The 112,939-nt window shown below is 69.9% G+C and carries 104 protein-coding genes, 6 pseudogenes and 1 riboswitch (1 of these 111 running past the window's edge); of the genes and pseudogenes, 59 read left to right on the top strand and 51 right to left on the bottom strand.

Annotated features, from left to right (window positions below; genetic code table 11):
* From AB0D85_RS24160 to AB0D85_RS24130, 7 genes are all read right to left on the bottom strand, one after another.
* Positions 1–1,197, bottom strand: partial view of a gluconate:H+ symporter gene (locus AB0D85_RS24160; RefSeq protein ID WP_362323617.1) — the 5' portion only. The gene continues 141 nt to the left of window position 1, outside the view; 1,197 of the gene's 1,338 nt are visible here — the first part of the coding sequence; its start codon is at positions 1,195–1,197; the stop codon falls past the left edge of the window.
* Positions 1,198–1,335: 138 nt separating this feature from the next.
* Positions 1,336–2,061: a hypothetical protein gene (locus AB0D85_RS24155; RefSeq protein WP_362323614.1), complete on the bottom strand. Its 726-nt coding sequence runs from the start codon at positions 2,059–2,061 to the stop codon at positions 1,336–1,338.
* Between the two features lie 42 nt (positions 2,062–2,103).
* Positions 2,104–3,981, bottom strand: a complete 1,878-nt coding sequence (locus tag AB0D85_RS24150; RefSeq protein WP_362323611.1) for a DUF2264 domain-containing protein — start codon at positions 3,979–3,981, stop codon at positions 2,104–2,106.
* 94 nt (positions 3,982–4,075) lie between these two features.
* Positions 4,076–5,128 (bottom strand): LacI family DNA-binding transcriptional regulator, encoded by a 1,053-nt coding sequence (locus tag AB0D85_RS24145; RefSeq protein WP_362323608.1) that lies wholly within the window; start codon positions 5,126–5,128, stop codon positions 4,076–4,078.
* A 52-nt stretch (positions 5,129–5,180) separates the two neighbouring features.
* On the bottom strand, positions 5,181–6,830 hold the full coding sequence (locus AB0D85_RS24140; RefSeq protein ID WP_362323605.1) for an extracellular solute-binding protein: 1,650 nt from the start codon (positions 6,828–6,830) through the stop codon (positions 5,181–5,183).
* 37 nt (positions 6,831–6,867) lie between these two features.
* Positions 6,868–7,770 carry a carbohydrate ABC transporter permease gene (locus tag AB0D85_RS24135; protein ID WP_362323602.1) on the bottom strand — a complete coding sequence of 301 codons (903 nt, stop codon included), beginning with the start codon at positions 7,768–7,770 and terminating at the stop codon, positions 6,868–6,870.
* Positions 7,767–8,621, bottom strand: a complete 855-nt coding sequence (locus tag AB0D85_RS24130; protein WP_362323599.1) for an ABC transporter permease subunit — start codon at positions 8,619–8,621, stop codon at positions 7,767–7,769. The genes AB0D85_RS24135 and AB0D85_RS24130 overlap by 4 nt, the downstream gene beginning before the upstream one ends.
* A gap of 290 nt (positions 8,622–8,911) precedes the next feature.
* Here AB0D85_RS24130 and AB0D85_RS24125 point away from each other — a divergent pair, with 290 nt between their 5' ends.
* Positions 8,912–9,277, top strand: coding sequence for a DUF779 domain-containing protein (locus AB0D85_RS24125; RefSeq protein ID WP_362323596.1), 366 nt, complete (start codon positions 8,912–8,914; stop codon positions 9,275–9,277).
* 143 nt (positions 9,278–9,420) lie between these two features.
* The gene (locus tag AB0D85_RS24120; protein ID WP_362323593.1) at positions 9,421–10,593 is read left to right on the top strand and encodes a phosphodiester glycosidase family protein; all 1,173 of its coding nucleotides are present in this window, start codon (positions 9,421–9,423) and stop codon (positions 10,591–10,593) included.
* A 36-nt stretch (positions 10,594–10,629) separates the two neighbouring features.
* Here the strand turns inward: AB0D85_RS24120 and AB0D85_RS24115 are convergent, their stop codons facing one another.
* The 6 genes from AB0D85_RS24115 to AB0D85_RS24090 form a co-directional block, all read right to left on the bottom strand.
* Positions 10,630–10,824: a hypothetical protein gene (locus tag AB0D85_RS24115; RefSeq protein WP_362323590.1), complete on the bottom strand. Its 195-nt coding sequence runs from the start codon at positions 10,822–10,824 to the stop codon at positions 10,630–10,632.
* 102 nt (positions 10,825–10,926) lie between these two features.
* Positions 10,927–11,790 (bottom strand): phosphatidylinositol-specific phospholipase C/glycerophosphodiester phosphodiesterase family protein, encoded by an 864-nt coding sequence (locus tag AB0D85_RS24110; protein WP_362323586.1) that lies wholly within the window; start codon positions 11,788–11,790, stop codon positions 10,927–10,929.
* Between the two features lie 198 nt (positions 11,791–11,988).
* Entirely contained in the window at positions 11,989–13,071 is a 1,083-nt protein-coding gene (locus AB0D85_RS24105; RefSeq protein WP_362323583.1) for an acyl-CoA dehydrogenase family protein, read from the bottom strand.
* Positions 13,068–14,249: an acyl-CoA dehydrogenase family protein gene (locus AB0D85_RS24100; protein WP_362323580.1), complete on the bottom strand. Its 1,182-nt coding sequence runs from the start codon at positions 14,247–14,249 to the stop codon at positions 13,068–13,070. Before AB0D85_RS24100 ends, AB0D85_RS24105 begins: the two co-directional genes overlap by 4 nt.
* Complete coding sequence (locus AB0D85_RS24095; protein WP_362323577.1) at positions 14,246–15,214, bottom strand: NADPH:quinone oxidoreductase family protein; 969 nt, start codon at positions 15,212–15,214, stop codon at positions 14,246–14,248. Before AB0D85_RS24095 ends, AB0D85_RS24100 begins: the two co-directional genes overlap by 4 nt.
* 88 nt (positions 15,215–15,302) lie before the next feature.
* Complete coding sequence (locus tag AB0D85_RS24090) at positions 15,303–15,878, bottom strand: XRE family transcriptional regulator (RefSeq protein ID WP_362323575.1); 576 nt, start codon at positions 15,876–15,878, stop codon at positions 15,303–15,305.
* Positions 15,879–16,032: 154 nt separating this feature from the next.
* Here AB0D85_RS24090 and AB0D85_RS24085 point away from each other — a divergent pair, with 154 nt between their 5' ends.
* The 5 genes from AB0D85_RS24085 (at position 16,033) to AB0D85_RS24065 (ending at position 21,401) form a co-directional block, all read left to right on the top strand.
* On the top strand, positions 16,033–17,625 hold the full coding sequence (locus AB0D85_RS24085; protein WP_362323573.1) for a N,N-dimethylformamidase beta subunit family domain-containing protein: 1,593 nt from the start codon (positions 16,033–16,035) through the stop codon (positions 17,623–17,625).
* 57 nt (positions 17,626–17,682) lie between these two features.
* Positions 17,683–19,221, top strand: a complete 1,539-nt coding sequence (locus AB0D85_RS24080) for an ATP-dependent DNA ligase (RefSeq protein WP_362323571.1) — start codon at positions 17,683–17,685, stop codon at positions 19,219–19,221.
* Entirely contained in the window at positions 19,218–19,685 is a 468-nt protein-coding gene (locus AB0D85_RS24075; protein ID WP_362323567.1) for an NUDIX domain-containing protein, read from the top strand. Before AB0D85_RS24080 ends, AB0D85_RS24075 begins: the two co-directional genes overlap by 4 nt.
* 75 nt (positions 19,686–19,760) lie before the next feature.
* Positions 19,761–21,146 (top strand): NADP-dependent succinic semialdehyde dehydrogenase, encoded by a 1,386-nt coding sequence (locus AB0D85_RS24070; RefSeq protein ID WP_362323565.1) that lies wholly within the window; start codon positions 19,761–19,763, stop codon positions 21,144–21,146.
* A 24-nt stretch (positions 21,147–21,170) separates the two neighbouring features.
* Positions 21,171–21,401 (top strand): DUF6213 family protein, encoded by a 231-nt coding sequence (locus AB0D85_RS24065; RefSeq protein ID WP_362323561.1) that lies wholly within the window; start codon positions 21,171–21,173, stop codon positions 21,399–21,401.
* A gap of 64 nt (positions 21,402–21,465) precedes the next feature.
* On the opposite strand, the gene AB0D85_RS24060 is transcribed toward AB0D85_RS24065, so the two are convergent.
* On the bottom strand, positions 21,466–22,119 hold the full coding sequence (locus AB0D85_RS24060) for a transcriptional regulator (protein ID WP_362323558.1): 654 nt from the start codon (positions 22,117–22,119) through the stop codon (positions 21,466–21,468).
* Positions 22,120–22,304: 185 nt separating this feature from the next.
* On the opposite strand from AB0D85_RS24060, the gene AB0D85_RS24055 reads away from it, so the two are divergent.
* Genes AB0D85_RS24055 through AB0D85_RS24045 form a run of 3 tightly spaced genes read left to right on the top strand, consistent with a single transcriptional unit; the run spans position 22,305 to position 25,130 of the window.
* Positions 22,305–23,369 carry a type III polyketide synthase gene (locus AB0D85_RS24055; RefSeq protein ID WP_362323556.1) on the top strand — a complete coding sequence of 355 codons (1,065 nt, stop codon included), beginning with the start codon at positions 22,305–22,307 and terminating at the stop codon, positions 23,367–23,369.
* The gene (locus tag AB0D85_RS24050; protein ID WP_362323554.1) at positions 23,366–24,601 is read left to right on the top strand and encodes a cytochrome P450; all 1,236 of its coding nucleotides are present in this window, start codon (positions 23,366–23,368) and stop codon (positions 24,599–24,601) included. The genes AB0D85_RS24055 and AB0D85_RS24050 overlap by 4 nt, the downstream gene beginning before the upstream one ends.
* Before the next feature lie 7 nt (positions 24,602–24,608).
* Complete coding sequence (locus AB0D85_RS24045; RefSeq protein WP_362323552.1) at positions 24,609–25,130, top strand: cupin domain-containing protein; 522 nt, start codon at positions 24,609–24,611, stop codon at positions 25,128–25,130.
* An 87-nt stretch (positions 25,131–25,217) separates the two neighbouring features.
* Here AB0D85_RS24045 and AB0D85_RS24040 read toward each other — a convergent pair whose 3' ends face one another.
* Entirely contained in the window at positions 25,218–26,444 is a 1,227-nt protein-coding gene (locus AB0D85_RS24040; RefSeq protein ID WP_362323549.1) for an acyl-CoA dehydrogenase family protein, read from the bottom strand.
* 172 nt (positions 26,445–26,616) lie between these two features.
* Here AB0D85_RS24040 and AB0D85_RS24035 point away from each other — a divergent pair, with 172 nt between their 5' ends.
* Positions 26,617–27,261 (top strand): TetR family transcriptional regulator, encoded by a 645-nt coding sequence (locus tag AB0D85_RS24035; protein ID WP_362323547.1) that lies wholly within the window; start codon positions 26,617–26,619, stop codon positions 27,259–27,261.
* Between the two features lie 97 nt (positions 27,262–27,358).
* Here AB0D85_RS24035 and def read toward each other — a convergent pair whose 3' ends face one another.
* Complete coding sequence (def, locus tag AB0D85_RS24030; protein WP_362323543.1) at positions 27,359–27,898, bottom strand: peptide deformylase; 540 nt, start codon at positions 27,896–27,898, stop codon at positions 27,359–27,361.
* 150 nt (positions 27,899–28,048) lie between these two features.
* On the opposite strand from def, the gene AB0D85_RS24025 reads away from it, so the two are divergent.
* The 7 genes from AB0D85_RS24025 to AB0D85_RS23995 all read left to right on the top strand — a co-directional run bounded on the left by AB0D85_RS24025 (position 28,049) and on the right by AB0D85_RS23995 (position 35,849).
* Positions 28,049–29,287: a MurT ligase domain-containing protein gene (locus AB0D85_RS24025; RefSeq protein ID WP_362323541.1), complete on the top strand. Its 1,239-nt coding sequence runs from the start codon at positions 28,049–28,051 to the stop codon at positions 29,285–29,287.
* 22 nt (positions 29,288–29,309) lie between these two features.
* Positions 29,310–30,038 (top strand): glutamine amidotransferase, encoded by a 729-nt coding sequence (locus AB0D85_RS24020; RefSeq protein ID WP_362323538.1) that lies wholly within the window; start codon positions 29,310–29,312, stop codon positions 30,036–30,038.
* A gap of 180 nt (positions 30,039–30,218) precedes the next feature.
* On the top strand, positions 30,219–31,244 hold the full coding sequence (locus tag AB0D85_RS24015; protein WP_362323535.1) for a 6-phosphofructokinase: 1,026 nt from the start codon (positions 30,219–30,221) through the stop codon (positions 31,242–31,244).
* 206 nt (positions 31,245–31,450) lie between these two features.
* Positions 31,451–32,401, top strand: coding sequence for a cytochrome c oxidase assembly protein (locus AB0D85_RS24010; RefSeq protein WP_362323533.1), 951 nt, complete (start codon positions 31,451–31,453; stop codon positions 32,399–32,401).
* A gap of 96 nt (positions 32,402–32,497) precedes the next feature.
* Positions 32,498–33,820 carry a PASTA domain-containing protein gene (locus AB0D85_RS24005; RefSeq protein WP_362323531.1) on the top strand — a complete coding sequence of 441 codons (1,323 nt, stop codon included), beginning with the start codon at positions 32,498–32,500 and terminating at the stop codon, positions 33,818–33,820.
* A gap of 22 nt (positions 33,821–33,842) precedes the next feature.
* Positions 33,843–35,630, top strand: a complete 1,788-nt coding sequence (locus AB0D85_RS24000; protein WP_362323529.1) for a protein kinase — start codon at positions 33,843–33,845, stop codon at positions 35,628–35,630.
* Positions 35,631–35,657: 27 nt separating this feature from the next.
* A complete protein-coding gene (locus AB0D85_RS23995) occupies positions 35,658–35,849 on the top strand; it encodes a hypothetical protein (RefSeq protein WP_362323527.1) in 192 nt (63 codons plus the stop codon).
* A 4-nt stretch (positions 35,850–35,853) separates the two neighbouring features.
* On the opposite strand, the gene AB0D85_RS23990 is transcribed toward AB0D85_RS23995, so the two are convergent.
* Genes AB0D85_RS23990 through AB0D85_RS23975 form a run of 4 tightly spaced genes read right to left on the bottom strand, consistent with a single transcriptional unit; the run spans position 35,854 to position 39,950 of the window.
* The gene (locus AB0D85_RS23990; protein ID WP_362323525.1) at positions 35,854–37,062 is read right to left on the bottom strand and encodes a histidine kinase; all 1,209 of its coding nucleotides are present in this window, start codon (positions 37,060–37,062) and stop codon (positions 35,854–35,856) included.
* Positions 37,059–38,789 (bottom strand): cation acetate symporter, encoded by a 1,731-nt coding sequence (locus AB0D85_RS23985; RefSeq protein ID WP_362323522.1) that lies wholly within the window; start codon positions 38,787–38,789, stop codon positions 37,059–37,061. Before AB0D85_RS23985 ends, AB0D85_RS23990 begins: the two co-directional genes overlap by 4 nt.
* A gap of 49 nt (positions 38,790–38,838) precedes the next feature.
* On the bottom strand, positions 38,839–39,198 hold the full coding sequence (locus AB0D85_RS23980; RefSeq protein WP_362323520.1) for a hypothetical protein: 360 nt from the start codon (positions 39,196–39,198) through the stop codon (positions 38,839–38,841).
* Positions 39,199–39,200: 2 nt separating this feature from the next.
* Positions 39,201–39,950: a LytTR family transcriptional regulator DNA-binding domain-containing protein gene (locus AB0D85_RS23975; protein ID WP_362323518.1), complete on the bottom strand. Its 750-nt coding sequence runs from the start codon at positions 39,948–39,950 to the stop codon at positions 39,201–39,203.
* 111 nt (positions 39,951–40,061) lie between these two features.
* Between AB0D85_RS23975 and AB0D85_RS23970 the strand changes: the two genes are divergently transcribed.
* From AB0D85_RS23970 to AB0D85_RS23950, 5 genes are all read left to right on the top strand, one after another.
* Positions 40,062–40,547: an Lrp/AsnC family transcriptional regulator gene (locus AB0D85_RS23970; RefSeq protein WP_362323516.1), complete on the top strand. Its 486-nt coding sequence runs from the start codon at positions 40,062–40,064 to the stop codon at positions 40,545–40,547.
* A 154-nt stretch (positions 40,548–40,701) separates the two neighbouring features.
* Positions 40,702–41,511 (top strand): dimethylargininase, encoded by an 810-nt coding sequence (ddaH, locus tag AB0D85_RS23965; protein WP_362323513.1) that lies wholly within the window; start codon positions 40,702–40,704, stop codon positions 41,509–41,511.
* A gap of 19 nt (positions 41,512–41,530) precedes the next feature.
* On the top strand, positions 41,531–42,760 hold the full coding sequence (gene rocD, locus AB0D85_RS23960) for an ornithine--oxo-acid transaminase (RefSeq protein WP_362323511.1): 1,230 nt from the start codon (positions 41,531–41,533) through the stop codon (positions 42,758–42,760).
* 238 nt (positions 42,761–42,998) lie between these two features.
* The gene (locus AB0D85_RS23955) at positions 42,999–44,819 is read left to right on the top strand and encodes a RyR domain-containing protein (protein ID WP_362323508.1); all 1,821 of its coding nucleotides are present in this window, start codon (positions 42,999–43,001) and stop codon (positions 44,817–44,819) included.
* 324 nt (positions 44,820–45,143) lie between these two features.
* Positions 45,144–45,869: a lysophospholipid acyltransferase family protein gene (locus tag AB0D85_RS23950; protein WP_362323506.1), complete on the top strand. Its 726-nt coding sequence runs from the start codon at positions 45,144–45,146 to the stop codon at positions 45,867–45,869.
* 106 nt (positions 45,870–45,975) lie between these two features.
* On the opposite strand, the gene AB0D85_RS23945 is transcribed toward AB0D85_RS23950, so the two are convergent.
* From AB0D85_RS23945 to AB0D85_RS23910, 8 genes are all read right to left on the bottom strand, one after another.
* On the bottom strand, positions 45,976–47,580 hold the full coding sequence (locus AB0D85_RS23945) for an alpha/beta hydrolase (protein ID WP_362323504.1): 1,605 nt from the start codon (positions 47,578–47,580) through the stop codon (positions 45,976–45,978).
* A gap of 130 nt (positions 47,581–47,710) precedes the next feature.
* Entirely contained in the window at positions 47,711–48,472 is a 762-nt protein-coding gene (locus AB0D85_RS23940; protein WP_362323502.1) for an urease accessory protein UreD, read from the bottom strand.
* Positions 48,469–49,149 (bottom strand): urease accessory protein UreG, encoded by a 681-nt coding sequence (ureG, locus tag AB0D85_RS23935; protein ID WP_362323499.1) that lies wholly within the window; start codon positions 49,147–49,149, stop codon positions 48,469–48,471. The genes AB0D85_RS23940 and ureG overlap by 4 nt, the downstream gene beginning before the upstream one ends.
* An 89-nt stretch (positions 49,150–49,238) precedes the next feature.
* Positions 49,239–49,913, bottom strand: coding sequence for an urease accessory UreF family protein (locus AB0D85_RS23930; RefSeq protein ID WP_362323496.1), 675 nt, complete (start codon positions 49,911–49,913; stop codon positions 49,239–49,241).
* A 15-nt stretch (positions 49,914–49,928) separates the two neighbouring features.
* Positions 49,929–51,650, bottom strand: coding sequence for an urease subunit alpha (locus tag AB0D85_RS23925; protein ID WP_362323494.1), 1,722 nt, complete (start codon positions 51,648–51,650; stop codon positions 49,929–49,931).
* Positions 51,643–51,954, bottom strand: a complete 312-nt coding sequence (locus tag AB0D85_RS23920) for an urease subunit beta (protein ID WP_362323491.1) — start codon at positions 51,952–51,954, stop codon at positions 51,643–51,645. Before AB0D85_RS23920 ends, AB0D85_RS23925 begins: the two co-directional genes overlap by 8 nt.
* Positions 51,955–51,965: 11 nt before the next feature.
* On the bottom strand, positions 51,966–52,268 hold the full coding sequence (locus AB0D85_RS23915) for an urease subunit gamma (RefSeq protein ID WP_037782101.1): 303 nt from the start codon (positions 52,266–52,268) through the stop codon (positions 51,966–51,968).
* Positions 52,269–52,430: 162 nt separating this feature from the next.
* Entirely contained in the window at positions 52,431–53,003 is a 573-nt protein-coding gene (locus AB0D85_RS23910) for a TetR/AcrR family transcriptional regulator (RefSeq protein WP_362323486.1), read from the bottom strand.
* Between the two features lie 75 nt (positions 53,004–53,078).
* On the opposite strand from AB0D85_RS23910, the gene AB0D85_RS23905 reads away from it, so the two are divergent.
* Complete coding sequence (locus AB0D85_RS23905; RefSeq protein ID WP_362323483.1) at positions 53,079–53,765, top strand: SDR family oxidoreductase; 687 nt, start codon at positions 53,079–53,081, stop codon at positions 53,763–53,765.
* A 78-nt stretch (positions 53,766–53,843) separates the two neighbouring features.
* Here the strand turns inward: AB0D85_RS23905 and AB0D85_RS23900 are convergent, their stop codons facing one another.
* On the bottom strand, positions 53,844–54,122 hold the full coding sequence (locus AB0D85_RS23900) for a type II toxin-antitoxin system Phd/YefM family antitoxin (RefSeq protein ID WP_362323480.1): 279 nt from the start codon (positions 54,120–54,122) through the stop codon (positions 53,844–53,846).
* 140 nt (positions 54,123–54,262) lie between these two features.
* On the opposite strand from AB0D85_RS23900, the gene AB0D85_RS23895 reads away from it, so the two are divergent.
* The 3 genes from AB0D85_RS23895 (at position 54,263) to AB0D85_RS23885 (ending at position 56,237) form a co-directional block, all read left to right on the top strand.
* Entirely contained in the window at positions 54,263–54,898 is a 636-nt protein-coding gene (locus tag AB0D85_RS23895; RefSeq protein WP_362323477.1) for an ATP-dependent Clp protease proteolytic subunit, read from the top strand.
* Between the two features lie 7 nt (positions 54,899–54,905).
* Positions 54,906–55,214 (top strand): hypothetical protein, encoded by a 309-nt coding sequence (locus AB0D85_RS23890; RefSeq protein WP_362323474.1) that lies wholly within the window; start codon positions 54,906–54,908, stop codon positions 55,212–55,214.
* A 361-nt stretch (positions 55,215–55,575) separates the two neighbouring features.
* Positions 55,576–55,761, top strand: a riboswitch (cyclic di-AMP (ydaO/yuaA leader).
* Between the two features lie 2 nt (positions 55,762–55,763).
* Positions 55,764–56,237 carry a C40 family peptidase gene (locus tag AB0D85_RS23885; RefSeq protein WP_362323470.1) on the top strand — a complete coding sequence of 158 codons (474 nt, stop codon included), beginning with the start codon at positions 55,764–55,766 and terminating at the stop codon, positions 56,235–56,237.
* 32 nt (positions 56,238–56,269) lie between these two features.
* Here the strand turns inward: AB0D85_RS23885 and AB0D85_RS23880 are convergent, their stop codons facing one another.
* Positions 56,270–56,728, bottom strand: coding sequence for an ATP-binding protein (locus tag AB0D85_RS23880; RefSeq protein WP_362323467.1), 459 nt, complete (start codon positions 56,726–56,728; stop codon positions 56,270–56,272).
* Positions 56,729–56,940: 212 nt separating this feature from the next.
* Here AB0D85_RS23880 and AB0D85_RS23875 point away from each other — a divergent pair, with 212 nt between their 5' ends.
* Positions 56,941–57,801: a helix-turn-helix transcriptional regulator gene (locus AB0D85_RS23875; RefSeq protein ID WP_362323463.1), complete on the top strand. Its 861-nt coding sequence runs from the start codon at positions 56,941–56,943 to the stop codon at positions 57,799–57,801.
* 9 nt (positions 57,802–57,810) lie between these two features.
* Positions 57,811–58,038 carry a DUF397 domain-containing protein gene (locus AB0D85_RS23870; RefSeq protein WP_362323460.1) on the top strand — a complete coding sequence of 76 codons (228 nt, stop codon included), beginning with the start codon at positions 57,811–57,813 and terminating at the stop codon, positions 58,036–58,038.
* A 59-nt stretch (positions 58,039–58,097) separates the two neighbouring features.
* Here AB0D85_RS23870 and AB0D85_RS23865 read toward each other — a convergent pair whose 3' ends face one another.
* Positions 58,098–59,225 (bottom strand): 8-amino-7-oxononanoate synthase, encoded by a 1,128-nt coding sequence (locus AB0D85_RS23865; protein WP_362323457.1) that lies wholly within the window; start codon positions 59,223–59,225, stop codon positions 58,098–58,100.
* 484 nt (positions 59,226–59,709) lie between these two features.
* On the opposite strand from AB0D85_RS23865, the pseudogene AB0D85_RS23860 reads away from it, so the two are divergent.
* Positions 59,710–60,079 (top strand): annotated as a pseudogene (locus AB0D85_RS23860) (integrase core domain-containing protein); the annotation flags it as partial.
* A gap of 71 nt (positions 60,080–60,150) precedes the next feature.
* Positions 60,151–61,296: a Fic family protein gene (locus tag AB0D85_RS23855; protein ID WP_362323454.1), complete on the top strand. Its 1,146-nt coding sequence runs from the start codon at positions 60,151–60,153 to the stop codon at positions 61,294–61,296.
* 369 nt (positions 61,297–61,665) lie between these two features.
* Here AB0D85_RS23855 and AB0D85_RS23850 read toward each other — a convergent pair whose 3' ends face one another.
* The gene (locus AB0D85_RS23850) at positions 61,666–62,286 is read right to left on the bottom strand and encodes a hypothetical protein (protein ID WP_362323451.1); all 621 of its coding nucleotides are present in this window, start codon (positions 62,284–62,286) and stop codon (positions 61,666–61,668) included.
* A 482-nt stretch (positions 62,287–62,768) separates the two neighbouring features.
* On the opposite strand from AB0D85_RS23850, the gene AB0D85_RS23845 reads away from it, so the two are divergent.
* A complete protein-coding gene (locus AB0D85_RS23845) occupies positions 62,769–63,404 on the top strand; it encodes a hypothetical protein (RefSeq protein ID WP_362323448.1) in 636 nt (211 codons plus the stop codon).
* Between the two features lie 1,348 nt (positions 63,405–64,752).
* Positions 64,753–66,030, top strand: coding sequence for an IS701 family transposase (locus AB0D85_RS23840; protein ID WP_362323445.1), 1,278 nt, complete (start codon positions 64,753–64,755; stop codon positions 66,028–66,030).
* 108 nt (positions 66,031–66,138) lie between these two features.
* Here the strand turns inward: AB0D85_RS23840 and AB0D85_RS23835 are convergent, their stop codons facing one another.
* A complete protein-coding gene (locus tag AB0D85_RS23835) occupies positions 66,139–67,008 on the bottom strand; it encodes a helix-turn-helix domain-containing protein (RefSeq protein WP_362323442.1) in 870 nt (289 codons plus the stop codon).
* Between the two features lie 117 nt (positions 67,009–67,125).
* Here AB0D85_RS23835 and AB0D85_RS23830 point away from each other — a divergent pair, with 117 nt between their 5' ends.
* The 6 genes and pseudogenes from AB0D85_RS23830 (at position 67,126) to AB0D85_RS23805 (ending at position 72,379) form a co-directional block, all read left to right on the top strand.
* On the top strand, positions 67,126–68,271 hold the full coding sequence (locus tag AB0D85_RS23830) for a cytochrome P450 (RefSeq protein WP_362323439.1): 1,146 nt from the start codon (positions 67,126–67,128) through the stop codon (positions 68,269–68,271).
* 106 nt (positions 68,272–68,377) lie between these two features.
* Positions 68,378–68,644: pseudogene (locus AB0D85_RS23825) on the top strand (transposase); the annotation flags it as partial.
* 189 nt (positions 68,645–68,833) lie between these two features.
* Positions 68,834–68,962, top strand: a pseudogene (locus AB0D85_RS23820) (IS5/IS1182 family transposase); the annotation flags it as partial.
* 168 nt (positions 68,963–69,130) lie between these two features.
* Positions 69,131–70,335, top strand: a pseudogene (locus tag AB0D85_RS23815) (IS256 family transposase).
* A gap of 281 nt (positions 70,336–70,616) precedes the next feature.
* Positions 70,617–71,534 (top strand): 4-(cytidine 5'-diphospho)-2-C-methyl-D-erythritol kinase, encoded by a 918-nt coding sequence (locus AB0D85_RS23810; protein ID WP_362324112.1) that lies wholly within the window; start codon positions 70,617–70,619, stop codon positions 71,532–71,534.
* Between the two features lie 359 nt (positions 71,535–71,893).
* Positions 71,894–72,379 (top strand): hypothetical protein, encoded by a 486-nt coding sequence (locus AB0D85_RS23805; protein ID WP_362323436.1) that lies wholly within the window; start codon positions 71,894–71,896, stop codon positions 72,377–72,379.
* On the opposite strand, the gene AB0D85_RS23800 is transcribed toward AB0D85_RS23805, so the two are convergent.
* From AB0D85_RS23800 to AB0D85_RS23765, 8 genes are all read right to left on the bottom strand, one after another.
* Positions 72,312–73,031 carry a transposase gene (locus AB0D85_RS23800; protein WP_362324109.1) on the bottom strand — a complete coding sequence of 240 codons (720 nt, stop codon included), beginning with the start codon at positions 73,029–73,031 and terminating at the stop codon, positions 72,312–72,314. The two genes, AB0D85_RS23805 and AB0D85_RS23800, sit on opposite strands and share 68 nt — an antisense overlap.
* Before the next feature lie 315 nt (positions 73,032–73,346).
* Positions 73,347–73,835, bottom strand: a complete 489-nt coding sequence (locus tag AB0D85_RS23795) for a DUF4913 domain-containing protein (RefSeq protein ID WP_362323433.1) — start codon at positions 73,833–73,835, stop codon at positions 73,347–73,349.
* Between the two features lie 265 nt (positions 73,836–74,100).
* Complete coding sequence (locus tag AB0D85_RS23790; protein WP_362323430.1) at positions 74,101–75,567, bottom strand: ATP/GTP-binding protein; 1,467 nt, start codon at positions 75,565–75,567, stop codon at positions 74,101–74,103.
* A 55-nt stretch (positions 75,568–75,622) separates the two neighbouring features.
* Positions 75,623–77,122, bottom strand: a complete 1,500-nt coding sequence (locus AB0D85_RS23785) for an SCO6880 family protein (RefSeq protein ID WP_362323427.1) — start codon at positions 77,120–77,122, stop codon at positions 75,623–75,625.
* The gene (locus tag AB0D85_RS23780) at positions 77,109–78,395 is read right to left on the bottom strand and encodes a hypothetical protein (RefSeq protein ID WP_362323424.1); all 1,287 of its coding nucleotides are present in this window, start codon (positions 78,393–78,395) and stop codon (positions 77,109–77,111) included. Before AB0D85_RS23780 ends, AB0D85_RS23785 begins: the two co-directional genes overlap by 14 nt.
* A complete protein-coding gene (locus AB0D85_RS23775) occupies positions 78,395–79,162 on the bottom strand; it encodes a hypothetical protein (RefSeq protein WP_362323421.1) in 768 nt (255 codons plus the stop codon). The genes AB0D85_RS23780 and AB0D85_RS23775 overlap by 1 nt, the downstream gene beginning before the upstream one ends.
* A 32-nt stretch (positions 79,163–79,194) precedes the next feature.
* Positions 79,195–79,524 (bottom strand): hypothetical protein, encoded by a 330-nt coding sequence (locus AB0D85_RS23770; protein ID WP_362323418.1) that lies wholly within the window; start codon positions 79,522–79,524, stop codon positions 79,195–79,197.
* Between the two features lie 11 nt (positions 79,525–79,535).
* A complete protein-coding gene (locus tag AB0D85_RS23765; RefSeq protein WP_362323415.1) occupies positions 79,536–80,147 on the bottom strand; it encodes a DUF6668 family protein in 612 nt (203 codons plus the stop codon).
* A gap of 199 nt (positions 80,148–80,346) precedes the next feature.
* Between AB0D85_RS23765 and AB0D85_RS23760 the strand changes: the two genes are divergently transcribed.
* From AB0D85_RS23760 to AB0D85_RS23750, 3 genes are read left to right on the top strand one after another with little or no spacing between them, the layout of a single operon-like run.
* Complete coding sequence (locus AB0D85_RS23760; RefSeq protein WP_362323412.1) at positions 80,347–81,384, top strand: NlpC/P60 family protein; 1,038 nt, start codon at positions 80,347–80,349, stop codon at positions 81,382–81,384.
* Positions 81,381–82,031: a hypothetical protein gene (locus tag AB0D85_RS23755; protein WP_362323409.1), complete on the top strand. Its 651-nt coding sequence runs from the start codon at positions 81,381–81,383 to the stop codon at positions 82,029–82,031. Before AB0D85_RS23760 ends, AB0D85_RS23755 begins: the two co-directional genes overlap by 4 nt.
* Before the next feature lie 48 nt (positions 82,032–82,079).
* On the top strand, positions 82,080–82,982 hold the full coding sequence (locus tag AB0D85_RS23750) for a hypothetical protein (RefSeq protein ID WP_362323407.1): 903 nt from the start codon (positions 82,080–82,082) through the stop codon (positions 82,980–82,982).
* A 19-nt stretch (positions 82,983–83,001) separates the two neighbouring features.
* Here the strand turns inward: AB0D85_RS23750 and AB0D85_RS23745 are convergent, their stop codons facing one another.
* From AB0D85_RS23745 to AB0D85_RS23735, 3 genes are all read right to left on the bottom strand, one after another.
* The gene (locus tag AB0D85_RS23745; protein WP_362323404.1) at positions 83,002–83,535 is read right to left on the bottom strand and encodes a sigma-70 family RNA polymerase sigma factor; all 534 of its coding nucleotides are present in this window, start codon (positions 83,533–83,535) and stop codon (positions 83,002–83,004) included.
* 282 nt (positions 83,536–83,817) lie between these two features.
* A complete protein-coding gene (locus AB0D85_RS23740; RefSeq protein ID WP_362323401.1) occupies positions 83,818–84,726 on the bottom strand; it encodes a hypothetical protein in 909 nt (302 codons plus the stop codon).
* 23 nt (positions 84,727–84,749) lie between these two features.
* Positions 84,750–85,586: a transglycosylase SLT domain-containing protein gene (locus AB0D85_RS23735; protein WP_362323398.1), complete on the bottom strand. Its 837-nt coding sequence runs from the start codon at positions 85,584–85,586 to the stop codon at positions 84,750–84,752.
* A gap of 208 nt (positions 85,587–85,794) precedes the next feature.
* On the opposite strand from AB0D85_RS23735, the gene AB0D85_RS23730 reads away from it, so the two are divergent.
* The 8 genes from AB0D85_RS23730 to AB0D85_RS23695 all read left to right on the top strand — a co-directional run bounded on the left by AB0D85_RS23730 (position 85,795) and on the right by AB0D85_RS23695 (position 94,612).
* Positions 85,795–86,358, top strand: a complete 564-nt coding sequence (locus AB0D85_RS23730; RefSeq protein ID WP_362323395.1) for a DUF6668 family protein — start codon at positions 85,795–85,797, stop codon at positions 86,356–86,358.
* A complete protein-coding gene (locus tag AB0D85_RS23725) occupies positions 86,355–86,639 on the top strand; it encodes a hypothetical protein (RefSeq protein ID WP_362323392.1) in 285 nt (94 codons plus the stop codon). The genes AB0D85_RS23730 and AB0D85_RS23725 overlap by 4 nt, the downstream gene beginning before the upstream one ends.
* A 122-nt stretch (positions 86,640–86,761) precedes the next feature.
* On the top strand, positions 86,762–87,061 hold the full coding sequence (locus AB0D85_RS23720; protein ID WP_362323389.1) for a hypothetical protein: 300 nt from the start codon (positions 86,762–86,764) through the stop codon (positions 87,059–87,061).
* Positions 87,062–87,144: 83 nt separating this feature from the next.
* Positions 87,145–87,849: a hypothetical protein gene (locus tag AB0D85_RS23715; RefSeq protein WP_362323386.1), complete on the top strand. Its 705-nt coding sequence runs from the start codon at positions 87,145–87,147 to the stop codon at positions 87,847–87,849.
* A gap of 4 nt (positions 87,850–87,853) precedes the next feature.
* On the top strand, positions 87,854–89,038 hold the full coding sequence (locus AB0D85_RS23710; RefSeq protein ID WP_362323383.1) for a hypothetical protein: 1,185 nt from the start codon (positions 87,854–87,856) through the stop codon (positions 89,036–89,038).
* A gap of 635 nt (positions 89,039–89,673) precedes the next feature.
* Positions 89,674–91,167, top strand: coding sequence for an SCO6880 family protein (locus AB0D85_RS23705; protein WP_362323380.1), 1,494 nt, complete (start codon positions 89,674–89,676; stop codon positions 91,165–91,167).
* Positions 91,167–92,783, top strand: coding sequence for an ATP/GTP-binding protein (locus AB0D85_RS23700; protein WP_362323377.1), 1,617 nt, complete (start codon positions 91,167–91,169; stop codon positions 92,781–92,783). Before AB0D85_RS23705 ends, AB0D85_RS23700 begins: the two co-directional genes overlap by 1 nt.
* A complete protein-coding gene (locus AB0D85_RS23695) occupies positions 92,771–94,612 on the top strand; it encodes a TraM recognition domain-containing protein (RefSeq protein ID WP_362323374.1) in 1,842 nt (613 codons plus the stop codon). The genes AB0D85_RS23700 and AB0D85_RS23695 overlap by 13 nt, the downstream gene beginning before the upstream one ends.
* Positions 94,613–94,927: 315 nt before the next feature.
* Here AB0D85_RS23695 and AB0D85_RS23690 read toward each other — a convergent pair whose 3' ends face one another.
* Positions 94,928–95,059, bottom strand: a complete 132-nt coding sequence (locus AB0D85_RS23690) for a hypothetical protein (protein WP_362324106.1) — start codon at positions 95,057–95,059, stop codon at positions 94,928–94,930.
* An 85-nt stretch (positions 95,060–95,144) separates the two neighbouring features.
* Between AB0D85_RS23690 and AB0D85_RS23685 the strand changes: the two are divergent.
* The 3 genes and pseudogenes from AB0D85_RS23685 to AB0D85_RS23675 form a co-directional block, all read left to right on the top strand.
* Positions 95,145–95,585, top strand: a pseudogene (locus AB0D85_RS23685) (transposase family protein); the annotation flags it as partial.
* A 117-nt stretch (positions 95,586–95,702) separates the two neighbouring features.
* The gene (locus AB0D85_RS23680; RefSeq protein ID WP_362323371.1) at positions 95,703–97,223 is read left to right on the top strand and encodes a hypothetical protein; all 1,521 of its coding nucleotides are present in this window, start codon (positions 95,703–95,705) and stop codon (positions 97,221–97,223) included.
* 244 nt (positions 97,224–97,467) lie between these two features.
* Positions 97,468–97,854 (top strand): transposase, encoded by a 387-nt coding sequence (locus AB0D85_RS23675; RefSeq protein ID WP_362323368.1) that lies wholly within the window; start codon positions 97,468–97,470, stop codon positions 97,852–97,854.
* 33 nt (positions 97,855–97,887) lie between these two features.
* Here AB0D85_RS23675 and AB0D85_RS23670 read toward each other — a convergent pair whose 3' ends face one another.
* From AB0D85_RS23670 to AB0D85_RS23655, 4 genes are all read right to left on the bottom strand, one after another.
* On the bottom strand, positions 97,888–98,418 hold the full coding sequence (locus AB0D85_RS23670; protein WP_362323365.1) for a group II intron maturase-specific domain-containing protein: 531 nt from the start codon (positions 98,416–98,418) through the stop codon (positions 97,888–97,890).
* A gap of 660 nt (positions 98,419–99,078) precedes the next feature.
* Positions 99,079–99,423: a winged helix-turn-helix domain-containing protein gene (locus AB0D85_RS23665; RefSeq protein ID WP_362323362.1), complete on the bottom strand. Its 345-nt coding sequence runs from the start codon at positions 99,421–99,423 to the stop codon at positions 99,079–99,081.
* 218 nt (positions 99,424–99,641) lie between these two features.
* A complete protein-coding gene (locus tag AB0D85_RS23660; RefSeq protein ID WP_362323359.1) occupies positions 99,642–99,815 on the bottom strand; it encodes a hypothetical protein in 174 nt (57 codons plus the stop codon).
* Positions 99,816–101,054: 1,239 nt separating this feature from the next.
* Positions 101,055–101,513, bottom strand: coding sequence for a MarR family transcriptional regulator (locus tag AB0D85_RS23655; RefSeq protein ID WP_362323356.1), 459 nt, complete (start codon positions 101,511–101,513; stop codon positions 101,055–101,057).
* 62 nt (positions 101,514–101,575) lie between these two features.
* On the opposite strand from AB0D85_RS23655, the gene AB0D85_RS23650 reads away from it, so the two are divergent.
* Positions 101,576–101,944 carry a VOC family protein gene (locus AB0D85_RS23650; protein WP_362323353.1) on the top strand — a complete coding sequence of 123 codons (369 nt, stop codon included), beginning with the start codon at positions 101,576–101,578 and terminating at the stop codon, positions 101,942–101,944.
* The gene (locus AB0D85_RS23645; protein WP_362323350.1) at positions 101,937–102,803 is read left to right on the top strand and encodes an NAD(P)H-binding protein; all 867 of its coding nucleotides are present in this window, start codon (positions 101,937–101,939) and stop codon (positions 102,801–102,803) included. The genes AB0D85_RS23650 and AB0D85_RS23645 overlap by 8 nt, the downstream gene beginning before the upstream one ends.
* A gap of 605 nt (positions 102,804–103,408) precedes the next feature.
* Here the strand turns inward: AB0D85_RS23645 and AB0D85_RS23640 are convergent.
* Complete coding sequence (locus tag AB0D85_RS23640) at positions 103,409–103,837, bottom strand: transposase (protein ID WP_362324103.1); 429 nt, start codon at positions 103,835–103,837, stop codon at positions 103,409–103,411.
* 35 nt (positions 103,838–103,872) lie between these two features.
* The gene (locus tag AB0D85_RS23635; protein ID WP_362323347.1) at positions 103,873–104,670 is read right to left on the bottom strand and encodes an IclR family transcriptional regulator; all 798 of its coding nucleotides are present in this window, start codon (positions 104,668–104,670) and stop codon (positions 103,873–103,875) included.
* Positions 104,671–104,945: 275 nt separating this feature from the next.
* Here AB0D85_RS23635 and AB0D85_RS23630 point away from each other — a divergent pair, with 275 nt between their 5' ends.
* The 4 genes and pseudogenes from AB0D85_RS23630 to AB0D85_RS23615 form a co-directional block, all read left to right on the top strand.
* On the top strand, positions 104,946–107,102 hold the full coding sequence (locus AB0D85_RS23630) for a hydantoinase/oxoprolinase family protein (protein WP_362323344.1): 2,157 nt from the start codon (positions 104,946–104,948) through the stop codon (positions 107,100–107,102).
* Positions 107,099–109,309 carry a hydantoinase B/oxoprolinase family protein gene (locus AB0D85_RS23625; RefSeq protein WP_362323341.1) on the top strand — a complete coding sequence of 737 codons (2,211 nt, stop codon included), beginning with the start codon at positions 107,099–107,101 and terminating at the stop codon, positions 109,307–109,309. Before AB0D85_RS23630 ends, AB0D85_RS23625 begins: the two co-directional genes overlap by 4 nt.
* Positions 109,310–109,493: 184 nt before the next feature.
* A complete protein-coding gene (locus AB0D85_RS23620) occupies positions 109,494–110,810 on the top strand; it encodes a Xaa-Pro peptidase family protein (protein WP_362323338.1) in 1,317 nt (438 codons plus the stop codon).
* A gap of 561 nt (positions 110,811–111,371) precedes the next feature.
* Positions 111,372–112,469 (top strand): annotated as a pseudogene (locus AB0D85_RS23615) (IS110 family transposase); the annotation flags it as partial.
* Positions 112,470–112,939: the final 470 nt, after the last annotated feature.

The raw sequence follows: 112,939 nt of genomic DNA, 5'->3' as shown, positions 1-112,939 counted from the left end.
GCCCGGGTCGTTGACGTGGGAGAAGGCGATCGAGCCGCAGGACACGGCGAGGACCATGAGTTCGGGATGGACCCCGCTGCCCGCGAGCAGCGGCAGGACGACCCCCGAGGCGGTGACCACGGCGACGGTCGCCGAGCCGAGCGCGACCCGCAGGATGGCGGCGATCAGCCAGGCCAGGATGATCGGCGAGATGGACCAGCCGTCGGTGAAGTCCTTGATGTAGCCGGAGATCCCGCCGTCGACGAGCACCTGCTTGAACGCGCCGCCGGCCCCGATCACCAGCAGGATCATCGCCATGGCCTGCGCGGCCTCGCGGCAGGAGCGGGCGACCTCCTCCGTGGTGCGTCCGACGCGCGGCCCGAACACCCACATGGAGACGAGCAGGGTCAGCAGCAGGGCGACCGGCGCGGCGCCCACGAAGTCGACGAAGTGCACGACCGGGGTGTCGGCCGAGGTGGCGAGGTCGGTGACGGCGGAGCCCGCGATCAGCACGACGGGCAGCAGGGCGACCGCCAGCGACCAGCCGATGCCGGGCATCTCGTGGTCCTCGAAGACCCGCTCGCTCACTAGGCCCTTGGGCACCTCGGGGTTCATCGCCCGGACGAACGGCAGCCGGGGCCACACCAGGGCGACGAGCGCGCCGACGGGGACGGCGATGAACAGGCCGTAGAAGAGGGTGAGTCCGGCCGAGGCGTGGAAGGTGGCGGCCACGGCGGTCGGGCCGGGGTGCGGGGGCAGGAAGCTGTGCATGGTGGACAGGGCTATGGACATCGGCAGTCCGACCCAGAGCAGGTTCGACCGGGTGACCCGGACGAGGGTGAAGGCGACCGGCACGATGATGACGAAGGCGGCCTCGTAGAACATCGTGACGCCGATGATCATGGCCGTGAGCACCATGGCCACCTGCACCCCGCGCGGCCCGCTGACGGCGAGGAGTCTGCCGGCGATGCGCTGGGCCGCGCCGGAGTCGCCCATCACCCGCCCCAGCATGGCTCCCAGACCGATGGTGAGCATGGTGTCACCGATCTGCCCGCCGATGCCGTCCGAGAGGGTGCCCGGGATCTTCTCCAGCGGGATCCCCCGGACCACGGCGACGCCCACGGCGACCAGCAGCAGCGCGACGAAGCCGTTCAGCCGGAGCTTCGTCATCAGGAAGAGCAGGATCAGGACGCTGATCCCTACGACGACCAGAGGCAAGCCAGTTCCCCTTTGAACTGGGCGTCACGTCCATATGCCTGAATGACGCCTGCATACAGAGACCACATCTACGTATGGAGACGGAGGCTAGGGACGTGGACATGCTCAGGTCAATGGGTGTGCGGAAGGAATCCGAGGTCACCCGGAAACCGGCGGCTCCAGCACGAAGACGGTGAGCCATTCGGCGTCCGCCGCGTGGTAGCCCAGTTCGCTCAGGGTGCGGGACGCGGCACGCATGTGCGCGGCGCCGTAGACGACCCCGACGGTGAAGGTTCCGGACCGCTGGTCCCAGGCCTGGTGGGCATCGGTCAGGGCCCGCGCGAGCAACCGGTCCCTGCGTCGCACCACCAGATCGTCCACACCGGGCAGGACCTCCTCCGCCGCCTCCTCGGCATCGGTCAGCAGATCCTCGGTCGTCAGATGGCGGGCGAGATAGCGGCGGGTGCCGAACAACCGCATGCCGGCCACGACCGCGGGCACCATCGCGGCCAGCATCACCCGTTCCTTCAACGGCAGCCGCCGGAAGCCCTGTTCGAACTGCGCCCCGCTCATGTCGGGGTTGACCACGGGCACTCCGAGGGAGCCGAAGTCGATGTCCTGTACGACGAGCCCGAGCCGCTCGTGCCGGTCCAGCTGGGCGTAGGAGGCCACCAGCGCGTCCGCGCCCGGCGATCCCTTCCCCACCCCCTCCGCGATCACCAGGCTGCAGCGGTCGCGCAGTTGGGAGATGACCTCCCGGTAGAACCCGGCCTCGCCCAGGTGAACCATCGGGAAGAGCAGGAACTCCAGCCCCGAGCCCGGCCGCCGGAACCGTATGACGGCGGAGCGCACCCCCGCCAGTTCGGTCACCTCGATGAACTGCATCCGGCCCCGCCCCCGTCCCGAGCTCTCCGAGCGCGGTCCCTTTCAGGGTAGGGGCGCGAGGACCGTTCTCGTCCCGTCCGGGAAGCGAATCCCGAAGCCGCCGTCACCGGTCGGCGTCGCACGGGTGCCGGTGCGCAGGGCGTGCGGGTCGCCGTGCACGGCAGGGTCGGCGGTGAGGACCACGAGGGTGGCAAGGAACAGGGTGCCGCCGGGGTGCGGGAGGGTGAGCAGGGGGGTGGCGGAGTGCTCGCCGAACGCGTTGCGGCCCCGGGCGCGGTCCACGGACGGGGTGACGCCGGCCGGTTCGAGGAGGGCGACCAGGGCCGTGGCCAGCCCGTCCGCTCGGCGGGCCAGAGCCCAGCCGGGCCCGCTCTCTTCCCGCGGGGACGCCGAGTCGCTCGCGATCGCCCAGCCGCCCTCACGTACGACCGTCCCGGCGGGCGCCTCCACTCGGTGGACCCGCACCTCCCAGGGACCGTGCACCGCACTGGCCGTGGTGATGCGGCAACCGCCCGGGGCCTGCCGGGAGGCGGCGGTGCGCCCCGCCACGTACAGCGGACGGATACGCCCCCGCCGGCTGGGACCGTCGGCCCCGAGCAGGGCGATGTGGTTGTCGGGGCCGGGCGGGGTCCCCGGGGCCGTGGCGCTGGAATAGGCGAACTTCGCGTAGTGCGGGCTGTCCTCGGCCTCGGCGGGCGGGGGCGGCAGCCGGTCGGTGCCGTGGTTGACGAGCCGTACGATCCCGTCGGCGGCCGTGGCGTGCAGCAGCCAGCCCGGTGCGGGCAGGGCCCGGGTCACATCTGCCGTGTCGAGGGGCGCGGGCTCCTCGGGTGCCGTCCACACGGGGTGGTCCACGGGCAGCAGGAGGCCGAGGAAGGCCTTGCTGGCCCAGTAAGGGGAGGCGGGGCCCGAATAGCCCTGGGCGACGGGGAGAAAGGGCCGGTACCAGCCGAGGGTCAGCAGCCCCCGCTCGTCGGGGACGCCCCGCTCCGTGAAGTGCTTCAGGGCGCCCGAGGCGAGGCGCCGGGTGCGGCCGGGCGGCAGCGGGGTGGCGTCGGCGAGGGCACCGGCCCACAGCGCGGTGACGGCCGCGTACCGGTAGGTGAGGGAGCGGCCCTGGTGGACGGGGGCGCCGTCGGCGCCGAAGAAGTGCTGGTGGACACCGAGGAACTCACGCAGCCGCGACCGGTGCCGGGCCACGGCCCAGGGGTCCGCCCGTTCACCGGCGATCCGCGCCCACAGCACCGGATACAGGTGCAGCGCCCAGGCGTTGTAGTAGTCGAACTTCCGCCCGTCCCCGTCGGTGTACCAGCCCCCGCCCCGGTACCAGTCGTCCAGCCGGGCCAGCCCGGCGTCGATCTCGGCGCGACGGTACGGCCCGCCGACGGAGGCGAGGAACTCCTCCACGATGACCTGGAACAGCCGCCAGTTGGAGTCGTTGACGACGGCACCGACGAAATCCGACAGCCAGCCGACGACTTGCTCCCGCACCCGTTCGTCGAGATGGTCCCAGAGCCACGCCCGCGACTCGTGCAGCGCCACGGCGATGGAGGCGGCCTCCACCATGGGCTGCCCCCGGTCGGTGATGGGCGGCCAGTGCTCGGGGTGCCGGGGATCGGTACCGGCGGCGAGCCCGCTGGCGTACCGCTCGATGAGGACGGGTCCGACCTGCCCTTCGGACCCCGCGACACGAAAGGCGGCGAGAAGAAAGGACCGCGCGAACCCTTCGAGCCCGTCGGACCATTCCCCGGAGTGACTGGCCCGGCCGGGCAGCCGGTATTGAGCGAACTTCGGGGAGGCGTAGGGAAGCAGACCATCCAGAAGTCGATCTGCCATGTTTTCCCAGTGATCACGGGTCCACCCCGTAATCGGCGAGAGCTCGCGGTCGGACGACGGCACCAACGGGGACCCTCCTTCCATCAGGGGTATCTGCAGCGCCCCTTTAGGGGCGCGGGGCTGTGTCAATTTGCGGCTCCGCCGCGTGGGCGCGACCAGCCACAACGCACCCGCAGACTCAATTCGACCGTGGCACCGCGGCAACACTCCCCCGCACGACAATGTGCGTACCGAGCAAGTGACGTACTCCCGCCGCAACTTCCGGATCCCGCAGAGCGAACCGCACAGCAGCCCGCCCCAACTCCTCCGCCGGCGTCCGCACAGTGGTAAGCGGCGGATTGAAATCCTCAGCCAGCGGAATGTCGTTGTACCCCACGACAGAAATGTCCTCGGGCACCCGCAACCCCCCATCGGCGATCGCGCGGAGCGCCCCCGCCGCCACCATGTCGTCCCCCGCGACCACCGCCGTGAACTCCCGCTCCCCCTTGAGCAGTTCGGTCATCGCACGCAATCCGGCGGCCCGCCCCAGCCCGCAGTCGACCACGCAGGCCGCGTCCTCGGGCAGCCCGTACTCCGCGAGCGCCGCACGGTAACCCGCGACCCGCGCATCGAGCGCCGTATTGCCGGGCAGCCCCCCGAGAAACACGATCCGCCGATGCCCCGCCGACAGCAGATGCCCGGTAATGGCCCGAGCCCCCGCCTCGTTGTCGAACTCGACCACCAGCGCGGGTATGTCCGGATCCGGCGCGGGACGGCCGCACAGCACCAGCCTGGCCCCCGCCGCCGCCAGTGCCTCCGCGTACCGCGCCACCCGCTTCCGGTACGCGTCGTCCTCGACGACCCCGCCGACCAGGATCACCAGCCGCGCTCCCTCCTCCCGCATCAGCTGCACGAACTCCATCTCGCGCTGCGGGTCCCCGCCCGTCGTGCCGACGAGGCAGAGCCAGCCGTGACCGGCGGCCTCGGCCTCCACGCCCTCGGCGACCTGCGCGTAGAAGGGGCTGGTGACCTGGCGGAGGACGACGGCGACCATCTTGCGGCCGCCGCCCACCAGGGCCCGCGCATGCGCGTTGGCGACGTAGTCGAGCGCGCGGGCGGCGCGCAGGACGCGGGTGCGGGTGGCGGGCGGGACCGGGTAGTTGCCGCTGAGCACCCGCGAGACCGTGGCCACGGACACCCCCGCCCGTTCGGCGACCTCGCGGATCGTGACCCGCCCCTTTGCCGTCGTCATACCGCTCCCGTTCCCCTCGTCCTCGACCGTGTCGGGCCGTCGTCCCGGCCGCTCAGATGTTCGCGGCGTACTCCCTGGCGAACTCCTCGGCCATTCTGTCGCCGCCCCGGGCCCGCCATCCGGTCACGGCGGTGTCGTAGTCGGACATCGAGGCGCGGCCGGCGATGACGGCGGTGACCGTGTCGTCCATCAGGGCCTTGAGCGTGGTGCCCTGGGCCGCCTCAGTGGTGGACTTGAGGCCGTAGGAGGCGTTGCGGACGGCGACCGGGACGACCTCGGTCTGCCAGTCGTGCAGGGCCCGTACGGCGTCCGGTATCCCGGGCACGAACAGCACCTGGGGGCCTTCGGCGAGGTAGCGGAAGGGCAGGTTGGTGACGTTCTCGACCTCGCCGAGCCTGGTCGCCTCGGGTGAGCCGTCCTTGCCGCGGGTGAAGTGGACGCCCTCCAGGCCGTAGTGGCCGAGCTCCCACTCCTTCGTGCCGAAGGGGGCGGCGAGGTAGTCGAGAAGCCTGAGCAGCATCTCGATGCGTTCCTTCTTCGCCCGCTTCAGGATCGTGTAGCCGAAGGAGCGGCGGGCGGCGACGATGCCGCCGGGGGTGCCGTCGACGCTGTACGGCAGTGCGGCCGCCGGGGTCAGCAGCCCCTTGGAGTCGGGGTAGCGGGTCTGGTACGCGCCGAAGCCGTCCTGGAGGGAGCCGACGGTGCCGTTGAGGAAGAGGGTGCCGAGGTCGGCGGAGGAGACCGAGGTGGCGTCGGGGTAGTAGGAGCCGTTCTTGCGGAGGGCGGCCTGGTAGGCGACGGACGCCTTGTAGCGCTCGTCGGTGTAGGCGGTGTGGAAGGCGCCCTTCCGGTCGACGGCCCAGCCGTTGGGGGCGTTGTGCGCGGCGGCGTGCACGGCGTTGCCGAACAGGGAGCCGGCGGCGGCGCCGAGGGCGTAGGTCCTGCCGTGGGTGCCCTTCTCGGCGACGGCGGCGAAGTCCTCGGACGTCCAGCCCGCCTTCATCCCGGCGTCGGTGAACAGCCCCTGGTTGAGCCACAACGTCGAGCCGGGCAGCGGGCGTTCGAGCGGGATGCCGTAGATCCGTCCGCCGATACGGCCCATGTCGCGCCAGGCGTCGGTGGGGAGGCCGGCCAGGTTGGGGTAGTCGCGGACGGCCTCGCCGGAGAGGTACGGCGTGAGGTCCTCGGCCCTGCGCTGCACGAACTGGGCCTCGCGGGGCAGGGTGAAGCCGGAGAAGACGTTGAGGATGTCGGGGAGCGAGCCGGGGTCGCCGGCCATGACGGTGGCCATCTTCTTCTGGTAGTCGGCCTGCGGGATCACCGTGAACTCGATCGTGACGCCGAGGGCCTTCTCGACCGCGCGCCAGTACCGGTTCTGCGAGGCGCCCTTGGGCGGGGTGCCGAAGGTGACCGACATGACCCGGACCGTGGAGCCGTCGCCCGGGGTGCGCCCGACCGAGGTGGTCAGGTCGGCCGGGTAGGTCAGATACCCGGCCTGGACGCCCGCGGCGGTCGGCGCCAGGTCGGGCCGCGGCCCGGCGGCGGCCGTACCGGCGGGCCAAGCGGCCAGTTTCTTCCCCGCGTTGGAGACGTCGCCGTCGTCCGGGGCGGTGGAGCAGCCGGTCAGCAGACCGGGGACCGCGACGGCGGCGCCGCCCGCGGCCACGGTACGCAGCAGGGCGCGTCTGGACATGCTGGGCATGGCAAGTGACCTTTCCCTAGCGGCTCTTGAAGTCGGGTCAGCTCTTGATGGCGCCGGTGAGCACGCCCTTCGTGAAGTACTTCTGCAGGAAGGGGTAGACGGCGAGGATCGGCACGGTGGCGATCACCAGGACGGCCATCTGGACGGTCTGCGGGGCGTTGACCGTGCCGTCGCCCGTGGTCTGGTCGGTGAGTCCGGAGCCGGCCACGACATAGGTGCGCAGCACCTGCTGGAGCGGCCAGTGGTCGCTCTCCAGGTAGAGGGAGGCGTAGAACCAGGAGTTCCAGTAGGCGACCGCGTAGAAGAGGCCGACGACCGCGAGGGCCGCCTTCGACAGCGGCAGCACGATCGACCACAGGACGCGCAGGTCTCCGGCGCCGTCGAGGCGGGCCGCCTCGTACAGCTCCTGGGGGATGCCCTGGAAGAAGCCGCGCAGGACGACCAGGTTGAAGACGTTGACCAGGACCGGCAGGACGAGGGAGCCGTAGGTGTCGAGCAGGCCGAGGTCCTTGACCAGCAGGAAGCTCGGGATCACGCCGGGCGGGAAGAGGAAGGTGAACAGGACGAGGAGCAGGGCCGGGCGGCCGCCGGTGACGCCCGGGCGGGACAGGGCGTAGGCGAGGGTGACCGTGCAGGCGAGGCTGAGCAGGGTGCCGACGACGGTGACTCCGGCGCTGACGCCGAGCGCGTGGGTGACGATGCCGCCGTCGAGGATGTCCCGGTAGGCCTTGAGGGTGGGGTGCTCGGGCCACAGCACCCAGCCGCCGCCCGCGACGACCTCGCGCTGGGAGGCGAGTGAGGTCGACACGATGACGAGGAAGGGCACGCACACCAGCAGCACGACGGCCGTCAGCGCCACCGCCTTGCCGGCCTGGGTGACGGGCTTCGGCTTCTCCATCCAGCCGGGCCGCCCAGTACGGGACGCGTGGACGGCGCTCATATGTAGACCCCCTGTTCGCCGAGCCGGTGGGCGACCTTGTTGGCCGCGTAGACGAGCAGGGCGCCGATGAGTCCCTTGAAGAGTCCGGCGGCGGCCGCGTATCCGTAGTCGCCGCCGACGATGCCCTGGTAGTAGACGAAGGTGTCGATGACCTCGGCGGCCTGCGGTCCGACCGCGTCGCGCTGGAGGAGCATCTGCTCGAAGCCGACGGAGAGGATGTCACCGAGCCGCATGATGAGCAGCAGGACGACCACGGGCCGGATGGCGGGCAGGGTGACGTGCCAGAAGCGCCGCCAGGGGCCGGCGCCGTCGATCGCGGCGGCCTCGTACTGCTGCTCGTCGACCTGGGAGAGCGCGGCGAGGAAGATGATCGTGCCCCAGCCCGCGTCCTTCCAGATCACCTGGGCGACGACGAGCGGCTTGAAGGCGTCGGGGTTGCCGATGATGTCGACGGTGTGCAGTCCGGCGTCGCCGAGGTAGCCGTTCAGCATCCCCGTGTCGCCCAGCATCTGCTGGAACAGGGCGACCACGATCACCCATGAGATGAAGTGCGGCAGATAGGCCACCGACTGCACGAACCTGCGCACGGTCGACCGGGTGAGGCTGTGCAGCAGGAGGGCGAGGGCGAGCGGCACCGGGAAGTAGAAGACGAGCTGGAGCAGCGCGATCCAGAGGGTGTTGAGGACCGCGTCCCAGAACTCCGCGTCGCCGAACATCCGCTGGAAGTTGCCGAGTCCGGCCCAGGGGCTGCCCCAGAGGCCGTCGAAGGGCACGTACTCCTTGAAGGCGATGACGTTGCCGAGCAGGGCGCCGTAGTGGAACACCAGGAAGTAGGCGAGCCCCGGCAGCATGAGCAGGATCGGTGTCCGGTTGCGCCGTTCCTGAAAACCTTTTCGGCCGTTCCGAACGCCCGGCGAGCGACGGCGCGTCTGCCCGACGGCCGCTCCACCCGGACGCTCGCGCAGCATGGCCGCCACGGAGCCTCCTCACCACTGGGTGCTGGGTGAGGGGAAGTTAAAACGTTTCCAGAGTGCGGGTCAACAGTTCTGACACAACTGCCTTGTCGGCACGGACCTTTGACGACGGGGTCGCCCGACGCGAGACTGAGGGGATCCGATGCCCCGGCCCCAGGACGGTGACCATGGACGACAACACAGCGCCCCCTCGCGTCGAGCTCACCCCGCAGGCCGCCGAGCTGGTGCGCCGGCTGCACGCCGAGCACGGCCCGCTGATGTTCCACCAGTCCGGCGGCTGCTGCGACGGCAGCGCGCCCATGTGCTACCCGGACGGCGAGTTCCGCACCGGCGGCTCGGACGTGCTGCTGGCCGAGCTGGCGGTGGACGGTGTCGAGGCACCGGTCACCTTCTGGATGTCCCGCAGCCAGTACGAGGTGTGGAGCCACACCCGGCTGATCGTGGACGTGGTACCCGGACGGGGTAGCGGATTCTCGCTGGAGGCACCCGAGGGGGTGCGTTTTCTCACCCGTTCTCGCGTAGTCGACGTCTAGCTGCCCCGCCGGTCACCCTGCTCTGGTGCACTTCCCCGAGTCCTGAGGAACTCGACGAGACATCAGGGGTTGTGGTGACGCATCGTCAGAGACGATTGCCTGCGACGAGCCGAACTCTGTTCACGATTCTCACGACGACCGGCGTGCTGGCCGGTGCGGCCCTCGCGGGGGCGGCACCGGCCGGCGCCGTGTCGGGTGCCGGACAGCTCTCGTCCGGCGTCACCTACCGGCAGTTCGACGTCCCGGCGGCCAAGGGCACGGTCCACGCCCATCTGCTGACCGTCGACCTGACCGATCCGCACGTCCGCGTGGACCTGCTCACCCCGGGTGCGGTGGCCGCCCGCTCGCGGGTGTCCGCGATGGCCGACGCGGCGGGCGCGGTCGCGGGCGTGAACGGCGACTTCTTCAACATCACCGAGACCCAGCACCCGGGCGTCGACGCGACCGGCGCGAGCGTCGGCCCGGCGATCGCCCACGGCCGGGTCCTCAAGTCGGCGGTGCCGACGGCCCAGCGGTTCGGCCCGTCGCTGCCGCCCGGCACCGACACCACCGATGTCTTCGGCGTCGGTGCGGACCGCCGGGCCCGGCTCGACCGGCTCGCGCTCCTCGGCACGGTCCGCACCCCCGACGGGAACCTCGCCCTGCGGGGCCTCAACCAGTACGCGCTGGCGCAGGACTCCGTCGGCGCCTACACCTCCGCCTGGGGCTCGGCCTCCCGCAAGCGCGCCACCTGCGGCTCGGACACCAGCCGGGCGGCCGGCTGCAGCACGGACACCTACGAGGTGGAGCTCCGTGACGGCAAGGTCGTCGCCACGTCCACCGCCCCGGGCAGCGGCGCGATCGCGTCGGACACGACCGTCCTGCTGGGCCGCGAGGCGGGCGCGGACAGGCTGCGCGAACTCACCAAGGGCGAACGGGTAACGCTGCGCACGTGGCTGGTGCCCTCGGCCTCCAGGGTCCCGTACCGCTTCGCGGTGGGCGGCTACCCGGTGCTGCGCGACGGCGAGCCGCTGGCCGGACTGAACGACACCACCTCGGCGGTCCGCACGGCCGTGGGCTACGCGGGCGGCGGACGCACGCTCCTGCTGCTCGCGCTGGACGGCGCGGCCGCCTACCGCAGCGGTATGACCATCGCCGAAGTGGCCGACGAGATGCGGGAGCTGGGCGCGGCCGACGCCTTCAGCCTGGACGGCGGCGGCTCCACGACGATGGTGGCCCGCACCGCGGGGGCGAAGACGGTGAGCGTGCTCAACCACCCGACCGACAGCCCGGAACGGGCCGTGGCGAACGGGATCGGGGTCTTCTGGAAACCCTGACCGGCAGCCGCTGGGCGGCGGCCCCGGGCGTCCGGCTCAGGGCCGCAGACTGCTCACCAGGTCCGCGGTCGCGGTGAGTCCGCTGCTGATGGTGGGCGCCATGCTGGTGCTGGCCAGGAAGAACCCGAACAGCATGCAGATCAGGGCGTGCGAGATCTTCAGCGAGCCCTGGCGCATGAAGATCACGGCCAGCAGCAGAAGCAGCAGCACCACAGAGATGGAAACGGCCATCGCGAACCTCCTCCGCCACGCCCGTTCCAGGGCGTTCGCCCGCAAGTGTGGCGTAGCGGAGGGTTGGTCCGTGCGGTTGACACGTCCCCCGTTCGAGTGGTGTTACGACGCCTGACGGGCGTCCAGGAAGGTCTCCAGGCCTGCCAGGTCGTCGGTGTTGAAGTAGTCGACGCCGGCGGCGAACAGCTCGCCCCACAGCGCGTCGCGCGCCGGTCCGGCCGTGTCCGGGGTGGCCCAGAACCGCACCTTCTGCCCGTGGGCGTGCGCCTCGTCGATGATGTCGTGCAGCTTCTGCCGCTCGGTCGCCGGGAACTCGCCCTCGCCGAGCCAGGTGAAGTTGAGGGTCCAGTTGTCGCTGATCAGCGGGACGAAGGAGGCGGGCGCGGAGGTCCCGAGGTCGGTGAGCCGGCCGTCGTAGAAGGCCCGGCGCACGGTCTGCGCCTCCATCGGCGTACGGGCGGCACGGTCACCGGAGATGACGTTGGTGATCGCACCCGGGACGACCCGGCCGTGGGCGTAGGTGGTGAACAGGTGCGGGTAGCGCCGCAGATGCCGGTCGAGTTCCAGGTAGGTCGAGGAGCCCTCGGTCTTGATGTCGATCAGCAGCTGCAGCGGTCGGCGCCAACCCCGGTACACGGAGCCGTGGTTGGCCTTCACGATCGCGGCCAGCGGGTCGAGGTAGAGGGATTCGAGGGTGCGGCTCGGGTCGAGGTCGTCCACGGTGTGGCCGATGAGGAGCTGGTCGCCGACGAGGAAGATGTCGGCCTCGACGCTGCCGAAGCGGTGGCCGAGGGCGTCGAAGAGGGGATGGGTGTGCTCGTAGTCGTTGTGGGCGTGCGCACGCCACAGCGGCTGCCGACCGCGGTGACCGCCGCCCGCCCAGGCCTGCGCGCCGGGCAGCACGACGGCGCCCGCGAGGGCGCCGCCGAGGGTGCTGAGGGCTCTGCGACGGGTGGTGAGGGCCATGCTCTGCCTCCCTTGTAGGGCCATGAGGGACCGAAGGGAGTATGCGTTCGAGCGGGGCCCAATTGGTGTATCTGCGAAGGGAGTTGGCTGGACTGCCACCCCCGGTTCATTTCATGCGCCCCAGCATCGGCGCGCCCCAAAGGGGCGCGGGGAACTGCGCGACCAGCCCCCACACACCCGCAGTCGACAACCGGAAAATCAGGGCGCTTGAAGATCCACCAGTTCGGCAAGAGCCGACCGGTGCGCCCCCGCCGTGCCGAAAGCGATCGAGTCGGCCTTCGCCCGCTTCAGATACAGGTGAATGGGATGTTCCCAGGTCATCCCAATGCCCGCATGCAACTGCAGCGCCTCCTCCGCCGCATGCACGGCAACCGGCGCCGCGTACGCCTGCGCAACGGCCACCAGGACATCGGCATCCCCGCCGGAGGCCAGCGCATCGGCGGCACCCCGCGCGGCGGCCCGAAGGTTCACGACCTCCAGCCACAGCTGCGCCAGCCGGTGCTTGAGCGCCTGGAACCCGCCCACCGGCCGGTTGAACTGCTTGCGCTCCTTGAGGTACCGCACGGTCTCGGTCAACGTCCATTCGGCGACACCGAACTGCTCCGACGCCAGCAGCCCGGCCCCGGCGCGCAGGGCACGTCGTACCGCGGGTTCCGCGTCGCCGATCCGGCGGGCGCGCGCACCGTCGAACGCGACGATCGCGAGGGGCCGGGTGAGATCGAAGGAAACCTGCGGAGTGATCGTGGCCTCGGACGCCTCCACCGCGTACAGCCCGCCGTCGTCCCCCGGCACCAACAGCACGTCCGCGGCGACCGCGTCCGCGATCCCGGTCAACTCGCCGTGCAGTCGGCCGTCCTCGACGCGCACGGCCCGGAACGCGGCCCCCGGGGCGACATGCAGCCCCACGGCCAGCGCCCCGATGGTGCGCCCGGAGGCCAGCTTCCCGAGGAGCTCCTCGTCGCCGCAGGCCAGCAGTGCCTCGGTCGCCACCACGGCACTGGTCAGATACGGCACGGGCGCCACGGCCCGCCCCAACTCCTCAAGGACGACGGCGACTTCACGATGCGAGGCGCCCTGGCCGCCCAGTTCCTCCGGCACCAGCAGCCCGGCGAGGCCCATGCCGTCGGTGAGGGCCTTCCAGGCCGCGAGGTCGTGCGGGGCGTCCGACTCGGTGCGGGCGATGACACCGGGCGCGTCGCAGTGGTCGGCGAGCAGGTCCCGCACCGCGGCCCGCAGCGCCTCTTCCTCCTCCGAGTACAGCAGGTCGGGCTGTGTGCTCATCGGGCCAGGTCCTTCCATGCGACGTCCTTGTCGGTGCGCGGCTCCGAGGGCAGGCCCAGGACGCGTTCGGCGACGATGTTCAGCAGGACCTCGCTGGTCCCGCCCTCGATGCTGTTGCCCTTGGCGCGGAGGTAGCGGTAGCCCGCGTCCCGGCCGACGAAGTCGACGAGTTCGGGCCGGCGCATGGTCCAGTCGTCGTACAACAGGCCCTCTTCGCCCCGGAGTTCGACCTCCAGGCCGCTGATCTCCTGGTTGAGGCGGGCGAAGGCGAGCTTCATGCCGGCACCCTCGGGTCCCGGCTGTCCGGCGACGAGCTGCTGGCGCAGCCGCTCGGCGGTGAGCCGGGCGACCTCGGACTCGACCCACAGCTTCAGCAGCCGCTGGTGCAGGTCGTGGGTGCGCAGTTCGGGGCGTTCGCGCCAGGTCTTCACGACCGGGCCGATCATGCCGCCCTCGCGGGGCAGCCGCATCCCGCCGATGGCGACGCGCTCGTTGTTCAGGGTGGTCTGCGCGACCCGCCAGCCGTCGCCGATCCCGCCCAGCCGGCGGGAGTCGGGGATGCGGACGTCGGTGAGGAAGACCTCGTTGAACTCGGCCTCGCCGGTGACCTGCCGCAGCGGCCGGACGTCGACACCGGGGTCGGTCATGTCGCAGATGAAGTAGGTGATGCCCGCGTGCTTGGGCACGTTCGGGTCGGTGCGGGCGATGAGGATGGCCCAGCGGGCGTTGTGCGCGCCGGACGTCCACACCTTCTGCCCGTTGACGACCCAGTCGTCGCCCTCACGGACGGCCCGGGTGCCGAGCGCGGCGAGGTCGGAGCCGGCCCCCGGCTCGCTGAACAGCTGGCACCAGACCTCCTCGCCGATCCACAGCGGCCGGAGATAGCGCTGCTTCTGCTCCTCCGTGCCGTACTTGAGGATGGTCGGCGCGGCCATGCCGAGGCCGATGCCGTTGCGCCGCGAGTCGTTGTCGGGGGCGCCGACGGCCTCCAGCTCGGCGTCCACGACGGCCTGGAGGGAGCGCGGGGCGCCGAGGCCGCCGAGGCCCTCCGGGTAGTGCACCCAGGCCAGCCCCGCGTCGAAGCGGGCCTTCAGGAAGTCGAGCCTGCCGGTGCTGTCCACCGGGTGCGCGGCCAGCAACTCGGCTGTGCGGCGCTTGAGTTCGGCGGCGTCGGTCATGCTGCGGCTCCGTTCGGTACGACGGTGACCCGGCCGGTGGTGACACCGTCACCGACCCGCTGCACGGCCGCCGCGGCCCCGGACAGCGGCACCCGCTCGCTCACCAGCGGCTTGATGGCACCGCTCGCGGCGAGTTCGGTGAGCTGTTCGTGGCAGTGCAGGATCAGCTTGGGGTTCTTGGTGGCGTACAGACCCCAGTGCAGGCCCATGATCGAGTAGTTCTTCACCAGGGCGTGGTTGAGCGCCGGGCTCGGGATGGTGCCGCCGGCGAAGCCGACGACCACGATCCGGCCCTCGAAGGCGACGACCTTCGTCGACTGGGTGTAGGCCTCGCCGCCGACCGGGTCGAAGACCACGTCGGCGCCCCGTCCGCCGGTGGCCTCCTTCACAGCGGCGATGACGTCCTCGGACCGCCGGTCGATCACCGCGTCACAGCCCAGCTCACGGGCCACGACGGCCTTGTCGGCGCCGCCCACGACCCCGATGACCCTGGCCCCGGCCGCCTTGCCCAGCTGCACGGCCGCGCTGCCGACCCCGCCGGCGGCGGCGTGCACGAGCAGCGTCTCGCCGGCCTGGAGGGCCGCCCGGCGGTGCAGGGCGAACCAGCCCGTCTGGTAGCCGATGTGCAGTGCGGCGGCCTCGGAGTCGTCCAGCGCCTCCGGTGCGGGCAGCAGCGCGGCGGCGTCCGCGACCGCGTACTCGGCGAAACCGCCGTACGGCAGCGCGGGGTTGGCGATGACCCGGCGGCCGTCCTCGGTCTCACCGCAGATCTCGACGCCCGGCGTGAACGGCAGCGGCGGACGCACCTGGTAGTGGCCCCGGCACATCAGCACATCCGGGAAGTTGATGTTGGCGGCACGCACCTTGAGCAGGACCTGGCCGTCGCCGGGCGTGGGCCGCTCCACCTCCTGGAGCCGCATCACCTCGCTCGGCTCACCGTTCTCGTGCACTTGCCATGCCTGCATGCGGTGCCTCCAGGGACTGCTTCGTCGGGGTCCACCGCATACTAAGCGGTCGCTTGCCCCCTGGGGAACCGTGTCCGAGGTAACAGCGTCACGCCTTGCCCCTGGGCCGCGCCCGGACGTGCATCCGCTCCCCCTGCGGCCCGAAGAGACTGAGGAACTCCACCGGCCCCTCCCCCGTCGACCCGAACCAGTGCGGCACCCGGGTGTCGAACTCCGCCGCCTCCCCCGGCGCCAGGACGACATCATGCTCGCCCAGCACCAGCCGCAGCTTCCCCGCCAGCACGTACAACCACTCGTAGCCCTCGTGGGTACGGGGCTCGGGGTCGAGTTTCCGCTTCGGTTCGACCACCTTGAAGGCCTGGAGGCCGCCGGGCTGCCTTGTGAGGGGCCAGAAGGTGCGGCCGTAGCGCTCCATCGGCTTGGCCCGCACCCGGGGATCGCCGACCGGCGGGGCGCCGACCAGTTCGTCCAGGGGCACCTGGTGGGCCTGCGCGATCGGCAGCAGCAGTTCCAGGCTGGGCTTGCGCAGCCCGGACTCCAGCCGGGAGAGGGTGCTGACCGAGATACCGGTGGTCTCGGAGAGGGCGGCGAGGGTGACCTCCCGCTCCTTGCGGATCCGGCGCAGCCGTGGCCCCACACCCGCGAGAACGTCGTCCGTAGTCATGGGAGGCATTGCAGTTTCGGCAACGGCATTTGTCAATCCGGCAGCGTCCTCGCCGCGCGGGGCCGGGCCGTGGGGGTTACGGTCGCCGGAGCGCGCCCGGCTGCCGGCCGGGTCGTCCGGGACCGTGTCGAAGAGCCGGATCCAGGGAGCCGATGTGAACGCTCGAAGGCGGCAGGCGACGTCCTCGGTGCCCAAGTCCGAGACCGGGTCCCGGTCCGGGTCCGGGCCCGCGCGCAGACGGTTCCTCGGTCTGTGCGCGGGCATCGGGCTCGGCACGGTGGCCGCCTGCGACCAGCGGGCCCCGGCCCGCCGGAGCGCCGCACCCGACCCCCACCTGCCCGAGGCGGAGCGTGACCGGCCGGGGACCGACGACTGGCGCGCCGGGTCCCTCGGCACGCCCGACGCGATCGCCGGCTACGCCGACCGGGTGAGCGTGACACCGGGCGAGGAGTTCGGTCTGTCGGTCTCGACGACGGCCGCCGCCTTCCGTGTCTCGGCGCTGCGCGTCGGCTGGTACGGCGGGAAGCAGGCCCGCCGCGTCTGGTTCTCACCGCGCATCCCGGGCCGCGCCCAGCGATCCCCGGAGATCGTCTCCGGCACCCGGACCGTGCGCGCCGACTGGAACCGCACGGTCTCCGTGGACACGACCGGCTGGCCGGAGGGCGCCTATCTGCTGCGCCTGGAGGCCGAGAGCGGCCACCAGCGCTATGTGCCGCTGATCGTGCGCTCCACGCACGGCGCGGGCCGTACCGTCCTGATGCACGCCCCGGCGACCTGGCAGGCGTACAACCGATGGGGCGGGCTCAGCCTCTACGCCGGGTCCGACGGCAGCTACGCCGGCCGCTCGCTGGCCGTCACCTTCGACCGGCCCTACGACAAGAACGGCGCGGAGAAGTTCCTGGTGTACGAGCGGGCGGCGGTCGTGCTGGCCGAACGGCTGGGCATACCGCTCGCCTACACCACGGGCACCGACGTGCACACCGACCCCGGTGTCCTGGCCGGGGCCGCCGCCGTCGTCTGTCTGGGCCACGACGAGTACTGGACGCCCGAGCAGCGCCGGCATGTCACGGACGCCCGGGACGCGGGCACCAACATCGCCTTCCTCGGCGCCAACACCTGCTTCCGGCGTATCCGCGTGGAGGCGTCGGACGGCGGCCCCGGCCGTACGGTCGTCTGCTACAAGTCCTCGTACACCGCCGACCCCTGCTTCCCGTCCCGGCCCGCCCTCGTCACCACCGACTTCCGCGCGGCCCCGGGCCCCGACCCGGAGTCCTCGCTCACCGGAGTGCTCTACGAGGGGTACCCAGTGGACGCCCCCCATGTCGTCACGGCGGCTGACCACTGGCTGTACGAGGGCACCGGCGTCCGCGCCGGCGGGGGCTTCGACCATCTCGTGGGCGTCGAGTACGACCGTGTCGTCCCCGGCACCGCCGCTCCCGGCCCGCTGGAGATCACGGCCCACTCCCCCCTCGTGTGCAACGGGCGGCGCAGCCACAGCGATTCGGCGTACTACACCGTGCCCGGCGGCGCCGGGGTCTTCGCGACCGGCACCATGCGCTGGGTGGAGGCCCTCCGGGCGGGCACCGCGGACGGGGGCCGCCCGCACGGCATGGACACCGCCACCGGCGCCTTCGTGAACCGCACCACCGAGAACCTGCTGCGCGCCTTCGCCGAGGGCCCGGCCGCCCGCCACCGTCCGGCGCCGCGCCCCAACACCCGCCAGGTGTACGGAACCGCCTCGGCGTGACCCGGGCGGCGACGCCGTCCGGGTGTCGCGGGGCGGTATCCGTTGCACGATGGCTGCATGCTGCTGACCCGGCTCGCCGAAGTGTCCCGGGAGATCGCCGCCACCGCGGCCAGGTCCCGCAAGACCGCGCTGCTCGCCGGCCTCTTCCGGGAGACGGACCCGGACGACGTGCCGGTCGTCATCCCCTACCTGGCCGGCCGTCTCCCGCAGGGCCGTCTCGGCGTCGGCTGGAAGGTGCTGAGCCGGCCGGTCCCGCCGGCCGCAGAGCCGTCCCTCACGGTGCGCGGGGTCGACGCCCGGCTGACCGACCTTGGCAAGGTGTCCGGACCCGGTTCGCAGGCCGAACGCGCCAGGATCGTGGGCGAGTTGATGGGCGCCGCCACCGCGGAGGAGCAGCGATTCCTGCTGGGCCTGATCACCGGCGAGGTACGGCAGGGCGCCCTGGACGCGGTGGCCGCGGAGGGGCTCGCGCAGGCGACGGACGCGGACCCGGCGGACGTACGGCGGGCCGTGATGCTCGCCGGTTCCCTCCAGACGGTGGCCGCCGCGCTGCTGGCGGACGGACCGCCGGCCCTGGACCGGTTCCGGCTCACCGTCGGCCGCCCGGTGCTGCCGATGCTGGCGCACACCGCCTCCTCGGTGGCCGAGGCGGTCGGGAAACTGGGCGCCTGCGCGGTCGAGGAGAAGCTGGACGGCATCCGGGTCCAGGTCCACCGGGACGGCGACACCGTACGCGTCTTCACCCGGACTCTGGACGACATCACCGACCGTCTGCCCGAAGTGGTCGCCGCCGCACGCGAGTTGACCGGCTCTCGCTTCATCCTGGACGGCGAGGTGATCTCCTTCGACGCGGACGGCCGGCCCCGCTCCTTCCAGGAGACGGCGGGCCGGGTCGGCTCCCGGGTGGACGTGGCGAGGGCCGCGGCGGAGGTCCCGGTCTCCCCCGTCTTCTTCGACGCGCTCTCGGTCGGCGACCACGACCTCCTCGACCTCCCCTTCGCCGAACGGCACACGGAACTGGCCCGGCTGGTCCCCGAGCCGATGCGGGTGCGCCGGGCGCTGGTGTCCGGGCCGGAGGACACCACGACCGCCGAGGAGTTCCTCGCCGCCACGCTGGAACGCGGCCACGAGGGCGTGGTCGCCAAGGCCCTCGACGCCCCCTACAGCGCGGGCCGCCGGGGCGCCTCCTGGCTGAAGGTCAAACCGGTCCACACCCTCGACCTGGTCGTGCTCGCCGCCGAATGGGGCCACGGCCGCCGCACCGGCAGGCTCTCCAACCTCCACCTGGGCGCCCGCAACCCGGACGGCACCTTCGCCATGCTCGGCAAGACCTTCAAGGGCATGACCGACGCGATGCTGGAGTGGCAGACCGCCCGGCTGAAGGAACTGGCGGTCTCCGACAACGGCTGGGTGGTGGCCGTACGCCCCGAACTCGTCGTCGAGATCGCCTACGACGGCCTGCAGAAGTCCTCGCGCTACCCGGCCGGTGTCACCCTGCGCTTCGCCCGGGTCGTCCGCTACCGCGAGGACAAGCGGCCGGAGGAGGCCGATACCGTGGAGACCCTGCTGGCCGCCCATCCGGAGGTACGGCGTTGACGGAGCCGAAGCGAAGCGCCGGACTGCTGTTGTTCCGGCACACCGACCACGGCGTCGAGGTGTTGCTCGGCCATATGGGCGGTCCGTTCTTCGCCAAGAAGGACGCGGGCGCGTGGACCGTCCCGAAGGGCGAGTACGAGCCCGACGAGACCGCCTGGGACGCGGCCCGGCGCGAGTTCCGGGAGGAGCTGGGGCTGCCGCCGCCGGACGGTGCGGCGATCGGCCTCGGCGAGGTCCGGCAGACCAACGGCAAGATCGTGACGGCCTGGGCGATCGAGGCCGACCTCGACCCGGCCGCCGTCGACCCCGGCACCTTCGTGATGGAGTGGCCGCCGAGGTCGGGCCGGATCCAGGAGTTCCCCGAGCTGGACCGGGTGGCCTGGCTGACCCCCGACCGGGCCCGCGAGGTGATCGTCAAGGCGCAGGCCGCCTTCCTCGACCGCCTGGCGGAGCACTCGGGCTGAAGAGGCCCCCACGCGTTGCGGTCCCGGGAGCCGCGCGGGAAGGTCGTAGCAAGCCCGCTCCCAGGGAGGTCAGCCATGCCCATCGCGACGGTGAACCCGGCGAACGGCGAGACGCTCGAAACGTTCGAGGCCATGGACGAGGACGAGCTGGAACGCCGGCTCGAACTCGCCGAGGCGACGTTCCGCACGTACCGCACGAGCACGTTCGCCGAGCGTGCCCGGCTGCTGCACCGGGCCGCCGACCTGCTGGACGCGGACCAGGAGGACATCGCGCGCACGATGACCACCGAGATGGGCAAGCCGCTCAAGCAGGCCCGCGCGGAGGCCGCGAAGTGCGCGAAGGCGATGCGCTGGTACGCCGACCACGCCGAGGAGTTGCTGGCCGACGAGGAGCCGGCCGAGTTCGACGTGAAGGACTCGGGCGCCGCGCGGGTACGGGTGCGGTACCGCCCGCTCGGGCCGGTGCTCGCCGTGATGCCGTGGAACTTCCCCCTGTGGCAGGTGGTCCGGTTCGCCGCGCCCGCGCTGATGGCCGGCAACGTCGGCCTGCTCAAGCACGCCTCCAACGTCCCGGGGACCGCGCTGTATCTGGAGGACCTGTTCCACCGTGCGGGCTTCACCGAGGGCTGCTTCCAGACGCTGCTGATCGGAGCCGGCGCGGTCGACGACATCCTGCGCGACGAGCGGGTGCGGGCGGCGACGCTCACCGGGAGCGAGCCGGCGGGCCGGGCGGTCGCCGCCACCGCCGGGGAGATGATCAAGAAGACGGTGCTGGAACTGGGCGGCAGCGATCCCTACGTGGTGATGCCCTCCGCCGACATCGACCGCGCCGCGAGGATCGCGGTGACCGCGCGCGTGCAGAACAACGGGCAGTCGTGCATCGCCGCGAAGCGGTTCATCGTGCACACGGACGTCTACGACGCGTTCGCCGAGCGGTTCGTGGCGGCGATGGCGGCCCTGACGGTCGGCGACCCGATGGACGAGGGGACGGATGTCGGGCCCCTGTCGAGCGAGCAGGGGCGGAAGGACCTGGAGGAACTGGTCGAGGACGCGAAGCGGTCGGGTGCGCAGGTGCTGTGCGGCGGGCAGCGGCCGGACGGGCCCGGCTGGTACTACCCGCCGACCGTCCTCGCCGGGATCCACCGCGCCATGCGTATCCACCGCGAGGAGGCGTTCGGGCCGGTCGCCACGCTGTACCGGGCCGGGGACCTCGACGAGGCGGTGCTCATCGCCAATGACTCGCCCTTCGGGCTGAGTTCGAACGTGTGGACGCGCGACGAGGCCGAGGTGGACCGGTTCGTACGGGACCTCGACGCCGGCAGCGTGTTCGTCAACGGCATGACCGCCTCCCACCCGGCGTTTCCCTTCGGGGGTGTGAAGCGGTCCGGATACGGGCGTGAGCTGTCCGGGCACGGAATCCGGGAGTTCTGCAACATCACCACCGTTTGGCAGGGTGCGTGACAGTTGCGCGGCTACGATCCGGGTGTGAACCGCGAAGTGACTCTGCCTCTGATCGTCGACGACCGCGGTACCTTGCAGGTGGCCGCGGCCGACGTGAGTAAGTTGTTGCGGACCATGGGCGGGCGGTGGCTGCGGCTTGTGGAGGCCGGGGAGAGCGGGCTGGACGAGGACACGGTTGCCGCGCTGACCATCGAGCTGGCGAAGCTCGCTGATCGGATCGACGTGGCCTGTATCGCCCATAGCAGTGGGGAGTGACGGTCGTTCGGCGGGTGCGGGTGAGTGGGGGCTGGTCGCAGAGTTCCCCGCGCCCCTGGGTGAGTTAGCTGAGCGACGTCCAGAACATCTGCTCATATGCCTGGAGTAGGCGGCCGTAGGTGTACGCCAGCGCTGTGTTCAGTCGGCCGGTGTCCAGTCCCGCCTCTACCGCCGCCTCCGCCTGCTGATCCAAAGCCTCGGCGGGTTCCGCGAAGAAGTCGAAGAAGCCACAGGCCTCGTCCGTGAAGCCGTAATGCGTGCGGAGGCCCTCGGCGATGCGGGCGCAATACGTCCCCCACGTCGCGAAGTTGGCCGTGATGGCCAGGACCGCGTCCGTCGGGGATGCGTTGAGGGCCAGCCAGGAGATGTACGCCGGGTACGCCTGGCAGCCCGGCAGGGGCTCGTACGCTCGCATGCGCCGCTCGTCCACTCCGCACGCCACCATGAACGCGCCCAGCCGCTCCGCCGCCAGTTCCTCGCCCTCGGCGAGCGTGGTGAAGAACCCGGCGGCCGCCGGCTCCTCGGCGGCGCGCTGCGCCAGATGCAGGAACGCGCGGTGGTCGGCGGGAATCACGTGGTGTTGTTCCAGGGCCAGTACGGCGAGTGTCTCCAGCCTCGCCCGGCCACCGGCGACCCGGGGCACAAATGGATTCGCGTTCGGGTCCGGGGCCAGCTCTGACCTGGTCGTTTTCAGCAAATCCGCGGCCGTGCGGGACATCGCTTCCTCCTCGTCGAGACGCATCGGTGCTGCTCCGACCCTGACACGGGGTCACCGATTCGGAGTAGTCCGGCGAGAGATCATCGCCCTCACGGGTGATCGTGAGGGAACCACCTCCTGAGGTGAACCACCTCTCTGACCGGTCGGGCCAAAACCCGCCGGAAGGCTGAAAGCAGGCACGGTTCATGGCGACTTTGTGCAAGCCCTCAGTGTCGGTCCCGGAGTACGTGATCACGATGGAGGAGACGCTGGAACTGGCGCGCTCCCACCACGAGAACAACCCGCAGCTGCCGTTGGCGCTGAGACTGATCGAGAACACGGGCGTTCGTACCCGGCACATCGTGCAGCCGATCGAGGAAACCCTCAAGCACCCCGGCTTCGAGGAGCGCAACAAGCTCTACGAGGTCGAGGCCAAGGCCCGGGTCCCCGCAGTCATCCAGCGGGCACTCGACGACGCCGAACTGCTCACCAGCGACATCGACGTGATCATCTACGTCTCGTGCACGGGCTTCATGATGCCCTCGCTCACGGCGTGGCTGATCAACGAGATGGACTTCGACTCCACCACCCGCCAGATCCCCATCGCGCAGCTCGGCTGCGCGGCCGGCGGAGCGGCGATCAACCGGGCGCACGACTTCTGCTCGGCGTACCCGAACGCCAACGCGCTCATCGTGGCCTGTGAGTTCTGCTCGCTCTGCTACCAGCCGACCGACCTCGGCGTCGGCTCGCTCCTCTCCAACGGCCTGTTCGGTGACGGCATCGCCGCCGCCGTGGTCCGCGGCAAGGGCGGCTCGGGCGTCGAGCTCGAACGCAACGGCTCGTACCTGATCCCCAAGACCGAAGAGTGGATCATGTACGACGTCCGGGCCACCGGGTTCCACTTCCTGCTGGACAAGCGGGTCCCGGCGACCATGGAACCGCTCGCGCCGGCCCTCCAGGACCTGGCGGGACTGCACGGCTGGGACGCGTCCGACCTGGACTTCTACATAGTCCACGCGGGCGGCCCCCGAATCCTGGACGACCTGAGCAAGTTCCTCCAGGTCGATCCGCACGCGTTCCGGTTCAGCCGGGCCACGCTCACCGAGTACGGCAACATCGCCAGCGCCGTCGTCCTGGACGCACTGCGGCGGATGTTCGACGAGGGCGGTGCCGAGCACCAGGCGCGGGGCCTGCTCGCCGGGTTCGGTCCCGGCATCACCGCGGAGATGTCGCTGGGTCGCTGGCGGCGTTCGGACGAAGAGGCGGCATGACCGAGATGACGCTCGCGGAACCACTCGACTCCGCCGACGACGCGGTCTGTCCGGTCCGGCACTGGGAAGTGCCGGACCTGGCGGGGGCGGCCTTCGACCCGACCCTGGCCGAGCTGATGCGTGAGGGCCCGGTCACCCGGATCAAGCTGCCCAACGGCGAGAACTGGGCCTGGCTGGTCACCCGGTACGACGACGTACGGATGGTGGCCAACGACCCCAGGTTCAGCCGTGAGGCGGTGATGAACCAGTCGGTCACCCGGGTCGCCCCGCACTTCATCCCGGACCGCCACGGGGTCGGCTTCCTGGACCCGCCCGACCACACCCGGCTGCGCCGGTCGGTGGCCCCCGCGCTCACCAGCAAGGGCGTGGAGCGGGTCCGGGAGAAGGCGCGCCGGATGCTGGACGAGATCGTCGACGAGCTCGTCCAGGACGGCCCGCCCGCCGATCTCACGGCGACGGTCCTGAGCCCGTTCCCGATCGCGGTGATCTGCGAGGTGATGGGCGTTCCGGCCGCCGACCGGCACACCCTGCACCTCTGGACGCAGCTGATCCTGTCCTCCAGCCACGGCAAGGAGGTCAGCGAGAAGGCCAAGCGCGAGATGAGCGCCTACTTCGCCGATCTCATCGGGCTGCGGGAGAGCAGCCCGGGCGAGGACGTGACCTCACTGCTCGGCGCCGCGGTGGGCCGCGGCGAGGTCACGCTGGAGGAGGCCGTCGGTCTCGCCGTCCTCCTCCAGATCGGCGGCGAGGCGGTGACCAACAACAGCGGGCAGCTGTTCTACCTGCTGCTGACCCGCCCCGACCTCCTTGACCGGCTGCGCACCGACCCGGAGATCCGCCCCAGGGCGATCGACGAACTCCTGCGCTACATCCCGCACCGCAGCGGGGTCGGGCTCTCCCGGATCGCTCTGGAGGACGTGGAGATCAACGGCGTACCGATCCGCGCGGGCGATCCGGTCTACGTCTCGTACCTGGCCGCCAACCGCGACCCGGCCGTCTTCCCGGACCCCGGGACGATCGACTTCGCCCGCAGTCCCAACCCCCATGTGTCCTTCGGCTTCGGCCCGCACTACTGCCCCGGCGGCCAGCTCGCCAGGCTGGAGGAGGAGCTTCTGCTCGACGCCCTCCTGGACCGCCTGCCGGGGTTGCGGCTCGCGGTGCCCCCGGACCATGTCCCCTTCAAGAAGGGGGCGTTGATCCGGGGTCCCGAGGCCCTTCCGGTGAAGTGGTGAGCAGCCCATGACGACGACGGACGGACTCCTTGTGCCACCGGGCCACGGGCGCGTGGTCCACACGCCTGCCCAGCGCGTCACGTTCAAGGTGACGGGCACGCACTCGCGGATCGCCTCCACCTTCGAGGTGGAGGTTCCCCCGGGATTCGACGTGGGCGCCCATGTGCACACCCGCAGCGAGGAGTTGTTCTACGTGCTCGAAGGCGAGCTGGACGTCCTCGCCTTCGAGCCCCGCATCCGCACTCCCGACAACTGGCAGAAGTGGGAGTCGAGTTCGGGCACGCGGGTGGTGCGAGCGACTCCGGGCACGGTCATCGTCGTGCCGCCGGGGTGCCCGCACGCCTTCGCCAACCCGACGGAGACACCGGCGAGGATGTTCTTCCAGGCGTCTCCGCCGCCCGATCACGAGCGTTACTTCGAGGAGTTGCTGGAGATCCTGGGCAACGGCGGTCCCCCGGACCACGAGGCGATCGAGGCACTCCGCAAGCGCTACGACATCGAGCAACTGACACCGCTGAAACTCCGGTGAGTCCAGGCGCCCCGCCAGGGGCGCGGGGAACTGTGCGACCAGCCACGACGCACCGTGAGCCCGCGACGCACCCGCACCCCTACGGCGCTACCGGATCGGCATCCCCGACAAGGTCCGGGCGATCACCAGCCGCTGGATCTCACTCGTCCCCTCGAAGATCGTGTAGATCGCGGCGTCGCGGTGCATCCGCTCCACGGGGTACTCACGGGTGTAGCCGTTCCCGCCCAGGATCTGGATCGCCTGGGCGGTCACCTTCTTCGCCGTCTCGCTCGCGTACAGCTTCGACATCGACCCCTCGGCCGCAGTGAACGGCTTCCCGTTGATCGCCATCCACGACGCCCGCCACACCAGCAGCCGAGCCGCGTCGATCTGCGTCCGCATGTCCGCGAGCTGGAAGGCGACGCCCTGGTTGTCGATGATCGGCCGCCCGAACTGCTCGCGGGTCTTGGCGTAGTCGAGGGCGACCTCGTAGGCGGCCCGAGCGGTGCCCACCGCCATGGCCCCCACCGCGGGGCGGCTCGCCTCGAACGTCGCCATCGCCGCGTTCTTGACGCGCTCGCCACCCGACCTGGCCCGCTCCCTGGCCCGGGCCAGGCGCTCGTCCAGCTTCTCCTTGCCGCCGAGCAGGCAGGAGCCCGGGACCCGGACGTTGTCCAGGATGACCTCGGCGGTGTGCGAGGCACGGATCCCGTGCTTCTTGAACTTCTGGCCCTGGGCGAGCCCGGGAGTCCCCGGCGGGATGATGAAGGACGCGTGGCCCTTGGAGCCGAGCTCCGGATCGACGACCGCGACGACGACGTGGACGTTGGCGATACCGCCGTTGGTCGCCCAGGTCTTCGTGCCGTTGATCACCCACTCGTCCTTGGCCTCGTCGTAGACGGCCTTGGTGCGCATGGAGGCCACGTCGGAGCCGGCGTCGGGCTCGGAGGAGCAGAACGCGGCGACCTTGACGTCGTTGGTGTCGCCGTACATCTGCGGGATCCAGGTGCCGATCTGCTCCTCGGTGCCGTTGGCGAGGACGCCGACGGCGGCGAGACCGGTGCCCACGATGGAGAGGGCGATGCCCGCGTCGCCCCAGAACAGTTCCTCCATGGCCATCGGTATGCCGAGGCCCGTTGCGTCGAAGTACTGCTGCGCGTAGAAGTCCAGGGAGTAGATACCGACCTTCGCGGCCTCCTGGATGACCGGCCAGGGAGTTTCCTCACGTTCGTCCCATTCGGCGGCCGCGGGGCGGATGACGTCGGCGGCGAAGCCGTGCAGCCAGTCCCGGACCTCCTTCTGTTCGTCGTTGAGCTCCATGGTGAACTCGGCCATGTCCCCTCCAGCGGCGGCGCATAATGTGTTACTAGCGGTAACCCGAGTCTGTTACCCGTCGGTAGGAAAAGTCAACTCCCGAGGTCACCTCGGCAGCCAGTTCGATGCCGGATCACTGCCAGGTGTTATTTTGCGCAGGCATGGCCGAAACAGCACGGGGTGGGGAGAACACATGGACGCCACACAGCGGACCGAACAGCAGCGGTCCGCCGACCGTCGGCGGCGCGAGCTGCTGGAGGCCGCCGACCGGGTGGTGCTGCGCGACGGCCCACAGGCTTCCATGAACGCGATCGCCGCGGAGGCCGGCATCACCAAACCGATCCTCTATCGCCACTTCGGCGACAAGGGCGGGCTGTACGCGGCGCTGGCCAAGCGGCACACGGACGCGTTGCTGAACTCGCTGCGGGCCGCGCTGGACGCTCCCGCGGAGCGCCGTGAGCGGGTCGAGGCGACCTTGGACACGTATCTCGCGGCGATCGAGGCGCGGCCTCAGGTGTACCGCTTCCTGATGCATCCGGCCGAGGGCAGCACGGGGACCGACCAGGGGTTCGACGTCGGCAAGCACTCGGCTCCGTTGCTGCGGCGGATGGGCGAGGAGCTGGCTCAGGTGATCGAGGACCGGCTGGATCTGGGGCCGAACAGTCAGCAGCTGGCGCGGGTGTGGGGGCACGGGATCGTCGGGATGATGCATGCGGCCGGGGACTGGTGGCTGGGGGAACGGCCCTGTTCTCGTGCCGAACTGGTCAAGAGTTTGGCTGATTTGCTGTGGGGGCGGCTCGCTGCGGCGGGGGACAAGGTGGGCGGGCCGGGGTTCTGAGGGGTTGAGTCGCGGCTCACCGCCGGTGGTGGCTGGTCGCGCCCACGCGGCGGAGCCGCATATCGATACAGCCCGCGCCCCTGGCGGGGCGCTTCACTCACCGGTGCCACGAAGACTTCGCCACCTGTCGCATCAGCCTGCGCTTGCGCCAACCCGTGACGTGGTCCGCGTACACGCGGCCCTCCAAGTGGTCGGTCTCGTGCTGCAGGCATCTCGCGAAGAAGCCCGTGCCGTGGATCGTGATCGGCTCCCCCGTCGCCGTGAAGCCCTCGACCACCGCGTGGTCGTAGCGTTCCGTCCCCGCCTCCAGGCCCGGCAGGGACAGGCAGCCCTCGGGGCCGCGGATCGTCACGCCGTCCGCCTCCACCAGGCGTGGGTTCACCACATGGCCCAGGTGGCGGACGTCCTCGTCGTCGGGGCAGTCGTAGACGAACACCCGCAGCGACTGCCCCACCTGGTTCGCCGCCAGGCCCACGCCCTCCGCCGCGTACATCGTGGCGAACAAGTCCTCCACGAGCCGGGAGAGTTCGGTGCCGAAGTCGGTGACCTCCGCGCAGGGGGCGTGCAGGACGGGGTCGCCGAGCAGGGTGAGGGGCCGGACCCGCCCGTGGGCGCCCGGAATGGAACCGTGTCGCATGGCCGCAAGGGTACGGTTCGGATCGGCCCCTGCCCGCCGCGCAGGCGAGGGCCGGAATTCGGGTGTGCGAATGGATCTCGATAGGCTTACCTCACACCACGTTGCCGGATGGCTCAGGCGCGGCGCGTACGCAAGGAGGATCGAGAACTGATGGCAGGCAACTCGGACCCGCTCACGCCGCGGGCCAAGCTCGCCGTGACCGCGGGCAAGGCGGTCGCGGCGGCGTCCCGTGCGGCGGGACGCGGCAGCGGATCCGTGATCGGTGGCAAGGTCGCGCTCAAACTCGACCCCGATCTCCTCGCCCGGCTCGCCACCCACCTGGACGTCACGCTCGTCTCGGCGACCAACGGCAAGACGACCACCACCAGGCTCATCGCCGAGGCGCTGAAGGCCGCGGGGCCGGTCGTGTCGAACGCGCTCGGGGCCAACATGCCCGCCGGTATCACCTCGGCGCTGGCCGGCGGCTCGGACGCCAAGTTCGGCGTGATCGAGGTCGACGAGAAGTACCTGGCCGGGGTGGCCCGGGACACCGCACCGAAGTGCATCGCGCTGCTGAACCTCTCCCGCGACCAGCTCGACCGCGCCGCCGAGACCCGGATGCTCGCCGAGAACTGGCGGGAGGGCCTCGCCGGGTCGAAGGCCGTCATCGTGGCGAACTGCGACGACCCGCTGGTGGTGTGGGCCGCGTCCTCCTCCCCCAACGTGGTCTGGGTCGCCGCCGGGCAGATGTGGAAGGACGACGCCTGGTCCTGCCCGTCCTGCGGTGGCGTGATGCAGCGGCCCGGCGACGACTGGTTCTGCGGTGAGTGCGGGTTCCGGCGGCCGACGCCCAGCTGGGTGCTGTCCGGGGACCATGTGCTCGACCCGCACGGGTCCGCCTGGCCGATCCACCTGCAGCTGCCGGGGCGCGCCAACAAGGCCAACGCGGCCTCCTCGGCCGCCGTCGCCGCCGTCTTCGGGGTGCCGCCGCAGGTCGCCCTGGAGCGGATGTACCAGGTGCAGGCGGTCGCGGGCCGCTACGACGTCGTCCAGTTCCAGAACCGTGACCTGCGTCTGCTCCTCGCGAAGAACCCGGCCGGCTGGCTGGAGACCTTCTCGCTGATCGACCCGCCGCCGGCCCCGGTGATCCTCTCGGTGAACGCGCGCGGCGCGGACGGCACCGACACCTCCTGGCTGTGGGACGTGGACTACACGCGCCTCACCGGCCACCCGATCTTCGTGCTCGGCGACCGCAAGCTGGACCTCGCGGTGCGTCTGGAGGTCGCGAACCAGCACTTCCAGGTCTGCGACAGCCTCGACCAGGCCGTGCAGATGTGCCCGCCGGGCCGTGTCGAGGTCATCGCGAACTACACCGCGTTCCAGGATCTGCGCCGCCGCGTCGGCAACTGACCACGAAGGACGATCACTTCCCATGAGCGACAACCAACTGCGGCTGGTGTGGATCTACCCGGACCTGCTCAGCACCTACGGCGACCAGGGCAACGCCCTCGTCGTCGAGCGCCGGGCCCGGCAGCGCGGCCTCGACGTGGCCCGGCTCGACGTGCGCAGCGACCAGCCGATCCCGACCTCCGGCGACATCTACCTGATCGGCGGCGGCGAGGACCGGCCGCAGCGGCTCGCCGCCGAGCGGCTGCGCCGCGACGGGCATCTGTACCGGGCCGTGGAGAACGGAGCGATCGTGTTCTCCGTGTGTGCCGGCTACCAGATCCTCGGCCACGAGTTCATCAACGACCTCGGGCAGCGCGAGCCCGGCCTCGGCCTGCTCGACGTGACGACCGTGCGCGGCACCGGGGAGCGGTGCGTCGGTGACGTCCTCGCCGACATCGACCCGCGCCTCGGGCTGCCCCAGCTCACCGGGTTCGAGAACCACCAGGGCGTCACCCAGCTCGGCCCCACCGCCCGCCCCCTGGCCCGGGTCCAGCTCGGCAAGGGCAACGGCACCGGGGACGGCACGGAGGGCGCGTACAACGAGACCGTCTTCGGCACGTACATGCACGGGCCCGTCCTCGCCCGCAACCCGCTCATCGCCGACCTGCTGCTGAAGCTGGCGCTCGACGTCAACGCGCTGCCGCCGATCGACGACCGCTGGTACGAGGCCCTGCGCAACGAGCGGATCGCGTCCGCGCAGCAGCCTGCCTGACCGGCTCGCCGGGGGTCGGTTCCGGGCCCGCCTGACGACGCGTCCGCTCACATGTGCGGGCGCGTCCAGCAGGCGGACGCCCGCTACGGCGGCACCCCCTCGCGCCGGTAGGCTGACCGCGATGTCAGCCGGACAGCGTGGTCCGGTCCTCGGCCCACGTGAAGAAGGTTGTTTCGGGCTATGCGCATTGGTGTCCTCACGTCCGGCGGCGACTGCCCCGGCCTGAACGCCGTCATCCGGTCCGTCGTGCACCGTGCGGTCGTCGACCACGGCGACGAGGTCATCGGCTTCCGGGACGGCTGGAAGGGCCTCCTGGAATGCGACTACCTCAAGCTCGACCTCGACGCCGTGGCCGGCATCCTGGCCCGCGGCGGCACGATCCTCGGCTCCTCCCGCGTCCAGCCCTCGCATCTGCGCGACGGTGTGGAGCGGGCCAAGGGCCATGTCGCGGAGCTCGGCCTCGACGCGATCATCCCGATCGGCGGTGAGGGCACGCTCAAGGCGGCCCGGCTGATGTCCGACGCCGGTCTGCCGATCGTGGGCGTCCCGAAGACCATCGACAACGACATCGCTGTCACCGACGTCACCTTCGGCTTCGACACGGCCGTGGGGGTGGCCACCGAGGCCCTCGACCGGCTGAAGACCACCGCCGAGTCCCACCAGCGGGTGCTCGTCGTCGAGGTCATGGGACGGCACACCGGCTGGATCGCCCTGCACTCCGGCATGGCCGCCGGCGCGCACGCCATCGTCGTACCCGAACGGCCCTTCGACATCGAGGAGTTGGCCCGCCGGGTCGGCGAGCGGTTCGAGGCGGGCAAGCGGTTCGCGATCGTCGTCGCGGCGGAGGGGGCGAAGCCCAAGGCCGGCACGATGGAGTTCGACGAGGGCGGCAAGGACATCTACGGCCACGAGCGGTTCGCCGGCATCGCCCGGCAGCTCTCCATCGAGCTGGAGCAGCGGCTCGGCAAGGAGGCCCGGCCGGTCATCCTCGGGCATGTGCAGCGGGGCGGGACGCCTACGGCGTACGACCGGGTGCTGGCGACGCGGTTCGGGTGGCATGCGGTGGAGGCCGTGCACAGGGGGAGGTTCGGCCACATGACCGCGCTGCGGGGGACGGACATCGTGATGGTGCCGTTGGCGGAGGCGGTGGAGACGTTGAAGACGGTTCCCTCGGAGCGGTACGACGAGGCGGAGACCGTGCTTTAGGGGCCTCGCCGTAGGAGGTTCCGATTCGTCGCCGGGTGCGGGTGGGTTGTGGCTGGTCGCGCCCACGCGGCGGAGCCGCATATTGACACAGCCCCGCGCCCCTGACGGGGCGCTTCACTGCCCCCGGTCGTAAATGCGCGCCAGGGCGGTTCTACTCTTGTGGGCGGTAAGAAACGCACAACCCCCCACGAATCAGGAGCCGCCGGATGGATCACAGCGGGCACGGCATGACCATGGATCTGCCGCCGTTCACGCTGGGGCGCGGACTGGAGTGGTCGGCCGATCCCTTCTTTCTTGTCGCCTGTGTCGCCGGGCTCGCTCTGTACGGGTGGGGTGTGGTGCGGCTGCGACGGCGCGGGGACTCGTGGTCCGTGGGGCGGACCGTGTCGTTCGTCGTCGGCGTGCTGACCATCACGGTCGTGATGTGCACCAAGCTGAACGACTACGGAATGGTCATGTTCAGCGTGCACATGGTGCAGCACATGATCATCAGCATGCTGTCGCCGATCCTGATTCTGCTGGGTGCCCCGATGACCCTGGCGCTGCGCGCGCTGCCCGTCGCCGGGAAGGGGCGGAAGGGGCCGCGTGAGCTGCTGCTGGCCCTGCTGCACAGCCGGTACATGCGGATCGTCACCCATCCCGCGTTCACGATCCCGCTGTTCATCGCGAGCCTGTACGCGCTCTACTTCACCCCGCTGTTCGACTTCCTGATGGGGTCGAAGGCCGGGCACCTCGCGATGATGGTGCACTTCTTCGCCGTCGGCGTGGTGTTCTTCTGGCCGATCATCGGTGTCGACCCGGGGCCGCACCGGCCGGGGTACCTCATGCGCATGCTGGAGCTGTTCGCGGGCATGCCGTTCCACGCCTTCTTCGGTATCGCGTTGATGATGGCGTCGGAGCCGATGGTGGAGACGTTCAAGAACCCGCCCGCCTCGCTCGGCATCGACGCGCTCTCCGACCAGAACGCGGCCGGCGGTATCGCCTGGGCGTTCAGCGAGGTCCCGTCCGTGCTGGTGCTGATCGCCCTGCTGTTCCAGTGGTACGGCTCCGAGCAGCGCCAGGCCCGGCGCACGGACCGGGCCGCCGACCGGGACGGTGACAAGGAACTCGAGGCGTACAACGCCTATTTGGCCTCACTGAACGCACGCAGGGGCTGAAAGGCTTTTCGTTCAGTAGCATAAAGCGCGTTGGGGGAACCGCCAGGGGGAGCGGTGATGACACTTCGCGCTTTTCTGCACAGGGCATGCGTAATCGTGGTCCTTGTTCCGGTGCTGGTGGTCAGCGGGTGCGGGCGGAGTTCGCCGCTGTCCGTCGTCAAGGCCGTCGCCTCCGGGGTGCCGACGCTGCACCCCTTCTTTCCCGAGGACCAGGGGATCGGCCAGGACGAGCAGGTCCGTTCGCTGCCGGTGCGCGGAAGTCTGCAGCAGGGGGACTCGCCCGGTCTCTACGGCGGCACCCGGCAGCCGACGGTCTGTGACGTCGAGAAACTCAGGAATTTCCTCACCGATCCCGCGAATCACCGCAAGGCACAGGCGTGGGCCGGGGTATTCGAAATCCGCACCGCACAGATTCCCGATTTCCTCGACCGGCTCACTCCCGTGCTCCTGCGCCACGACACCCTCGTGGAGAACCACGACTACAGAAGCGGCTCGGCCGTGCCTTTCGACTCTCTCCTCCAGGCGGGAATCGCCGTTCTCGTCGATCAGCGGGGACAGCCGGCGGTGAAGTGCTCGTGCGGAAATCCGCTGCGGCCCTTCGAGGGAGACACCGGCCGGATCAGGGTCGAGTTCGGCCACGGCAACAGGAAGTGGCGCGACTACGACCGCGCCGAGGTGACGGCCGTACGACCCTCGTCCCGCCCGCTGAAGCGGCTCGCCCTCGTCGATGTGGACGACCCCGGGCGGGGTGTCGAGCGGCCGGTCGGGACGACGGGCGGGCAGGACACGGTCTTCCGCACCAGCGAGCGGCATGCGGTGCCCGAGGTCACGGGCATGTCCTTCGCGCAGGCGAGCCGACGGCTGTCGGACGCCGGGCTGGCGGTCGCGTACGACGGTACGGAGCCGCCGCCCGACGACGCCCGGGTACTGGCGTCGGATCCGGTGGCGGGCACGGAGCTGCGGTTCGGGGAGTACGTGAGGGTGCGGGTCGCCGGGGGCGGCAGCAGCGACGGCGGAGGGGTGACCGGCCCGTCGACGTCGTCGTCCGGGCCGGGGTCCGGGACTGGGTCCGGCGCTGGGTCGGGGGCCGGGTCGGGAGCGTCCTCGGTGCCGCCGCCCGCGTCGTCGGCCACCGGGGTGCCCTCGACCGTCGTACCGCCGTCGTCCTCGGAGCCGTCCTCCCCCTCCTCCGACCCGCCCTCGTCCTCGTCCTCCGGTACGGCGGCCGGCGCGCCCCCGCCGTCCTCCTCGGCCCCGCCCACCGTCACGCGCTCGACGAGCAGCGCCCCGCCGTCCACGACCGGCTCTCCCCCGGTCGCCGGCAGCGCGCCCGTCGGCAGTGGTGTCCCGGTCACGAGCGCGCCGGCGGGCGGCGTCCCCGCGTCGACGGAGGGCGACCCCAGCGCGAGCACCACGTAACGCCGAACCCGGGAGTGACCGGATGCCTCATGGATCACCGACGTCGGGAGCGGGCCGGGTCATCGCCGGCCGGTATGTGCTGCTGAACCGGCTGGGCAGCGGCGGCATGGGCCATGTCTGGCTCGCTCACGACCGGAGACTGGAGTGCGAGGTCGCCCTCAAGGAGCTCGTCCTGCGCGACACGGACGAGGAGCGGGAGCGGAGCGCCCGGGTGGCCAGGGCCCGGGCGGAGGCACGGCACGCGGCCGGGCTGCGGGGACATCCGCATGTGGTGACCGTGCACGACGTGCTGGAGCACGAGGGGCTGCCCTGGATCGTGATGGAGTACGTGCCGGGCGCGGTCGATCTGCGGGACCTGATCGAGCAGCGCGGGCCGCTGCCGCCCGCCGAGTGCGCCCGGGTCGGTCTCGCCGTCCTCGACGCGCTCACCGCCGGGCACGAGCGGGGCGTGCTGCACCGGGACGTGAAACCGGCGAACATCCTGCTCGCGCCCGACCGGACGGGGGCGCCGTACGCGCGGGTGCTGCTGACGGACTACGGCATCTCGGTGCAGCCGGACGGCGGGGAGACCCGGTACACGCTGGCGTCGGCGCTGGTGGGGACGGCCGGGTATCTGGCGCCGGAGCGGGCCACGGGCGGGCCGCCGACGCCGGCCGCCGATCTGTTCTCACTGGGGTGCACGCTGTACCACGCGGTGGAGGGGCGGGGGCCGTTCGAGCGGGGCTCGCCGCTCTCGGAGATCACCGCCGTGGTGACGGAGGAACCGGATCCGCCGGTGCGGGCCGGTGCCCTCGCGCCGGTGCTGCTGTCGATGCTCGCCAAGGATCCGGTACTGCGGACAACGGCGGTGGCGGCCGAGGCCGCGCTGGCGCTGGTCGTGACGTCACAGGCGGAGGCGGAGGCGGCGTACGCCCGGGCCCGCACCGAGCCGGGCTCCCTACCGCCCTGGGACGCGGCGCCCGCCCCGGACCGGCCCCCCGGCCACCGTCGCCGCCCGCTCCCCCGCGCGCTGCGTGCCGCTGTCGCCGTCGCCCTGGGCCTGGTGCTGGCCCTCACCGGGGTCTGGTGGGCGACCGCCCGTCAGAGCGACGGCTCGGCGGACCGGCCGTACGGCAGCGCGGTCGGCCTCTCGCGCCCGCTCAAGGACGGTGACTGCGTCCTCGCCGACTGGCCCGGCGGAACGCGTTTCGCGGGCACCCCCAGGCTCACGCTCGACCCGACCTGCGCGGACCGGGCGCCGGACGGCCAGGTGATGGCCTTCGTGCCGGTGGCCTCCGCCTCCGAGGCGCGCGGGCAGGGGGCGGCCGGGTGCGAGGAACGGACGAAGGAGCTGCGCGGGAAGCTCGCGGACGTGCGGTCGGTGGCCGTCGTACCGACCGAGGCCGGGTTCGGGGCGACCGGAGGGCGGGTCGCCTGTCTGGTGCTGGGGGCGCACGGGCCGGTGTACGGGCCGCTGGACGGGCACCGCAGGCAGGGCACGGCGTTCGCGGACACCGCCACCATGCAGCAGGGGGACTGCCTGCGGATACCGTCGCCGCGGGACGTGCTGCTGGTGCCGTGCTCGGGGCCGCACGACCAGGAGGTGCTCGGGTTCACCCGGCTCGGCGCCGACGTGACGCTGGCGAAGGCCCGGACGGCGTCGGACGCGGCCTGTGCGCGGGACGTGCCGCCGCGGCGGTACGGATTCGGTCCTTCCGTGTACCAGGCGGCCTCCTGGACCAGCGAGGGGATGTGGAAGACCGGCGCTCATTTCGTCGTGTGCGCCGTCCGGAGGCAGAACGGGGGCACCATGGAGGGGCACGGACCATGAGGTACGGGCCACGAGGAGGGTGTCGCGATGCCCGGTTCTGCGAACGGTTCGAACGGTTCGAGTGGTTCCACGAAGGCGATGGGGATTCTCACCGTCGGCGGTCTGGTGGTGGTGACCGCCTACACGGTGGCGCTCGGCAGCAACGGCTGGCTGTGGTTCGGGTGGGTGGTGCTGGGGCTGCTGACCCTGGCCATGGTGGTGACCCAGCAGAGCGGCTGACCGCTCAGTCCGTCGTGAGGCGGGCCGCCTGGTGCACGCCGGGCTGGTACTTGGGGAGCCGGGCGGTGATCTTCATGCCCGCGCCGGGGGCGGTCTCGATGACGAGGCCGTGGTCGTCGCCGTAGACCTGACGGAGCCGGTCGTCGACGTTGGACAGGCCGATGCCGCCGGACGGACTGGTCTCGCCGGCCAGGATGCGGCGGAGGAGCACGGGGTCCATGCCGGCGCCGTCGTCCTCGATGACGACCAGGGCCTCCGCGCCCGCGTCCTGGGCGGTGATCTGGATGTGGCAGGTGCCGGTCTTGCCCTCCAGGCCGTGTTTGACGGCGTTCTCGACGAGGGGCTGGAGGCAGAGAAAGGGGAGCGTGACCGGGAGTACCTCGGGGGCGATCTGCAGGGTGACGGTCAGGCGGTCGCCGAAGCGGGCCCGGACCAGCGCCAAGTAGTGGTCGATGGCGTGGAGTTCGTCGGCGAGGGTGGTGAAGTCGCCGTGCCTGCGGAACGAGTAGCGGGTGAAGTCGGCGAACTCCAGGAGCAGTTCGCGGGCGCGTTCCGGGTCGGTGCGCACGAACGAGGCGATCACCGCGAGCGAGTTGAAGATGAAGTGCGGGGAGATCTGGGCGCGCAGGGCGCGGATCTCGGCCTCGATGAGGCGGGTCCGGGAGCGGTCCAGGTCGGCCAGCTCCAGTTGCACGCTGACCCAGCGGGCGACCTCGCCGGCCGCCCGGACCAGCACGGCGGACTCGCGCGGGGCACAGGCGACCAGCGTGCCGTGGACGCGGTCGTCGACGGTGAGCGGGGTGATCACGGCCCAGTGGATGGGGCAGTCGGGCACCTCGCAGTGCAGCCGGAAGGCCTCGCCGCGGCCGGACTCCAGTGGTCCGGCGAGGCGTTCCAGGATCTCGGTGCGGTGGTGGTCGCCGACGCCGTCCCAGACCAGCAGGTTCTCGTGGTCGGTGAGGCAGAGCGCGTCGGTGCCCAGCAGGGTGCGCAGCCGGCGGGCCGAGCGGCGGGCGGTCTCCTCGGTGAGGCCCGCGCGCAGCGGGGGCGCCGCGAGGGAGGCGGTGTGCAGGGTCTCGAAGGTGGCGTGCTCGACGGGCGTGCCGAGGCCGCCGCCCAGGGTCTCGGGGCGCGCGGTGCGGCGGCCGAGCCAGAAGCCGGCGGCCAGCAGCGGGAGTATGGCCACCAGGAGGCCGGCCAGGAAGCCGGTCACAACCTCGCCTCACGGGATCCGGTGACCTCCGCGCGCAGTTCTTCCGGGAGATGGAAGCGGGCCAGGATCGCGGCCGTGCCGGGCGGCACCCGGCCCGGGGTCGCCAGGGACACCAGGATCATGGTGAGGAAGCCCAGCGGCACCGACCAGAGCGCGGGCCAGGCGAGCAGCGCGTGCGCGGACCCGGTGCCGGGGAAGTCCGCCATGGTCGCGGCCACCGCGCAGAACGCCGAGCCGCCCCCGACCAGCATCCCGGCGGCCGCGCCGGGCGGGGTCAGCCGCCGCCACCAGATGCCGAGGACCAGCAACGGACAGAAGGAGGAGGCGGACACGGCGAAGGCGAGCCCCACGGCGTCGGCCACCGGCAATCCGCCCACCAGCACGCTGGCCGCGAGCGGTACGGCCATCGCCAGCACGGTCCCGAGTCTGAAGTGCCGTACGCCGCGCGACGGGAGGACGTCCTGGGTGAGGACTCCGGCGACCGCCATGGTGAGTCCGGAGGCGGTGGACAGGAACGCGGCGAAGGCACCGCCCGCCACCAGCGCGCCGAGCAGGTCGCCGCCGACCCCGCCGATGACCCGGTCGGGCAGCAGCAGGACGGCGGCGTCGGCGTCTCCGGTGAGGGTGAGTTCGGGGGCGTAGAGGCGGCCGAGGGCGCCGTAGACGGGCGGCAGGAGGTAGAAGAGGCCGATCAGGGCGAGGACGGCGACCGTGGTACGGCGGGCGGCGACGCCGTGCGGGCTGGTGTAGAAGCGGACGACGACGTGCGGCAGGCCCATGGTGCCGAGGAAGGTGGCGAGGATCAGTCCGTACGTGGCGTACAGCGGGCGTTCCTCGCGGCTCTCGGCGAGCGAGGTGGACATGCCGCCGTTGGTGCCCCGGTCGGTGGCGGGGACGCGGGTGCCCTTGGCGAAGGTCAGCCGGGTACCGGCGGCGATGCGGTGGGTGCCCTCGGGGAGGGTGACCCGGGTGCCCCGGTGCGGGTGCCCGTCGACGGTGCCGGTGACCGTGACCGTGAGGGGGCGGTCGAGTCTGAGGGCGAGGGTGTCCTGGACGTCGACGGTGCGCCGCTCGCGGAAGGCGGCGGGCTCGTCGAAGGCGTGGGTGGGGGCGCCGGCGCTCTGCCAGGCGAGGACCAGGAAGAGGGCGGGGACGAGCAGGGCGGTGAGTTTCAGCCAGTACTGGAAGGCCTGGACGAAGGTGATGCTGCGCATGCCGCCGGCGGCGACGGTGGCCACGACGACCACGGCGACGATGAGGCCGCCGAGCGCGTCGGGGGCGCCGGTGAGGACCGCCAACGTCAGTCCGGCGCCCTGGAGTTGGGGCAGCAGATAGAGCCAGCCGACGCCGACGACGAACGCCCCGGCGAGCCGCCGTACCGTCTGCGAGGCGAGCCGGGCCTCGGCGAAGTCGGGGAGGGTGTAGGCGCCGGAGCGGCGCAGCGGGGCGGCGACGAAGAGGAGCAGGACCAGGTAGCCCGCCGTATAGCCCACCGGGTACCAGAGCATGTCCGGGCCCTGGACGAGGACCAGGCCGGCGATGCCCAGGAAGGAGGCGGCGGAGAGGTATTCGCCGCTGATCGCGGCCGCGTTGAGGCGCGGGCCCACGGTGCGCGAGGCGACGTAGAAGTCGGAGGTGGTCCGGGAGATGCGCAGGCCGAAGGCGCCGACGAGGACGGTCGCGACGACCACGAGGGCGACGGCCGGGACGGCGTAGCCGGAGTTCATCCGGCCTCGCCGCGGCGGGAGTTCAGGACCGGTGCGGGCATACGACGGCTCATCGGTCCTCGACGAGGCGGACGAAGTCCTCCTCGTTGCGTTCGGCGCGGCGCACGTACCAGCGGGCCAGCAGGATCAGCGGGGCGTAGAGGCAGAAGCCGAGCACCAGCCACTCCAGGCGGCGGGCCTCGGGCGCTGCCGCGAAGACCAGCGGGAGCGGGCCGACGAGGAGGACGAGGACCGCGAACACCACCAGGGCGGTGCGGAGTTGGGTGCGCATGAGGGAGCGGACATAGGTGTGGCCGAGGGTGGTCTGCTCGTCGATCTCGGTGCGCGGCCGGTAGTAGCCGGAGGTGCGGCGGCTGCGGCGCGGTGGCCCGGTGACGGTGACCCGGCGCTCGGTGGGGTCCGAGGGCATCGTCAGGCCCTCCTCATCAGCAGGTCCCGCAGCTCGCGTGCGTGACGCCGGCTGACCTGGAGTTCCTCGCCGCCGACCAGGACGCTCACCGTGCCCGCGTCCAGGCGGAGTTCGCCGACGTGGCGCAGGGCGACGAGATGGCGGCGGTGGATGCGGACGAAACCGCGCGAGCGCCAGCGGTCCTCCAGGGTGGACAGCGGGATGCGGACGAGGTGGCTGCCGCGGTCGGTGTGGAGGCGGGCGTAGTCGCCCTGGGCCTCGACGTGCGTGATGTCGTCCACGGCCACGAACCGTGTGACACCGCCGAGTTCGACCGGTATGTGATCGGGGTCGGGTTCGTGCACGGGTATCCGGGGTGCGGCGCCGCGCAGTTCGGCGGCCCGGCGGACCGCCTCGGCCAGGCGCTCCTTGCGGACCGGCTTGAGGACGTAGTCGACGGCCTTGAGGTCGAAGGCCCTCACCGCGAAGTCCTCGTGCGCGGTGACGAAGACGACCAGCGGGGGGCGGGCGAAGCCGGTGAGGAGGCGGGCCATCTCCAGGCCGTCCAGGCCGGGCATCTGGACGTCGAGGAAGACGACGTCGATGGCCTCGGGGCCGTGCGGTCCGGACTCCAGGGCGCGGGTGATGCGGCGCAGCGCCTCGGTGGCGTCCCCGGCGCCCTCCACGCTGCCGATACGCGGATCGGCGTTGAGTAAATAGAGAAGCTCCTCCAGCGAGGGGCGTTCGTCGTCGACGGCGAGGGCGCGCAGCATGAACGGAGTGTAGGCGGCACAGCGGGGCGCTGGACATGTACCGGACGTGGACGTTCGCGCCGGATGAAGTGGTGTTCCCGGCCTGTCCGCGGCCGTGGATACAGTGCGGACATGAACAGCGGCACCGTCCCGTTCGACGAGCTCGACCGGAAGATCACCACCGCGCTGATGGCGAACGCGCGGACCAGTTTCGCCGAGATCGGCGCGGCCGTCGGGCTCTCCGCGACCGCTGTGAAGCGGCGGGTCGACCGGCTGCGCGAGACCGGTGTGATCACCGGGTTCACGGCCACCGTCAAGCCGTCGGCGCTCGGCTGGCGCACGGAGGCGTACGTCGAGGTGTACTGCGAGGGCGCGGCCCCGCCCCGGCGGCTCGCGGAGGTGGTCCGCAACCATCCGGAGATCACCGCGGCCATGACGGTGACGGGCGGCGCGGACGCGCTGCTGCATGTGCGCGCCCGGGACGTGGACCACTTCGAGGAGGTGCTGGAGCGGATCCGCGTCGAGCCCTTCATCCGGAAGACGATCAGCGTGATGGTGCTGTCCCATCTGCTGCCGGAGAGCCCGGAGGCGGGCGCGACCCACCCGGCGCCGCAGTAGATCCGGCTAAACGCATCGATGCTGCGTTTGTACGACTGGAGACGCAGCATTCCTGCACAGACACGCAACAACTATTTCTTGTCGTGTGGATCTGTCGCTTTCTACCTTGGTGTCAACCCTCAGTGACACCGCAGGAAAGCGGAGGAACACCTCTGTGCCCGAAAGCCGTGTGCCGCGCGTCCGGCGCTTCCTCGTCTGTGAACCCAGACACTTCGCCGTGCAGTACGCGATCAATCCCTGGATGAACCCCGACACCAGGGTCGACGTCGACCTGGCCCAGGAGCAGTGGACCGCGCTGATCAGCGCCTATCGTGCTCATGGCCACAGCGTCGATCATCTGGAGCCGGTCGCCGGCCTGCCCGACATGGTCTTCGCCGCGAACTCGGCGGTCGTCGTCGGCGGCCGTGTCTTCGGCTCCCTGTTCCACGCGCCCGAGCGGCGCCCCGAGTCCACCCACTACGACCTCTGGTTCAAGACGGCGGGCTACGACGTGCACCGCCCCGGCTCGGTGGTCGAGGGCGAGGGCGACCTGGTCTGGACGGGCCGCTGTCTGCTCGCCGGCACCGGCTTCCGGACCACCCGTGACGCGCACCGGGAGGCCCAGGAGTTCTTCGGCCACCCGGTGATCAGCCTGACCCTGGTGGACCCGTACTTCTACCACCTGGACACGGCGCTGTTCGTCCTCGACGAGGAGAACATCGTCTACTACCCGGAGGCCTTCTCCCCCGGCAGCCGCGAGGTGCTGGCCCGGCTGTACCCGGACGCGGTGCTGGCCACCCGCGACGACGCGCTGGCCTTCGGCCTGAACTCCGTCTCCGACGGCCGCCATGTCTTCATCGCGCCGCAGGCCGAGGCGCTCGCCGCGCGGCTCGCCGGCCAGGGCTACGAGCCGGTCCCCGTCGACCTGTCGGAGTTCCACAAGGCCGGCGGCGGCATCAAGTGCTGCACCCAGGAAATCCGCTGAGGACCAGGAGATCCCCCTGATGACCGCACCCGCACACACCCGTACGGCTCGGACCTCCGCCGAACTGATCAAGGCGGAGGAGCCGGTCCTCGCGCACAACTACCATCCGCTGCCCGTGGTCGTCGCCCGGGCCGAGGGCAGCTGGGTGGAGGACGTCGAGGGCCGCCGCTATCTCGACATGCTGGCCGGCTATTCGGCCCTCAACTTCGGCCACCGCCATCCGGCCCTGGTCGAGGCCGCCCACCGCCAGCTGGACCGGCTGACCCTCACCTCCCGTGCCTTCCACAACGACCGGCTCGCCGGATTCGCCGAGCGGCTCGCGGAGCTGACCGGCCTGGACACGGTGCTGCCGATGAACACCGGCGCGGAGGCGGTGGAGAGCGGCATCAAGGTGGCCCGCAAATGGGCCTACGACGTGAAGGGCGTCCCCGCCGACCGGGCGACGATCGTCGTGGCGGCGGACAACTTCCACGGCCGTACGACCACGATCGTCAGCTTCTCCACGGACGAGACGGCCCGGGCGGGCTTCGGCCCGTTCACGCCGGGCTTCCGGATCGTGCCGTACAACGACCTGGCCGCGCTGGAGGCGGCGGTCGACGAGACGACGGCGGCCGTGCTGATCGAGCCGATCCAGGGCGAGGCCGGGGTCGTGATCCCCGACGACGGCTATCTGACCGGGGTCCGCGAGCTGACCCGGCGGACGGGCTGCCTGTTCGTCGCGGACGAGATCCAGTCGGGCCTCGGCCGCACCGGCCGTACTCTCGCCGTCGACCACGAGGACGTAATCCCCGACGTGCTGCTGCTCGGCAAGGCGCTGGGCGGCGGGATCGTGCCGGTGTCGGCGGTGGTGGCCCGGCGCGAGGTCATGAGCGTGCTGCGGCCGGGCGAGCACGGCTCGACGTTCGGCGGCAACCCGCTCGCCGCGGCCGTCGGGACCGCCGTCGTGGAACTGCTGGAGAGCGGTGAATTCCAGCGCCGGGCGGCCGAGTTGGGCGTGATCCTGCGGGACGGGCTGGCGGAGCTGGTCGGCAAGGGCGTGGTCGGCTTCCGCTCGCGCGGGCTGTGGGCGGGCGTCGACGTGGACCCGGCGATCGGCACCGGGCGCGAGATCAGCCAGCGCCTGATGCGCGAGGGCGTCCTGGTCAAGGACACGCACGGCTCCACCATCAGGCTGGCGCCGCCGCTGACCATCACGGCGGAGGAACTCCGGTCGGCGCTGGGGTCGTTGGAGAAGGTGCTCGCAGCCTGAGGGAACGGGCCTGAGCGAAACGAGCCTGAGCGGACGAGCCTGAGCGGACGAGCCTGAGCGGACGAGCTTGAGCGGACGGGTGCCGCGCCCGTGGGCGCGGCACACCGGCTTGACCACGTCATTCGTATGTCCCGGGGCAGACGCCGGTAGGGATTGACGCGTCGTGGGAGGACGCCGACCATGAGGTGCGCGCGCAACGGGTGGTGTGGTGCCGCGCGGTTGCTCACGGGGGTGCGCGATGGTCACACGAGGGCAGGACGAGCTGTCCTTACGTCCCTTCACCGTCTTCAGGCTGAGCTTCGCCGGCCTGGCCGTGGCGGCGGTGGTGCTCGGCTGGGCCGGATTCCGTACCTATCTGCGGCAGCGCCCGGAGTTCGGGCACGATCCGGCCGATCTCCTCTACTACTCCTGCCAGTTGTTCGTGCTGTCCGCCACTCCGCTGGACCGGGGCGGTCCGCTCCCCCTGGCGCTGGACGTGGCCCGGTACGCGGCCCCGCTCACCACGGTCTACGCGCTCGCCGAGGCGGTCCGGATCCTCGGCGCCGGTGAACTGCTGCGGCTGCGGATGGCACGGCTGCGCGGGCACTGCGTGGTCTGCGGGTCGGGCGGGACCGCCCGGATGCTGGCGGCCCGGCTGCGGGCGGCGGGCCGGACCGTGGTCGTCGTCTCCACCGCCGGGAGCGACGACGGTGTGCTGAGCGTGGTCGGGGACGTCCGCCGCCCGGAGACCCTGCGCAGGGCCGGTGTGGTCCGCGCGGCCGCCGTCTACGCGTGCGACGAGGACTACGGGGCCAACGTCCTGACCGCCGCGACGGTCCGGGACCTGGTCGCGCGTTCCGCCGCGCCGCCACGGGTGCACGCGGCGGTCGCCGACCAGGAGTTGTGCACCGCCCTGCAGGCCCGTCACCTGGTGGGCACGGCACAGGGACGGGTCCGCCTCGACTTCTTCGACGTGGACGTCCTCGCGGCACGGCAACTCGCCGCCGAGGCCGAGGAACGTCCCGGGGCCCGGGACGCCGCCGCTCCGCCGGGCTGTCTGATCGTCGGTGTCTCCCCGTTCGCCCGCGCCCTGCTCGTCGAACTGGCCCGGCGCTGGCGACTGCGCGAGGATCCGCCCGAGCGGCTCCCGGTGACCTGGGCCGGTGACTCCGCCACCGACGCGCTCGCCGCGCTGTGCGCCCAGTACGAGTTCCTGACCGAGGTGTGCCGGCTCACCCCACGGGACATGCCGGAGACCGGACACGCCGTCAACGAGCTGCTGTCCGAGCTGCGTTCCGCGGACCCGGCGACGGCGCCGGACCGCGTCTACGTCTGCTGCCGCCCGGACGACGCCTCCCTGCGCACCGCGCTGACCGCGGTCGAGGCCTGGCCCACCGCCCCCGGCGGTCTGACCCTCCAGCTTCAGGAACTCGGCTCCTACGGCGCCTCCCTCGGCGACGGCGACACGGCGATGCTGGACGATCTCGGCGGCAGGCTGCGGCCGTTCGGGGTCCTGGACGCGGCCTGCCGGCCCGAACTCCTCGACGACGACGTGGTGGAGCGGCTCGCCCGGGCGTTCCACGAGGAGTACGTGCTGGCCCGCCGCCGGCACGGGGACTCCTCGGCGGCCAATCCGTCGATGGTGCCCTGGGAACGGCTGGCGGGGCGGCTGCAGGAGGACAACAGGGCCGCGGCCCGGCACATCGGCCCCAAACTGCGCTCCATCGACTGTGCGATCGCGCCGCGCGTGGCCCGGGAGAGGCCGTTCGCCTTCCGTGACGACGAGATCCTCCGGCTGGCCGTGATGGAACACCGGCGCTGGGTGGCGGCGCGGCGGCGGGAGGGCTGGACGTTCGGCCCCGTCCGTGACGAGACGGCCAGAACCCGGCCCGACCTCGTGGAGTGGGAACTGCTCGGCGAACCCGTACGCGACAAGGACCGCGACGCCGTGCGCGCGCTTCCGTCCGTGCTCGCGACCGCCGGCTTCCAGATCGTCCGGCTGACCCCGGAGGAGCCGGTACGGCCGACCCCCCACCGGGCCGGTCACCAGGCCCGGGGAACGCTTCCCGGCACCCGGTGACCGCATCCCCAAGGAGCCCACGTGGTCCGCGGCGGTTCCCGGCGCGGCCCGGCCGGACCGGCGAGCCTTCGGGCGGCTGTCACGGGGGCCGTGCCGGTCGGCGCGCCCGAGGCCCAGGCTCGGACACCCGTCCGTCCCGCCGCCCTCGCCGGGGAACACGCCCGGACGACCTCGGCCGTCGACCGGCTCGACGACCTGCTGCCGGCCCCTTCGCCCGGTTGGGCGGACTGGCGGCGCCCACCAACTGTGCTATTCATACAAGTGGGCCCCGGCCTGGGAGAACGTCAGTTTGAAGTCACCTCGTGGAGTTGGGGGCTGCCAGCCGTGTTCTACTACCTTCTCAAGTACGTGCTCCTGGGGCCGCTGCTCAGACTGGTGTTCCGCCCCCGGATCGAAGGTCTGGAGCACGTGCCGGACTCCGGACCCGCGATCGTCGCGGGCAATCACCTCTCCTTCTCCGACCACTTCCTGATGCCGGCCGTCCTGAAGCGGCGCATCACCTTCCTCGCCAAGGCCGAGTACTTCACGGGACCGGGCGTGAAGGGGCGGCTGACCGCGTTCTTCTTCCGCAGCGCCGGGCAGATCCCGGTGGACCGCTCCGGCAAGGACGCGGGCCAGGCCGCGATCCGGGAGGGGCTCAAGGTGCTGGGCAAGGGCGAGTTGCTCGGCATCTACCCGGAGGGCACGCGCTCGCACGACGGCCGGCTCTACAAGGGCAAGGTCGGCGTCGCCGTGATGGCGCTGCGGGCCGGTGTCCCGGTGATCCCCTGCGCGATGATCGGCACCTTCGAGGCACAGCCGCCCGGCAAGGTCATCCCGAACATCCACCCCGTGGTGATCCGCTTCGGCAAGCCCCTCGAATTCTCCCGCTACGCCGGGATGGAGGACGAGAAGGCCATCCTGCGTGCCATCACCGACGAGATCATGTACGCCATCCTGTCCCTCTCCGAGCAGGAGTACGTCGACCAGTACGCGGCCGTCGTCAAGGCCGAGCAGGCGGCGGAGAAGGGCGGCAAGGAACGCAGGTTCCCGCGCGCGCCGCTCAGTTGAGGTTGAAGGCCGAGGATGTGAGCGAGGGCGGCGGGAAGGTGTTCCCCGCCGCCCTCACCGCCGTACCGGAACGGCTGCGCCTATCCGGCCACGGCTACGCCCATGTCTACGGCTGCGGGGTCGCGTGCGGTGTGCAGGTGACGTCCGCGGCGTCCAGCTTGCCGGTGAGCAGGTAGGTGTCGACGCGGTCGTTGATGCACGGGTTGACCAGCCCGGTCACACCGTGCGAGCCGGCGCCCTGCTCGGTGATGAGGCGGGAGCCCTTGAAGCGCTTGTGCAGTTCGACGGCGCCCGGGTACGGGGTGGCGGCGTCACGGGTGGACTGCACGATCAGCACCGGCGGCAACCCCTTGTGGGTGGTGACCTCCACCGGGGTCTGCTGCTTGACCGGCCAGGTGGCGCACGGCAGGTTCATCCAGGCGTTGGCCCACGTCATGAAGGGGTACTGCTTGTTGAGCTCGGTGTTGTCGCGGTCCCACTTCTGCCAGCTGGTGGGCCACTTGGCGTCGGTGCACTCGACGGCGGTGTAGACGGCGTTGCCGTTCTCCGAGGTGATGTTGCCGGCGGTGTCGGAGAGGTCCGGGGCGGCGGCGTCGACCAGTGCCTGGGTGTCGCCCGCGAAGTACTCGCTGAACACGGTCGCGACCGGGACCCACGAGGAGTCGTAGTACGGCGCGCTCTGGAAGAACCCGATCAGTTCGGCCGGTCCGACGACCCCGCCGATCGGGTTCGCCTTGGCGGTGGCGCGCAGCTGGAGCCACTTGGCCTGCACGGCGTCACGGGTGGTCCCGAGGTGGAAGGCGGAGTCGTGCGCGGCGACCCAGTCCTCCCAGTCCTTCCAGCGGCCCTCGAAGGCGACGTCCTGGCCCAGGTTGGCCTGGTACCAGATGTTCTCCCGCGCCGGGTTGACGACACTGTCGACGATCATCCGGCGCACATGCCCCGGGAACAGCGTCCCGTACACGGCACCGAGGTAGGTGCCGTAGGAGACCCCGAGGTAGTTGAGCTTCTTCTCGCCGAGCGCGGCCCGGATGACGTCCAGGTCGCGTGCGGTGTTCGGGGTGGTCATCTGCTGGAGCATCGCGCGGCCGGTGCGCTCGGCGCAGCCGTCCGCGTACTGCTTGGCGAGCTTGCGCTGGGCGGTCTTGTCGGCCTCGGTGTCGGGCACCGGGTCGGCCTTGGGCGCCTTGACGAACTCCTGCGGATCCATGCAGGAGATGGGCGCGGAGTGGCCGACACCGCGCGGGTCGAAGCCCACGAAGTCGTACGCCTTCGAGGTGTTGACCCACAGCGGGTTCTTGGTGGTGACCCGGCGCGGGAACCGCATCCCCGAGCCGCCCGGGCCGCCGGGGTTGTAGACGAGCGCGCCCTGGTGCTCCGCCTTGGTCCCCGTGCTGCCTATTCGGTCGACGGCGAGCTTGATCTGCTTGCCGTAGGGGTGTGTGTAGTCGAGCGGCACGCTGACCCAGCCGCACTGGATCGGCTTCTCCAGGCCCCAGTCGGCCGGGCAGTCCGCCCAGTCGATCCCGGCCTTCGCGGCACGCTCGGCGGCAACCGCGGCACCCCGCTGCGCACGGTCCTGGCCGCCCTTCAGCGCCTCGGCGCCGGACGCGGGTACCGCGAGCGCACCGGTGATCAGGCTCGCGGTGACGAGCGCGCCCGCCGAGCCGAGCGCCAGTACCCGGCTTCTCGATCTGAAGTTGTCCCTCAAGTGGGCCCCTCCCCGTACATGGTGACGAATGGTCAGGGAGGATCCTTCCGGCTGTGAAGCTCCTGAGGACAGGGCGTGACAGCCGTCTTTACCAATCCGATAACCGGATGATCGCGTCCCGCTGAGCGGATCAGCCGTCGAGATGGCCCAGTGCCTCGTCCAGCACCCGCCGCAGCCGCAGCGCGTCGGCGGCCACCGCACTGACCAGAACGGCCGGCCCGACCAGCGGAGTGAGCGCCGCACACTCCCCCAGCATCCGCGCCGCCACCGGCTCCGCCGCGAACTCCGGCCGTACGACGACAAGTTGCCCCACCGCGCGATGTCCCGCCAGCACGGCGGGCCCGTCCCAGCCACCGGGCGCCCCGGGCCCACAGGCCAGCTCCTGGTCCAGTACGGCCCTTCCCGCGACGCGTACGGTGAGCCGACTGGTGAGCCGCCCCGGCTCCTCCCCCACCCGTCCGAGCACCTGCTCCTCACGCAGCACGAGCCGCCCGCCGGCCCCGACGTCGACGCGGGTCGTGACGTGCAGATCGCTCCCCTTGGCCGAGATCAACTGCTCGGGCAGCCACCGCAGTTCACCGCCGTCGACGACATCGAGCCGGACGTCGTAGCGGGCCTCCCCCTTCGCCTGCCCCGGCAGGGCGATGGTGGCCGCGACGGACCCGACGCACAGCCGTGCCCCGCGCTCCACTCTCGCCTCGACCGCGAACCGGTCCCCGCCGAGCGGCCCGCTCATCGCGCCGACGACCATCACCCGGGCCTCGGCACCACTGCCCCGTGTGCGGCGCAGCGCGAGCGGCCCTTCGCCCTCCAGCACGGGGAGCGAAGTACCGCCCCGCCCGTCCTCCCGGGCGACGATCCGCGCGGTCGCCCGCACCCCCGTCGTGGTCACGCCGCCCACGCGGCGAGCCGCTCCCGTACCCACGCGGCCACGTCCACGACACCGGCCTCGCTGCGCAACGACTGGAAGACGACGGGGAGTTCGGCCCGCTGTGCCTTCGCGTCGGCGGCCATCCGCGCCAGGTCCGAGCCGACGTACGGAGCGAGGTCGGTCTTGTTGACGACGAGCAGATCGGCGGTGGTGACGCCGGGTCCGCCCTTCCGTGGAATGTCGTCCCCGCCGGCCACGTCGATCACGAAGATCTGCGCGTCCACAAGCCCCTTGGAGAAGGTCGCGGTGAGATTGTCCCCACCCGACTCGACGAGGATGAGGTCCAGCGGCCCGACCTCGTCCTCCAGGTCCTCCACGGCCTCCAGATTGGCCGAGATGTCGTCCCGGATCGCGGTGTGCGGACAGGCCCCCGTCTCGACGGCGGTGATCCGCTCGGGCGGCAACACGGCCTCCCTCAGCAGAAACTCCGCGTCCTCGCGCGTGTAGATGTCATTGGTGACGACAGCGAGGGACAGCTCGTCACGCAGGGCCCGGCAGAGAGCGGCGACGGTAGCGGTCTTCCCGGACCCGACGGGCCCACCGAGCCCGACCCGAAACGCACGCCGGACCCCATCGGGCCGGTACGCGTCGGCACTGAGGGCGGCGGGACCGTGGTGGTGATCGTGGTCGAGATGCATATGCGGCTCCTTCATGAGTTCGGCCGGTGGGGTCGAAGGGGCGAAGCCCCTGGTGAGGGGACGGGTAGGGGCGGCGGGGGCGAGGAAAACTAGGACGCGAACAACCGCACCCCCCACCCCGCATGCCACTCCGCCCCGATCTCCAGCAACGGCGCAGACCCCGCGGGCAAGGCATCCACCCCGCCCACGGCCACCCCCCGCGCCGCCTCCGCAGCCCGATCGACCACCCGATCCACCTCCGGCGCCAACCGCGCCAGCACCCCCGTCGCCTCGAACGGATCCAGACTCAGCAGGCGCACCACCGCCGTGGCCGGCCCACTCACGCACTCGTACGCCGCGCAGTAGGCCGCGTCCTCCGCGGAAAGCCCCGCCGCCCGCGCCACCACCCCCAACACCACCGGCTGATGGGCCCCCTTGGGGAACTCCCCCGCCAGGGCATCGAGTTCAGGAGAGGGCCAGGTCACCCGAGCGGCCCGCAGCAGCTGCCGTCCGAGCTTCCGGGCGGCGCCCCGGAGTGCGGGCGACGGCGTCCGCGCATCGGCCGCCGCGTCCAACTCCCGTACCTCCACGCCGAGTACGGCGGCCGCGGCGAGCGCACCCGCCATCAGCCCGGTCGTGTGCAGCCGCCCCCGGCAGAACTCCTCCAGACCTGCCACCCCGGTGATCCGCCCGGCTTTGACGGCCGCTTCGGCCCCGCCGGAGTGCGCATGCCCTCCGGCGGGAAAGCGGCCGTCGGCCAGCACCAGCAACGCTGCCCGAGACATCACGACACCCGGCTCTCAGAACAGGAAGTAACGCTGGGCCATGGGCAGTTCGTCGGCCGGAGTCGCCTCGACCAGCTCCCCGTCGATATGCACGGCGAAGCTGTCGGGGTCGACCTGGACCCTCGGACGCGCGTCGTTCTCCCGCATGTCCGCCTTGGTCACCCCGCGCGTCGACTCGATGGCGACGAACCGCTTCCCGAGCTGCAGCCGCTCCGGCAGCCCGTCCTCGATCGCGAGCGGGGCGACGAAGTTGAAGGAGTTGGCGGCCGGCGCCCGCCCGATCGCCCCGTACATGGGACGCGGCAGGATCGGCTGGGGCGTGGGGATCGACGCGTTGGCGTCGCCCATCTGCGCGTAGGCGATCTGCCCGCCCTTGATGACGAGGTGCGGCTTGACCCCGAAGAACGCCGGTTCCCACAGCACGAGGTCGGCGAGCTTGCCGGTCTCCACCGAGCCGACCTCGCGGGCCAGCCCCTGGGCGAGCGCCGGGTTGATCGTGTACTTGGCGACGTACCGCCGTACCCGGTGGTTGTCGGCGCGCCCGTCCCCCGGCAGCGCGCCCCGCCGCCGCTTCATCACATGCGCGGTCTGCCAGGTGCGCAGTATCACCTCGCCCACCCGCCCCATGGCCTGCGCGTCGGAGGAGATGATCGAGATCGCGCCCAGGTCGTGGAGCACGTCCTCGGCCCCGATGGTCGAGGGCCGGATCCGTGACTCGGCGAAGGCCAGGTCCTCCGGCACCGCCGGATTGAGGTGATGGCACACCATCAGCATGTCGAGGTGTTCCTCGGCGGTGTTGACGGTGTAGGGCCGGGTCGGATTCGTCGAACTCGGCAGTACGTGCGGCTCGGAGACGACGGTCATGATGTCCGGCGCGTGTCCGCCGCCCGCACCCTCGGTGTGGTACGCGTGGATGCCACGCCCGCCGATCGCGGCGAGCGTGTCCCCGACGAACCCGGCCTCGTTCAGCGTGTCCGTGTGGATGGCCACCTGGATGCCCGTCCGGTCCGCGACCGTCAGGGCCGCGTCGATGACGGCGGGCGTCGAGCCCCAGTCCTCGTGCAGTTTCAGGCCCAGCGCCCCGCCGCGGATCTGGGAGACCATCGCCTCGTGCGAGACCGTGTTGCCCTTGCCGAGGAAACCGATGTTGAGCGGGTACTGCTCCATCGCCTCCAGCATCCGGGCGAGATGCCACGGCCCCGGGGTCACGGTGGTGGCCTTCGAGCCCTCGGCCGGTCCCGTGCCACCGCCCACCAGTGTCGTCACGCCTGCCGACAGCGCCTCGTCGGCGATCTGGGGGCAGATGAAGTGGACATGGGCGTCGATGGCGCCGGCGGTGAGGATCCGGCCGTTGCCGGCGATGACCTCGGTCTCGGGACCGATCACCAGGTCCGGGTGCACCCCGTCCATGGTGTCGGGGTTGCCCGCCTTGCCGATGCCGGTGATCCGGCCGTCGCGGATGCCGACGTCGGCCTTGACGACGCCCCAGTGGTCGATGATCACGGCGCCGGTGACGATCGTGTCGGGGGTGCCTTCTGCGCGCGTAGCGCGCGACTGGCCCATGGACTCGCGGATGACCTTGCCGCCGCCGAACACGGCCTCGTCCCCGGCGAGTCCGGGCCCGCCGGAGCGGTCCTCCTCGATCTCGACGACCAGGTCGGTGTCGGCGAGCCGGATCCGGTCGCCGGTGGTCGGCCCGAACAGGTCGGCGTACGCGGCGCGGGAGATCTCAGGCATCGAGGGCACCTCCGGTCTCCCCGCGCAGCCCGGGCACGACACGCGCGCCGGCGAGCGGGACGAGTTCGACGTCGACGGGGATGCCGGGCTCGAAGCGGACGGCGGTGCCGGCGGCGACGTTCAGCCGCTTGCCGCGCGCCGCGTCCCGGTCGAACTCCAGTCCGGGGTTGGCCTCGGCGAAGTGGTAGTGGGAGCCGACCTGGACGGGCCGGTCGGCGGCGTTGAGGACGGTCATCCGGGTGACCTCGCGGCCCTCGTTGTACACGATGGGCCCGTCGGCGAAGAGAATCTCTCCGGGAATCATCGGCGGCCCCCTCAGACGATCGGGTCGTGGACGGTGACGAGTTTGGTGCCGTCCGGGAAGGTCGCCTCGACCTGGACGTCGTGGATCATCTCGGGGATGCCCTCCATGACGTCGTCCCTGGTGAGCAGTTTGCGCCCGGAGGCCATGAGCTCGGCGACGGTACGGCCGTCACGTGCGCCCTCGAGGATGTGCGACGTGATGAGGGCGACCGCCTCGGGGTGGTTCAGCCGGAGCCCGCGGGCCCGGCGCTTCTCGGCCACATCGGCCGCGACATGGATCAGCAGCCTCTCTTGCTCGTGCGGGGTCAGTTGCACGTCCCACCTCACAGTCCTCGCTCCGGACCGTGCGGGGCCCGGTTGCCGCAGCCACCCGTCCGGACACAAAACCGCTGGTGGCGTGGATGGGCAGGCTAGTTCGCCGGAGTTTCAACGACGTTAACCGGACCGAGGTCGCCGCACGGCCCGCGGGACCGGCCCTCAGCGCACCGCGCGCACCACCAGCGCGGCCAGCTGCCGGCCCGCCTCCTCGTCCAGGGGCGCGTGGTCGAGCAGCAGGCGGTACCAGAGCACCCCGTAGACGACGTCGATGACGAGCTCGGGGTCCACGTCGGCGGCGATCTCGCCGCGCGCGCCCGCCCGGTCGAGGATGCCGCGCAGCGCGGCACGGCGGCTGAACAGGAACCGGTCCCGGAACTGCACCGCGAAGGCCGGATCGAGCAGGGCCTGGGCCATCATCCCGACCAGGACCGGCCGTTGGCCCCGCTGCCGGATGCTCTCGCCCAGGAATGCCACGAGGTCGGCGGGCAGTGAGCCCTGGTCCGGGACGGCGATCCGGGTCTCCGCCATGTCGAGCATCGCGTCGAGCACGACATCGGCCTTGGACGGCCACCAGCGGTAGATGGTCTGTTTGCCCACGCCCGCGCGGGCGGCGATGCCCTCGATGGTCAACGCGGCATAGCCGTGCTCGTGCAGGCCGTCCATGGCCGCCGCGAGGATCGCGCGCCGCGACTCCTCGCTGCGCGGCCTGCCCGGTCGTCGTTCACCTGTCATGACAGTCACTTTACAAGACGCCGCGTCTCGGTACTCTACTAACGAGACGCAGCGTTCCGAAAAAGGGGTAGAGCAATGCGCGTTGTGATCATGGGCGGGACCTCCGGCATCGGCCTGGCCACCGCACGGCGGCTGGCGGCCGACGGCGCCGAGGTGATCGTCACCGGTCGCGATCCGGAGAAACTGGCCGCCGCCAAGGAGGTGGTGACGGCGGCGGACCAGGTGGACGGCACCTCCGAGGAGGCGGTCTCGGCGTTCTTCGACCGGATCGGGACCTTCGACCATCTGGTACTGGCGTTCAGCCCGGGCGCCGTGGGCCTCGGCCCGGTCGCCGGCGTCGGGCTCGCGGACGTCAGGGCGGCGTTCGACGGGAAGTTCTTCCCCTACCTGCTCGCGATCCGGTGGGCGGGGGTGACCGGCTCGATCACGCTGATCTCGGCCGCCACGGCGCGGTCGGCACTGGCCGGGACGGTGACCCTCGCGGCGGTCAACGGCGCCATCGAGCGGATCGTGTCCCCATTGGCGGCCGAGCTCGCGCCCGTACGGGTGAATGCCGTGTCGCCGGGCGCCGTCGACACGCCCTGGTGGGACTTCCTGCCCGAGGAGCAGCGGCAGGCGCAGTTCGCCGCGGCGGCGGACACCGTGCCCGCCAGACGGGTGGGGCGCCCCGAGGATGTCGCCGCCGCCGTCCGCTATCTCGTGGACGCCACCTATGTGACCGGCTCGATCCTGCCCGTCGACGGAGGCTTCACCGTGGCCTGACGCCCCGCGTCACACCCCACGACACCCGATCGGCCCTCCCCCGGACGCTCCGGAGGAGGGCCGATGGCGTGTCGGCGGTCAGGAGCCCGCGGCTCCCCGGTGCTCCGCCGCGATGCCGAAGCGGCCGCGCTCCGGACGCACGGCGGCGGTCTCGCGCACGGTGGAGACCGAGCTGACCACCTGGTCCTCGGCGGGCTCCGAGAGCTCTTCGAGGCGCTCGAGGTCGGCGGCGGAGACAAGGGCGACCAGGGGCTTGCCGTGGCGCGTCACGACGACGCGCTCACCGCCGTACACCACCCGGTTGATCAGTTCGGCGAGCTCAGCCCTGGCTTGCGTCACCGGAATCTCGTAGGCCATGAATCCAGCTTACGGGGCACCTCGGACAACACCTCTTGTTCGGCGACAGCGGAACCCCCATCCAAGGCTCTGTACGTCCTGTACATTTTTCACAGAGAGCCCGGCCGCCGAGACGCCTCGGCCGTGAGGAGGGGTACGTCATGACCCGACCGTCCGCCCGCTATGTCCTGCCCGAGTTCACGGAACGCACCAGTTCCGGGCAGCGCACCCTGGATCCGTACTCGAAGCTGCTGGAGGGGCGGATCGTCTTCCTCGGCGCACCCGTCGACGAGACCTCGGCCAACGACGTGATGGCGCAGCTCATGTACCTGGAGCACGACGCCCCGGAGCGGGACATCGCGCTGTACATCAACTCTCCGGGCGGGTCGTTCAGCGCGATGGCCGCCATCTACGACACGGTCCAGTACGTCAGCTGTGACGTGGAGACAGTCTGCCTGGGGCAGGCCGGGTCCTCGGCCGCGGTGCTGCTCGCGGCCGGCGCACCGGGCAAGCGGTCCATGCTCCCGGGGGCGCGCATCGTGCTCCAGCAGCCGTCGCTGCCGGAACCGGTACAGGGCCAGCCGAGTGATCTGGCCATCCAGGCGCAGGAGTTGGAGCGGGTCCGCGGGCTGCTCGAAGGCATGCTCGTCCGGCACACCGGGCGCACGCCGGAGCAGGTCCACCAGGATCTGGAGCGGGACCTGGTGCTGGACGCGCAGGGGGCACTGGCCTACGGCCTTGTGGACCGGATCGTGCCCAGCCGGAGGTCCGCGCTCGGTCTGCCGGACGCGGGGTGACGGGCCGATGCTGCCACCGGAGCTTCCGCCGCTGCCCGCGCTGACGCGTGCCGAGGGCGAGCTGATCGACCGTTATCTGGACGTGGTCGATCTGCTGGGCCGTATCAACCCGGCGCAGAACGAGGACACCTACCGTGGACTGCGCGCCGCGCAGGCGCTGGTGCGCGCGGCGTCCGAACTGCGCGACGCGCTCGCCCTGATGCATGGGCGGGGCGAGACGGAGCTCCACGGGGACACGCTGGCACGGGCGTTGCGGGTACTCGACGGCGAGCGCCGGACCGCTCGTGTCGCGCTCCCGCCCGACTGCGTACGGTGACGCCCTCAGCCGTCCTGGCCGCCGCGTCGACGCCGCGTCCGGGCGGGAGTTGAAACGGCCCAACGGGGTTACGTCCGTTCGGCGGAGCGTGGCGTGGTTTTACCTGACCGAAGAGGCCGCTCAGAACGCCTGCCCGAAGGTGCCCGGAAGATGCTTCGGCGCAGGTCCGGGGCTACGCACGGCAGTTGACGGAAAATCGAACAAAGGGTTGTCCACCCGAACGGGTGGGTGGTGAGTAACCCCACAAATCCCCGATTCCGTTGGGATTTTCGGACACGAGTGAGTGAAGATCCCTGTCTGACGACAAGCCCCCGCCACAGCGGCGGGGCGGTCCGGGCGGACGCCGAGTCCTGCCGCCGCCCGGATTGACCCGTCGACAGAAGTGCATCGGCAGGAGTGGAGGACCCAAGCACGACGGGTCGCCGGAACGGTCACGCCATGACCGGGTCGAGCAGCCCTTGGGGTGAAGCCGTGGCGACACGGCCGGGCAACTTCGCCAGCCCGAATCCGACAGGTCATCCTTCACAGGCGGCTGACGAAGGGAAGCGCATGACTGCGCTCAATCGTGTTCCGTCGCTCATGGCCCGGGCCGGTACGGCCTCGGCGCTGACCATCGCCGCCGTGGGCGGCTCGATCGTGATCCCGGGTGTCGCCTCCAACGCCTCGGCCGCCACGATGGGGACGAAGGCGCTCCAGGTCGCCGCGTCCAAGAAGGGTTCGCCCTACAGGTGGGGCGCCACCGGCCCGAACCGGTTCGACTGCTCCGGGCTGACGCTGTACTCGTTCAAGAAGGCGGGCAAGACCCTGCCGCGTACGGCGGCCCAGCAGTACAACAAGACCCGTCATATCTCGGCCGGCAACCGCAAGGCCGGTGACCTGGTCTTCTTCCACTCGGGTTCCAACGTGTACCACGTCGGCATCTACGCCGGGAAGGGAAAGATCTGGCACGCCCCGAAGACCGGGGACGTGGTGAAGCTCCAGAAGATCTGGACGAAGAGCGTCTGGTACGGCCGGGTCAGCTGACCCCCCGACAGCCGGCGGGCAGGGGCTCGGGGCTACGGCTCCTGCTGGCCGGCGGTCGCCACGGGCTCGGCCGGGACCGTCCAGGGCAGGTCGATGGAGACGGTCTTGCCGCCCTCCCGGGTGGGGCGCACCCGGAGCTTGCCGCCGCACTCGGCGGTGAGCCAGCGGATGATGACCATGCCGCGCCCGTTGTCCTGCTGGACTGCGGCGGGAAGTCTCTTGGGGAAGCGCGGATGGCTGTCCGTGACGCCGATGCGCAGATGTTCGTCACGGTGCAGGACGATGTCCACCGTGAAGGTGGGTGACTGCCCGAAGGTGTGCTGTACGGCGTTGGTGGCGAGTTCGGAGACGATGAGGCGGATGGTGTCCGCGGCCTCCGTCTCCGGTGGCAGTCCCCATTCCGCGAGGGTGCTCAGCACATAGGAGCGGGCCGTGGAGACCGAGGCGGGATCGCTCGGCAGAGTGACGGATGCTTCCAGATGGTCTGCCATGGCGAGGTCGTCCCTTTCCTCGGGACCGGAGTCCGACACGGTGCGGAAGGTTCGAGTACGGTCCCGGACTGGTGCTTCTTCGCCAGACTGCCATTACCGGGCCGGTCACGGGGAGCGATCCACCAAGATATGCATATATCTGTCGCTCGAAGCGGTGAACTCTGCTACCCCAGACCGTATTTGGGCGGCTCGTAAGGAGTAAGGAGTAGCCCATGCAGAACGGTCCCGCGGTACGCCGCCGGAAACTGGGCGCCGAACTGCGCATGCTGCGCACCGGTGCGGGTCTCACGAGCGGCGAGGCCGCCCGTCTGGTGGGCTGGCATCAGTCGAAGGTGAGCCGGATCGAGACCGGCGCCAGCGGTGTGAAACCGGCCGATGTGCGGTTACTCCTCGACGCCTATGGCGTGGTCGAAGGACAACTTCGGGAGTTGCTGCTGGTGTTGGCGGGGTCAGAGGATACCGCCGGCCGGCACCACTGGTGGCACGCCTATCGCGGCGTACTGCCGCCGGCCTACCGTGATTTCATCAGTCTGGAGTCGCAGGCCAGCGCGATGCGCACGCTGGAGACCTCGGTCGTACCGGGCCTGCTGCAGACCCCCGAATACGCGCGTGCCGTGACCCGGGTGGCGGCGGACGGGCTGGACGACGAGGCGCTGGACGCCCTGGTGGAAGTACGTCTGGCCAGGCAGGACGTGCTGCGCAACGAGCCGCCGCTGGAACTGAGCGCGGTCCTCGACGAGGCGGTGCTGCGCCGGGAGGTCGGCGGCCCCGGGGTGATGGCGCGGCAGCTGAAACGGCTGATGGAGGCGGCGCAACTGCCCCAAGTACGGCTCCAGGTGCTGCCGTTCGCGGCCGGAGCGCATGTCGGCATCACCGGGCCTTTCGTAATCTTCTCATTTCCGAGCACTTCTGATCTGAATGTGGTTGTTCTCGACCAGTTGACGAGTAGCCTCTACCTCGAACGGAAAGAAGACCTCCAGGCGTATGCGGAGGCCTTCAACACCCTTCAGATCCACGCCCTTTCGCCCGAGGACTCGTTGGATTACATCGCCGGGATAGGTGACGGCGCGTAAGGAGGCACCATGACTGCACTGCCTCGGAACGTACCTTCAAGTGCTGATCTGCACGGATTGCGGTGGCTGCGCAGCAGCTACAGCACCGGAGCGAACAACTGCGTGGAGACGGCACGGCCGCACTCCGGCCCACCGGCCGGGCTGCTCGCCGTGCGCGACTCCAAGAACCCGGCCGGACCCGCGCTGCTCTTCTCCCCCGAGAGCTGGGCGGGTTTCATGGCCACGCTCACCCGCTGATCAGCTGACGACCGACTCCGTATCCGCATATGGGCAAGGCCCGGCCGTGTCACGCCGACTCATGGTCGTGTCTCGTCGATCACACGTACAGCGCGTTCGATCTCGGCCCCGGAGAGGTCGGCACGGGCGGTCAGCCTGAGCCGTGAGATGCCGTCCGGCACGGAAGGCGGACGGAAGCAGCCCACGGCCAGGCCTGCCGTCCGGCAGTCGGCCGCCCACTGCACGGCCTCCTCCGGGGACGGTGCCCGCACGGAGACCACCGCGGCGTCCGGTCGTACCGCTTCCAGACCCGCGGCGGTCAGCCGTGTGTGCAGGTCGGCGGCCACCTCGCGGGCCCGGGCAGCGCGCCCGGGCTCGCGTCGCAGCAGCCGCAGGGCCGCGAGGGCCGCCCCCGCCGCGGCGGGGGCGAGCCCCGTGTCGAAGATGAAGGTCCGCGCCGCGTTCACCAGGTGGTCGATCACCCGGGCCGGGCCCATGACCACACCGCCCTGGCTGCCCAGCGACTTGGACAGGGTCGCGGTGACGACCACGTCGTCGGCCCCGGCCAGCCCGGCCGCGTACGGCGCGCCCTGCCCGCCGTCCCCGAGGACCCCGAGCCCGTGGGCGTCGTCGACGAGCAGCCCGGCGCCGCGCTCCCGGCACGCCTCGGCCAGTGCGGCCAGCGGTGCCGCGTCGCCGTCGACCGAGAACACCGTGTCGGAGACGACGACCGCGCCTCCCTCGTGGGTGCCGAGCGCCTTGCGCACGGCGTCCGGATCGGCGTGCGCCACGACCTGGGTGGCGGCCCGGGCCAGCCGGCAGCCGTCGATCAGGGAGGCGTGGTTGAGGGCGTCGGAGACGATCAGGGCGCCGTGCGGGCCGAGCGTGGTGACGGCGGCGAGGTTGGCGGCGTAGCCGGAGGAGAAGACCAGGGCCGCCTCGAACCCGCAGAATTCGGCCAGCTCGCGCTCCAGCTCGGTGTGGAGCTCCGTGGTGCCGGTCACCAGCCGGGAGCCGGTGGAGCCGCCGCCCCAGGTCCGGGCCGCCGCCGCCGCGCCCTCGGCGACCTCCGGGTGGTGGGCGAGGCCCAGGTAGTCGTTGCTCGCCATGTCCAGGAGCGGCGAGTCGGCGGGGCGGGGGCGCAGGGTCCGTACCAGTCCGGCGCGGCGGCGCAGTTCCGCCTGTTCGTCGATCCAGCCGAACGCCATGGCTCCTCCGGTGAATTTGTAGGCAGTGGACAGACCCTAGCGGGACGACCAGGCACCCAGTGTGTGGCAATACCCACACCCGGTTTTACGCCTTCACAGATACCTGCGGGTCAGATGCGGCTTCAGCGGAACCACAAGAGATCGTCTCTCACAACCTCTGGAATCTCCTCCCGGACGGGCGAAGGTGACGGCCGCCGCGGGCGGCGCGCTCAGCACGATCGGGAACGTCGGGAGGGCTCTGAACCACCTCGACGGGCAGACCGCGACCACGTATGCGGTCACGCGGTATCGGAATTCCGGGAACCCGAACGCGCCGTCCGGGACCTACCTGGGGTCGACGGCCGGCCGGTCGGCGAACGATGGTCTCCTGCGCCGGGCGAGCGGTGGCCCGGCGCAGCACTTCGACCAGGGCGGCTACATCCAGGGCCCGGGCACTGGCACCCCGGACAGCATCTACACAAAGGTTCGCGTCGGGCGCTGGGTGCGGTTCGTGATGTGGGACCCGGACGGGAAGTTCCCGCTCTGCTTGACGCCGTCCTGGCCGATGTGGGGATCGAGATCGTGCTCAGCGGGATTCGGATGCCCCGCATGAACGCGATCATGGAACAGTGGGTACAGACCTGCCGTCGCGAACTGCTGGACCGGACCTTGATCTGGAACCAGCGCCATCTCCTCCACGCCCGGGAGTTCGAAGACTTCTACAACGGACACCGGCCGCATCAGGGCATCGCGGGCGCCCGGCCGCGCACTCCTCACCCGCGCCAATCACGGATCCGAACGAGACAGCTCGCCTTGATGTACGCAGACGAGACCGCCTTGGCGGCATCCTCCACGAGTACGGACATGCGGCATGACCTGTACGGACGGGGATTCAGCAAAGCAACCCCTACTTGACATGATGATGTAGTCATGGTGTCATCGAGTCATGTTGTACAACACTCCGGCGCTGGAGATCGACGACCACCGCGTCCTGGCGGAGATCGAGGAGATGCGGCACAAACTCCGGCATCAGCTGCGTGCGCAGCCACGGTGGTCGGGGCAGCTGCGGCGAAACCTGACGGCGCGGGCGATCGCCGGCTCGAACACGATCGAGGGCTACGCCGCGACCGTCGACGATGTCGAGGCGCTGATGGCCGGCGAGGAACCGCTGGAGACCGCAGACCGTACCCGGGTGGAGCTGGAGGGCTACCAGCGTGCGATGACCTACATCCAGGCCCTGGCGGATGCCGGGCCGGAGTTCCGGTACGACGCGGGCCTGCTCGGCGGACTGCACTTCATGCTCCAGGGACACCACCTGGACAAGCGCCCAGGCCGCTGGCGGGACGGGCCGGTGTATGTCACCAGCCCCGACGACCCGCTCGTACCCGCCTACACCGCCCCCGACAGCGAACACGTCCCGGGGCTGATGACGGAGCTGATCGACTGGCTCAACGACGGCGACCTGGACGCGCCCGTGCACGTGCGCGCATCGATGGCGCATCTGAACCTGGTCAACGTCCACCCGTGGAAGGACGGAAACGGGCGCATGTCCCGCGCCCTGTCCACGCTGGTGTTCGCCCGGGAGGCCGAGCAGATGCTGCCGCCGGAGTTCTCCAGCATCGAGGAGTGGCTGGGCCGCGGTCAGAACACCTACGCCTACTATCAAGTCCTCCAGCAGGTCGGTGGCCCGAACTGGAGTCCCGAACGCGACACGCATCCGTGGATCCGGTTCTGTCTCGGCGCCCACCACCGCCAGGCCCAGCAGGCCCAGCGCCGCACCGACCTGCTCGCCCGTGCCTGGGTCCACCTGGGCGAGGCCACCGCCGCCGACGGCCTGGACGAACGCGTTGTCCACGCCCTGCTTCCCGCCTTCTGGGGCTCAAAGGTCCGCCGCACCGTCTACCAGCAGGACGCCGACCTTTCCGACCAGCAGGCCATCCGCGACATCCGCGATCTGGTTCGCATCGGCTGGCTGGCCCCACACGGCAAGGCCCGCGCCCGTCACTACGGCCCTGGTCCGCGCCTGGACGCCGCCCAACAGGAGGTCCACCAGTCCTTGGAGCCGTTCGCCGACCCCTACCGGCGCAGCTGATCGCCGGTTTGCGCGACCGGTTCGCCGACGCAGCGGGTACGACCACCGTCCTGGACCAGGTTCCCGACCGCAGATCACGCTGTCGCGCCGCCCACTGGGCGCTGCTCCCCACACCGTTGCGCCTGCCCATGGCCTCGCCGCCTGCGCTGCGTCTGATCGCCTTGATCCTGTCCGCGCACAGCACCGACCGCGCTGTGTGCAGCATCGGCATGGATGTGCTCACCCGCATGGGCAGATACTCCTGGGAACAAACAACCGAGTTGCCCGACCGGCTGGCCGCCCTGCGGGCGCCGACAGCATGGTGCCCCAACCGGGAGACAGACGAGGTGTTGTGGCAGTCGCGCCAGCCTCACACGGAGCCGGGCCCCCTCACATGGCCTCCGCGGCTGCCCTATCGATAAGGCGCTCTCGTGCCGAGACGATGTCCATCCGAGAGCACATGACGCTGCGCACCGTCACAGCGGAAACAGGGCTTCCCACCCGCAGGACGACGTCCAGGCGCCACAGGGCGGCGATCTGGTTCTCGGCCAGGGCCTTGGTGCGGTCCGGTGGTGCCGACCGCCGCTCGATGCCGATCGTCGGGTCACCGCTGATCCAGCCCTGGCGCCGCCACCAGCCGATCGCCTTGCGGGCGATGGACAGTTCACGGTTGACGGTGTCGGCGTCCATCTCGTCGGCCCGCGCCGCCGCCAGTTCGGCCACCGCCTCCGGCAGCGCCGGGTCGTCGATCGCGGTGACGGGGAAGACTGGCGGCTTCGCGCCTCGACGGGCGGGCCCGGTCGGCGCCGGTTCACCGGCGAGCACCCATCCCCACGTCGTCAGCGAGATCCGGTAGATCCGCGTGGAGGACTTCGCGATGCCCGCGCCGGTGAGGTACCGCTCGACCGCTGCGGTGTACGACGCGGGCGGGGTAGACAGCGGCACGACCCGGGCGCGCGGCACCCGAAGCGCGTCCCCGCTCCCGAGTTCGGTCACCGGTTCGATCGCCACGCCCGCCACGCCCTTCCGGCACTGCCGCAGTAAATCCGGCATTTACCGCGACAGGCGGCCCGCCGCATGAGATCCGCGCGCCGGATCCTGGTCTGGCTGATGACCAACGAGGCCCCTGCGCAGCACGGTTGAGACGTCGGACATCCCGCGATCAACCAGCTCGGTGGCCTTGCCCTTGCCCGTTGCGCGGCGTGGACCGTCGCCCGACCGGGTGGCCGGCTCGAAGAAACTCACCTATCACACCGTGAACCGGTCAGAGGCGGGACACGTTGACAGAGATGCATCCCCTGCCCGAAGAGCCGAAGGCAAGGGCAGAAACTCTCAACGAGCAGCGCAACGACAGAAGCGCTATTTAATGAACGATCGCACAGGAGCATAAAATGCCACGGAATGGAAACCCTGAACGGCCATGGGTTGATAATAGCGGGCAGGAATGGTCGGCCGATGACATCGCAAGGTCAATTAGGGGACATTTTGGGCACATGGACAATCATGGCTTTTCTCGCGGATCCATCGATCGCAGGGATAACGCCCGGTTCACGCCGCAAGATGCAACCGAGTACTGCTGGGGAAAGAATTTCCCGATCGGGCAATACGTGCACGAGTTGTCGGCAGGTGTGGGCGAGAATGATCTGTCCCGTCCAGAGCAGGACGCCCTGTGGCGAGCTGAACTGCGTTTCGCTCAGGATGCCTATGCCATGTATCTGTACGATCCCAGCGGGCGGCCCGGCCCCGAGGGGGCACCACAGTACTTCAACTTCGACACGAACGAGGTCTTCCTGGTCGACGCGTTTGGCAATGATGCCGAATGGCCCGAAACACCGCCCCTGCCTGGATATCCAGCTGACCCAGCCGCTGACAACGACCAACTCCCGGCGTATTTCTACGACCGTGGGCAGGACCTGCAATCTCATACACCATGGCAAGCTCCCGACCTGCCGCCCGCATATACCCCGCCGCAACAGCCAGCACCCGCTCAACCCGTAAACGCTGGCTATTATGCCCCCCCTGTACCGGAACAGTCCGGGCGTCGCCGGTCAGCACGAATTCAGGCCCGCGATGCTGCCGAGCAGAGCGCGCGCCGCCGCGGCAATCAGGGCGGGCGGCAGTCACGATAGTGCAGCGCCGCGTGGATCGCGGGGATCTGCGTCTCGCTGTCAGCAGAGGGCGAGGGCAGGGCTGTTGCAAGGTCGGCCGACAGGATGCACTCACCCCTGGGTAACGTGTGTTCGGGTTCGCTATCGCTGCTGGTCTCGGCATCCTGAGCGCTTTGAGTGACCCGGCAGCAGGCCCGCCCGGCACCAGGACACCCTGCTCACGTTCGCGGCACGCGGCGAGATCAGCGAGAGCACCCTTCCGGTGCTGCGCGCCGTCACCCGGGACGCCGACACGGTGGCGACCATGGTCGCCGAGCAGCACGCGGCCCGGCGCGAGTACGACGTCATCCGGCCCCTGCTGCATGCGCGGGTGTCCGTCCCGTCCGGTGACCTCCGCTGGCACCCTGCCGTTGTCCCTGGTCCCCGACAAACTGCTGACGTCTCGCGCTCGCCGCTCCGCTCTCCCACCCGCGGACCGGGACGTCCATGAGGCCTTCCGTCGCCGTCTGGACGAACGGCTCCACAGCACGGATACGCAACAGGCACCGTCGCACGCCGAGCCCAGGCGCCCGTCGGCGCCCACAGCACGGTCAAGGTCCACGACAGTCCGCCGGACACCGGGCGCGCAGACTCCCCCCGCCCAACGGGCCGCCGAACAGCCGCCGCATCTGCGGCATCAGCCCGGGCCCGACCACGGCAAAGGACAGGGCCCCAAAGCCTGACCGCGCCTCCGGCGGAACACCGCTGAACCCTATGGCCTGGAGCGCCCCTGCTGGGCGCACCACGAAAAGGCGGTCCCCCTCGGGGACCGCCTTCGTCGTCGGTGAGGCCTTGGGGACGCCACCGTTTCGGGGGACCGTTGGCGCGTTCCGGGCTCGGTTGTCAGTGGGCGTCAGTACGTCGTTCCCGCACGGCCACGCACAGGCCCAAGCCAGCCTCTAGCCCATGGCTGGGGCGTTCTGAGGCGAAGGTGCCAGGACCGGACGGTCCCAGCGCATCAGTGCGGAGAGCACCACCGAGTTGGTCATCACCAACGCACGTCCGTATGCCTGCGCAGTCCACCGTTCTCCGCGCGTGCATCGGGTCATGGATCCGCTGCACGGCTGTACGACCGTGGAACCGAAGGCTCGATACCGAGTCCGAACCAGCTTCCAAGGCCAAGATCAATCCCATCGATACTGGCTGCTCCGCTGGTCCCGAACCCCGGGTACAGCGAACAGCCAGCTCAACCCGGGTGTCAAATCATGTGACACCAAAGTGCACTCTCTGCGTGGTTCCTACTCGACCCCCGGCCAACGTTGCCTGATGCGGCACTAGTAGGACTCCGTTAGGTCTGTCTGTTGGTCCTGTTTGGGGGCATGTTGGTGGTGTGGACGCACATGAAGTGAACCGGGCTCGGGCGAAGTTAGCGCTGTTCGTCGCTGATGTGTTCGCGTCGGTGCCGCGCAAGAACCAGCGGGCGAAGGGCGACTGCCACCTGCGGGGACTGATGCTGGACGGGCGACGCAAGTCGATCCAGCCGATGGCGGAGCGGCTGGCGGACGGCAGCGAGCAGAACCTGCAGCAGTTCGTGAACCAGTCGACCTGGGATCCGCTGCCGGTGCGGCGCCGTATCGCGCAGCGGATGCTGCCGCAGATCCGCCCGGATGCCTGGGCGGTCGATGACGTGTCGTTCCCGAAGGACGGGAAGATGTCGGTGGCGGTCGCGCCCCAGTACTGCGGAGCGCTGGGCAAACAGGCCAACTGCCAGGTGGCGGTGAGCGTGCACGCGGTCTCCGACACGGCCTCCTGCCCGCTGCAGTGGCAGTTGTTCGTGCCCGAGGAGTGGGCGCATGATGCCGGACGGCGGCGGAAGACCGGGATACCGCCAGAGGTCGGGCACCGGGAGAAGTGGCGCCTGGCCCTGGACATCTTCGACGAGCTGGCCGGGTGGGGAATGGTGCCGCCGGTGGCGGTGGCCGACGCCGGCTACGGGCAGAACGCCGACTTCCGCGAGGGCTTGAGCGAGCGGGGCATCGGCTATGTCGTGGCGGTCCGGTCGGACGTGACCGTCCACCCCCACGACGCGCAGCCCACCGCCCCGGCGTGGTCCGGAAACGGCCGCAAGCCGCAGCCGCGTTACCGGCACAAGCCGTCCTCGGTGGCCGCGCTGGCGGCCGGCCATGGGCGGCAGGCGTTCACCGAGGTTACCTGGCGGGAAGGCTCCCGTGGGCCGATGCGCTCGCGCTTTGTGGCACTACGGGTACGGCCGGCCGGGGTCCGGGCTCGTCGTCTGGCCCAGGCCGTCGTGATCGCCGCACATGGCTCCTGGGACGGTGTCCTGCCCGAGGTGACGCTGCTGGCCCAATGGCCACAGGACGCCCGGAAACCCACCGACTACTGGCTGTCCAGCCTGCCCGCCGACACCCCGCTTGCCGAACTGGTCCGCCTGGCCAAGATCCGCTGGCGCATCGAGCACGACTACCGCGAACTCAAGCACGGCCTGGGCCTGGACCACTTCGAGGGACGTTCCTGGGCCGGGTGGCATCACCACGTCACCCTGGTCACCGCCGCCCACGCATTCCTCACCGAACAGCGCCTGGCCCCAAAAGCCGATACAGCGGACTCACCTTCTACCAGACCCTCGACGCCATCCAGGACCTGCTGAACTGCTGGACCGGCACCTGCACCACCTGCCACCAGCTCCTGCCCAGAACATCCACCACCAGCCAGAACCCAAGAGCCAGAGCAACCTAACGGAATCCTACTAGTTCCGTCATCTGCGGCTTCGGAGGTATTCGGCTGGGGTCTGGTCGTAGCGTTTACGGAAGGCGCGGACGAAGTGGCTGCTGTCGGCGAACTGCCAGCGAGCCGCGACCTCCGAGACGGTGTGCCCGGCGGTCAACTCCCGGCGTGCCTCCTCAAGACGCCGGCGCCGAATGTAGGCGCCGACCGGTTCGGCGGTGGTGGCGAACGCGCGGCTCAGGGTGCGTACGGAGACATGCAGTTCGCGGGCGAGCAGCCCAGGTGTCAGCTCCGGGTGGGTGAGTTGCCGATCGGCGAGCTCACGGGCGGCCCGGACCAGCGCGGGTGCCAGGGCGGGCTCCGTATCGTCGACGTAGCGGTGCACCACGCCGCGGGCCAACTCGACCAGTGCGTTGCGTGCCGCGTCGACGCCGGTTTCCGTGAGGTCGTCGATCGTGTCGTGCAGCAGGCTCGCGTGGGCCAGCAGCAGACGTACCTCGGGTGTGGTGGCTGAGTCGATCACCGGCTTGGCCACGGTGCCGCTGCCGATCGCCTCTGCCGGCAGCCCAACGGTCACGCCCGACGTGTGCGGGGCCATCTCGAAGCCGATCAGGCCGGTTGAGCGCCTCACCGACAAATGACCTGCGTCGAGGGCGACATCGTCACGGCCGTACCGCAACGTCCAAGCGCCGCGCCGCACTACGTACAGCCGGAGCATGCCCTCGATATGCGGGGACGCTTCGACCTCCAACCTGGTCATGGTGCAGAAGTCGGTGACGATGACATCCCTGGCACGGGAGTCACGGGTACGCACGCGGGCGCCCGGGCCCGTGTCCCTGGCGTACGTCGGCGGCGGGGCACAGCTACTGAACTGCTCGTCATGGGTCCGCCGCACGCTCATCCCGCCATTCCAGCATAGTGGCCCGGAAGTTCCACAAGGTGGCTTCCTGGTTCAAGCCGTGAGTGCGGCCGTGCTGCTTGGCTGTTCCGCACCGGGGTAGGAACAAAGGAGTGTGCCTTGGACCACATCCAGGAGATCACGCGGCAGGACGGTACGACGGTCCTGCGGGTCACGGGTTATGACGCCGCCCGGCAGGCGCTGTCCGAGCGGCGTACGACCAAGGTTCTTGACGTCTCGTCCATGGGATATCCACCGGACCTGCACGACGCGATGCTGCGTCAAATGCTGTTCCTGGACCCGCCGGACCACACGCGCCTGCGCCGAATGGTCTCGGCCTCCTTCACTGCCCAACGCATTGAGGCCATGCGCTCTCGCATCGATCAACTCGCAGACGAACTGCTCGACGCGATGGGGGGCCACGAGACGGTCGACTTGATCCAGGCGTACGCGTGGCCGCTGCCGTTGCAGGTCATCTGTGACCTGCTCGGCGTCCCGGCCGATAGCCGCGAGGCATTCCGCACGTGGACAACCATCGTGGCTGCCGGCCCGACCCGGCACCACGAGAGGCCCGCGCAGCTGACCCGGTTGCTCGCAGTCGTCCGCGGCTTGCTCGCCGACCGGCGCGCGCACCCGGGTGACGACCTGCTCAGTGACCTGATCGCGGCCCGCGACGACCAGGACCGGCTCTCCGAGGACGAACTGACCTCGATGGTCTTCATGCTGCTGGTCGCTGGCCACGAGACCACCGTCAATCTGATCGGCAACGGCGTGTTCCGGCTGCTTGAGGACCGCAGCCGGTGGGACCGCGTGCGCGCCGAGCCGCAACTGCTGGCCACCGCGATCGAGGAGTTCGTCCGGTACGATCCACCCCTCGCCATGGCCACTTCCCGGACCGCCGCCGAGACGTTCGAACTCGCTGGCCGAACCGTCCGGGCCGGCACCCCCGTCGACATCAGCCTGGCGCAGGCACATCGCGACGAGAACCGATTCCCGAACGCGGACCAGCTGCAGCTCGACCGCCATCAGAACCCGCATCTCGGCTTCGGGCACGGCATTCACTACTGCCTCGGCGCGCAGCTGGCCCGGCTGGAGGGCCGGGTCGCGTTCACCGCTTTGATGACCCGGTTCCCCGATCTCGACCTCGCCGTCCCGGCCACCGAGTTGACCTGGCGTCACGACTTCATGCGCGGTCTGGACCACCTGCCCGTCCGGACGCAGGCCCGCACATCCATCCACAGCGGATCCTCAACCCGGCGCACCTGATCGGCACCGGTTTCGCGCCGTTCCCTACCAGCTTCTCCACGCTCGGAGGAACGGCGCGAGCAGTTGGAGGACTGCCCTGAAGTTTGTGTCGCGGTCGCCGTCGAGGGTCGTCGTCGACACCAAGGGCCTCCCGCTGTTCGTGATGGTCACCCCGGCCGACATGACCGACCGCGAAGTCGCGAAGGAAGTCCTGTTCCGGCTGCGGCTCATGCACCCCGAGATCACCATCGTCTGGGCCGACTCCAACTACGCCGGGAAACTCGTCACCTGGGCGAAGACCCACCTCGACCTCACCCTCAAGACCGTCTCCCGGCCGAAGAACACCACCGGGTTCGTGATCCTGCCCCGCCGCTGGGTCGTCGAACGCTCGCTGTGCGCCACGAGGCGCTCGTGCGCCGTGAGGTGCGGTGAATCGAAGGAGGTGCAAGACCTCTTCGCCAGGCTGTCGCAGCAGCCTGGTGGGAGCTGAGCGCAGTCCGACCCGGGAGACGCCGGGGAGGGCGGGAAGCAGCGCTGACAAAGCCGGGACTGCTCGGAACTACCAGACGGGCGGGGTCCGGCGAGCGAGATCAGAGGCGTTGCCATGGCCACGCTGAAGGGCTGGCGCCTGCTCCGGAAACTCCGCTGCAGCACCAACCGCATCACCGACATCGTGAAGGCCGTTCTCGTTCTTCACCACGCGTCAGCATGAAGTTGGAAACGGCTCCGTGTGAAGGGAGTGTAAATCCAACGGCGGATCCGACGATCATGGGAGAGACGTCAAGTGACTGACACCGCCATGGAGTTGGAGACTGTGGAACCTGTCGAGAGTGCCCAGTTGGGGCAGCCTGTGCCTGTGCCCGATGAGCAGCTGGTCGCGATGCTGGTGGAGCGGGCCCGGTCGGAGGGACTGCAGCTGACCGGGCAGGGTGGGCTGCAGCAGCTGACCAAGCGGGTCCTGGAGTCTGCGCTGGAAGGTGAGATCACCGATCACCTCGGCTATGAGAAGCACGACGCGGCCGGCCGGGGCAGCGGCAACTCCTGAAACGGGGGCCGGGCCAAGACCGTGCTGACCGACGTCGGGCCGGTCGACGTCAAGGTTCCGCGTGACACCTCGGGCACGTTCGAGCCGGAGATCGTCAAGAAGCGGCAGCGGAGGCTGACCGGGGTCGATGAGATGGTTCTGTCTCTGTCCGCGAAGGGACTCACGCACGGCGAGATCGCTGCCCACCTGGCCGAGGTCTACGGGGCCCGAGGTGTCCAAGCAGACCATCTCCACCATCACGGACAAGGTGATGGAGGGCATGGCCGAATGACAGAACCGACCTCTCGACCGGGTTTACCCCGTTCTGTTCGTCGATGCGATCAACGTCAAGATCAGGGACGGGAAGGTCGCGAACCGTCCGGTCTACGTGGTGATGGCGGTGACGGTGGACGGCACCCGCGACATCCTCGGCATCTGGGCCGGCGACGGCGGCGAGGGCGCCAAGTACTGGCTGCACGTGTTCACCGAGCTGAAGAACCGCGGCCTGGACGACGTGCTCATGCTGGTCTGCGACGGCCTGAAGGGGCTTCCCGAGGCCGTGGAGACCGTCTGGCCTCGCACGATCGTCCAGACGTGCGTGGTTCACCTCCTGCGGAACAGCTTTCGCTATGCCGCCCGCCAGGACTGGGACAAGGTCGCGGGGGCACTCAAGCCCGTCTACACCGCGCCGAGCGAGGACGCGGCGACGGAGCCGGTTCCTGGAGTTCCAGGAGGTGTGGGGCCGGAAGTATCCGGCGATCGTGAAGCTGTGGTCGGACGCCTGGGCCGAGTTCGTGCCCTTCCTCTCCTTCGACGTCGAGATCCGCAAGGTCATCTGCAGCGCCAACGCGATCGGGAGCGTCAACGCCCGCATCCGCCGGGCCGTTCGCGCCCGCGGGCACTTCCCCAACGAAGCCGCCGCCCTCAAGTGCATCTACATGGCGCTGATGAGCCTGGACCCGACCGGGAAGGGCCGCAAGCGGTGGACCATGCGCTGGAAAGCACCCCTCAACGCGTTCCAGATCGCCTTCGAAGGCCGCCTGACCCCGAGCAACAACTGACCATCAACAACCAAGATCAGCCGTTAAATTGACACACCCGCGGCCTGCAGCTGACCGGCGAGAGCGGGCTGCTGTACCTGAACTATGGACAGGGTTGATGATCCATCTTTGCGAGCAACTCGTAGTAGGGATTGGTGTGCTGATGGTCAGCGCTTCTGTTGGGTCGTTTAGCTCCAGTCCATCCGCTCGGCAGACGCTTGGATGCCGTGAAGTGGCAGTTGGTCATGGAGGAGTTCATGCGTATCGCCGAGAATGAAGAGTTCCGAGGAGTCTGGTCAGTAGTGAGTTTCACCGTGCGTGTCCCGGCCAAGGTTAATGTCCAGCTCAGCGTGGGTGCCGCGCGTCCTGATGGCTTCCATGACCTAGCTAATGTTTTCCTGGCGGTCGGCTTGTATGACGAGGTCACGGTCACCCCGGCTGACGGGCTGACGGTGACCTGTTCGGGTCCGGGAACCGACCAAGTCCCGCTGGATCGTACGAACCTGGCGGCGCGGGCGGCCGAGATGCTGGCTGCGCGGTACGACCGTATGCCCGATGTACATATTCACATTGTCAAGGACATCCCCGTAGCCGGTGGTATGGCGGGCGGCAGCGCGGACGGCGCGGGCGCGCTGGTGGCGTGCGACGCGCTGTGGGGCACCAACGCTTCCCGCAGTGAACTCCTCGACATCTGTGCTGAGCTGGGCAGTGATGTGCCGTTCAGCCTGGTTGGGGGTGCGGCGCTGGGTATCGGCCGCGGCGAGAAACTGACGGCTCTGGAGGTCGGCGGGACCTTTCACTGGGTGTTCGCGATGGCCGACCGAGGTTTGTCGACCCCGGCTGTGTTCCGGGAGTTCGACCGGTTAAGTGCAGGATTTGACGTCCCTGAACCTGTGGCCCGCCAGGACCTGCTGGTCGCCCTCGCCGAGGGCGACCCCGATGCGCTCGCAGCCAGCGTCTCCAACGACCTCGAGCCCGCTGCTCTCAGCCTGTTCCCGGAGCTCGCTGCGACCCTGGCGGCCGGCCGGACGGCGGGTGCCCTCGCGGCGCTGGTCTCGGGCTCTGGCCCTACCACGGCTTTCCTCGTGCGCGACTCCAGCTCGGCGGCCGAGGTGGTGACGGCACTCAGGGCTTCCGGAACTTGCCGGACTGTGCGTACGGCGTCCGGCCCCGCCCTGGGAGCGACACTGCTGGAAGTGTCGATGTCCGAGCCCGGGTGAGCGCCTGTTTTCAATCCTGAGCTGCGCGTGTGCCCAGCTCAGGATTCGAGCGGGGGCGGGCTTGGGTTGCTCCGGCGACGACATCAGCGGTTCCGCTGACGGCTTTCCGGTGGCGATGGGAGGATTCGGGCCGGGTGCCCCCAGCCTCGGCGGGCCGCGCGGCCACCGTGCCGCGCGGAACCGGCTCACCGGCCGACGCGTACCGCGGCTGTCAGCGGGCGACGGTTCCTTCGACCTGCGCAGTGGCGCTGCTTCACCGACGTCGGCCTGAGCGCGCGGGTGGCGAGCCTTATGAACCGTTCGACGCCGGGACACGTTGATCATTCCGTGGTATAGCGACGGGCAGGCGGAGGGATCTTATGGATGAGGAATCGCTGGAGTCGTGGCCGGATGCCGATGAGCTGCCTTCGGCTGATATGGTTTCCCCTCAAGACCTTGCTCGTGCCATTCGTGTTCTCGAAGATGTGGCTTCAGGGGCGGAGGGAGAGGGTCGCCCCGACGATCTCAGAGTCGAGCAGTATCGGCGGATCCACCGTGTTGCCGACTGGATCTGTGCCGCCACCACCACTCTCACGAGCCCGACCGGTGATCTCCCTGGTGCTCTGGATGCCTGGGACGGTCTGGAGCCGGGGGAGCTCAGCCACGCTTTGCTCATCGCCACGCTGATGAGCAAGGGCGGGTCCCTTATTGTGCCGTCTTCCGGCATGACGCCAGATGCGCTGGCGGGGCGGGATGGAGCACTGCACGCCGCAGCCGTGGAACAGCTGCCCAACGGACTCATCCGCATCTCTGTCTGCCCACGGCCCGACAACGACTTCGCCGGCACGGACTTTGGCTCCACGTAACCCGTATGCGTGCCTCGCCTCCACCGCGGTCATGGGCAGTACAAGCCGAAGGGGTGGGACGTGCTGAGGCTCGGGCTACGTTATGCACCTGCTGGTCACGGGGGTGCGGGGGCGAGACCGGTGGAGGTGGCGGGGGTTTGGGTTCGCGCCAGTCGGCCACCGGCTTTGTCAGCCGGCGCGTCATCAGGGCCATGACGGTCCAGCACAGATGCGCATCGTAGTCCCTGCAGTTGCGGCGGGCCGCATGATCCAGCTGATCGGCCTCTCCACCACCCACCTCTTCGGTAACAGGACGAAGCCTTTGGTTCTGGGCCCGTTGACGGCTTTGCGGGTGAGGCGGAGGCGGTCCTTTGCCCAGGTGACCAGCTCGCCGCAGGCGGAGCCGGAAAAGGAAGTCGCGGGCGGCGTGGGCGTCGTGGATGTTGGCGGGGGTGACCATCATCACCGGCAGGCCGCGGGTGTCCACGGCGAAGTGACGCTCGCGCCCTGTCGCCTTCTCCCCGTTATCCCGGCACCGGGACAACGGGGAACATATAAATGGGAGAAGCGGCGTCTCCAGGTTGACCAGGAAGGCCTGCTCCTCGACTTGCTCGTCGCACCGGCCGACGTCCAGGACCGCGACGCCGCCCGCATCCTTCTGACCCGCCTCCACGCTCGTGCTGGTCTGGGCGGACAACGGCTACGGCGGAGACGAGTTCGCCGCCTGGGCCCAGACCCACCCTCGGCATCACCCTCAAAACCCGCCGCCTCACCCGACGAAACCGCCGGACCGACGCCGTTCCGCCTCCCCTTGCGGTAGTCGCCTGGCGATCTCTCCGGCTGCCGTTCGCCTCGGCGTCCATCGACGCTCAGCCGAACGGCAAACCCGACCAGCACCCAACCTTGAGAGCTCTCAACCTGGGAAAGAGGATGTGACACGGGCACTCAACGGCCTCCTGCGCCGGCAAGTCCGCAGGCAGGAAGGCCGTCAAGCCCTGGCCGGCGGCAGGCCGAACGGGTCGGCGGCGTCCACGGTGGGAATCTCCTTCGCACGGTGGGCGCCGGGTTTGCATCCGGCGAAGGGGCCCGAAGGATCACGCAGGCTGTTCATCACCGGCGCCAGATAGTCGCGGTGCCAGGTGCCAGGACCGTTCATGGCGGAGCCGGGACCGGTCAGCTCTCCCCAGGCAAGCCACAAGCCGTGGAGTTGGGCAACTGCTTCGGGGTGCTTCCACCAGCAGGAGCACCAGGGCGATGTGGAGGTGACCTCCCTGCCGTACACCGGCAGCAGCACGTGATGTGTCCACAGGGACAGCTGTCGCAGTGCCTGCGCGTATTCAGTGCCTTCTTTGTAGAGGATGAAGTGTGGCGGGCTCGGAGCATCCTCCTTCGGTGCCTCCTGCGGTGCCTCCTGCGGCGGAGCCGTATCCTGCGTCGTCGCGTCGGGTTCCGAGAGTCCGGGAGTCGCGGTGGACATTGCCGTCCTGCTTTCTCTCTGCGGCTTTGGCTGGACCGGTGCATCGACTGGACCGGTACACGAGCACGACGCTCATGTGCCGCGTACGGTTCACCAGCACCCGCATCAGGCCGTCGACGTCCATGGTGCGTAAACCTGTGCCCGTGCGCGGGCTCCGTAGCGGCGGTCGCTACGGCCGATCCCGCCACGGGCGTCGAAACCGTGTCCGTCGGGCCGACGATGACTCTCCTCCGGGGATTCGGGGCCGAAGGAATCGGGCGGGCGGTCAGGCCAGTCGGTTCCAGCGCTTGTTGGTGTCGTTGACCTCCAGTTCCGCCGCCGTCAGATCCACATGCAGCGGGATGCCAGGGCGGTTGCCGACCTTGATCAGGAAATTGCCGAGGCCGGGCGGGGCACCGCGGCGGCCGCTCGTGCCGTCCCAGGCGGGCGGGGTGGACCAGTCGACCAGGAGCCGCTTCTCCGCCTCGGTCAGCTCGACGACCTGGGCGAGCTGGGGCATCTCGGCGGGCGGCAGGCCGGCGCAGATCACCATGCCGGCGCGTTCGACGAAACCCTTGGCCTTGGTGCGGTCCTCCTCGGTGGGCAGAGCGAGCAGGTCGTCCAGACTGTGGGTGATCATGGCAAGGCCCACGCCGCGCTGCCGGTCCAGGCGGGTGAGGGCGTTGACGCGGTCGACCAGGCCACGGCCCGCCTGCAGGACGCGCCAGAGTTCGTCCATGACGAGAAAGTAGTTGCGCTGCGGTTCCAGACCGGCGTCCGCGAGTGCGTGGGCCGCGGAGACCGCGCCGAAACCGTACGACCAGCAGGACAGCAGGGCCGCCGCCTGGAGCAGCTGCTCGCTGTCGTCGATACCGCTGACGTCGAAGCACACCGGCCGGTCGAGCTTCATCGCCTCGGTGGTCGGCCGGGCGAAGGTGCCGCCCAGTCGGCCGTCGCCGAGCAGGGCGGTCAGTGAGGCCTCAAGGTTCTCGGTGATGTCCCGGTAGCGGGTGAGGTCGCCGCGGTCCAGTGCCACCGAGCGGACCGCTTCCGGGGCGTCCTTGACGACCTGCACCAGGTCGCCGAGGACGGGGACACGGTCGGTGCCGTGCCGGTCGTCGAGGATGTTCAGCGCGGCGGAGAGGATCGTCTCCTCGCGGTCGGTGGGCGGCGCGGAGCGCAGGATGGTCACCAGGGCGGAGACCATGTGCAGGCGGCGGCCGTGGACGTCGGCGAGCAGGCGACGGCGTGCTTCGCCGGTGAGTCTGGCTGCGGCCCGGACGGACTCTCCGGGGTCCAGTACGTTGAGGTTGCCGCGCCCCCGGCCCAAGCTGATGACCTGGCCGCCGATCGCCCGGATCAGGTCGGTGTAGTCGGGCTTGAGGTCGCCGAAGATCAGCGGGTGGACGCCGTAGCCGGACAGGCCGAGTGCCATCCGGCGGACGACGGTGGACTTGCCGAGGCCGGGGCGGCCGAGCACGAACATCGACGGGTTGGCGAGCAGGCCGGTGCGGGTGAACCAGGACACCGGGTCGCAGCAGACCGTGGCTCCGGAGTCGAGGTCGCGGCCGAGCGGCACCCCGACCATGGGGGTGCCGGCGCCCGCGCCGAAGGGCCACAGGCCGCACACCTGGGCGGTGGTACCGCGCCACTCGGGGGCAGGGTCGACGTAGCCGACCATGCCGCCGCCGGGACCGGGCCAGCCTCGCGGAGTGGGGCGCGACGGACGGCGCGCCCTGCTTTTCTGTGCCATCGAACTCGCCTTGTTCTATGAGGGTTCGCTACGAATTTCGGGGCTATGGCGGGTGCTACATCGCGTCCCGTACCGTCTGCGGCAGTGCTGTGTGCATCGGCAGGACCAGACCCAGCGGGAGGGCCGCCGCGAACGCCGCCGCCTGTGAGCCGTAGACCGGGCGTACCGCGATGCGTGCGGCGGGCGCCAGGTTGTCCACGGCGGCGGCGGCCTTCGGGAGGTCCGCGGCGGAACCGACGGTCGACGTGATGAGCATGCCGAAGCGGATCACGCCGTGGCCCTGGGCCTGTTCCTCAGTGGTACGGCGTGCGGCGGTCACCTCGGCGTCGTCCCGGGCCTGGCCGATCTGCGACTGCTGCGCGTTGAACAGGGCGTTCTTGTAGTCCTGCTGGACGACGCGGGCGCCTTCGGCCCGGCTGTGCGGACGGTACAGCAGGGTGACCCGCTTACGGGCGATGTCGCGGTTGGGCTGTACGAGTGCGGTGAGGACGTTCGAGAACACCTCGCCCTGGGGTGCCTCCGTCATCGCCCACGTCACGCTGTACGCGCCGTCGTGCCGGTAGTGGTCCCAGGCCTCCTGGGCGGCCATCGGCCCGGCCTGACTCCAGGTCAGACCGGAACCGCCGACGGCGCGTGCCTCTTCCACCAGAGAGGCCACGGTCGGGTCGTAGGCGACGCGGACGGCCTCGGCGAGTTCGGTGGCCGTCATCGGTACGGCGATGCCGGCGCCGGTCATCGACAGGCCGGCGGTCAGGCCGGGCAGCCGGGTGCCGATGTGCAGGGCCATGTCCTCGGCGCTGCGCCGGGGCGAGCCGGCGCGGGCAGCCCCCGAGTAGGTCAGGGCGATCCGGGTGGTGATCTGCGCCGAGCCCGCGGGGTAGGCGGTCAGCACCTCGCGCATCATCGACGCCGCCAGGTCGGGGGCGTCCGCGACCGTGTTGGCGGCGATTTCCTGCTGGAGCCGGACCCCGGAGTCCGGGGCGCTCTCCACGGTGACGCTCGCGGCCACCAGGTCGGGCTCGGCGCCCAGCACGGACAGCCACTGGCCCCAGTGGGCGACCCAGATGTCGACTTGTTGTTCGTCGACGAGGGCGGCGCCGTCCGCGTCGCAGGCGATGACGACGGCGTGGTGGCCGGTCGCCGGAATGGTGATCACGGCGAAGGGGCGACCGTAGCCGTCCTGTGCCTCCGTCAGGACGGACTCTGCGGCCAGTCCGGGCAGTCTGCACGATCCGAAACCGGTCCGGCCCAGTGGGCCCGACCGGTAGAGGTGGCCGCCGGAGGAGGTGGTGCGCCGCCACGCCAGCCGGACCGCGCCGCGCTGCATCAGCGTGCGGCCGTGCCGGTCCCGGACGGCCAGCGGAGCCATGGCGGCCGTCAGCGCCGCCGCGAGGGCGAGCGCGGCCCAGATGGAGGCCAGCGTGGTCAGTACGACGGCCGCCAGACCGGCGAACAGCAGCAGGGTCGCGCCGAGGGACAGTCCCCGCAGGCCGGAGGTGCGGGGCTTGCGGAAGTTGCCGTAGGTACGCGGGGTGGTCGGCTCAGTGGCTGCCACGGTTCTCCTCCTGCTGGTCGGTGTGGTGCCGGGCCGGCACCGGTACGGTCGCTGCTTCCCCGTCCACGGGGTGGTCGCCCCCGGTGTCGTCCGGGCCGGCGGCAGGGACCGGACGCGTATCGCCGTCCCGGCGTCGCCGCCCCTCCGACACCACGCGTGCCGTCTCGGAGGTGTGTGCCGACCCTGAGCCCCGGGCCGCCGCGCCCGGCGTCGGGCGCGCGCCGGTCGTAGCGGATCCGTACGGGCCGACAGCGGCGCCGGAGACAGGCCGGCCCGCGGCCAGCCCGCGTAGGTGCGGCACGGCGAGGGCGCCGGTGGCCGAGCCGGCCGGTCCGGCGGAGGCGGAGGCCCGCCCTGCGCGGCCCGATCCCGAGGCGGCCGCCTGGACGACCGGGGCGGCGATCCTCATCAGCGCGGGCAGGGTGAAGCAGGACAGTGCCAGCAGGACGACGCCGGACACCATGGAGACGACTTGCCCGTCCTGCTTCTGGCCGGCCATCGAGAACGCGGCAGCGTACACGACGGCCGCGGCCGGTTTGTACAGAACGAAGGCGAGCAACCAACCCACGGACCTGCGGAACCAGACACGGCCGGTGGGGGTCGTGCCTGCGGCGGCGGCCAGCGGGAGCGTACCGCTGAGGATCACCAGCATGGCCATGCGCACGATCATCAGGGCGATCTGCGCCACTCCCGCGACGATCACCAGCACGGCCATGACCAGGACGAGGAACGACGAGTCGGTGCCGCCGAGCGCGAGCATGGCCGAGGTGCGTTTGTCGAACTCGGCTACGCACTCGGCGACCGGCTCACCGGCGGCGCTGATCTGCCGACAGCCGGTGGAGCGGTCGATGATCCAGACGCTGAACTTGTCCCCCGCCACGGCCAGCAGGTTGACCGTGGCGACCCCGGCGGAGGAGACCACCACCAGATTGAGCAGACCTTGCAGGGCCTGCCGGGCGGGCTCGCTGCGGCGCTGCCAGGCGAGATGCCCCGCCGCGACGAGCAGGCACAGCACGGCGATGAACGTGGTGAACCAGAGTGTGGAGCCGCGCAGCAGCGCCACCGGGCCGCTGTCGGCGCTGAGGTCGGGCGTGCCCAGGTTCATCCAGGCGCCGCCAAGGGCCTTGACGGTGATGGCCGCCGCGTGCGCGGCGTCTTCCGCGATGGCGTCGAAGCCGCTGCCGCCGAGGTTCTGCGGGGACGTACCCGTGCCGTCGCCCACACAGTAGCCACCGACCGTCGGGGCCACCCAGCCGAAGTCGCAGCCGCTCATCACACTCCTCCCCACTGGACGTACCCGGCGAGGGAGTCGACCGGGGTGGGCGCGGCCGGTACGGCCGGGAACTCAAGTCGCCAGTCACCCTCACGCCACAGCACCGTCGTGGTGGCGACCTGCATCTGACCGCCGGGAAAACGCCACACGGTGTCGATCACGGCGGTGGAGTCGTGGTACGTGACGAACCGGTATCCGGCGATCTGCCCATGTGCGGTGCTGTCCTCGTCCGGGGCGGCCGTCTTCTCGGCCGCGGTGCGGTCGGTGATATAAGCGTCGCGGCCTGCGCCGACGGTCTGGGTGCGGGTCACGCTCCGCCAGTCGGCGGCGGCCAGGTAGCGCACGCTGATCTGACTCGACGCCAGCAGGGCGCCGACCGGGGTGTGCGCGTAGCAGCGCGCCACGTCCTTCCCGGCCACAGCCGGGCCCGCCGTCCTCGACGCGGGGAGGGCGACGGCGTCGTACAGCGACCAGGACACACCCGCGGGGGCGGTTTCGGGCACCGCCTGGTCGTGGTCGGACAGTGCGGGGCAGGAGATGTCCGCCGCCGTCTCCGGATCCGTGCCGGTGTCCGCGCTCTCTTCGGCGGCACCGCCGGCCGGCGTGACCGACGCGGTGGCGCCGTCGTCACCACCGCCCGAGGTGATGACGACGGCGCCACCGATGACGGCGACGAAGCCGACGAACGCGGCAGCGAGGACGAATCCGGTGCGCAGCCACGGGCTGGGCGACTCGTCGGCGCCCGTGCCGTTTCCGGGCTCTGCCATGGTCTCTCTTCTCCTCAAGCTTCCCTCAGCCGCTAGATGAGCGCGCTGACGATCCCGGACGCGGAACCGACCAGCAGGCATGCCCCGAGGACGAAGCCGAGTCCCCTGACGTGCTCGCCGCCTCCGCCCCTGGAGTGGTCGACGGCCATCCGGGCGGCCACGCCGAAGATGCCCGCGACGCACAGAGCGGTGACCGACCAGGCCACCCACCGCAGCACGGTCAGCAGGCCGTCCGCGCCGGGGGGTGCCTCGCCCGAGCCGACGTCCGGCACGCCCGAGGGCTGGGCGGACGCCACGGCGAGACGGGGCAGGGAGGTGAGGTGTGGTGCGGCGTCCACGGCGGCCGCCAGGAGGCTGGACATCGCGGTCCTCCTTATGCAGGTCGGGTGAGTCTGGTCAGATCACGGGCCAACGGGGCGCATTCCTTGGGTAGATGGGCCAGCGGCGGCTCGCCGAGCCGCCAGGCCTCCACCCACGGGATCTCCCAGAGCCGGGGAACGGCGCCGGAGACCAGGCGCACGAGGTCCTGGAGTGTGCGGGGGCGTCGGCCTGGGGCATCGGCGACGACCACCAGGCCGAGCAGTTCGACACCGGTGACCGTGCCGGAGGCCCATTGCCGTGCGGCGTGCTGGGCGGCCCGGACGCCGTGCGCCCCGGAGCGGGCCACCAGGACGACCCGCTGCGGTCGCGCGGACACGGGCCAGACGCGGCCCGCGTCCCGGCCGCCGGGCACGGCCTGTTCAAGGGTGGTGACCCCCGCGCCGCCGTGCACGCCCAGCCACCACCAGGCTTGGCCGATGTCCGGGTGCGACGAAGCGTGGGGCAGGCCCTGTTCCGGGGGCGGGACTCCGCGGCCCTGGGGGGCGGACGGCCCGGTCAGTTCGGTCGACAGGTCCTGAACCGATCGGCCTGGTTTCCCGTTGGTGCCCCCGGAAGGGCGCGACTGCGGCAACCAGGGATTCAAAACCGGCGCATCTCCCGCCATGGCACCTCCTCCGAAGACCGACTCAACGCGCCCATAGTACATATAAGTTTACGAAGTGCAATAAAGATCTCAATTACCAACTAACCCTCAAATGGTGCAAATTGGGCTGCCGTGGCCCGCATGCCCGCCGAGGATTCCGCGCATGGAAAGGGAGTCGTAGGCGGTGGACCGAACCGCGCAGGCAAGATCGACGTTTCTCGTGACGGGCAGCGCTGTCTTCGGGCTCGTCGGGTCCCTGATCGGCCTGGCCGTCCTCGGAGACGTGAGCCAGGCGCAGGACGCCACCCGCCCCGAAGGGTTCGTCACGACACTCGACACCCGGCACGTCCCAGCCGGCTTCGCGCCGTGGGTCGAGCGCGCCGGCCGGCTCTGTCCGGAGGTCAGCGCTCCACTGGTCGCGGCGCAGATCGAGGCGGAGTCGGGTTGGAACCCCACCGCGGTGAGTCCCGCCGGCGCACAGGGGTTGAGCCAGTTCATCCCGGGCACCTGGGCCACCTGGGGCGTGGACGCGGCCGGCAAGGACGGCGGCGCAGAACCGGACGGCGTGGCCGACCCGTTCACGCCGGGCGACGCCATCATGACCCAGGCCCGCTACGACTGCTGGCTCGCGGGCAAGGTGAAAGACCTGGCCAACGGGGGCGACGTCACCCGGCTGATGCTCGCCGCCTACAACTCGGGACCGGGCGCGGTCCAGACCTACCGGGGAATACCCCCCTATCCCGAGACCCAGGCCTACGTCGTGCGCATCATCTCGGCGATGACTCGCTACACCGGTGCGGGCGTCGGCACCGGGACGCCGGACGGACAGGACGACAACGACAGCGCGTTCGGCGACCGAGTGGTGGCCGCGGCCCGCAAGTGGCTCGGCACGCCGTACTCGTGGGGCGGCGGCGGCCCCGAGGGGCCCGGGCTCGGCTTCGCGCAAGGCGCGCATACGGTCGGGTTCGACTGCTCCAGCCTGGTCCAATACGCGGTCTACCAGGCCAGCGGCGGGCAGACCCTCATCCCCCGCGTCTCCCAGGTCCAGGTCACCGCGGGCACGGCGGTGGACCGCGACGAGATCCGGCCCGGCGACCTGATCGGGTTCGCCCTGCACGGCAGCTACGACCACGTCGGCATCTACATCGGCCACGGGCAGTTCATCCACGCGCCGAAGACCGGGGACGTCGTCAAGATCAGCGAGCTCGGCGACCCCTACTACGCCGACATACCCCAGAGAATAAGGCGGTTCGGATGACTTCCTCCGGCACGCGGCGTACCACGGCGGCGGTGGCTCTCGCCCTCGCCGTCGCCCTCACCGGCTGTGGCAACGGCGCGGGCGGCGGCCGGACCCCGTCGGCCGAGCCGTCCAGGTCCGCCGCCACCGGCACCGGGCCCTACCCGACCCCCTCCAGGGCCGGCGAGGCCTCGGCCCTGCCCGCGCGCTCCACGGGCGCCCCCGAGCACGGTGTCCCCCGTGCCTCCGACGTCGACCGGACCGACCCGGACGCCGTGGGCAAGGGCGCGCTCACGGCGCTGTGGACCTTCGACACCGTCACCGACGACGACCCCTACGCCGCCGACGTCCGCGCCGCCGACGGGGGTTGGCTGACCCCGGCATACGCGGCTCAGCTGCGGTCCCACCGAGCCGAGTCGATCCGCGACGTCCAGTGGCGGCAATGGACCGCCCATCGTGCCCGCACCACCGTCGCACTGGCACCGGCCGACGACGCCGCCGAGCCCGCCGACACCGGCACCGAGTCCTGGCGGCAGTGGGCCGTCACGACCACCCCGCACGGCCGTGACCACTGGACGGGAAAGCCCACCACCCTCGCGGCCTACGTACACCTCACCCGCACGGGCCCCGGCAAGCCGTGGCAGGTCGCAGGCGTCCTCTTGCAGTAGCCCGCCCCCGCACGGACGCCCGCCCCCTTCCCACATCCCGGAGGAAAAGTGACCCACAGGACGTACGAGTCCCCGGACGTACCCGCGTGGCCCGCCTACGCGCTCACCGTGTACGACGACGGGCGGGTCGACGCCGACGGACCACTGGTGCCCGCCACGACGCATCCCCACCGGACCGCCGCCATCGGCACGGTGGCCGAAGCCGCCGCCAGGCTCGGCCGTCCGGTGCGCGCGGAGGCCACCGAAGCGGACGGCACGGTATGGCACCTGGTCGTCGCGCCCGACGGCACGGTGGGCGAACTCACCGGCGGGCCGCGTGCCCCGGCGCCGAAGAAGCGCGGTGGCAGGAACGCCTCCCGCACGGTGCGCCTCGCCGCCGGTACGGAAGCGGAGCCCGGCATGCTCGCCGACTCCCTGGCCTTGGTCATGGAACAGCTGGAGGCGGGCCGTCTCGACACGGCCGGCGATCTCGCCACACGGCTCGACGAACAGGCCTCGGACACCCTGGGCGTCTCCCATCCCGACGCCTTGCGCGCCCGCGAGGTCCGGGCCCGCGTCACTGCCCTGCGCGGCGACACCGCGGGGGGCGTGAGGTTGTTTCGGGACGTCGCCGAGCGCAGGCACTACCGAGGGGAGAGCGAGCACGCAGAGACGGCAGCGGCCCACGCCGAGGCACTCTGGCTCCAGATCGCCGATCCGGACACCGCGCTGTCCATCGGCATCGGCGTGATCCGCATGCGCAATCAGATCCCGGGCAAGGACGGTGCCGCGCTCACCGCCGTCCTCGAACACCAGGCGTGGCTGAATTCGGCACGCACCACGGCGGCTCCGGCCGGTCCGACGCCGGGCGGAACTTGGTCGAGTCCCGCAACCACGCCGAGAGCGGGGGCATCCCGCGCGGCAGGGGTGTGGGACCGGCCCGCACGAGATGCCCGGACGGCCGCCGGGTGAACCCGGCGGCCCGGCGTACTCACGCCGCGGGACAGTCCCACATGTCCGACTGCGTGCCGACCTGCGCGTCGGTGGTCTCGACGACGCCCAGAGTCTGACGCAGTGACCGCACCGCGTGGTACAGGCGCGACTTGACCGTGCCCGGTGGTATGCCGAGCACGTGGGCCGCCTCGCGCGTCGACCGGCCCATGTAGTAGGTCTCGTAGAGGACCTCGCGGTGCTTGACCGACAGCGACTTGAACGCCTCCTGGAAGATCACGGAGGAGAGAAGGTCGTCGACGTCGTCGGTTGTGGTGAGTAACTCGGCCAGCCAGATGGTCCCGTCGACCTCCTGGGGGCGGGCCATCCGCAGTCGGTAGTCGTCGATGATGAGATTGCGGGCGACTCGGAACAGCCACGGCCGCAGGATCTGGCCGTCATGCATGGACTGAGTGCGCCAGCAGCGCAGCAGCGACTCCTGCACCACGTCTTCTGCGCGGTGGTGGTCGCCACCCAGCAGCCGCAAGACATAGTTATAGAGGTCCCCGATGTGTTCGTCATACAGAGTGCGCATCGTGTGTTCCCGGGAGCCCTTCGATCCCGCGGAACCCATTAGGGTCCAGCTCAACTTCGTTCCCCTCTTACGTGACCCCGTTCGAGGAATCAGGTCTCAGGACCGGGGACTGCGGTGGTCCTGATGTGCGGGGAGTGTCGCGAGGGACGATCCATGTCGCATTGACAGACGATGCACGCCTACTTGACAGGCTCGGAGAGCCATGGTGCGCGAGGGTGGCCAGGTGCGTGGCCCGTACCCCCGGCCTCCACTGCCACCGGGCTGGTGACCTGTGACTTTCTCTCAGGCAACTCCCGCCTCAGGGGTAACGGACGGCGCGGAGAGGCGGTTGATACGTTGGTTGACGCGGCTCATCAATTCGACGTCCTCCGCCGTCGGTTCGCCCTGTTGCCCCATCTCGGACCACAAGTCGAGAATCGCCCTGCCGCGCAGGAGGGCGAACGAAACGTCGTCGACGAGCCACCATGCCGCGACAGCACGCATCAAGTCCTCGCGTGCCCGGGGTTCGGAGCGCAGATAGCGGAACCGGGCAAGTTCGAGGCACGTGGTCGTCGCCAGTCGATGGTTGCCGCCGCGGTGCGCGACGAACGCCTCCAGAGAGACAGCCTCCAAGGTGTACGGGTGGTCGGCGCCGAAGCTGCGCGCGCTGTGCTCCCGCAGCCGGAACGCGATCGCCGACGCTCGCTCCAGGGCACCGGCGTCCACGGACTGCTGGACGAGCAGGACGAGTTGGGTCAGCTCGTCCGGCACCGGGGGCGGGGACGGATCCGGGTCCTGGAAGAGGTCTTCGAGAACGGGCTCTGTTGCCAGGAGCGGCCCGGTTGCCGCCGGCGGCGCCGCGGACACGCGAGCGGCGTGGAGGTCGGCCGGTGGCGGTGCGGGGGTCTGCTCGGCTTCTTCGGCATGCGACAGGATTCGGCTGGAGCCGTCGGGGGTCACCTCCAGCCACGTCGTGCCGCCTTCCTGGCTGTCGCGGATCACCGCCACGACGGGCCCGCCGCGAGTCCGCGCGTTGTCCTGCAGCGCGTCGAGTACCGCTATGTGGACCGGCCTGCCACCGGAAACACGCAGGAGTTCGCCGTCGACGAGTGCACTGCCGTCCTCACGGATCGTTACTTCGAAGGGCACCGGCGAACGCTGGGTGTCAAGCTCGGGCGAGTTCTTGGCCCGATGGGAGAGTTTGGTGAACACGGGGTGTCTCCTTGTTCCGCCGGTCACTGCCCGGTCGTGGGGGTCGGGGTGGAAGCGGAAGTGAGGGTGGGATACGCGGATATCGTCGGGTAGGGAGACCCGTCGGGCGGCTTGATGGCACCGGAGTACAGGGCGAACTGGCCCCTGATGCCGGCGATGTAACTTTTCACCTGGTCGGTGTCCGGAACTCCCCTCGCCTGCTTGATCGCTTCCTCACCCACGTCGTACGCCGCCAGGGTCAGGTCCAGCGCGTTCCCCGTGACGGCGTTGTCATTGAGGAGCTGCTTCACGTCCCCGGCGAGCGAGCACAGGTACTTGCCTTGCGCCATGATCGAGTCCTCGGGGTCCAGCGCCGAGGTCTTGCCGTTGTCGTCGTGGTCCTCGCCGAACTTCGTGAACTTGTCGGGCGGCATCTGGGAGATGCCCTCGCGGCCGTCGGGGCCGACCAGGCTTCTGTTCCAGCCGGACACCTGCTGGATCTGCGCGGCGATGACGATCGGGCCGATCTGCGTGCACTGATTGCCGGCGTCTCTGATGACCTGAAGCAGATCCGCGGGGACGCTGCCCTCTTCCAGCGGCCCGGTGCCGTCGCTCTTGTACGCCGTCACGACCGCGTCCTGGTCCACCTGCGCGCCACCACCACCGCCGCCGCCACAGCCGAAGATGTGACAGATCAGCACCAGGGGCCACAGCAGGACGCCTATCGCGCATTCGACGATCACCCCCATGATGATGATCACCGCGAGCACCATGCCCATGCACCCCAGCAGGCCGGTGCCGCCCAGGCCGACGGCCAGAGTCGTGCTGTCCATCTTCCTGCCGATGGAAGGCTGGTTCTCCTGCGACTCTCGCTGCTCCACGTCCCGCTCCTTTCCTTGGACCGCTTCCGTTTCCCGCGCCTGCGCGACACCGGCCACGGGCCTTGAACCGGTCCTCCCGGATTCCCGTTGTGGCTGCCTGACAGATCACCGCGAAACTCGATGCCCGCAACGAACATGAGGGCTGATCAGTTCAATTCGCTTCATTCCGGGATCTGTCGTCTGCGAACGAGAGAAGAGGTGAACACACATGGACGTCCTGTCAGTGGCGTCCGGTGACCGCCAGATGTGGGTCCGCGGGCCGACCGTCCAACAGGGCCCCGCAGCGCCGGCCGTAGCCGAGACGTCGACCCTCTGGTCGGGATCCGCCGCGCCATCAGGACAGGCGGGGCACCAGATCCACCAGATCGCCTGGGTCAACGCGCATGGCGGCGCCGGTGCGACCACGCTGGCGCGGGAGCTGGGTGGAGCGGACATGGGACGGCGGTGGCCCGACCCGGCGCGCGACGAGCCCGGTCGGATGCTGCTGGTGGCCCGCACCCACGCCGCAGGTATGAGGGCGGCGTCGCAGGCGCTGGACACGCTGCGCCAGGAGGACCATCCCGCGGGGGTGCGTGTGGTGGCGCTCGTACTGGTCGCCGACGCGCCCGGCCGACTGCCGATCGCGCTCGGCCGGCGTGTGCGGGTACTGCGTTCGGCGGTTCAGGTGCACCGCCTGCCGTGGATCCCGGCCTGGCGTCTCGGCAAGCCGGCGGTCAATCCGCCCCGGGAGCTACGACGGCTCATGGAGCTGGTCGCGGAGGGAACTCGATGAACGTCCTGGCTGACGCGACGCCGTCGCCCGACCTACCGGACTCTTTCGACCCGAATGCCGACATCGGCCACTCGGGCACCTATCTGCTCAACCTGCTCGCCTGGTGTGTGTCGGCCGCGGCCGTGGCAGGTGTGATCGTCATAGGCACCCAGATGGCCCTGCAGCTTCGCCGCGGCGAGATGGGCGAGGGGGCCACGTATTTCCGGGGGTTGGTACTCATCCTGGGCGCCTGCGTTCTCGGGATCTCGTCCTGGGCGCTCGTCGGGTTCGTGCTGACCTGACCGACTCCCGCACTCCGCCACTTCACGACGGGGGCCCGTGTCACGCGCCCCCGTCGCCTCTTCGAACCGAACGCTGCACAGCGCGACAGCCGGACTACGTCCGCAACAACAGGAGCATCGCAATGAAGGACATCCTGCTCTCCCACTCCCTGTATCTGGCCGATGACCCCGCCACCTCCGTTCCGCAACCAGGCCGCGCCGCGCCGGGAGCCCTCGCGGACGCGGTCAACCTGGTGCTGGGAATCGCCGGCTGGGCCGGCACGGCGGCCGGTGTCGCCGGCATCATCATCACCGGGGCCATGATGGCCGTCTCCATGAAGCGCGGCGAGGGCTCCGAGCACCTCAGCCGTCTCGGCATGGTGCTGGGTGGCTGCGTGCTCGTCTCCACCGCCGGCCCGACCATCGCCTTCGTCTTCAACTAGGTCACGGTGAATCGACCGACATGTTCGGTATGCGACGAAGGCGCGAGCGGGATGCCGGCCCCTTCTACAAACAGCGGGCCTGGGTGAGTTCAGCCTTGTTCATGGCCTTCCTCCTGGTCACGGCGCTGACGGCCCGCCTGTCGGACGACGGCGGGCAGGCCGAGGCAGCCGACAGCCGGAAGGCCCTCGCCGGGCTGAGTGGCCCCCTCTCGCCGGGGGATCCGCAGCAGGTCCGGCAGGGGCCGGGCGGTCGGCCGACCAACTGCCGCACCCATGACCAGGACACGGCGGTGCCGACCGTGGCGCCGCGGGACGTCCGGTGGAAACAGTTCATGGCCATCATGGTGCCGACCACGCCGTCCGCGGGTCCCCTCATCACGGACCCGGCCTTGTGGTGGTGCTTCGCGCACACCCCCATGGGGGCGGTGCTGGCGGCTCACGTCATTCCCATCGAACTGAGCGGCCCTCAGTGGCGCACCGCCGCTGAGCAGCAGGTCGTGCCCGGCGCCGCGCGCGACAGGTTCGTTGTGCTCAAAATCGGCGCGCAGACGACGGACCCGTCGAGGAGTGCCGCGGGGAGGTTCGCCGGCTTCTCCGTGTCCGCGTACGCGAGTACGTCCGCGACCGTGAGCCTGCTCGTGACCAATCCGCTCGGCGGCTACCTGTCGACGCCGGTGTCCCTGCGCTGGCTGGACGGTGACTGGAAGTTGGCACTCCGCGACAACGGATACCTCTTTTCGGCCACGCCGGAGTCGACGACCGTCGGCTTCGTCATGTGGGGAGCGTGACAGCGTGTATCTGGCGTACGACACGAATGGCTGCGACGGCGGCCTGGACTTCTGGGGAATGTTCAGCGACCCTGTCGGCTCCATGATCGGCATGGTTGGCAAGATCGTCATGGCCGGCGCCCTCGCGATGTTCGGGGCGATATCCACCAGCATCGGGACCGACAATGTGGCCGCGTCGGACAAGATCAGCGGCTCCTCACAGTGGGTCGTCATCTATCTGTCGATAGGCTCGCTGCTCTTCGCCGCCGCGAAGATGGCTCTCGACCGACGAGGCGAGGCAGGCACGAAGGCACTGAAGGGCCTGCTCAGGGTCGTCGTGGTCTCCGCGGCCGCGACCACCGTGATCGACGTCTTCGCCGTGCTGATGGACCGCTACGGCAACTACCTGCTGACGGAAAGCATGAACGAGATTCTGGGCGGCATCGGCTGCACCGACGCGGTCCCCGGCATCGTGCTGCTGATCGTGGGTTGCCTCCTCACCATCGCGGCCGTCATCCAGATGGTCCTGCTCTGGATCCGGCTCGGCGTGATGGTGATGCTGATGGGCACGCTGCCCATGGCGGCCGCCGCGTCCATGACGGACTGGGGCACCCAATGGTGGCGCAAGCACATCGGCTGGATGGTCGCCTGGCTGTTGTACAAGCCCGCGGTCGGGATGGTGATGTACACGGGCGCCGTGCTGATGAACGACCGTACCGGCGACCAGATCAACACGCAGATGGCGGGCATGGCCATCCTGCTGCTGTCGGCCATCGCCCTGCCGGCGCTGCTACGGCTGGTGGTCCCCGCGACGGCCGCCCTGGGCGGTGACTCGGTCGGATCCGCCACCATGAGCGTCGCAGGCGGCATCGCCTCCGGAGCCAAGTCGCTCGCCCAGGGCGCCACGGCGATGGGCGGACCTCGCGGGTCTCAGGGCCCCTCGGGCGCGGACGGCGGTGGCGGTCCCTCCGGCAGCAGTGGCAGCAGTGGCAGCGATGGCGGCGGCCACAGGGATCCGCAGGACCATACCCCAGGGAAGGCAGCCGCCCGTGGAGCGGCGAGCACAGGCGGAGGCTCCGCACTCGGTGGCGCCGCAGCCGGTGCACTCGGGGCGGCCACGATCGTCGCGGGCATCGCCAAGGGCGCTGCCAACATCGCCAAGAGCGGGGTGGAGGGCGCCAACCAGAACAACGACCACGGGGGCTCCTAGAGCGTGGACAGGACGCGCTGCTCGCAGATGCTCGCTGATGGCCGTGACGACGATCGCCTCGCAGCGGCTGGTCGGCCTGCCGTCCTGGCGGCCAGATGTCTTCCTACGGTCACGAATCCGATCCGTCCTGCCCGGGAAGGTACGGTGAATGCCGCGTCGGCGCAGGGGACCTCGGCTCTCGCGAGCGATGGCCCCGTCGGGTGTCCTGTCCGCGCGGACCTGCCGCAGCCGGGTCCCGGACCCACTGGCCCCCGGCCTGGAACCCGGACATGGCCCTGGACGGCCTCGAACTGTGGGCAGTCATCGGGTTACTCCGCCGCACCGACGATCGACGGGGGCCTGCGCCGTCGCTCGACAGCCAGGCGCGGTCCTGGTCGCCGGTCCACCGCGAGCGGTTGCGGGACATGGCAGACCGGCTCGGTGGCGGAACCTCCGGATGGCTCTGTGCGCAGGTTGCCCCCTTGCCCGCCTGGCGGTGTGCCGACGGGCTGGCAAGTGCGGACCTCATGTCCTTCGGTAACAGCGGCTCCAGCACCCGCTGCTCGCCCGTCGGATCTCAACGTCACGAATGGCGCCGCCCGGCCCAAAAGGGCCGGGCGGCGCCCCCCAAGGAAAAAGGGCACAGGTAATCCCCCATGTCTACCGACACAGTCGCCGAACCCACCTACGGGAACTGGCGTAGGCCGACGCGACCGGGCCTGGGATCACTGGGGCTCATCGGCACCGTCGCGGTGTTCGGCGGCCTCGTCATCACACTGCTGATCTCGCTGATCTCGCTGACGGCCGCGCTCACCGTGCTCGTCCCGCTGGCTCTGGCGCTGCTGCCGCTGGCCGTGCGCACCCAGGACGGGCGCAACGTCTACCAGCTCGTGGCCCTGCGCGTCGGCTGGTTCCAGCGCAAGTCCAAGGGCTCGACCACCTATGTCTCCGGCCCGTTGTCACAACGGCCGGGCGGCAGGTTCCGTCCGCCGGGACTCCTCAGCCGGGTCGTCGTCAAGGAGGGCAGGGACGCCTACGACCGGCCGTTCGGCGTACTGCACCACCGCAGCCGCAACCTGTACACCATCGTCCTGGGCTGTGAGCCCGACGGCGGCTCGCTGGTCGACCCCGACCAGGTGGACACCTGGGTCGCGTCCTGGGGTCACTGGCTCTCCCGGCTCTCCCACGAACCCGGCCTGCGCGGGGCCAGTGTCATCGTCGAAACCGCCCCGGACACCGGCACCCGGCTGGCCACCGAGGTGCTGCCGCGCATCCGCGACGACGCCCCGGAGGCCGCCAAGGCGGTGATGCGCGAGGTGGTCGAGCGATATCCGACCGCGTCCTCGGAGATGCACACCTACATCTCTCTGACCTACGGCGCCCCGCAAGGCCAGAAACGCAAGATCGAGGACGTCATCACCGACCTGGCCATCCGCCTGCCCGGCCTGCTGTCGGGTCTGGTGAGCGCGGGTGGTGGACCCGCCGTCGCTCTGTCGGCCGAGCGCATCGCCGAAGTCGTCCGGGTGGCCTATGACCCGGCTGTCGCCAGCGACGTCCTCGAGGCCCGCGCCAACTACGGCAGTACGGGCCTCGACTGGGACGACGCCGGGCCCACGGCGACCGTCGAGAAGGTCAACGCCTACGAGCACGACTCCGGAGTGTCACGGACCTGGATGCTCACCCTCGCTCCCCGCGGCACGGTCCGGTCCAGTGTGCTGCGCGGTCTGCTGGAGGCCTCGCCCGGCACGCGCCGCAAGCGGGTGGCGCTGCTGTATCGCCCCATCGACCCGGCGACGTCGGCGCGCATCGTCGAAGCCGACAGGAGGGCGGCGCAGTTCATGGCCACCTCCCGGCGCGGCATGGTTCAGGCACGAGCAGCCACCGAGGTGCGCGCGGCCGAGCAGACCGCCGTGGAGGAGGCGACGGGCGCTGGGCTGGTGGAGTTCTCGCTGATGGTCACGGTGACCGTGGACGCCGGCAGCGAGCTGGCCGACGCGAGCGTGGCGGTGCGCAACCTGCTGGCATCGGCGCGGCTGCTGATGCGCCCGGCCGACCGCATGCAGGCGGCGGCCTTCAGCTGCACGCTGCCGGTCGGGATTCTGCCCTGGGAGCACACGTTGGTGCCGCGTGAAGTGAAGGAGGCGCTGTGATGGCCAAGTCCAAGTCCAGCGTGATTCCGGGCGGTCCTCTGAAGGATGAGGGGACCGCTCCGGAGCCGGTCGGCAACTACACCAAGAGTGCGAAGAAGCCCGCCAGGGAACCGCTGCCTCCCCCGCGCGGCTGGAACGGTCCCGGCGGCGGCCAGACCGGCAACCTCGATCCGCCGACGATGTGGCGGGCCACCACAGTGCAGGCGTGCGGTCTGTGGCCGTTCGCGGCGGGTTCCGGTGCGCCGATGACCGGCGTACCGCTGGGCCAGCACCTGTTCACCGGGGCCACCGTGTGCGGGGATCCGCTGTCGTGGTTCACCCGCGCGCACTACATCTCCAACCCGTCGCTGTTCATGCTCGGCATGCCGGGTCTCGGTAAATCCACCCTGATCAACCGCATGCTCATCGGTCTGGCCGCCACCGGTGTCGTGCCACTGGTGCTGGGCGACCTCAAGCCCGACTACGCCGACACCGTGCGCGCTCTGAACGGCCAGATCATCTCCATCGGGCGCGGGGCGGGCGGCATCAATGTCCTCGACCCCGGCTCCATGGGGACCGCCGCCGCCCGGATCGGCGGTGAGGCCGGGCGGATGCTGGCCGCCGAGGCGCATGGCCGGGTCCTCAACGTGGTCGCCGCGCTCGTCACCATCGTGCGCAACCGTCCCATGGACGACCACGAGCAGTCCGTCCTGTCCGCGGCCCTGCACCATCTGCGCGAGCGCACCCCCGACGGCCGCGCCCCGCTCCTGCCCGACCTGCTGCGGGTCCTCACCGAAGGCCCCGACCGGGTGCGGGCGGTCACCCTGGACCGCGGCGACGACACCCGCTACCGGGACGCCGTCGACCCGCTGCACCGATCCCTGCTGGGCATCCTGGACGGACCGCTCGGCGACACCTTCGCCTCGGAGACATCCACCCGCATCGACCTGAACGCGACCGCGGTGTGCGTGGACATCTCACGGATCGGCGAGGCGGACACCCAGCTCACCGCGGCGGCCATGCTCGCGGCCTGGTCGGACGGTCTGGGCACGGTGGCGGCCTCCCACGCCCTGGCGGACGCCGGACTGGCACCGCGACGCTGGTTCTTCACCGTGCTCGACGAACTGTGGCGCCCGCTGCGCGCGGCGAGCGGCATCGTGGACCGCATCGACGCCCTGACCCGCCTCAACCGCACACTGGGCCTCGGCGACGCCAAGATCACACACACCATCAAAGACGCCGAGGCGCTGGGAACCGACGCCGACCGGGCGAAGGCACGCGGCTTCGTCGAACGTGCCGGAATGGTGGTGTGCGCGGGGCTGCCACGCCAGGAGATGGAAGAGCTCGGCCGGATCGTGGGCATGTCCCAACGGGAGATCGCACTGGTCTCGTCCTGGTCCTCGCCACCGGGCTGGGCAGCGCACGGAGACCGGGAAGAGCCACCCGGCCGGGGTCGCTTCCTGATCAAGGTCGGCGGTCGGCCCGGCATCCCGATCCAGGTCGCCATCACCGACACCGAACGGCTCCTGCACGACACCAACAAGCGCTGGGTACCCAACGAATACACGACAGCCCAGGCGGGCGATCACGCGCGCGGGGCTTCCGGCCCGGGCCCGGACCGAGGATGGATCGCGTGAACGCGGCGTCGGCCAAGGCCCGCGCGCACGGCGGCGATCTGGCACCGTGGTCCATCGTGGCGATCGCGGCCGTGGCCTTCGTGGTGTTCGGAGGCGTATGGCTCGGCGGCACCCTGGGCGCGGTGCTCACCGGCGGAGGCTGGCATCCCCCGCCGTTCGCTCTCGGCACCTTCGCCTCCCTCATGACCGACGGGCCCGGGAAGCTGTGGCCGGCCGCGTCACCGGTCGGCGTGGTCCTCGGAATCGTCGTGTTCTTCGCCGTGATCGTCGCGCTCGCCGTATTCGCGGGACGGCGCCTGATGGGCTACGTCTCCCGCCCCAAAGGCCTGGCCGGGCGGCGCGAACTGGCGTCCATGTGCCCGGACGGCATCGCGGCCCGCGCCCGCGAGTTGCGCCCTTCGCTGAACGGGAGAGAACAGCTCCACCCGGACGAGACGGGCAACCTTCTCGGCGACCTCGACCCGAACGGGCCCGAGCTGCGCTCCTCCTATGAGGACGTGGAGCTCGACCTGATGGCCCCGCGGGCCGGAAAGTCCACCGGCATCGCCGTCCCGCGGGTCCTGCGCGCCCAGGGCGCGGTGCTGCTGACCTCGAACAAGTCGGACGTGTACGCCGTGACTCGCGCCGAGCGGGCGAAGGCCGGCCGGGTGTGGACGTTCGACCCGCAGGGCATCGCCCACGCCCCGCGGGAGATGTGGTGGAACATCCTCGCCGACTGCCACACCATCGAAGGCGCCCGCCGGTTGGCCGGCCACTTCGTGGCGTCCGTCAACGACGACCAGTCCAAGAAGGACTTCTGGATCTCCGCGGCCCAGAACACCCTCACCGCCCTCTTCCTCGCCGCCGCCCGCGGCAAGGCCTCTGTACTCGACCTGCTCGCCTGGCTGGCGGACCCCGCCGACCGCGCGCCGATCGACCTGCTACGGGATGTCAACATGGTCGCCATGGCCGAGCAGCTGCAAGGTACGGTGCGTGGCGCGGTGGAGACCCGGGACGGCATCTACGAGACCGCCCGGCAGTGTGTGGCCTGTCTGCTGGACCCGGAGATCGTGGCCTGGGTGACGCCCGACCCGAACCTGCCGGAGTTCCGGCCGCACCAGCACGTGCTCGGCCAGGACACCCTCTACCTGCTTTCCAAGGACGGCGGTGGCTCGGCGGCAGGCGTGATCGCGGGCCTCGCCGATGCCACGATGCGCGCGGGAGTGGTAGCCGCAGAGCGCATGGGCGGCCGGCTGGATCCGCCGATGACGGCCGTCCTCGACGAGGCCGCAAACGTGTGCCGGATCTCCGACCTGCCCGACCTGTACAGCCACTTCGGGTCGCGCGGCATCAACGTCGTCACCCTGCTGCAGAGTTACCGGCAGGGCAGCCGGGTGTGGGGCGAGGCCGGCATGGACGCTCTGTGGAGCGCGGCCACGATCAAGCTGCTCGGCGCGGGCCTGGACGACGCCGACTTCGTGGAGAAGATCTCCAAACTCGTGGGCCAGCACGACGTACGCACCCCGTCGTACTCCAAGAGCAAGGAAGGCACCTCGCGCTCCTACTCCTACCGCCAGGACCAGGTCCTCCCCCCCGACCGGATCCGTGCCCTCCCCAAGGGCACGGCCCTGCTTCTGGCCACCGGCGTCCGGCCCGCTCTGATCCGGCTGCGCCCCTGGTACAAGGAGCCAGGCGCGGGCCTGATCTCGGCGGCGGCGAAGGCCGAGACGGCGGCCATCACCGAGCGCGCCACCCGCGCCTGGTACGGCTCGTCCCACTCCGGAATCGCGGTGGGGGTCCGCAAGTGGCAACGGGAAGCGGTGACCCTGGACAAGGATCCGACCGGATAGCACAGCCTGGCCCGACGAGTGTCCGAGATCGGCACTATCTCGGACACCCAGGCGCCAAGGCGGGAGAACACGCACCGTGCGCGACACCCTGTACCGCTGGGCCAACGCCCGCTGCGACAGCGGCGGATCACCACATGGATCACCGGCCTCTACACCCAGCCGCCCGACGACACGGCAGTGTGCTTCGTCAGATTGGCTACCGATCGGGTGACGTTGCGTCGGCGACTCGCCCCAGCAAGGACAGCAACTGCCCTGCTGGGCGACCTTGTCAATGCGCTCGGCAACCTCACTCGTCGGAGGGGCGGTTGAAGAAGCTCACTGCCTGGGAACGAAGGTTGTGGACGGTCGTCGACGCCACCACTTCCGGCAGCCCGAGACCTCGAATCCGAAAGCCGGGCAGGCCAGGGCGGCTTCTGTGGCGTAACCGTGACCCCACGCCGAACGCATCAACCGCCAACCGATATCCACCCCCGCGAACGGCATGTCCTCGCTCGTCGAACTCAGCCTGCATGAGTGCCAGCGCGGCATCGCTCTGCTGCCGATCGACCGGATCGCCGCCGACACCCCGTACTACTCGGGAAAACACAAGCGCCACGGCATGAACGTCCAGGTCCTCGCTGATCCCTTTGACCGCCTACTGTGGGCCTCACCGGCGCTGCCCGGCTCCACGCACGACCTGACCGCCGCCCGCGTGCACGGGCTCATCGATGCCTTGGCGGAAGCCGGACTCAAGTGCTGGGCCGACAGGGCGTACCAAGGCGCGGGCCGCCCTGTGCGTGTCCCGTTCCGGGGCCGTCGGCTCAAGCGGTGGAAGCGGCGCCACAACACCGCCCATGCCAAGATCCGCTGCGTCGGCGAGCAGGCCATGGCCACGCTGAAGGGCTGGCGCCTGCTCCGGAAACTCCGCTGCAGCACCAACCGCATCACCGACATCGTGAAGGCCATTCTCGTTCTTCACCACGCGTCAGCGTGAAGTGGGAAACGGCTGCGTGTGAACCGTTGGGTTGTGTGGTGCGTTGGGTGGGCTGGGGAGCGCTGGGCGTGATGTTGTCCGCCGGTGCGGGTCCGGAGCCGGGTGAGGGAGAAGTCTATGGATCAGCAAACGGGTGTCAGCCTGTCCGAGGACAGGATCCGGGCCCTGTACAGGCGGCCGGCAGACGGCTCGCCCCCTCTGGTCCCCCACGGCATGCTGCCAGCACGATTCAGGAAGGGCGCGGAGGGCTGGGAGAACTCAGCCCGGCAGCGGATGCACGATCTCCTCAAACCTAGGTACCTGGCGAGTGCTGCGGAGGTGAAGGTCCTGAGGGAGGCGGGGATTCCCCTGCGGGCACGGCCGAAGGGCGACGGTTTCAACATCAACCCGGCGGTGCCGTGGCAGAGTGAGGAAGCTGCCGCGTCGGCGCGGGTTGCGAGCGCGACCGGCATCGCGAGGCTGTACGGCCTGGCCCCGAACAGCTCACCCCTCGTCCCCCTCGGCATGCTGCCAGCAGCAGCTAGGAAGGGCGCGGAGGAATGGGAGAAGGAGGCCCGGCAGCGGACGCTCCATCTCCTCGAACCTGAGAACCGGGTGAGTGCTGCGGAGGAGAGGATCCTGAAGGAGGCGGGGATTCCCCTGCTGGCACGGCCGAAGGGCGGCGGTTTCTACATCGACCCGGCGGTGCCGCGGCAGAGTGACGAATCTGCCTCGTCGGCGCGGGCTGCGAGCGCGACCGGCATCGCGAGGCTGTACGGCCTGGCCCCGAACAGCTCACCCCTCGTCCCCCTCGGCATGCTGCCAGCACAATCCAGGACGGGCGCGGAGGACTGGGAGAACGAGGCCCGGCAGCGGACGCATCATCTCCTCCAATCTAAGTACCTGGCGAGTGCTGCGGAGGTGAAGGTCCTGAGGAAGGCGGGGATTCCCCTGCTGACACGGCCGAAGGGCGACGGTTTCAACATCGACCCGGCGGTGCCGCGGCAGAGTGACGAATCTGCCTCGTCGGCGCGGGCTGCGAGCGCGACCGGCATCGCGAGGCTGTACGGCCTGGCCCCGAACAGCTCACCCCTCGTCCCCCTCGGCATGCTGCCATCAGCAGCTAGGAAGGGCGCGGAGGAATGGGAGAAGGAGGCCCGGCAGCGGATGCACACTCTCCTCAAACCTAGAAACCTGGCGAGTGCTGCGGAGGTGAAGGTCCTGAGGGAGGCGGGGATTCCCCTGCTGGCACGGCCGAAGGGCGACGGTTTCTACATCGACCCGGCGGTGCCGCGGGTGAGCGGTTTGAAGAAAGAGCGGGGTACGGTTCCGGTTCTGCAGTCCGGGCAGCCGACTGCGGCTGACGCCCTCGCCTCGGCACCACCGGCGACCACGGCAGACACGCTCAGCGGCTGGGGGCCCGCCTGGGACACGCTGACGCTGATGTGGCAGAACACGCAAGACGTGACGTGGCCCGACCTCGCGACAGCGAACCCGCCCATGCCCTCCCAGGACGACCGCCCCACCCCCATCCTCACCGGCGCCGGCCAGTACCTGCCCCCCACCTGGACGACATCCCGACAACCAGCCTCCATCCCACGACCGACCACCCGAACCCCAAGCCCACCCCACCGACCCACCAAACAACAAAAACGCTGACCCCCAGAAGGCACTCACACCGGGCTCTTTCGTTATCCCTGGGTCTATGTAGCGAACGGGTCTGTTCCGTAGTCGGTGGTGACGGTGAGTGCTCGCCTGTGATCATTGAGCGTGCATGATGCGAACGCGCTCGTAGGAACGGTGTTTTCGGGGTTGTCGGCGTTGGTCATCGAGGATGTGGCGGACAACGGCGAGATAGTCCGGGTACGGCTCGGACCCGGGATGTTCCCGTTACCTGTCCGGTGTGCGGGGTGGTGACGGGGAGGGCCGCTACCTGCTCACCCGCCCCGACCGCCTCAAGGACCACCAGCGAGAACATATCGAGGCCGCCCGCGCTGCCTGCCACGAGATGACTGCTCTGGCCGAGCTCATCCACAACTTCGCCGTACTACTGGATCCCACCGACGGCAATGCCGCCCTGCTGAGCACCTGGATCACCTCGGCCCGCGCCGAGGACCTGCCCCACCTGCATGCCTTCACCCGGGAACTCGCGAGGGACCGCGCCGCAGTCGACGCCGCCCTCACCCTGCCGCACCACAACGGCGGCACGGAAGTCGTGAACAACAAAACCAAGCTGATGTCGAGTAGCCGGGGGCATCGCAGCCCCCGGCCCTCCCAGAACCGTACGTAACGATCTCTCGTTATACGGCTCTTGCTGCCCTGGTCACCAGACAACAGGGACGGTGTTTACCCAGGCCCAGTGGGCGAAGAACCGGGGCCGCTGGATGACGGTCCTGTTCCAGGCTTCCTGTGCCTTCTTTCGTCCCCGCAACCGCTTGTACTTCTTACGGATCCAGCGCATCAGGTAGGAATTGATGCGCCCCAGGAGGGGATACAGCGCAGATCTGAAGAACGCGCCATAATAAATCATCCAACCTCGCACGACCGGATTGATAAGCCGGGCGAGATCCGTCTCGGAGACCTCGGTGTGCAGGTGCAGTCGCCAAGACCGTACCCGCCTACTGATCTTTTTCAGGGCGTCGTTGCTGATCGCTGGATTGAAGCCGGTGAACATCTTCCCCATTTTCAGCCGCACTTGACGAGCCCGGAAGGTGAACCCGAGGAACGTGAACGCGGTGTGCTCGTGGGAGCCGCGCCGGTTGCTGTCCTTGCAGTACACGATCCTGGTTTTGTCTGGGTGCAGTTCACTCGACTCCTCCCGGAGAAACTCCGGTTGATCGAACAAACCAGCCACGGACAACCCGGCCCCTTCGCTCCACCCTCATTACAGGGGCTGCACCGCTACTACGAACCGGTCCGCCGGCGCGCCCGGCGACGGTACTCAATCCCTTACGGGGTCACCGCTTGGGATGCTCCCTCTCCCCCACCCGCACGAGCAGGGCGTATCCGCACGCGCCTTCTCCTGTTCCACACGGAAGCCGCAGACCGGGCTCACGTCGTCTACCTGCCGGACACCGCCTGGCCAGTAAGCGGAACTCCCGCCAGACTCCTCCCGGGATCCGCTTGACACCCCGGTTTTGATGCCATTTGTATCTGTTTCGACACGTCAGCAACGATTCACTCGCGTTCGTCTTCCCGATCCCCACCTGACGCCTCACGGACGCCTTTTCCTCATCGCTCACCACGGCGGTCTTCAGCCAACGCAGGATGAGGCGGTTTGAAGCCTCCCTCCGCAGGGCGGCTCCGAAGGGCCAAGATCCTTCATCTTCCGTGCAGCATCGCATCAAGAAATCGGCCTACCCCGGGCTGGATTCGCACTACTCCGTAAACGCGTCCTTCTCACCTGATCGACACCACGCTCCGTCACCCCGTCACGGAAATCTTGACTGAGCCCAGGCCCTGGCCGGCTTCGTCCTCGAAGCAGACCCAGGCACCCAAGTCCGTCGCCCTCTTTTCATGACAGGCCAATGCTCGTCCTTCCAGGCTGCGATCTTCGCCTCGTCCCGCTCGGTGGCCTTACGGAGGGCACCTGCACGCTCCAGCCGATGCGGTGCAGGAGCAGGTCCAGCCCGGCCAGGGTGTACTCCACGCCGAACCGGCGGTGCACGATCTCGGCGATCCGGGCCAGCGTCCAGCACTGGTCGGGCCAGCCATGGGTGGCCGGGCCAGCATCTAACACCGTCTGAAGCAAACGGAGTCGTCCCGCGTCAAGCTTGCAGCGAGCGCCGCCCGGGCCCTTGGAGGCCAGGGCCTGCCGACCGCCCGAAATCAACGCCCGCCGCCAGCGATTCGCCGACATTCGGGTCACATCCTCTTGGCATAGCGCGGCCAACGCCAGCCGTCACGCCCCCACGTAACTCGCATCGTTAAAGATCTCTAGCCGCCGCTGACACTCATCCAGATGCGGCAGCAACACCTGGAACTTTGCAGCCAGGACCGCCTCGATCCCCTCCGGTCTCCCAGTACCAGAACAACGATCCCCGCAGCTGGAGGCCACGACTTGTTTCCCGGCAAGCCCTACGCCAAATGAAAAAGACAAACCAGAATCAAACGCAGTACCAGCACCAGCGCCTGATAGGCGGCCTGCTGGCGCAACCAGCCTCTCCACACCTGGCGTTCGTGATCGGACAACTCCTGCGACAACAGCTTTGGACCAGGCACGTCCCCGGCAAGTACCGCCGGGCCGGGCATGGGATGTTCATGTCCCCGGATGTGCGCGCTGCGCACTCCCGAATGAACCGGTCGGGCCCCTGATCCGTAGTGGCAAACGTGGCACCCGGTCCGGGTGAGAGCGCGATCGAGAAGGAAACTCTGTGGCTCCGAGGAAGCCGAAGGTTGCAGAACTTTCCCCGCATGAACGGATGTTGTGGGAAGAGCAGTTAGGCGACATGTACCTGGACGACCCGCAAACCCCCAAGCGGTTGAACGATTCCGGGCTCCAGGAGGCTTGGCACCGCGGGGTATCGGAGGGTAGCCGGTATTCTCTCCGCTACCCGCAGGTCGTCTGGGGCCCGTGGGTGTTGGATATGGCGGAGAGCAGGGCGAAAGAGTCGAACAGGCTCGGCGGGGACGGCCAGTCCGCGGAAGACCACGGCGATGAGTTGCGGTTGATGTTCATGGCGGGTGTTCGTTTCGGTAATCTCATAGCGATGCACGGGTCTGCGGACGCCGCTCTCCAGAAGAACATTGACCAATACTGGCGTGGCATGACGTGGTCAGAGCATCGGGCACGGTACCCGGCATGGCCGAAGGAGCACCTCCCCAACTCGCGAGAGCGGTTGGAGCTGAGACTCAAGGCCACTGTGAGGCGGTGGTTCGGCCGACACCCCGCCCAGGCCCGCAGTGCCCCGAACGACTCTCGGCCCCAGTCGCCGTCGACGGAGCAGCCTTCGCCGGTCGGGAAACCGGAGCCGCGGTCGGCCGGCGCGGCGCCCATCCCAGCAAGGGACGGGACACAGGCTGTGGTTGAGCCGATTCCCGAGCGCGACGCCCGCCAGATGGCCGCCATGCAGGCCGTCGACATGGCCAAGTCACTCGGGTACCACCCGGCGAAGCTGGCCGCCATGATCCAGGTCGTTCCCGACCGCGCAGAACGCCCTGACAACCTCGCCCGTGCCGAGCGCGGTCCGACCACCGCGTCGCCATCTTCCCTCCTCCCGCCAGGAGTCGGCGCGGATCGGTCCCGGTCCCCCTCAGCCGCACGCCAGACCCCGCCGGCCTCCTCCCGGCGCGTCGGCAGGGGGGCGCTAGCGGTCATGTGTCTGCAACGTACTGTCCGGGAGGCTCAAGCACAGCGGTTGCTCCTGGTCGCCGGTCGTCAGTGCGCGCCGGCGGCGATCCGGTGGGGCTTCTTTCGAGGTTGTCTGCATGAATTCTCATCCTTGGCTGCACTCCTCTCCGGGCGCGACAAGATGTGCGCAGGGGGACGATCTACGTGCCGTCGTTGCCGTCACGCAGGGACCGGACCATGCTCCGCAGGATCCGGAACGCGGCTGACTGCTCGGTCTCGGTCCGGCCAGCCAGCATTCTGACCTCGACGGGCCGGACCGCTGTGCTCGCCTTCTCGAGGCTCCGCCGGCCGCGCGGTGTAAGCCGCGCGGGAAGAACCTTCCCGACGGGTGCCCGTGCGGGCCTGGTCACGTAGCCGTCTTGTTCCAGGGCCTGGAGCAGGACGTTCATTGTCTGCCTGGTCACGAACGCGCCCCGCGCCAGCTCGGAGTTCGACAAGCCCGGCCGCTGGGCCAGCAGTTCGAGGCAGGAGTAGTGCGTGACGCTCATCCCGAGCGGCCGCAGCACCTCCTCCATGGCTTCGCGGAGGGCGCTCGAAGCCTCTTTCAGCAGGTAGCCCAGTGACATCTCAAGGTTGATGTCAGCACCGTCTTGACTCATGTCAGTAATCTGACATAGATTTTTCGTGTCAGAAAACTGACACGGAAGAAGGAAGTATCACCATGCCCGTCACCGGCCCCGACTTCATCTCGCTGCAAGCGCGCGACCTCGCCGCTTCGCAGGCGTTCTACGAGCAGTACCTCGGCCTTGTCCGCTCGCCGGCCGGACCTCCGCACGCCGTCGTCTTCGAGACGAAGCCGATCGCCTTCGCACTCCGCGACGTCATTCCCGGCACCGACCTCGCATCCGTCGCCCAGCCCGGCATCGGTGCCGCGATCTGGCTCCACGCCACCGACGTCCAGGCCATCCACGACGCGCTCGTCGCCGACGGCCACACCATCGTCTCCGCCCCGATCGACGGCCCCTTCGGCCGGACCTTCACCTTCGCCGACCTTGACGGCTACCACATCACCCTCCACGACCGTGTCTGAGGCGCGCACACTGGTATTCGGGGCCACGGGTTCTCTCGGCCGCCACGTTCTGAACGAGCTTGCCGCCCGAGGGGCCGCCCCCGAAACGATCACCGCAGTCGGCCGGAACACATCTCGCCTGGCCGAACTGGCCGGGGCCGGCTTCGGCACGGCTGCCCAGAATCTGTCCGATCCGGCCGGCGTTGCGGATTTGCTCTCCAGCCACTCCGACATCGTCCTGATCTCGGGCAGCGACCCGGATCGTCTCGCGCAGCACATCTCCGTCATCGAGGCCGCGAAGAACGCGGGTGCCCGGCACGTGTACTACACCAGCGGCGTCCGGGCCGACGACGGCCAGGCCGAGATCAACGCGGACCACAAGGCAACCGAAGACTCGCTGATTGCCTCCGGGATCAAGTACACGATCCTCCGCAACACCTGGTACACCGAGAATTACATTCGGGCCATGGCCGGGGCCCGTCACACTGGTGTGCTCGCCGCAGCCGTCGGGAACGCCGTTGTTGCAGCAGCAAGCCGAAAGGACCTCGCGGAGGCGCTGGCGACCGTCGTCACCACCGACGGGCACGACAACGTCACCTACAGCCTCTCGGGTGACACCGATTTCACCTATGCCGACATCGCCGAGGCGATGTCCGTCGTTCTCGAACGAGACGTGACCTACGTACCGGTCTCCCCCGACGAGCTGCGCGTGCAGCTCGCCCGGTCCGGGATGAGCGACGGGCTGGCCGGCTTCCTGGTGGACCTCGACGAGACCATCGCCGCCGGGACGTTTTCCCGTGTCGGCGACGACCTTTCCCGCCTGATCGGCCGGCCGACAACCGGCCTCATCGAGGGACTCGCCGGGGAGCAAGCGTCATGAATGGCACGGTCGCCAGGGCTCACACGGCCGCTGCCGCCCTCTTCACTGAGCGAGTGTGAGCTGCCCGCGCTTTCCGGACAGGAATGCGCGGATTCGCCGGCAACTATCGATATGGTCAATGCCGTCGGCGGGAGCGCGTTGTCCCTGATGTGGGGCGATGGAACCTCGACCGGAACCCGAGCGCGGAGTGAAGACGCCCTTTGTCATACCGCGTAACCCCCTGGAAGATCGCCCGCTCGACCTGGGCAGGGTCCTTCCAGGGGCCCTGCATCTCGATCAGCCCGGCCTTGGAAGTGCCGTTCGGTGTCTCGTACCGAATCGACGGGTATTGCCCGGACCCCTGTCGCTGTCGGCGACCCGTCGGCCGACGATCATCCGTGAGTGCACGTCCAGCACGAACATCACCGATGCCCAGCACGAACACGTGCGAACATACGTCAGGTCAGCCACCGATAGCTGACCGGGTCGTGCCACGGTGAACGTGCGGTCCACCAGGTCCGGCGGACAGGGCGCCGACGGCTCCGGGACTTCGGCGGCGCCGCCGGCCACGGATCACCCCCTCCAGAGCACGCGTGATCCGACGGGCGCCGTAGGTCCCGCCCGATTCAACCTGGATCTCCTCGATCACTGGCATGAGCTGTTCGTCGCGTAGCCGGCGCGCCGGCTACGGCCGCTTCTTGCGGGCGAAATACGTCGACGGCGACAGGTCCGGCACCCGACAGACGGGATCGACCCCCAAGACCATTGTCACGCAGGTGGTCGATCACCTGCTCGGCCTCGTCCGGGGACGGCCGATGTCCTGGGCAAAAAACACCGAGGATCTCGTTCGCCCGCTCCAACTCGGCGTTCTCCTCGCGGAGTCGCTTCCGTTCCTCGCGCTCGGCGGTGGTGAGCCGGTCGTCACGCTCGCCATGGCCGGTCTCGCCCTGGCGGACCCAGCCGCGCAGGGCCTCTTTGCGGCTGCCCAGATCCCTCGCGCCATGCGCGACGGGCCGGCCGGTGGTGCGGACCTCGCAGACCGCTCGGTATCGCAGTACAGCTCAAGAGGCCGGCTCTCGGCTTCCTTGGGTCATACCAGTGGCAGCCTCGCGCCGATCATTTCGGCTTCGCGCGTGACCTCGGCGGCGACGAGCGTGAGCCGCTCGGCTGGCATCCTGCCCTCTGGGCCGGCGACCGCGATCCCGGCCCGAAGATATGTTCCAGATCCGGACCAGGGAATCGGCGATGCGACCGCACGAATGCCAGGGTCCATGAACGGCTCGTTGACGACATAGCCTCGCTCCTTGGCTGCAAGCACTCCTCTGAGCAGGTCATCCCAGGTCGTCGCGGGTGAGGCCGCCGCGTCTTTGCTTGCGCGAGACCAGTACCGCTGGAGTTCCGTCGCCGAGAGGGTGCCCAGGAGCGCCGTGCCCGTCGCGGTCAGATGGGCCAGGCGCGAGGCGCCGATCCGGAGGCCGGCTCGCAATTCCTGACGGGATTCCCGGCCATCGATGAACAGGACGTGTGTGTCCTCAAGTACGACGAGATGCGCGGTCTCGCCGGTGCTGTCGGCGAGCGCGTCGAGCGAAGGCTGCGCTGCGGCGCGTATGTCCAGTTTGGTGAACGCCGCGAGACCGACCTGGATCAGCGCGGGGCCACTGAGGTAGGCCTTGCTGCGTTCGTCCTGGCGGACGAACCCGTGGAGCTGAAGCATCGCCAGGAGCCTGTGCGCGGTCGACTTCGAGACCTCCAGGATCGCCGCGGCCTCCGAGACCGTCAGCGACGACCGGTCCCTGAACTCGTTCAGCAGTGTGAGTGCCCGATCGACGGACTGGACCGGCTGACCGACCTGGTCCCGTAGGTCCTCCGAGCTATTCGTGTCGGTCATCTCGCTCTTCTCGTCTGTCGAAGGTCGCCGGTCCGGCAGGTTCCATCATAAGGAACCCGACGCGCAACTGTCTCTTAACGAGGGACCTTTCCCTTGACGAGCAACCTCGTTCCACATTACGGTGCGAATAAGAAGCTTGTTCCGCATTAGGGAACGGCAGTCACCCGGAGCTTGGCGCGACGCCCGTTGGCGTCTGGCCTGCTCAGGAGGATCGTCGGCGCTGCCAGTCGCCCTTGAGGCGCGGCCGGCCGGCGCTCGAGATCGAACGGAGTGAAATGAGCTATCGAATCGGCGTCGATATCGGCGGCACGTTCACCGACTGCGTGGTCGTCGGCGAGGACGGCGGGCGCAGCGTCGCGAAGGCCCTCACCACGCCGGGGGCCCTGGAGCAGGGCGTGCTCCAAGCCGTCCGCAACAACGCAGAGACACTCGGGGTCTCCCTCGAGTCGCTGCTGAGCTCGACGTCTCAGTTCGTCCACGGCACGACACAGGCCACCAACGCGATGCTGACGCGGGGCGGAGCGCGCACCGGGCTGATCACCAGTCGTGGTCACGAGGATCACCTGATCATTGGCCGGGTCTACTCGAAGATGGCCGGGTTGCATGAGCGTGACCTGGTGCACTCCTCGCGGCTTGAGAAGCCGACGCCGATCATCCCGAAGGAACTCACGGTCGGCCTGAACGAGCGGATCGACCGCGACGGCGATGTCGTCGTCGCCGTGCGGGACGACGAGATCGTGGCGGCGATCGAGCACCTGGTGGCAGCTGGGGTCGAGGCACTGGCGGTGTCGCTGTTATGGTCGTTCGCCAACGACGTCCACGAGCGCCGCGTCCAGCGGCTCGTCGCCGAGCACGCGCCGGACATCTTCACCGCCTACTCCTGCGAGGTCGCGCCAGTTCTCGGCGAGTACGAGCGGACCGCGACGACAGCGGTATGTGCCTACGTCGGACCGAAGGTCGTCAGCTACCTGCGACGCCTCGAAGCCGATCTGCGCACCCTTGGCCTGAGGCAGAGCCTGCTGATCATGCAGGCCAGCGGGGGGCTGACGTCGGTCGAAGACGCGATGACGCGCCCGATCGTGACGCTCGACTCGGGCCCGACCGGCGGGATCCTCGGCAGTCGGTTCATGGGCGAGCTCGACGGCCAGAAGAACATCATCTGCACGGATGTCGGCGGTACCTCGTTCGACGTCGGCCTGATTCTCGACGGTGAGGTCCCTCTCGACCACGAACCGGTCGTCGCGCAGTACACGCTGCGGATGCCGAAGGTGCTCGTCAACACGATCGGCGCGGGCGGCGGCAGCCTCGCATGGCTCGACGAAGGCGGACTGCTGCGTGTCGGGCCGCAGAGCGCGGGATCCCAGCCGGGGCCGGCCTGCTATGGACTCGGCGGCACGCAGCCGACCGTGACCGACGCCGACCTGGTCCTTGGATACCTGGACGGCGACGCGTTCCTCGGCGGCCGCATGCGCCTCGACCGGGACCGCGCCCTCCGCGCACTCGCCGAGCTCGGGGCACCCCTGAAGATGGAGCCCGAGGAGGCGGCGCTTGGCGTGTTCCGCATCATCAACTCACAGATGGCGGACTTGATCCGGAAGTCCACGATCGAGCTCGGGCACGATCCGCGCGAGTGCGTCATCGCTGCGTACGGCGGCGCAGGTCCGACGCATGCCGCGTTCTACGGCGCCGAAGCCGGGGCGCGCGAGATCCTCGTGTTCCAGGACTCGACCGTGTTCTCTGCCGAGGGAATGCTCACATGCGACATCACGCACTCGGCGGAAACCTCCCACCAGGTCTTCCCGCCGTTCGATGAGGCGAGTTTCGCAGGGATGCGCGATCGACTCGGAAAACTTGAGCAGGACATCATCGAGCAGTTCCGCGCCGAAGGCACCGATGCCGGCGACGTGACGGTGTCCCGCCTGCTGGGGATCAGGTTCCGCGGCCAGATCAACACGATCGCGGTACCGGTGACCGAGGCGATGCTGCGGATCGGCGGGGAACAGCTGATGAAGGAGCAGTTCGTCACTCGCTACGCCCAGACATACGGCATCGGCGCGATCCTCACCGGCGGCGACATCGAAATCGAACCGCACCGCGTGATCGGAACTCGCAAGATGAATGCGCTGCCGTTCCCGCTGCATCCGGAAGGCGGCCCCGATGCCACCGCAGCGGTGGTCGGGGAGCGCGACGCGTACTTCGAGGGCAGGGGCTACACCGCGACGACCGTCTACGACGGCTATCGGCTGCGCGCGGGCAACACCGTCGACGGCCCCGCGATCATCCAGCGCATGGGCGACAGCGTCGTCGTCCCGCCTGGGTTCCAGGCCCGCGTCGACACACGCCTCACGCTGAGGATAAGCACCGTCGGCGTCGGCGATGACAACACCCCTCGGCGAACCACCGCCGGCGTCGGTAACGGAGGAGCACGATGACGATCGACGAAGCGATCAGTCTTGACGGGCTCGACCCGGTCACCTTCGAGGTGATCAGGCATCGCATGTGGGCGATCAACGACGATCAGGCGCGGATGGCTGCCCGGCTGTCGGGCTCGCCGATCGTCTTCGAGGGCTACGACTTCAACGCCGCACTGCTCACCGCCGATGGCCGGTCGCTGCTGACCGGCGTCTACATCCTGCAGCACGGGACGACGCTCGACACCTTCGTCCGCCACATCCTGGAGGAGTGGGCGCCCGAGGAGATCAAGCGCGGTGACCTCTTCTTCACCAACGATCCCTGGCACGGGGCACTGCACGCCAACGACGGAATCATGGTCGTCCCGATCTTCGCAGGTGAGCAGCTGGTGGCGTGGTCCGGGATCGTCACGCACGACTCCGATGTCGGAAGCCCGGTGCCGGGCAGTTTCGTCGTCGGTGCCACCGATCGATTCGGCGAGGCGCCTCTGTTCCCGCCGGTGCGCATCGGCCGGGACTTCACGCTCTCCCACGACATCGAGCGCCTGTACCTGCGCAACTCCCGCACGCCCGACCTCAACGCGCTGAGCATGCGCGGCCGGGTGGCGGCGGTACGGATGGCCCATGATCGTCTTGAGGACCTCGTCGATGAGTACGGGATCCAAGCCTTCGTCGCTGCGCAGGAGCACATTCTGGCCTACGTCGAGCGAGTCCTACGGGCTCGCCTGGCTGCCATCCCCGATGGCACGTGGCACGCGGAGGGGTTCCTCGACCACGATGGGCGCACCGACGCGATCTACCCGGTGCGCTGCTCGGTGACAAAGCGCGGAGACGGTGTCGTCTTCGACTTCACCGGCACTGCCCCGCAGGCGACAGGCCCGATCAACTGCGCACGGCCGGCGCTCGAAGGGGCGGTGCTGGGCGTCGTGATGATCTCGATCTGCTGGGACTTGCCATGGGCGATCGGGGCGCTGCGCAACATCGTCGAGATCGTCTCGGAGGAAGGAACCATCAACAACGCGGTCGGCGCCGCCCCGGTCAGCATGGCCTCCGTGATGGGGATGCTGTCGACGATGGACGTCGCCTCGAACGCGTTCGCCCAACTGCTGGCGACCTCGGAAAGCTACCGCGCCGAGGCACAGGCCAACTGGTCCCCCGGGATCAACGGCGGGCTGATGACGTCCATCGGCGCCGACGGACACGCTTCCATGGGCATCGTCGCGGACCCGTTCGGCGGCGGGGGCGGTGCGCGCACATTCGGCGACGGGGTGGACAGCGGCGGGGTTCCTCACTCCATGGCGTCACGGATCGGCAACGTCGAGGTGCTCGAGAGCCGCTCGCCGGTCCTGCAGATCTACCGCCGGGAGTTGCCGGACTCAGGGGGGCCCGGTCGCTTCCGCGGTGGTGTGGGGATCGAGTCGGCAGGCATGCGACACAAGGCCGACGGGATGACCCTCTATCAGACACTCGCATCGGGCGTGGCCGTGCCGGCCGGGCGAGGTCTCGCGGGCGGGTTCCCGGGCAGTGCCGCGGCAAGCTGCGTGCTGCACGGTTCCGACATCGCCGAGCTGCTGGCCGGCGGCAGGATCCCGACGAATGCGGCCGACCTCACCGCGTCGCGGACCGAAGTTCTGCAAGCCAAGCAGATCACGACGCTTGCCGATGGCGACGTGGTGATCGGCGCGCAGGCCGGCGGTGCCGGGTGCGGAGACCCGTTGCTGCGCGATCCCGAGGCCGTCGCGGCGGACGTCCATGACGGGCGAGTCTCGACCGAGGTAGCGCGTACCGTCTATGGCGTCGTCGTCGAGACAGGAACGGTCGCCGCGGAGGCGACCGAGACGCGACGCGCGGAACTTCGCGGGCTCCGGCTGGGACCGGACCGGGCTCCGGTGCCGCTCGTCTCCGCCGAGGAGGCCCGACAGCCGGACGGGTACGTGCATCGCGTCAGCGAGAGCATCGAGGCAGTGCAGATCTCCGGCGTCGCCGGACTGCGCTGCCGCGCTTGTCGGCATCGTCTCTGCGGCGGCGAGGAGGACTACCGTGTCTTCAGCCGGCTGAGCGTCTCCTCCTTCAGCCAAACGGTGCCACCCAGCAGCGGTTGCAGCCCGGATTTCGGGCAGTACGAGTACTGCTGCCCGGCGTGCGGAACACTGCTGACCGTCGAGGTGCGACGGCGCGCTGACACGCCCATTCCGGCTACCGCCCTTCGCCACGACGACGTTTCCTGATTCGGTTCCAGGGCGCTTTCCAGCCCCAGGAACTCCATCCCTGACCACCTCCGAGGCCGGCGCGAGCCGGTCCTGGCCGAGTGTCGCTTCGGGCAGCACCAGGCGGCGACCGCGCCCGCGCGATCGCCGCCTGGTCAACAATCATCGCCACCTGGTCAACAATCATTAGGAGCAGGAAACGACCATGCAGACGCCCCGCTGGTACTCCGAGAGGGCATCCGTCTCGAAGGACAAGGACGTGGCGCCGATAGAGGTGCCGGTCATGTCACTCGAAGAACGCGATCGACGCTGGGCGGCGATCCGCGAGAAGATGCTGCTTCGGGGCATTGATTGCCTGATCGTCGTCGGAACGGACTCGGTGTCGAGCTCCGGGATGGCCAACGTCAGGTACCTCACGCAGCTCGGACCGATCGTCGGCGCGCTGGTGATCTTCCCGCTGACCGGCGATCCGATCGTGTACTCCGGGGCGCCGCAGATGCACCTCCCGTTCGGGCGTTGGCAGCAGGTGGCGGGTCGCTGGGTCGACGACGTCCGGACCGGCGGCGGTGTCGGCAACGCTGTCGATGCCGTGACGCGGCTCGGCCTCGCCGGCAAGAGGCTCGGCATCGTCGGCTACCGGCACCTGCTCAGCCCGCTGAGCGACGTCTCCGCGGCCTTCATGTCCGGGCTGTCCAAGGGGCTGCCCCATGCCGATATCTCGGACGAGACGTCACTGATCGACGAGCTTCGGATGATCAAGAGCGAGGAGGAGCAGGCCTTCCTGCGGCGCGCCGGTGAGATCGCGCGCAAGCGCGTCGCCCGCCTGGTCGAGACCGCACAGCCAGGTGCCACGGAAGCTGAGGTCTGGGCGGCGATGGAGCACGAGGGTCTCGTCAACGGCGCTGAGCCCGGGACGTTCAATCTGTTCGCTTCGGGGCCCGTTGGGAACGCTGAGAATCAGGTCGTGTCGCTGCTCCACGGCGCGATCCCGCCGCACACTCCGACGCAGCGCGTCCTCGGTGAGGGAGATCTGATCATCTCCGAGTTCCACACGTCCTTCGGGGGCTACCTGGCCCATACCGAGTTCTCGGTGTTCATCGGGGAAGCGCCGTCGGAGCTGCGCGATCTGCATCACACCGCGGTCGAGCTGGCTCGGATGGCCGAGAGCGTGCTCATTCCGGACGCGACGGTCCGCAGCGCCTCCACGGCGCTCCACGAGTTCACCGAGTCCGAGGGGCTGGACTTCGTGGAGCTTGGCTTTCACGGCCACGGCCTGTCATCGCCGGAGTTCCCCGCGGCCGTCTTCCGGGACGCGGATCAGGCCGGCATCGGACTCCAGGACATGGGTGAGGTGCGGCTTCGCGAGAACATGGTGTTCGGCCAGAACATCGACATCCACAACCCGGCGTGGCGAAAGGACGTCGGCGTGATGTTCGGCGGCACGGTGGTGGTCAAGAGCGGCGGGGCGGAACGCCTGTGCGATGTGCCGCGTGACGTCTTCGAGGTACCAGTTCGGCACTGATGCACGGAGAGGACAGCCGACCGCCTGACTACGCGCGTTCGGTCTCTGAACCGCCTTAGACCGAATTCGTCGAAGCGGTGACCGGTCAGCCACTGGTGATGGGCAGCGGTCCAGGCCCTGCCGTCGGTGTGGACGATGCCGCGGCGCAGCAGCGGTCTGGCCACGCGGTGGCGGGCGCGCATCAGATCGGCGCGGACATCGTCGCGGGCCCGGGTGAGGTCCCTGGCAGCCTCCTGTTCCAGATCAGGCACCCGCACTGCGGGCAGCTCGTCCAGTCGCAGCGGTTTCGCGAGCCGCTGGGCATCACGCTTGTCGGTCTTGACCCGGTCTCCGGCCGCTCCGTTTTCGACGGCGCTGCCACCACGCAGCGGATACCCGCCTGCTGCAGGGCGCATGCCAGGACGAAGCCGGTCGGTCCGGCCCGGCACCCGGATACGCACCTTCACGTCCGCCTTGCCGATGTCGATCCCGGCGCAGCGTTCATAGACCACGTCCACGGCCGGCTCCTTCCACTCGCCACCCGATCCGGACGTCCGGCGGGGACCCGAACGGCGAAAGGCGTTGGCCGATGGTCACCCTGTGACCTGGGCGGTGGACCTCAACGCGGGCGGGGCGGCACTGTGGATCGCACTGCTGGGCGCCCACAACCAGAGGCTGCTCTGCATCCCTGGCCGCACCGTGCACCACGCCTCCGCCGCCTACCGGGGCAGTAGGATGACGGACGCGAAGGACGCGTTCGTCATCGCCGACACTGCCCGCATGCGCCGTGCCCTGCAGCCCCGCCAGGAAGTCGGCGAGATCGCGGTCGACCTGCGGATCCTGACCGCGCGCCGCATCGACCTGTCGGCCGACCGCACACGTGCAATCAACCGGCTCCGCGCCCGGCTGCTGGAATACTTCCCTGCCCAGGAGCGTGCCCTCGACCCCAGCACCTCCAAGAGCGCGCTGATCCTGCTGACCGGCTACCAGACACCGGCCGCCCTGAGAAGGATCGGCCAGTCCCGGCTTGCGACCTGGTTGAAGAACCACGGCGTGCGTACCACCACCTCCGCCAAGAGCACGGCGGAGGCAGCGGTCACCGCCGCGGAGGCCCGGTTCACCGTCGTTCCCGGGGAGAAGACTGCAGCCAAGATGGTCCACACACCGGCCGGGGAGGTGCTGGCCCTCGACCAGGAGATCGCCGACCTCGAAGCCCTGATCGAGGACCGGTTTCGCGAGCACCCCGACGCCACGGTGATCGCCGGCATGCCCGGCATCGGCATGCTGCTCGGCGCCGAGTTCATCGCCGCCACCGGCGGGGACATGTCCGCCTTCGGCAGCCCCGACCGCCTCGCGGGCGTCGCCGGCCTGGCACCCGCCCCACGCGACTCGGGCAAGGTCAGCGGAAACCTCCGCAGGCCCCGGCGCTACAGCCGACGCCTGCCGCGAATGTTCTATCTCTCCGCTCAGGTTGCCACCGTGTGCTGCCCCGAATCGAAGCGGTACTACCAGCGCAAACGCACCGAAGGGAAGTCCCACAAGCGGGCTGTTCTGGCTCTCGCCCGGCGCCGCCTCAACGTCCTATGGGCTCTGATACGCGACCACCGGCCCTTCGAAACCACCGTGGCCCAGGCCGATGCCGCAGAGAGACAGATCAGTCACAACATGTCACCGCCGTGACTTGACACCACCAGTGGGAATCGGTGGTTACTTTGAAGAAGCTCAGTGAACCGAATCGTCGACACTTGCGTTACTCCCTGACGACGGCAGCCACGGAAAGGGGTTCACGATGAGTGACGGAGAACGAAATTCGCTTGATAGTCTAATCGGTCTTTACTCAGGAGGAGATCCGCAGGCTTCTGCGTCCGGGGCCGGTGAGGGACAGGAGGCGGGACTCTCGCACTATCCGCTGGCCGGCGCTTTGAGCGATATACCTCAGGATGCATTCACGAATCCCCGGAAAGCGCCCCAACCTCCTGCCGATCAATCGCAAGCGACGGCCTCCACAAACCCTAACCAGCCTTCTGCGCCCGGGACCGGTAGGGGACAGGAAGCGGGACTCTCGCACTATCCGCTGGCCGGCGCTTTGAGCGATATACCTCAGGATGCATTCACGAATCCCCGGAAAGCGCCCCAACCTCCTGCCGATC

The organism is Streptomyces sp. NPDC048277 (assembly GCF_040652235.1).
Classification (GTDB): Bacteria; Actinomycetota; Actinomycetes; order Streptomycetales; family Streptomycetaceae; genus Streptomyces.
This window is presented reverse-complemented; position numbering and strand designations above follow the sequence as displayed.

Excerpts from the sequence above, each read along its gene's own strand:
- AB0D85_RS24115 (WP_362323590.1), bottom strand. The coding sequence starts at position 10,824 with ATGGCCGTTTCCATCTCTGTGGTGCTGCTGCTTCTGCTGCTGGCCGTG.
- AB0D85_RS23755 (WP_362323409.1), top strand. The coding sequence starts at position 81,381 with ATGACTTCCTCCGGCACGCGGCGTACCACGGCGGCGGTGGCTCTCGCC.
- AB0D85_RS24040 (WP_362323549.1), bottom strand. The coding sequence starts at position 26,444 with ATGGCCGAGTTCACCATGGAGCTCAACGACGAACAGAAGGAGGTCCGG.
- AB0D85_RS23805 (WP_362323436.1), top strand. The coding sequence starts at position 71,894 with ATGGATGAGGAATCGCTGGAGTCGTGGCCGGATGCCGATGAGCTGCCT.
- AB0D85_RS23705 (WP_362323380.1), top strand. The coding sequence starts at position 89,674 with ATGTCTACCGACACAGTCGCCGAACCCACCTACGGGAACTGGCGTAGG.
- def (WP_362323543.1), bottom strand. The coding sequence starts at position 27,898 with ATGCGACACGGTTCCATTCCGGGCGCCCACGGGCGGGTCCGGCCCCTC.
- rocD (WP_362323511.1), top strand. The coding sequence starts at position 41,531 with ATGACCGCACCCGCACACACCCGTACGGCTCGGACCTCCGCCGAACTG.
- ureG (WP_362323499.1), bottom strand. The coding sequence starts at position 49,149 with ATGCATCTCGACCACGATCACCACCACGGTCCCGCCGCCCTCAGTGCC.
- AB0D85_RS23625 (WP_362323341.1), top strand. The coding sequence starts at position 107,099 with ATGACGATCGACGAAGCGATCAGTCTTGACGGGCTCGACCCGGTCACC.
- AB0D85_RS24150 (WP_362323611.1), bottom strand. The coding sequence starts at position 3,981 with ATGGAAGGAGGGTCCCCGTTGGTGCCGTCGTCCGACCGCGAGCTCTCG.
- AB0D85_RS23780 (WP_362323424.1), bottom strand. The coding sequence starts at position 78,395 with ATGAGCGGCTGCGACTTCGGCTGGGTGGCCCCGACGGTCGGTGGCTAC.
- AB0D85_RS24000 (WP_362323529.1), top strand. The coding sequence starts at position 33,843 with ATGCCTCATGGATCACCGACGTCGGGAGCGGGCCGGGTCATCGCCGGC.
- AB0D85_RS24090 (WP_362323575.1), bottom strand. The coding sequence starts at position 15,878 with ATGACTACGGACGACGTTCTCGCGGGTGTGGGGCCACGGCTGCGCCGG.
- AB0D85_RS23700 (WP_362323377.1), top strand. The coding sequence starts at position 91,167 with ATGGCCAAGTCCAAGTCCAGCGTGATTCCGGGCGGTCCTCTGAAGGAT.
- AB0D85_RS23650 (WP_362323353.1), top strand. The coding sequence starts at position 101,576 with ATGCCCGTCACCGGCCCCGACTTCATCTCGCTGCAAGCGCGCGACCTC.
- AB0D85_RS23955 (WP_362323508.1), top strand. The coding sequence starts at position 42,999 with ATGGTCACACGAGGGCAGGACGAGCTGTCCTTACGTCCCTTCACCGTC.
- AB0D85_RS23775 (WP_362323421.1), bottom strand. The coding sequence starts at position 79,162 with ATGGCAGAGCCCGGAAACGGCACGGGCGCCGACGAGTCGCCCAGCCCG.
- AB0D85_RS23995 (WP_362323527.1), top strand. The coding sequence starts at position 35,658 with ATGCCCGGTTCTGCGAACGGTTCGAACGGTTCGAGTGGTTCCACGAAG.
- AB0D85_RS23925 (WP_362323494.1), bottom strand. The coding sequence starts at position 51,650 with ATGCCTGAGATCTCCCGCGCCGCGTACGCCGACCTGTTCGGGCCGACC.
- AB0D85_RS23905 (WP_362323483.1), top strand. The coding sequence starts at position 53,079 with ATGCGCGTTGTGATCATGGGCGGGACCTCCGGCATCGGCCTGGCCACC.
- AB0D85_RS23745 (WP_362323404.1), bottom strand. The coding sequence starts at position 83,535 with ATGCGCACTCTGTATGACGAACACATCGGGGACCTCTATAACTATGTC.
- AB0D85_RS24045 (WP_362323552.1), top strand. The coding sequence starts at position 24,609 with ATGACGACGACGGACGGACTCCTTGTGCCACCGGGCCACGGGCGCGTG.
- AB0D85_RS23665 (WP_362323362.1), bottom strand. The coding sequence starts at position 99,423 with ATGTCGGCGAATCGCTGGCGGCGGGCGTTGATTTCGGGCGGTCGGCAG.
- AB0D85_RS24140 (WP_362323605.1), bottom strand. The coding sequence starts at position 6,830 with ATGCCCAGCATGTCCAGACGCGCCCTGCTGCGTACCGTGGCCGCGGGC.
- AB0D85_RS23635 (WP_362323347.1), bottom strand. The coding sequence starts at position 104,670 with ATGACCGACACGAATAGCTCGGAGGACCTACGGGACCAGGTCGGTCAG.
- AB0D85_RS23655 (WP_362323356.1), bottom strand. The coding sequence starts at position 101,513 with ATGAGTCAAGACGGTGCTGACATCAACCTTGAGATGTCACTGGGCTAC.
- AB0D85_RS24110 (WP_362323586.1), bottom strand. The coding sequence starts at position 11,790 with ATGGCCCTCACCACCCGTCGCAGAGCCCTCAGCACCCTCGGCGGCGCC.
- AB0D85_RS24035 (WP_362323547.1), top strand. The coding sequence starts at position 26,617 with ATGGACGCCACACAGCGGACCGAACAGCAGCGGTCCGCCGACCGTCGG.
- AB0D85_RS23890 (WP_362323474.1), top strand. The coding sequence starts at position 54,906 with ATGCTGCCACCGGAGCTTCCGCCGCTGCCCGCGCTGACGCGTGCCGAG.
- AB0D85_RS23790 (WP_362323430.1), bottom strand. The coding sequence starts at position 75,567 with ATGGCACAGAAAAGCAGGGCGCGCCGTCCGTCGCGCCCCACTCCGCGA.
- AB0D85_RS24015 (WP_362323535.1), top strand. The coding sequence starts at position 30,219 with ATGCGCATTGGTGTCCTCACGTCCGGCGGCGACTGCCCCGGCCTGAAC.
- AB0D85_RS23865 (WP_362323457.1), bottom strand. The coding sequence starts at position 59,225 with ATGGCGTTCGGCTGGATCGACGAACAGGCGGAACTGCGCCGCCGCGCC.
- AB0D85_RS24010 (WP_362323533.1), top strand. The coding sequence starts at position 31,451 with ATGGATCACAGCGGGCACGGCATGACCATGGATCTGCCGCCGTTCACG.
- AB0D85_RS23875 (WP_362323463.1), top strand. The coding sequence starts at position 56,941 with ATGCAGAACGGTCCCGCGGTACGCCGCCGGAAACTGGGCGCCGAACTG.
- AB0D85_RS23835 (WP_362323442.1), bottom strand. The coding sequence starts at position 67,008 with ATGAGCGTGCGGCGGACCCATGACGAGCAGTTCAGTAGCTGTGCCCCG.
- AB0D85_RS24155 (WP_362323614.1), bottom strand. The coding sequence starts at position 2,061 with ATGCAGTTCATCGAGGTGACCGAACTGGCGGGGGTGCGCTCCGCCGTC.
- AB0D85_RS24080 (WP_362323571.1), top strand. The coding sequence starts at position 17,683 with ATGCTGCTGACCCGGCTCGCCGAAGTGTCCCGGGAGATCGCCGCCACC.
- AB0D85_RS23885 (WP_362323470.1), top strand. The coding sequence starts at position 55,764 with ATGACTGCGCTCAATCGTGTTCCGTCGCTCATGGCCCGGGCCGGTACG.
- AB0D85_RS23855 (WP_362323454.1), top strand. The coding sequence starts at position 60,151 with ATGTTGTACAACACTCCGGCGCTGGAGATCGACGACCACCGCGTCCTG.
- AB0D85_RS24125 (WP_362323596.1), top strand. The coding sequence starts at position 8,912 with ATGGACGACAACACAGCGCCCCCTCGCGTCGAGCTCACCCCGCAGGCC.
- AB0D85_RS24135 (WP_362323602.1), bottom strand. The coding sequence starts at position 7,770 with ATGAGCGCCGTCCACGCGTCCCGTACTGGGCGGCCCGGCTGGATGGAG.
- AB0D85_RS23795 (WP_362323433.1), bottom strand. The coding sequence starts at position 73,835 with ATGTCCACCGCGACTCCCGGACTCTCGGAACCCGACGCGACGACGCAG.
- AB0D85_RS24095 (WP_362323577.1), bottom strand. The coding sequence starts at position 15,214 with ATGCAGGCATGGCAAGTGCACGAGAACGGTGAGCCGAGCGAGGTGATG.
- AB0D85_RS23975 (WP_362323518.1), bottom strand. The coding sequence starts at position 39,950 with ATGCTGCGCGCCCTCGCCGTCGACGACGAACGCCCCTCGCTGGAGGAG.
- AB0D85_RS23680 (WP_362323371.1), top strand. The coding sequence starts at position 95,703 with ATGGATCAGCAAACGGGTGTCAGCCTGTCCGAGGACAGGATCCGGGCC.
- AB0D85_RS24130 (WP_362323599.1), bottom strand. The coding sequence starts at position 8,621 with ATGCTGCCGGGGCTCGCCTACTTCCTGGTGTTCCACTACGGCGCCCTG.
- AB0D85_RS23900 (WP_362323480.1), bottom strand. The coding sequence starts at position 54,122 with ATGGCCTACGAGATTCCGGTGACGCAAGCCAGGGCTGAGCTCGCCGAA.
- AB0D85_RS23630 (WP_362323344.1), top strand. The coding sequence starts at position 104,946 with ATGAGCTATCGAATCGGCGTCGATATCGGCGGCACGTTCACCGACTGC.
- AB0D85_RS23920 (WP_362323491.1), bottom strand. The coding sequence starts at position 51,954 with ATGATTCCCGGAGAGATTCTCTTCGCCGACGGGCCCATCGTGTACAAC.
- AB0D85_RS24105 (WP_362323583.1), bottom strand. The coding sequence starts at position 13,071 with ATGAGCACACAGCCCGACCTGCTGTACTCGGAGGAGGAAGAGGCGCTG.
- AB0D85_RS23910 (WP_362323486.1), bottom strand. The coding sequence starts at position 53,003 with ATGACAGGTGAACGACGACCGGGCAGGCCGCGCAGCGAGGAGTCGCGG.
- AB0D85_RS23720 (WP_362323389.1), top strand. The coding sequence starts at position 86,762 with ATGAAGGACATCCTGCTCTCCCACTCCCTGTATCTGGCCGATGACCCC.
- AB0D85_RS23695 (WP_362323374.1), top strand. The coding sequence starts at position 92,771 with ATGGATCGCGTGAACGCGGCGTCGGCCAAGGCCCGCGCGCACGGCGGC.
- AB0D85_RS23930 (WP_362323496.1), bottom strand. The coding sequence starts at position 49,913 with ATGTCTCGGGCAGCGTTGCTGGTGCTGGCCGACGGCCGCTTTCCCGCC.
- AB0D85_RS24100 (WP_362323580.1), bottom strand. The coding sequence starts at position 14,249 with ATGACCGACGCCGCCGAACTCAAGCGCCGCACAGCCGAGTTGCTGGCC.
- AB0D85_RS23870 (WP_362323460.1), top strand. The coding sequence starts at position 57,811 with ATGACTGCACTGCCTCGGAACGTACCTTCAAGTGCTGATCTGCACGGA.
- AB0D85_RS23765 (WP_362323415.1), bottom strand. The coding sequence starts at position 80,147 with ATGGCGGGAGATGCGCCGGTTTTGAATCCCTGGTTGCCGCAGTCGCGC.
- AB0D85_RS23980 (WP_362323520.1), bottom strand. The coding sequence starts at position 39,198 with ATGCCCTCGGACCCCACCGAGCGCCGGGTCACCGTCACCGGGCCACCG.
- AB0D85_RS24050 (WP_362323554.1), top strand. The coding sequence starts at position 23,366 with ATGACCGAGATGACGCTCGCGGAACCACTCGACTCCGCCGACGACGCG.
- AB0D85_RS24025 (WP_362323541.1), top strand. The coding sequence starts at position 28,049 with ATGGCAGGCAACTCGGACCCGCTCACGCCGCGGGCCAAGCTCGCCGTG.
- AB0D85_RS23845 (WP_362323448.1), top strand. The coding sequence starts at position 62,769 with ATGGACAATCATGGCTTTTCTCGCGGATCCATCGATCGCAGGGATAAC.
- AB0D85_RS24060 (WP_362323558.1), bottom strand. The coding sequence starts at position 22,119 with ATGTCCCGCACGGCCGCGGATTTGCTGAAAACGACCAGGTCAGAGCTG.
- AB0D85_RS24055 (WP_362323556.1), top strand. The coding sequence starts at position 22,305 with ATGGCGACTTTGTGCAAGCCCTCAGTGTCGGTCCCGGAGTACGTGATC.
- AB0D85_RS23730 (WP_362323395.1), top strand. The coding sequence starts at position 85,795 with ATGGACGTCCTGTCAGTGGCGTCCGGTGACCGCCAGATGTGGGTCCGC.
- AB0D85_RS23725 (WP_362323392.1), top strand. The coding sequence starts at position 86,355 with ATGAACGTCCTGGCTGACGCGACGCCGTCGCCCGACCTACCGGACTCT.
- AB0D85_RS23690 (WP_362324106.1), bottom strand. The coding sequence starts at position 95,059 with ATGCGTTCGGCGTGGGGTCACGGTTACGCCACAGAAGCCGCCCTGGCC.
- AB0D85_RS23620 (WP_362323338.1), top strand. The coding sequence starts at position 109,494 with ATGCAGACGCCCCGCTGGTACTCCGAGAGGGCATCCGTCTCGAAGGAC.
- AB0D85_RS24020 (WP_362323538.1), top strand. The coding sequence starts at position 29,310 with ATGAGCGACAACCAACTGCGGCTGGTGTGGATCTACCCGGACCTGCTC.
- AB0D85_RS24070 (WP_362323565.1), top strand. The coding sequence starts at position 19,761 with ATGCCCATCGCGACGGTGAACCCGGCGAACGGCGAGACGCTCGAAACG.
- AB0D85_RS23660 (WP_362323359.1), bottom strand. The coding sequence starts at position 99,815 with ATGCCCGGCCCGGCGGTACTTGCCGGGGACGTGCCTGGTCCAAAGCTG.
- AB0D85_RS23970 (WP_362323516.1), top strand. The coding sequence starts at position 40,062 with ATGAACAGCGGCACCGTCCCGTTCGACGAGCTCGACCGGAAGATCACC.
- AB0D85_RS23895 (WP_362323477.1), top strand. The coding sequence starts at position 54,263 with ATGACCCGACCGTCCGCCCGCTATGTCCTGCCCGAGTTCACGGAACGC.
- AB0D85_RS23880 (WP_362323467.1), bottom strand. The coding sequence starts at position 56,728 with ATGGCAGACCATCTGGAAGCATCCGTCACTCTGCCGAGCGATCCCGCC.
- AB0D85_RS23770 (WP_362323418.1), bottom strand. The coding sequence starts at position 79,524 with ATGTCCAGCCTCCTGGCGGCCGCCGTGGACGCCGCACCACACCTCACC.
- AB0D85_RS24145 (WP_362323608.1), bottom strand. The coding sequence starts at position 5,128 with ATGACGACGGCAAAGGGGCGGGTCACGATCCGCGAGGTCGCCGAACGG.
- AB0D85_RS23985 (WP_362323522.1), bottom strand. The coding sequence starts at position 38,789 with ATGAACTCCGGCTACGCCGTCCCGGCCGTCGCCCTCGTGGTCGTCGCG.